This is a genomic window from Saccharothrix syringae, assembly GCF_009498035.1.
Taxonomy (GTDB): domain Bacteria; phylum Actinomycetota; class Actinomycetes; order Mycobacteriales; family Pseudonocardiaceae; genus Actinosynnema; species Actinosynnema syringae.
In genome coordinates, this window is record NZ_CP034550.1 from 6,761,595 (window position 1) to 6,876,937 (window position 115,343).

The window sequence follows — 115,343 nt, forward strand, 5'->3', positions numbered from 1 at the left end:
AGCCGGGCCAGGCGGTTGGCCCGCTCGTCGACCTCCCGGTAGGTCAGTTCGACCCCGGCGTCGACGAGGGCCACGGCATCGGGCGCCTGCTGCTCGAACAGGGTCGCCAGGGTCGCGGTCGGGACCGGGGTGGCGGTGTCGTTGTAGGCGTGCAACCGCTTCCGCTCGTCGTCGGTGAGGACGTCGAACCCGCCGACGGGGCGGTCGGGCGCCGCGGTCAACGCTCGCAGCAGGTCGGTCCAGCGGGTGACGAGGGTTTCGACGCTGCCGCGGTCGAACAGGTCGGTGCTGTACTCGACGACACCGCGCACCCCGTCGGCCGCGCCGTCGGGGCCGCGCCGCTCCCAGAGGCTGAACGCGAGGTCGAACTCGGCGGTGGTGGCGGGTGTCGGGACCTGGCCGACGTCGAGGCCGGGCAGGGAGAAGTCCGGTCCCGGCGCGTTCTGCAGCGCCAGCACGACCTGGACCAGCGGGTGGCGGGACAGGGAGCGGGTGGGGTTGAGGACTTCGACCAGGTACTCGAACGGCACGTCCTGGTGGGCGTAGGCGTCCAGGGCCGTTTCCCGGACCCGTCCCACCAACTCGGCGAAGGTCGGGTTCCCCGAGGTGTCGGTCCGCAGCACCAGGGTGTTGACGAAGAACCCGACCAGGTCGTCCAAAGCCTGGTCGGTGCGACCCGCGATCGGGCAGCCCACCGGGATGTCGTTGCCCGCACCCAGCTTGGTCAGCAGGGCGGCCAGACCGGCCTGCAACACCATGAACACGCTCGCCCCGAGCCGCCGGGCCAGCGCCGCCAGGTCGCGGTGCAGCGCCGCGTCGAGGTGCACCGGCACGCCGTCACCGCGGTAGGAGTTGACGGCCGGGCGGGGGCGGTCGGTGGGCAGCTCCAACTGGTCGGGCAACCCGGCCAACTGCCCGGTCCAGTAGGCCAACTGCTCCGCGGCCAGGCTGTCCTCATCGGACTGGTCCCCCAGCAGGCGCCGCTGCCAGAGGGTGTAGTCCGCGTACTGGACCGGGAGCGGCGACCAGTCCGGTGCCTTGTTCTCGCAGCGAGCGGCGTACGCCGTGGCCAGGTCGTGCGACAGCGGGGACATCGACCAGCCGTCGGCGGCGATGTGGTGCACCACCAGCGCCAACACGTGCACGTCCGGGGCCAGCTCGAACAACGTCGTCCGGATCGGCGGCTCCGCGGCCAGGTCGAACTGGTACCGCGTCGCGCCCTCCACCGCCGCCGACAGCCCGGACTCGTCGACCCGGGTGATCCCCAACGAGGGCGCGGTGTCGACGACCTGCTGGCAGGCGACCCCGTCCACCTGGGGGAACACCGTGCGCAGGCTTTCGTGGCGCGTCACCACGTCGACGAGCGCGGCTCGCAGCGCGTCGCGGTCCAGCCGACCGGTCAGGCGCAGGGTGAGGGCGATGTTCTGGCTGACGCCCTCCAACCGGTGCAGGAACCAGAGCCGGTGCTGGGCGAAGGACAGCGGCAGGACGTCGGGGCGCTCCCCGGCGGTCAGCGGCAGCCGGGCTTCGTCCGCGCCGCGCACCAGCCGCGCCACGCCGGCGACCGTCGGGTGGTCGAACAGGGCGCGCAGGCCCACCTCCACGCCCAGGGTCGCCCGGATGCGGGCGATCAACCGGGTGGCCAGCAGGGAGTGCCCGCCCAGCGCGAAGAAGTCGTCGTCGACGCCGACCCGGGCGACCTTCAGCACCTCGGCGAACAGCCCGCAGAGCAGGTCCTCCTGCGGGGTGCCCGGCGCCCGGCCGCGCACCGCGGCCGGCTCCGGCACCGGCAGGGCGGCCCGGTCCAGCTTGCCGTTCACCGTGAGCGGCAGGCGTTCGAGCGGCACGAACACCGAGGGCACCATGAAGTCCGGCAGCCGGTCGCGGACGAAGTCGCGCAGCACCTCGCCCCGTTCCGCCGTCACGACGTAGGCCACCAGCCGGTCCTCCCGCGCCAGCACGGCGACCTGCTCCACGCCGGGGTGGGCGCGCAACACCGACTCGACCTCGCCCAGCTCGACCCGGAACCCCCGCACCTTCACCTGGTGGTCGACCCGGCCGACGAACTCCAGCTCACCGTCGTGCCAGCGGACGAGGTCCCCGGTCCGGTACATCCGGCTCCCGGCCGGCCCGTGCGGGTCGGCCACGTACCGCTGGGCGGTCAGCCCCGGCTGGCGCAGGTACCCGCGGGACATCGACAGGCCGCTGATGTACAGCTCACCCACCACGCCCGGCGGCACCGGCCGCAACGCGGGGTCCAGCACGTGCACCCGGGAGTTCGGCATGGGCCTGCCGATCGGCGCCGGCTGCGGGCAGTCGAGGTCCGGGGGCACCAGGTAGGTGGTGATGACGTGCGTCTCGGACGGGCCGTAGTGGTTGTGCAGCCGCCGGCCCGGGGCCCGGTGGAAGAACTCGCGCACCTCGTCGTCCAGGACCAGCGGCTCACCGCCCTGCGCGATGTCCAGCAGGCGGGGCAGGCTCCGGCCCTGCTCGTTGGCGGCCTGCGCGAGGCCGCGCACCACCAGGTTCGGCGCGAACAGCTCGGTGACGTCGTGCCGGTCCAGCCACTCGGCCAGCAGGGCGGAGTCGTGCCGCACCTCGTCGGTCGGCACCACCAGCGTCTTCCCGTACACCAGGGTCGACAGGACCTCCTGCACCGACACGTCGAAGCTGAGCGCGGTGAACTGCGCGGTGCGCGCCCCGGGTCCGCCGGGGAAGGCCGTGCGGTGCCACAGCAGGAGGTTCACCAGGCCACCTGCGGACATGACCACGGCCTTGGGGGTGCCGGTGGACCCGGAGGTGTAGATCACGTACGCGGCGTTCGCGGGGCGCGCCCGCGGACCGGGGTCGGTCTCCGGGGCGCGGCCGATCTCCGCGGCGGTTCCCGGGTCGTCCACCACCAGCCGGGGCACGTCCGCGGGCGTGAAACCGGCGTGGGTGAGCAGCAGGGACGGCCGGGCGTCGCGGAGCATGAACGAGATCCGCTCGGCCGGGTACTCCGGGTCCACCGGCAGGCAGGCGGCGCCGGTCTTGAACACGGCCAGCAGCGCCACGATCATCTCGGCCGACCGGGGCAGCGCCAGCGCCACGACCTGCTCGGCGCCGACGCCGCGGGCGATCAGGGCGTGCGCCAACCGGTTGGCCCGGGCGTTGAGCCGGCCGTAGGTGACCGTGGTCTCCTCGAACACGACGGCGGGCGCGTCCGGGGTGGCCCGCACCTGCGCCTCGAACATCGCCGGCAGGCTGGTCGCGGGGACCGGGGCGGCGGTGTCGTTGTAGGCCCGCAACCGGCGGTGTTCCTCGGCGCTGAGCACGTCGACCCGGCTGATCGGCAGCCCGGGGTCCGCGACCGCGGTGTGCAGCAGGTGCACCCAGCGGGCCACGAAGGACTCGACGCCGGCCCGGTCGAACAGGTCCGTGGCGTACTCCAGGACCCCGCCGATGCCCTCGGCGGTGCCGCCGGGGCCGCGCCGCTCGGTGAGGTCGAACGACAGGTCGAACTTGGCGGTGGTGGTGGGGGTGGGGACGAACTCGACGTCCAGGCCGGGCAGGGTGAAGTCGGTCTGCGGGGCGTTGTGCAGCGCCAGCATGACCTGGAAGAGGGGGTGGCGGGACAGCGAGCGGGTGGGGTTGAGGACTTCCACCAGGTACTCGAACGGCACGTCCTGGTGGGCGTAGGCGTCCAGGGCCGTCTCCCGGACCCGCTTGACCAGGTCGTCGAAGGTGGGGTCGCCGGAGGTGTCGGTCCGCAGCACCAGGGTGTTGACGAAGAACCCGACCAAATCGTTCAACGCCTGGTCGGTGCGACCGGCGATCGGGCTCCCCACCGGGATGTCGTCGCCGGCACCCAGCTTCGTGAGCAGGGCGGCCAACCCCGCCTGCAACACCATGAACACGCTCGCCCCGCACCGACGCGCCAGCTCCACCAGCCCGGCGTGCAGGTCGGCGTCCAGTCGGACGAGGACGTGGTCGCCGCGGTGGGAGGCGACCGTGGGGCGCGGGCGGTCGGTGGGCAGTTGCAGCTGGTCGGGCAGCCCGGCCAGCTGCCCGGTCCAGTAGGCCAGTTGCTCGGCGAAGGCGCTGTCCTCGTCGAACCGGTCCCCCAGCAGGCTCCGCTGCCACAGCGTGTAGTCCGCGTACTGCACCGGGAGCGGCGACCACCGCGGTTGCCGCCCCTCCCGCCGCGCCGCGTACGCCCGGGCCAGGTCCAGCGCCAGCGGGCTCAACGACCAGCCGTCGGCGGCGATGTGGTGCACCAGGATCAGCAGCACGTGCTCGTCCCGGGCCAGCTCGAACAGCGTCGTCCGGATCGGCGGCTCCGACGCGAGGTCGAAGTGGTGCTCCACCGCCGCCGGCAGCAGCTCCGCCAGGTCGTCGACCCGGATGACGTCCAGCACGGGGGTGACGTCCAGGACTTGCTGGTGCGCCACGCCCTCCACCTGGGGGAAGACCGTGCGCAGGCTCTCGTGCCGCAGCACGACGTCGCCGAGCGCGGCCTGGAGCGCGTGGCGGTCGAGCCCGCCGACCAGGCGCAGGGCGAGCGACACGTTGTAGGTGGAGTTGGGGCCCGCCACCTGGTCCAGGAACCACAGCCGCTGCTGCGCGAACGACAGCGGCACCTCGGCCGGTCGCTCCCCCGCGGTCAACGCCCGCCGGGCCCGGCCCACCCGGTCCAGGCAGGCCGCCACGCCGGCCACCGTCGGGACCTCGAACACGAGCCGCAGCCCGAGTTCCACGCCGAGGGTCGCCCGCACGCGGGCCACCAGCTGGGTGGCCAGCAGCGAGTGCCCGCCCAGGGCGAAGAAGTCGTCGTCGACGCCCACCCCGGGCACGCCCAGCACCTCGGCGAACAGCCCGCACAGCACCTGCTCCCGCGGTGTCCGCGGCGCCCGGCCGACCGCGAGCGGCGCCTCCGGCACCGGCAGCGCGGCCCGGTCCAGCTTGCCGCTGGCGGCCAGCGGCAGGCCCTCCAGCACCACGAACGCCGACGGCACCATGTAGTCCGGCAACCGCTCCCGCAGGTAGGCCCGCAGCTCCTCCGGCTGCCGCGCCGTCACGACGTACGCGACCAGTCGCTGGTCCCCCGGGCGGTCCTCGCGCACCACCACCACGACCTGGTCGACCCCGTCGTGCCCGCGCAGCACCGCCTCGACCTCGCCCAGCTCGACCCGGAACCCGCGCAGCTTGACCTGGTCGTCGGCCCGGCCCACGAACTCCAGCCCGCCGGCGCGCCACCGGACCAGGTCCCCGGTCCGGTACATCCGGGTGCCCGGCGGCCCGAACGGGTCGGCCACGAACCGCCCGGCGGTCAGCCCGGGCCGCCCCAGGTAGCCCCGGGCCGGCCCGACGCCGGCCACGTACAGCTCGCCCACCACGCCCGGCGGCACCGGTCGCAGCGCCGCGTCCAGCACGTGGGTCCGGGTGTTGGCCACCGGGCGGCCCAGCACGGGAACGGGCGAGTCGCCCAGTGACGCGGTGAGCGAGTCGACGGCGCACTCCGTCGGGCCGTAGAAGTTGAACGCCAAGACCTCCGGCTTCGCGCGCAGTTCCGCCCAGAACCGCTCGGAAATGGCCTCGCCGCTCACCATGACCGCCACCGGGTGCGCTCCCGGTCCGTCGAGCAGCCCTTCGGCCACCAGTTGCCGCAGGTACGACGGCGTGGTGTCCAGGTAGTCGAGGTGCCGCTCGGCGGCGTAACGCACGAACTCGCGCGGGTCGGACCAGGTGGCGTCGTCCACCACGTGCAACTCGTGCCCGGCGAAGATCCACAGCAGTTGGTCCCACGAGGCGTCGAACGACAGCGAGGAGGTCTGGGCGATGCGCAGCCGCTCGCGACCGGCCTTCGCCGCGGTCCGCGCGAACAGGTTCACCCGGTGGTGGTGGAACAGGTTGACGATGCCGCGATGGGTGGCGACCACCGCCTTGGGCGCGCCGGTGGAGCCGGAGGTGTGGATCACGTACGCCGGGTGCTCCGGGTGGATCGGCGCCTCGAAGTCGGTGTCCGGGTAGTCGGCCGCCGCGGCCAGGCCGGTGGCGGTCAGCACGCAGGCGGGCCGCACGCCGTCGAGCATGGCGTCGATCCGGGCGGCCGGGTAACCGGGGTCGATCGGCACGTAGGCGCCGCCGGCTTTCAGCACGGCCAGGATCGCCACGACGGCGTCGGCGGACCGCGGCACGAGCAGCGCCACCAGTGACTCCGGGCCGACCCCCCGGTCGGCCAGCAGCCGGGCCAGTTGGTTCGCGCGGGCGTTGAGCTGCGCGTAGGTGAGGGTGGTGTCGCCGAACACGACGGCGGTGTCGTCCGGGGTGCGCGCCGCCTGGGCCGCGAACAGGGCGGGCAGGGTGCCGGTCGGGACCGGGGCGCCGGTGTCGTTGTGGTCGGCCAGGTGGCGCAGTTCGTCGGCGCTGAGCACGTCGATCCGGCCCAGTGGCCGGTCCGGGGCGGTGACCGCCGCGGTCAGCAGGCGCTGCCAGCGCTCCACCAGGGTGGTCGCGGTGGCCTGGTCGAACAGGTCCGCGGAGTATTCGAGGGTGCCGACGATGCCGCCCGGGAGGCCGTCCGGGCCGTGCCGCTCGGACAGGCTGAACGCGAGGTCGAACGCGCCGGTGACGGTCGGGGTCGGCAGCAGGTCGACGTCGAGGCCGGGCAGGGTGAACCGGGCGCGCGGCGCGGTGTCCAGGGCGAGCATGACCTGGAAGAGGGGGTGGTGGGACAGGGAGCGGGTGGGGTTGAGGACTTCGACCAGGTACTCGAACGGCACGTCCTGGTGGGCGTAGGCGTCCAGGGCCGTTTCCCGGACCCGTCCCACCAACTCGGCGAAGGTCGGGTTCCCCGAGGTGTCGGTCCGCAGCACCAGGGTGTTGACGAAGAACCCGACCAGGTCGTCCAAAGCCTGGTCGGTGCGACCCGCGATCGGGCAGCCCACCGGGATGTCGTTGCCCGCACCCAGCTTGGTCAGCAGGGCGGCCAGACCGGCCTGCAACACCATGAACACGCTCGCCCCGCACCGACGGGCGAGGGCGACCAGGTCGCGGTGCAGCGACGCGTCCAGTCGGACCGGCACGCAGTCGCCCTGGTACGTCGACACGGCCGGGCGGGGGCGGTCGGTGGGCAGCTCCAACTGGTCGGGCAACCCGGCCAACTGCCCGGTCCAGTAGGCCAACTGCTCCGCGGCCAGGCTGTCCCCATCGGACTGATTCCCCAACAGGCGCCGCTGCCACAGGGTGTAATCCGCGTACTGCACCGGCAACGGCGACCAGTCCGGCGCCCTGCCCTCGCACCGGGCGGCGTACGCCGTGGCCAGATCACGCGACAGCGGGGACATCGACCAACCGTCGGCGGCGATGTGGTGCACCACCAGCAACAACACGTGCACGTCCGGGGCCAGCTCGAACAACGTCGTCCGGATCGGCGGCTCCGCGGCCAGGTCGAACTGGCGCCGCGTCTCCTCCGCCACCGCGGCAGGCAGGTCGCCGACCGGCCTGACCTCCAGCGCGGCCGCCGCGTCCACGACCCGCTGGTACGGGACGCCGTCGGCCTGCGGGAACACCGTCCGCAGGCTCTCGTGGCGGGTCATCAGGTCGGTCAGCGCGGACCGCAGCGCCGAGGTGTCCAGCCGGCCGGAGAGCCGCAGCGCGAACGGGATGTTGTAGTTGGCGCTCCGGCCTTCCAACTGGTCGAGGAACCACAACCGGTGCTGGGCGAACGACAGCGGCAGCACGTCCGGCCGCTCGCCCCTGGTCAGGGCCTGCCGGACCGGACCGGCGGCGGCCAGGCCGCCGGCGACACCGGCCACCGTGGGCGTCCGGAACAGCACGCGCAGCGGCACTTCCACGCCCAGGGTCGCCCGAATCCGGGCGGCCAGCCGGGTGGTCATCAGCGAGTGGCCGCCCAGCGCGAAGAAGTCGTCGTCCACACCGACCCGGGGCAGGCCCAGCACCTCGGCGAACAGGTCGCACAGCACCTGCTCCTGGGGCGTGCGCGGCGGTCGGCCGAACCGGTCCTCCACGACGACGGGCGCGTTCTGGTGGAGGGTGGCGAGCGGTTCGACGTCGAACCGGTGGAGCGGGCGGTCGGGATCGGCGACGGCCTCGGTCAGCAGGCGTTGCCACCGGTGCACCAGCGCCTCGGCGGTGGCGTGGTCGAACAGGTCGGTGGCGTACTCCAGGACCCCGGTCAGGCCGGGCCGCTCGGTCAGCCGGAAGGCCAGGTCGAACTTGGCGGCGTTGACCGGCGGGGGGATCTGGTCGACGACCAGCCCCGGCAGCGCGAACTCGGTCCGGGGGTCGTTGTCCAGCACCATCATGACCTGGAACAGCGGGTTGTGGGCGAGCGACCGCTCCGGGTTCAGCGCCTCGACCAGGCACTCGAACGGCAGGTCCTGGTGGGCGTAGGCGTCCAGCGCCGTCTCCCGGACCCGGGTGACCAACTCGGCGAAGGTCGGGTCGCCCGCGGTGTTCGTCCGCAGTACCAGGGTGTTGACGAAGAACCCGACCAGGTCGTCCAGGGCCTGGTCGGTGCGACCCGCGATCGCGCAGCCCACGGGGATGTCGTCGCCGGCACCCAGCTTGCCGAGCACGACGGCCAAGCCCGCCTGCAACACCATGAACACGCTCGCCCCGAGCCGCCGGGCCAGCGCCGCCAGGTCGCGGTGCAGCGCCGGGTCGAACCGCATGGGCACGGTGCCGCCCCGGTAGGACGGGACGGCCGGGCGGGGCCGGTCGGTCGGCAGGCGCAGGCAGTCCGGCAGCCCGGCCAGCGCTGTGGTCCAGTAGGCGAGCTGGGTGGCGAAGAGGCTGGACGGGTCGGACTTGTCGCCCAGCAGTTCCCGCTGCCACAGCGCGTAGTCCGCGTACTGCACCGGCAACGGCGCCCAGTCCGGCCGCCGGCCTCGGCGGCGCGCGGTGTAGGCCGTGGTGAGGTCCCGGGTCAGCGGGCGCATGGACCAGCCGTCGGCGGCGATGTGGTGCACCAGCAGCACCAGCACGTGCTCGTCCGGCGCCAGGGCGAACAGCTCCGCCCGGACCGGCGGTTCCGCGGCGAGGTCGAACTCGTGCCGCCCGATCGCCGCCAGCGCCGCGGCCAGGTCGTCGACCGGGGTGCGGTCGGGTGCCGCGACGGCGTCCACGACCACCTGGCGGGGAACGCCCTCGGTCTGCGGGAAGACCGTCCGCAGGCTCTCGTGCCTGGCCATCGTGTCGTCCAGGGCCGCGCGCAGCGCCGCGTGGTCGAGCGCACCGGACAGCCGCCAGGCCAGCAGGATGTTGTAGGTGGCGTTCGGTCCCTCCAACTGGTCGAGGAACCACAGGCGGTGCTGGGCGAAGGACAGCGGGACCTCGGCCGGGCGCGCACGGGCGGTAGGCGCCGGTCGGGTCGGACCGGCGGTGTCCAGCGCGGCCGCGAGCCGGGCGGCGGTCGGGTGGTCGAACAGGGTGCGCAACGTCAGCTCGGCGCCCAGCTCGGCGCGGACCCGGGAGATCAGCCGGGTGGACAGCAGCGAATGCCCGCCCAGCGCGAAGAAGTCGTCGTCCACACCGACCCCGGGCAGGCCCAGCACCTCGGCGAACAACCCGCACAGCGCCTCTTCCCGGGCGGTGCCCGGGCCGCGGCCGAGGACCGGGGGCGCTGCCGGCGCGGGCAGCGCGGACGGGTCGACCTTGCCGTTCACCCCGATCGGCAGGGCGTCCAGCACGACGACGGCCGAGGGCACCATGTACTCCGGCAACCGGTTCCGCGCGTGCTCCCGCACCGGCCCCGGCCGCACCGGCTCCTCCCCCGCCGGCACCACGTAGGCCACCAGGCGCTTGTCGTCCGGCCGGTCCTCCCGCACGACGACCGCGACCTGGCCGACACCCGGGTGCTCGCCGAGCACCGCCTCGACCTCGGGCAGCTCGATGCGGAACCCGCGCACCTTGACCTGCCCGTCGTCCCGGCCGCGGAACTCGAACGCCGCGCCGCGCCGCGTGACCACGTCCCCGGTCCGGTACATCCTGGCGCCCGGCGGTCCGTACGGGTCGGGCACGAACCGCTCGGCCGTCAGCCCGGGCCGTCCCAGGTACCCCCGGGCCACGCCGGCGCCCGACACGTACAGCTCGCCGGTCTCGGCCGGCCGCAACCGCTCGTCCAGCACGTGGACGCGGGTGTTCGGGACGGGCCCGGCGACCACCGGCTCCGGGGACACCTCCAGCGAGGTGACGAGCGGGGCGATCGTGCACTCGGTCGGGCCGTACGCGTTGTAGGAGTTCAGGCCGTCCGCCGCCCGCAGCTCCGCCCACAGCCGCGGGGGCACCGGCTCACCGCCCACCCCGACCGTGACCGGCCGCCAGGGGTGGGTCAGCAGGCCGTGGGACAGCAGCAGCCGCACGTACGAGGGCGTGCTGCCGACGTGGTCGATCCGGTGCCGGACGAGGTAGGAGACCGCCGCCTCCGGGTCCGCCCACACGGCGTCGTCCACGACGTGCAGCTCGTGCCCGGCGAACATCGCGAACAGGTGGCTCCAGGACGCGTCGAAGGACAGCGAGGCCGTCAGCGCGACCCGCAGCCGGCGGTCGCCGACCGACCGCACCGACATCGCGTAGGCGTTCTCGCGGTAGCCGTGGAAGCTGTTGAGCACGTTGCCGTGGCTGACGACCACGCCCTTCGGGCGCCCGGTGGACCCGGAGGTGTAGATCACGTACGCCGCCTGGGCCGGGTCGACCGGCGCGAGGTCGGCGTCCGGGCCGTGGACCTCCGGGCGGTCGTCGACCGGGTCGTCGAGCACCACCACCGGGACGCTGCTGTCGGCCGGCACCCGCGCCGCCGTGCGGTGGTCGGTGAGCAGCAGCACCGGTTCGGCGTCGCCGAGCAGGTAGCGGATGCGGTCGGCGGGGTACCGCGGGTCGACCGCCAGGCAGGCACCGCCCGCCTTCAGCACGGCCAGCAGCGCGACGACCACCTCGGCCGACCGGGGGAGCACCAGCGCGACAACGCGTTCCGGGCCCACACCCCCGGCGACGAGCACGTGCGCGAGCCGGTTCGACAGGGAGTCGACCTGGCCGAAGGTGAGCGCGGTGCCCTCGAAGACGACCGCCACGGCCTCCGGTGTGGCGCGCGCCTGCGCCTGGAACACCGCGACCAGGTCCGGGGCCGGCGGTTGCCCCTTCAGCACGAACAGCTCCACTGCCGCATCGCCTGCACCCGCCGGCCTCCTCACGCTGGGTAGCGGACTTCCGGCTTCCAGTCTTGGACCGGCGAAGCGGGGCGGGCCATGGGACCTAGGTCCCATGGCCCGCCCCGCACGGCTCCTCCCAAACTCGAAGTCACCGCTCCACCACGCGAGGAGGCTCCGAGTGCTGCAGGCAAGCCACACCCCGCGAGCAGACAGCGCCCGCCGCACCACCGTCCCGGAACGGATCGCGGCGTGGGCGGCCCGCCGCCCGGCGGCGGTCGCCGTCGTGGACGAGCACACCTCGGTCACCTACGGTGATTTCCAGCAACGGGTGGACGCCCTGGCCGACCGGCTGCGCCGGCTCGGGGTCCGGCGGGACGAGCGGGTCGCGGTGTACCTGGAGCGCTCGGCGGACTGCGTGCTCGCCGCGGCGGCCGTGCTGGCCTCCGGCGCCGCGTACCTGATGCTCGACGTCCGGCAGCCGGCCGCCTGGACCCGCCTGCTGCTCGACCGCGGCGCGGCCCGGGTGGTGATCACCCGCCCCGACCTGTGGGCCACCACGGCGGTGGAGGGGCTGTCGACGGTGGACGTGACGACCGCGCGGCGCCCGCTGCCGATCGGCGCACCGCCCCGGCCGGCCGAGCCCGTGCCGGACGACGCCGCGGCCTACCTCAACTACACCTCCGGCTCCTCCGGGGCGCCCAAGGGGGTGCTGGTCGAGCACGCCGGCCTGGCCAACCTCGTGGACTGGTACCTCCAGCGCCACCGGGTGGGCCCGGACGACCACCTGACCCAGCTGGCCCGCCCCTCGTTCGACGCCTTCGCGCTGGAGGTCTGGCCGTGCCTGGCGGCCGGGGCCGCGCTGCACGTCGTGCCGCCGGCCCTGACGGCCGCACCGGCCGAGCTGCGGGACTGGCTGTGCCGGTCCGGGATCACCGTCGCCTTCGTGCCCACGCCGCTGGCCGAGCAGCTGCTGGAGCTGCCGTGGCCGGACCGCGGCCGCCTGCGGGACGTGCTGGTCGGCGGCGACCGGCTCACCGCCTACCCCGGTGCGGCGCTGCCCTTCCGGCTGCACAACAACTACGGGCCGACCGAGTGCACGGTGGTGGCCACGTGCTGCGAGGTGCCCCCGGGTGGTCCGCCGGGCGAACCGCCGCCGATCGGCACGCCGATCCCGGGCGTGTCCGCCTACGTGCTGGACGAGCGGCGCCGCCCGGTCGCCGACGGCGAGCCGGGCGAGCTGCACCTCGGCGGGGTCGGCGTGGCCCGGGGCTACCTGGGCGACCCGGAGCGCAACGGCTTCTGGGCCGACCCGTTCAGCGCGGAACCCGCGGCCCGCGCCTACGCCACCGGCGACCTGGTGCGCCGCGCGCCGGACGGGCAGCTGCACTTCCTGGGCCGGGTCGACGACCAGGTGCAGGTCCGGGGCATCCGGGTGGACCCGGGCGAGGTCGAGCCGGTGCTGAGGTCCCACCCGACCGTCGACCGCGCGGTCGTCGTCGGGCGGGACCGGCAGCTGGTCGCCTACGTCACCGCGGGCGACGGCCCGGTGGACCCGGCGGCACTGCGCCGCTTCCTCCAGGCGCGGTTGCCGGACTACCTGGTCCCGGCGGTGGTGGTGCCGCTCGACGAGCTGCCGACGACCGGGCACGGCAAGGTGGACCGGCGGGCCCTGGCCGGGCTGCCGCTGCGCCGACCGGAGGCCGAACCACCGCCGGAACCCGCGGACGACCTGGAGCGCGTGCTGACCGAGGCGTGGCTGGAGGTCCTCGACGCCACCGAGGTCCACCCGCACGACAACTTCTTCGAGATCGGCGGGGACTCGCTGCGGGTCAGCCGGCTGGTCGGCCGGTCGCGGCAGCGGGGGCTCGTCCTGCGCCCCGACGACGTCTACGCCCACCCCGTCCTCAGGGACCTCGCGGCCGCGCTGCGGGAACAGCGGTCGACGGCGGTGCCCCGATGAGCAAGCGCGTCACCTTCGTCGAGCTCTCGGTCTACGACAACACGGTCCCGCTGGTGTCCGGCTACCTCCAGTCCTACGCCATGGAGGACCCCGTCATCGCGGCGTCGGTGGACTTCCGGATCTACTCCCGCAGCCTGCGCCAGGACGCCGACCGGATGCTCGCCGAACTGCTGGACCAGGGCAGCGACGTCTACGCGTTCAGCTGCTACATCTGGAACACCGGGCTGGTCCGGCGGCTGCTGGCGGGCCTGCTGGCCGCGCGGCCCGACGCCTGGTTCCTGCTCGGCGGGGCGCAGGTGATGAACCACGGCGCGGACTACATCCCGGCCGGCGCCCGCAACGTCGTGGTGTGCAACGGCGAGGGCGAGCAGCCCTGCTACGAGTTCCTGCGGCAGGTGCTCGTCGACGAACCGGACCTCACCGAGGTCTCGGGCGTGACCTTCCGGGCCGCCGGCGGCGAGCTGGTGACCACCGACAAACCGCCGCGGCTGCGCACCCTCGACGACGTGCCGTCCCCGTTCGCCGCCGGTCTGTTCGACGGCGGGGAGTACACGTTCACGGTGCTGGAGACCAACCGCGGCTGCCCGTTCCACTGCGGGTTCTGCTTCTGGGGCGCGGCGACGAACTCCAAGGTCTACAAGTTCGACGAGGAGCGCGTGCGCGGGGACATCCGGTGGATCGCCGAGCACGGCGTGGCCAGCGTCTTCATCGCCGACGCCAACTGGGGGCTGTCGCCGCGGGACGTGGAGCTGAGCAAGTACATCGTGAGCTGCCGGGAGGAGTTCGGCTTCCCCACCTCGATGGTGCTGGCCGCCGCGAAGAACCGGCCGGAGCGGGTGGCCGAGATCACCGAGGTCCTGGTGCGCGGCGGCCTGGTCACCAGCCAGCCCATCTCGCTGCAGACGGTGAACACCGAGACGCTGCGGCTGATCGACCGGGAGAACATCCGCGAGAGCACCTACACCGAGCTGCAGCGCAGCCTGAACGAGAAGCGGATCAGCTCCTTCATCGAGATGATCTGGCCGCTGCCCGGCGAGACGCTGGAGACCTTCAAGGCCGGCATCGCCCGGCTGTGCCGGCTGGAGGCGGACACCCTCACCGTCTACCCGCAGCTGCTGCTGCACAACACCGCGCTGTACGAGCAGCGGGAGACGATGGGCATCGAGGTGGAGCGGGCGCCCGACCCCGTGGCGGAGGCCGACGTGGTGGTGGCGACCCGGTGGGTGGACCGGGCCGAGTGCGAGCAGGGCACCTGGTTCTACTACCTGGTGCAGAGCCTCTACAACGCCCGCGGCGCCTACCACCTCGCCCGGTACCTGGACCGCAACGGCATACAGTCGTACGAGGACTTCTTCACCGCGGCGACGGACTTCTGGCAGCGGTCCGACAACGAGCTGTGCCGCTTCGTGGCGGAGTCGGTGGCCACCGCCGACAACTACGACCTGCTCAACATCGGCAAGGCGGCGCACCTCGTGCTGCACTCGCACCGGCAGGTCTTCGACGCGCTGCTGCTGGACTTCGCCCGTGCCCAGCCGTGGTGGTCCGACGCGGGCGCCCGCTGCGCCACCGACCTGGACCTGGTCGCCCGGCCGTACATCTACCGCGAACCGGTCCGGGCGCCCGGCGTCGAGCTGACCGAGGCGAGGCTGCTGGAGGTCGGCGAGACGAGCCTCGCGGTGTCGCTGCCCGCCGCGCTGGCGCACCTGCCGGTGGAACTGGGGCTGCTGGCCGGGCCCGCGACCGAGCTGGGCTTCGAGCACCCGCGCGACGGCAAGATGCCGGTCCCCCGCCACCACACGATCGAGCAGAACGCGAGCTACTGCCACGTGATGATCCAGCGGCTGCGCACCCTGCTGCCGACCTGCCGGTCGTTGCGGCTGACCGCGTGATGATGCCGCGGGAGGTCTTCACCGACGACCACCGGGCGTTCCGGGAGGTCGTCCGGGAGTTCGTCGCCCGCGAGGTCACGCCGAACCTGCCCAAGTGGGAGAAGGCCGGCGTCGTCGACCGGGAGGTGTGGCTGGCGGCGGGTCGGCAGGGGCTGCTGGCGCCGGAGATCGACGTCGAGTACGGCGGCGGCGGGGTCCGGGACTACCGCTACCACGTGGTGCGGGGCGAGGAGATGGCCCGGGCCGGCACCCTGAGCCCGGCCTTCAACCTGCACAGCGAGATCGTCGGCGGGTACCTGGACGACCTGGGCACGCCGGAGCAGAAGGGCCGCTGGCTGCCGGGCTTCTGCGCCGGCGAGCTGATCGCCACCATCGCCATCACCGAGCCGGACACCGGCAGCGACATCGCGGCGATCAGGACCACCGCGCACCGGGAGGGCGAGGACCACTACCGGCTGCGGGGCAGCAAGGCGTTCGTCACCCACGGACTGCTGGCCGGGCTGGTCCTGGTGGCCGCGCTCGACCCGGCGGCCGGCCCCCGGTCGGCCAGCCTGCTGGTGCTGGAGCCGCCGCTGCCGGGGCTGACCGTGGGCGAGCCGCTGGCCAAGATCGGCCTGCACTCGCTGGACACCGTGCCGATGACCTTCGACGACGTGCTGGTGCCCCGGGCGAACCTGCTGGGCGAGGCCGGCGCGGGGTTCCGCTACCTGATGCGGTACCTGCCCCGGGAACGCCTGTCGGTGGCGGTCGCCTCGCTCGCGCTGGCCGAGCAGGTGCTGGCCGAGACCCTGCGGTACTGCGGGCTGCGGTCCGCGTTCGGCCGGCCGATCGGCCGGTTCCAGCACAACCGGTTCCAGCTCGCCGAGATGGCCACCGCGATCCAGGTCGCCCGCGTCTTCACCGACCGGTGCGTGGTGGAGCACGACCGGGGCGAGCTGACCCCGGAGCAGGCCGCGATGGCGAAGTGGTGGAACACGGACCTGTGCGCCGACGTGGTGAACCGCTGCCTGCAGCTGCACGGCGGCTACGGCTACGCGGCCGACTCCCTGGTCGGCCGGGCCTACGTGCAGGCCAGGGTGCAGGGCATCTACGGGGGCACCACCGAGATCATGAAGGAGATCATCGGTCAGTCCCTTCCGCTGTGACCACGGGGGTACGCGTGAGGATCTTCGACGAGGCCGCCGTCCGGGAGCTGCTGCCGATGAGCGCGGCCATCCCGGTGATGCGCGAAGCGCTCCGCGCGTTCAGCGCCGGGCAGGTGCACCAGCCGCTCCGCACCATGGTCCCCGGGGCCGACGGCGACGTGCTCGCCGTGATGCCCGCCTTCGTCTCGTTCGGCGGTGGGCGCGGCATGTTCGGGTTGAAGGCCATCGCGGTCAAACCCGGCAACCCGGCTCGCGGCCTCGACCCGCACCCCGGGCTCGTCCTGGTGCTCGACCCGGACACCGCGGCGCCGGTCGCGGCGGTCGACGGCACCAGCCTGACCGCGATCCGCACGGCCGCGGTGTCCGCGGTCGCCACCGACGCGCTCGCCCGCCCCGACGCCGGCGTCCTGGCGCTGCTCGGCTCCGGGACGCAGGCGCGGGCCCACCTGGAAGCCCTCGCGCTGGTGCGGGAGCTGCGAGAGGTCCGGGTGTGGAGCCGCGACCCGGAGCACGCCCGCGCCTTCGCGGAGTCGGCCGCCGGGCGCCGGGTGGTGCGGGCCGGTTCGGTGGCCGAGGCCGTCGACGGCGCCGACCTGGTCTGCACCACCACGTCGAGCCCGACGCCGCTGCTGGAGGCCGGCATGGTGGCGGCGGGCGCGCACGTCAACGCGGTCGGCGCGGTGTTCCCCGACCACCGCGAGCTGGCGGGGGACCTGGTGGCACGGGCCGGGGTGTTCGTGGACAGCCGCGAGTCGGCCCTGGTCGAGGCCGGGGACCTGCTGTCGGCCGTGCGGGAGGGCCACTTCGCGGCGTCGGGCATCCGGGCCGAGATCGGCGAGGTGCTGCTGGGCCGCCACCCCGGCCGCGGCGGTGACGACGAGGTGACGGTGTTCGAGTCGCTGGGCCTCGCGGTGGAGGACGTCATGGCCGCCCGGCACGTGTGGGAACGCGCCGCCGGCCTCGGCTGACGGTGCGTCGGGTCCGGGGCAGGCGGCGCGTCAGGTGCGGGGCCGGTGGCGCGTCAGGTCCACCAGATCAGCTCACCGCGGTCGTCGACCCCGGTGAAGCAGGTCAGCAGCAACCGCCTCCGGTCCCGGCCGACGGGTTCGCCACCCAGCACCGCGTGCACGAGGTTCCCGTTGATGACGCAGAGGTCGCCGGTCTCCACCGGGATGACCACGGACGGCACGCCGGTCAGCAGCTCGACCGGGTAGGGGAACCCGCTGTGCAGCAGGCCCAGCCGGTCCCGCGCGGCCTCGTCCGGCTCGACGTTCCACAGCTTGAGCTGCCCGGTGCCCGGGATCACCCGGGGGTAGACGTTGACCGCCACCACGCGCCGCAGCCGCTGGATCTCGAAGCCGGCCTGGAGGGGGTCGCCGAGCTGGGCCAGGTCGTCGTGCGGTTGCAGCAGGAACCGCCCCGCCTGGTTCCAGCAGACGGCTTTCGAGTCCCCGGCGGGCATGCCGTGGTGCCGGGCCGCCCGGGCCGCCGGGACGACGCCGTGGGCCGTCAGCGACGAGCGGAACTCGGCGATCGGGTCGACGGCGTCCCGGTAGAGGTCGCGCACCGCGCTCGCCGACTTCTGCACCGAGGCCAGGTACTCCTCGGTGGTGCTGTCGACGTGCGAGGCGCCGACGAGGTAGCCCTCGACCCCGCCGACCCCGTCGCCGTAGCGCGGCGTGCGGGCCGTCGCGGGCGACCAGAAGTTCGCGACGATGCGCTCGCAGTCCGGGGCGGGCAGGTACGAGCGGACCCGGTAGGCGGCGAGTTCGCCGCGCAGCACGCGCGACACGGCGTCGTGGTCGACGACCCGGGTGGTCTGGTGCACCCGGAACGAGGTGTGCGGCAGCGACCGGCCGGTGATGGTCACGAGCGTCCTCCCTCCGCCCGGGCGCGGTGCAGCAGCGGCCGGCGGGTGTGCAGGAAACCGAGCATGGCGGGCAGCGGGCTGACGATCCGGGGCTGCGCGTCCAGCCGGGCCCGGTGCCGCCGCCGCACGGCCGGCAGCTGCGACCAGTGCGCGCTCGGGTTCAGGTGGTGCTCCTGGTGGTAGCCGTCGTTGAACGCGAGCCGGTTGTACAGCCGGCCGTAGTGGCTGACCGAGTCGGCGGCCCGGTTGTCCGGGTCGGCGCCGTAGTGCCGGTAGTAGTTCTGCACGTTCACCATGACCAGCGCCAGGAAGTAGGCCGGCAGGTAGCAGAACAGGGTCCACTCCCAGGAGATCGCGGTGAGGGCGGCCAGCGACAGCCAGTGCGCCGCGCGGTCGACCCTGATCTGGCGCAGCTCCCTGCTGCGCCGGGGTTCCCGGCGCCAGGCCAGCGAGAGGAGCATCAGCTCACCGGCACCGGGCCTGGTCAGGCCCAGGAGGAGCGGCAGCTCGCGGCCGCGGTCGCGCAGCGACTGCAACGCCCCGCCGATCGCGTAGCGCAGCAGCGGCGCGTGTTCCCCGTTCTCGCCGTCCCGGTACGTGGAGGACAGGTCCTTCGTGGTGCCGGTCTCCCCCGGGGCGTCGTTGTTGTACCGGTGGTGGTTGCGCACGTGCATCAGCCCGTACGCCTGCGCGGACTGCCCGATGTTGACCGAGTTCAGCGCGGACGCCACCGCGTTCAGCCGGGCCGAGGCGAACCACGGCAGGTGGGTGAACAGGTGCGCCACGACGATGATGTTGTACGCGGTCATCACGGCGAGCAGCGCGACCTGCGCCACGCGGCCCGGCCAGCCGGCCTGGGCCCAGGTGGCGGCGCACCAGAACATGACCGCGAAGTGGGTGAGGCTGCAGGCCACCAGCAGGCCGTCCCGCGGTGAAACCCTCCAGACGCGCATGGCACCCCCTGGTAAGTGCATCCGTGGCCCGGATGCTCAGAAGTAGGACTCCAGGGCGCCGCTGCGCCGCACGTCCAGCGTGGCGCAGTGGAACGAGCCACCGAAGCTGTTGAAGTTGCGGAAGTCGCAGAGGACCGGGGTGAACCCGAACTCCTTGACCGCGGCGATCATCGGCTCGTCCTGCCGCTCGACCACCACCCGTTGTTCGTCCAGCACCAGCAGGTTCATGTTGATCCACTTGCTGGTCAGGTACAGCGGGTGCGACGAGGGGATCACCGGCTCCGGCGCGGCCCGCACGTCCCAGTCCCGGAACTGGCGGGGCACCTCGGGCACCCGGTCGGCGTTGATCAGCAGCTTGCCCGGCGCCAGCGGGACCAGGGTGGCGTCGATGTGCATCGGGTGCGCGTCGGCGAACTCGACCACGTGCACCCGGTAGTCCTCCCCCAGGTGCCGGCGCAGCCACTCGATGCCGAAGTCGTTGGTGACGTTGCTGCGCTGGACGAAGATGTCCCGGCCGCAGCGGACGAAGTCGGCGGCGTCGAACGTCGGCTCGAACTCGGTCACCACCAGCCGGACCGGGTCGGACTCGACCCAGTCCTGGTCGAACTGCTCGTCGGTCAGCTCCGGCTTCGGCGCGGCGGCCCACCCGGCACCGCCGCGGAAGTACTCCTTGAGCAGCGGGCGGTAGGCCAGCGACTCGTAGTAGCGGGAGCGCCAGGCCATCGGGCACTCGATGATCTGCTCGCCGACCACCAGCAGCGCGTCCCTCGGCATCGCCGCGTACATGCCGGTGCTGGTCCAGTCGAGCGTCCGGTACGGCCGCCCCTGCGCGATGGGCTCGGGCCGGCGCACGACCACGCCCTCGCTCTCCAGGATGTGCGCGAACTCGTCCAGCTCCGCGGCCGCGGCCGCGACCAGCTCCGGCGGGAAGGGCCGGCCGGCCATCCGGCGGAACGTCTCGTGCTGGTCGGCCGGCAGCACCGGGGGGAGGGCGAGGTGCCACCCCGGGAAGCAGGCCCCGTCGACGATGCCGACGATGACCTCCTCCAACGGGTCCCACTCCGTGTACGAACGCACGGGGCTCGGCGACGCGGCTGGGTGCGGCAACGGTTTCTCCTCGCCGTGGGTGGCAGTTCCCGGTCGATCGGTGGACTTCGCGGACCCGAGCCGCCCGACCAGTGTGGTCCGGGGTCGCGCGCGCAGACCATGGGACCTTGGTCCCGCAGACCGCTCGGGCCGGTTGCGGGAGGCTCGGTGCCAGCGGAGGCCATGGCCCCGCGGAACGCGGATGGAGACCGAGCCATGGATTCCCTACTCCGGCGGCGTCACCTGGAAGACATCGTGGACACCGACACCGCCTACTTCGAAGCAGGCGCCGAGTCGTCGCGGGGCAACGGTTTCACCCTCGTCCGGACGCCCGGTCTCGAACACCTCGCCGCGGGCTGCCTGGCCGTCCGCGTCGAGCCACCCGCCACGGAGGAGGGCGCGCGTCGGTGGCGGCTCGACTTCGAGGGCGCCGTGCACCTCGCGGGCGGGCACCGCTACCGGCTCTACCTGACCGACCGGGCACCCGCCCTCGAAACCGAGCTGCTCGCCCACGGGTACGCGCGGCGTTTCGAGTCGATGCTCGTCCGCGACCCGGAACGCGCACCGCGCGGGAGCACCCGGGTACGGCTGCGGGAGATCACGTCGGCGTCGGGCTGGGCCGAGAAGGTGCGCGTCGACGGCGGGTCCACGCACGCCCCCGACGGCCACCGCGTCGACACCCGGTCATGGGCGGAGTACGAGCACCGGAAGTGGCGGAGCGGCATCATCCGCTACTTCCTGGTCGACGGCGCGGACGAGACCTGCGGCACGGTGGGCGTCGTGCGCTCGGCCACCGTGGTCCGGGTCAAGAACCTGCTCCTCCACCCCGGTTGGCGCGGGCTGGGGATCGCCACCGAGGTCGCCCTGGCCGTCCACGCCACCGCCTCCGCGACCGGGCTGCCCGCCGGCCTCTTCGCGGCCGCCGGGGGCATCGCCGAACGCGCCTACCGGCGGGCCGGTTTCCGCGTGGTGGGCACCGTCACCGAATTCGTCCGCGAACCGGGCGGGCGGGGTCCCGCCGGAATCCCCACCGATCGGAAAGGGAGATCATGAGCATCAACCCGTTCGACGACGAGAACGGCCGCTTCTCCGTGCTCGTCAACGAGGAGGGGCAGCATTCCCTGTGGCCGGCCTCCATCCCGGTCCCCCCCGGTTGGAGCGTCGCGTTCGGCGAGGACGGTCGAGCGGCGTGCCTGGACTACGTGGAGCGGAACTGGGTGGACATGAGGCCGAGGAGCCTCCAGGCCGCCATGGCGGAGGACGCCGACCGGTGAAGTCGTTCACCGGTCGGCCAACGACCGGCGCAGCAGCTCCTTGTCGGGCTTGCCCGCGTCGGTCAGCGGGAGCCGCCGCACCAGGTGGACCCGGTGCGGCGCGTAGATGGCGCCCTGTTCGGCCGTGACGAAGGCGCGCACCTGTTCCGGTGTGACGCTGTGCCCCGGCCGCGTCACGACGGCGGCGTGCACCCGTTCCACCGCGTCCGCGTCGGCCACCCCGAACACCGCCGCCCGGGCGATCGCCGGGTGGCGCACCAGCAGGTCCTCCAACGCGGCCGGGTACACGTGCCAGCCGAGCACGATCACCATGTCCTTGATCCGGTCGCACAGGTGCAGGTAGCCCCGCTCGTCGAGGTAGCCGACGTCCCCGGTGCGCACCTCGCCGTCGCGCCACACCCGCGCGGTCAGCTCCGGGTTGCGCCAGTACCCCTTCGCGGCCGTCGGCGACCGCACGCAGATCTCCCCCGCCCGGCCGGTGGGCAGCTCGTCGCCGTCCTGGTCGCGGATCGTCACCCGCGCCCCGGGGACCGGGCGGCCGACGGTGGCGAGCAGCTCCGGTTCCAGGTGCTCCCGCGCGGACAGCTCGGAGATCACGCCCGCCTCGTTCTGCGAGTACACCTGCACCAGCACGGGACCGAGCAGTTCGACGGCCTGCGCGATCCGGGTCGGTGACGCGGCGCAGCTGCCGTAGTTGACCGCGCGCAGGCTGGACAGGTCGTGGTCGCCGAACGTCGGGTGGTCGATGATCTCGTACAGCAGCGGTGGTGCCAGGAGCAGCTCGGTCACCCGGTGGGCGGCAACGTCGGCGAGCACCTTCGCGGGGTCGAAACCCCGGTGCAGCACCAGTCGGCCACCGAGGCCGAGCACCACCTCGGAGAACGCGCCGCCGGCGTGGGCCAGCGTCGTGCAGAGCAGCACCACCATGTCCGCGTCGACCACCGTGCTCATGAGGTCGAAAAGGCTCGCCTGGGTCCCGTAGGCGACCTCGATCCCCTTGGGGCTCCCGGTGGTGCCGCCGGTGTACCGGATGAAGCAGACGTCGTCGGCGTCCACTTCGGTCGGCGTGACCGGACCGCCGGGAGCCTCGTCGGCCAACGAGAGCACGTCCTCCCACGCCCTCGTCGGGCCGAGGCCGAGCACCGTGGCGACCGGCGCCCGTTCGAGCACCTCCGCGGCCCGCCCGGCCAGCGCGGCGTCCACCACGAGCACGTCGGTGCCCACGTCGGCGACGACGCTCGCCTGCGCGGCCGCCGCCAGGCCGTTGTAGAGGAACGCGGTCCGCGCGCCGAGCAGGTTCGCCGCGTACCTGGCGGCCATGGTCTCGACCCGGTTCTCGGACAACAGGGTCACGCTCGACCCCCGCCGCACCCCCCTGGCCGCCAGCACGTGCGCGAACCGGTGGATCAGCGCCAGCAGCTCACCGCGGCGGATCGCGGTCCCGTCGGGTCGGTGGCAGGCGACCCGCTCGGGTCGCCCGCCCAGGGCGGCCAGCACCCGGTGCGTGTAGTTGTGGCTCACCACGTCACCGCCGGTCGAGCCACAGGGTCCAGGGACGCACTTCCTTGATGCGCAGCACCCCGTTCAGCGCCCACGGGTCCTTGGCGAAGGTGGACCGCACCTCGTCCTCGTCGGCCGCCACCACGGCGAGGAGCCCGACGTCCTCACCGCCGCCGTCGCCGATCGGGCCGCCGAGGATGATGACGTCGCGGTCGAAGAGGTCGTCGGCGAAATCCGAGTGCCCGTCCCACTCGGCCTGCTCCCGGATGCCCCGGGTGTGATCCCAACGGGGTCCCTTCGCTGTCGTCACGGCGAACACGGCCACGGCATCTCCTTTGTCCTGGTCACGAAAGGGCGGCCACCACGGGCCGTACTACGGGTCGATCCCGAAGGACTTCAGCGGCAGCACGATGGTCTTGATCTCCCCGTGGACGACCCGCGAGAGGAAGGGGGAGGTCGCGATCGTGCGCCGGCAGAGCTCCCTGGCGATCGCCCGGGTCTCCTCGCGGTCCCGGCCGACCCGGTGCAGGGTCACGTACAGGCGGTCCCGCATGACCTGGGCGTGCACGTGCTCGATCGAGTCCTCGGGCGTCGCCGTGGCCCACGTCGCCTCCACGGCGGCGCTCTCCAGCGAGGCTTCGTCGGCGTGCGGGCCGCGGAGCCGCAGCACCACCGTCGCGTGGTTCACGCAGCCACCGCGAGGGCCGTGGGCGGGAAAGAGCGAATGATCTTCGACATGACGGATCCGTCCCCAGAAAGCAGTTCCGACGAGTTGCGCCCCCGCGTTCCCCCGCCCGGTCGGCGACCGTGCCGCACGTCCCGCGGTGCGCCGGTCACGGCCGACCGGGTGACCACTGCCGGTTCCCGGTGCCCTTCACGCGCTCGCCCCCTCCTGCCGGACCCGTTTCCGGTACTCCGACGGCGAGCACCCCACCCACCTGCGGAAAACCCTGGCGAAGTTCTCCGGGCTCCGGAAGCCGCACCGCCTGCTGACCCGCGACACCGGCTCGTCGTCCGCCGCGAGCTGGTACCGCGCCGCGTCCACCCGCAGCCTGGTCAGGTACTGCAACGGCGTCTCGCCGACGGACTCGGAGAACCGGCGCGGGAAGTGGTACCGGCTGACCCCGGCGCGGGCCGCCAGCTGGTCCAGGGTGATGTCCTCCCCCAGGTTCTCCTCCAGGTACGCGATCACCTCCACCAACTGGTCGCGTTCCAGGCCCCCGGCGCCCTGCTGCCCGGTGGCCCACGGCGCGAGCAGGTAGTTCGCCAGGTACCGGGACGCGCTGACCGCGTAGTCCTCCCCCGCCCCCAGCTCGCGCGCGTGGACCAGCACGGACACCATCGACGCCAGGTGCGGGTCCGGGTACCGGGGCGCGTGCGGCCTCAGCGCCTCCTCGACGGAGGCCGGGTGCGCCCGCGCGGCGTCCCGGAAGACCGCCGCGGGGAGCCGGGCGCAGGCGAGCTCGAAGGGCGGGTGCCCCGGCGGGGCTCGGCGGATCCGGACCAGCCCGCCCGGTGCGATCCGGCAGACCTCGCCCGGCACCAGGCCGGCGCGCCGCGCGCCGTCCCCGGTCTCGACCTGGCACGACCCGCGCAACGGGGTGATGACGGCGACCCACTCGTCGGGCGCCCGGCACAGCAGGTCCTCGCCACCGGCGGGGGCGGTCCGCCGTTCCACCGCCAGCGATTCCCACGGCGACACGACTCGCGACGACGTCATCTGGACAACCTCCGGGGACGATTGTGCGAACCGACCGGGTGACCTCGATCAGTAATTCAGCGCACGAATCCTGCCCCGAAGTGCAGTGATCGCCCGGGAACGCGTCACGGCCGGAAGGAATCTGCTGCACTGGGACCCGACCGGCTCGACCATCGGCGCTCCACCTCTCCGTCGGGGTCCACTGCCTTTCCTCGAGTCGACCGTACGAGCAGGCCGGGAACACCGACTAGGGCGAAGTTGACATGGACGAGTCGCACCTGCGCAGGTGGCGCCCCCCGCAGTTGCCGGGGGTCGAAGTGGTGTCCGGGCGCATCCCGAACTACACCCGCCCGCGGTTCACCCTGAGCAGCGGCTACACGATCAAGATCAGGCACCGGGGCGCCCCGCCGGCGGTGCGCTACCGCGGCCGGGACCAGGAGGCGGGCGCCGCGGGCGCGGTGACGGTGGTCGAGCCGGACGAGGTGGTGCAGGCGCTCGGCGGGCACGAGACCAGGGCGGAGTTCGACCTGCTGCTGGTGGACGCCGCACTCCTGCCGCGCGGCGCCTCCGGCCCGCCGCGGTTCCACCGGCTCGCCTACCCCGACCGCGCTCTGTTCGACGGCATCGCCGCACTGCACCGCGGCCTGGCCCGCGACGAGGACCAACTGGCCCTCCAGTCGGTCCTCGCCTGCCTGCTCGACGACCTCGTCACCCGGCACGCGACCGCTCCCCGCCCGACCGACCCGGCGCTCGGCCCGCCGGCGCTGCGGCGCGTCCGGGAGGTCCTGCACGACCGGCTGGACGCCAACGTCAGCCTCGACGAGCTGGCGACCGTGGCCGGGTGCGGCAAGCACCACCTGGTCCGCAGCTTCCGCCGGGTCTACGGCGTCCCGCCGCACCGCTACCGCACCCTGCTGCGGCTGGACCGGGCCATGGCGATGCTGGTGAGGGGCCGTTCGGTGGCGGACGTGGCCGCCGCGCTGGGCTACTGCGACCAGAGCCAGCTCAACCGGCACTTCCGGCAGGTGTTCGGCATGAGCGCGGGCGCCTACGCCAAGGCCGTGCGGTAAGGGTCCGTCGCCCCCCTGAAAATATGTGTTAAAAAGGAATGCCTGCCACTGCGTGGAGCTGTTTTTCACGCCCCGGGCGATATCCGGGCGGAGGAACGCGAAAACCCCGTGATCCCCGCGCCGACGCGTGCGATCATTCGCGTGTCGGCCATCTGCGTGTGCGGTTCGGACCCGTGGGATTATCGCGGCGTCAACAATATGACGCAGCCGACCCCGATGGACCACGAACACGTCGGTGGCGCTCCCCGGTGGTACGGCCTCCGGCTCACTGGACGTACACCGGGGCCGTGGAGCGGTTCAGCGGGTCGATCACCACCACCGCGTACCGCTGCGGCCGGGGGCTGGTCACCGTATCCCGGACGACCGTCGTGGTACCGGTGATCGGCACCGGCGGCAGGGTCGCGGACGGCAGCGAACCGGGTGGGTGGATCCGGTGCACCGACACCAGGTACGGCGCGGTGGCGAAGCGGTGCGTCACCGGGGTGTTGGTCACGACGATCTCGTTGTACGCCGACCCCCACCGCACGGCGGCCCGGGGCACCAGGGCGTTCTCCGGGGTCAGCACGGTCGACGCGGGCGGTGAGGCCGGGCCCCACGACGCGATTCGGGGTCCGGGCGGCGTCCCGGCCGCCGGGTGGACCTGGCTCTCCGCCGGCGTGGCGCCGGCGGGCAGGTGGGGCTCGGCCGGGTAGCGCACCTCGGCCAGCCACGTCAGCCGCACGTGCGCGGGCAGGCCCGTCGCCGGGCCGTCGACCACGGTGGCCGACCAGGTGTCGGCCGCGGTCCGGGTCAGGGGGATGTCGGTCTGCACGACGGGCACGTACTCGGGGTCGTCGTTGGCAAGCCGGCCGCGGCGCAGCCGGGCCTGGGGCGTCCCGGTCGTCGCGGGCAGCCCGGTGGCGGTGATCGTCACGTCGACCCGGCCGTCCGCCCGGGGAGCCACGCGGACCAGGGGCGCGGGCGGGGTGTCGCCCGAGGGCACGGCCACCGGCGTCAGCCCGCAGGTCTCGAACCTCGTCTCCACGCCCGCGGCGGTCACCGGGACCACGCGGACGAACTGGACGTCGCGCAGGGAGCCCGGCAGCCGGTGGGCGAAGCGCACGACACCGTCGGGGTCGGCGTGCAGGGGTGTCGGCGTGACCAGGGTGAAGCGCCTGCGGTCGGTCAGCTGCGCCGAGCGCCCCCACACCTCGGCCGCGCGCACGCACCGCGGGCCCGCGCCGGTACCGCCGAGCCGCCGCTCGTCGCCCAGGTACACGCGGTAGCCCCACGCGCCGCCGCTCCACTCCAGGCCGACCTCGCTGTCGCCCACCGGGTCCCGGTCGGCGGCGAACAGCAGGGTGGGCGCCACGAACAGCGGCGGGTAGGACCTCGGGTCCTGCACGGCGCGCTCCACCGCGGCGGGTGCCGAGGTCTGGCCCGCCGCGTCGGCCAGGCGGGCGGTGACGGGGATCGCGGCGGTCTCGCCCACGCCGAACGGGCGCACGGCCACGGTGGCGGTCACGGAGGTCGCGCCCGCGGGCACCGGGATGGCGGGCTGCTCCACGCCGTCGACGGTGAGCAGCGCCAGGGTGACCGGCGCGCCGCCGGGGCCGACGACGTCGCGGACGGGCAGCCGGCCCGGCAGGGTGCGGCCGGGCACGCCGACCCGGATCCGCAGCACACCGGGGGAACGCGGTTCGGTGCCCGTGCCCGGCGCGGCGGGCTGGTACTCGGCTTCGACGCCGGGCGTCGGCGGGCCGGCGGTGGGCGGCGCCTGGGCGGTGACCACGGCCTGGTCGCTCCAGCGGCCGAACTCGTCGGCCCGCCACAGGCCCCACGACGCGGACTGGCCGGGCACCGAGGGGTCGACGACCGCGCCCGAGTCGTTGTCGTCCACGTCCCAGTGGGCGACCAGGGCGAGCGCCCGGTTCACCGAGCCGACGCGGACCGTGCGGTGCAGCGAAACCGCCGGCGACAGCCTGGCCAGGCCGAGCATCCCGCCGGCGGCGGGGCCGCGCAGCGGGATCCGCTGCGTCCACCGCCGCTCGCCGGTCGTCACCCGCCAGACGGGCGGCGGCAGCGCGAGCGTGCCGGGCGGCGCCGGCCGGTCCGGCGGTGACTTGACGGCGACGGTCGCGCCCATCAGCGGCACGGCGGTCCATCCGTCGGCGGGGTGGGCGGCGCGCAGTTCGGCCTGGCGCTGCGCGGCCAGTGCCGACAGGCCGGGGTAGCGGCTGTGGAGGGCGGACACGACCGGGGAGGGCGGTGGGAAACCGGTGAGCAGCGAGCGCAGCGTGCCGCCCTCGTGCGCCCGGTCCAGCGGCAGCAGCCACAGCCCGGCGACCAGCCACAGCGTGCACGCCGACGCGGTGGTGGGCGGGTCCACGCGGGTGGCCAGCCCGAGGTGCCTGGCGATGGCCGGGTCCACGGCCGAGGCGAGCAGCGCGGTCATGGGACCGACCGAGCCGGAGGCGTCCGCGACCGGGCCGCCGCCCAGGTCCACCGACGTGTCGACCGGCGGCGTGCCCTGGTCGGTGAAGCAGCGGTCCAGCCAGTAGCGCAGGCCCGACGGCGCGTCGGACAGCGCCTGCACCCGGCTCACCTCCTCGGCGGGCGAGAGCGCGACCACCGCGCCGTCGGGCCGGTCGGGCGGGCCCAGGCGCCTGGCCGCGCCCTGCTCCACCCGGACGCGGGCGGCGGTCGCCGGGTCGGCGTCGGGCACGTACCACGGTCCGGCACCGGTCGGCAGGCCGAACGACACCGCGCGGGCCGGGTCGACCACGATGTAGGGCGACTCGGTGCTCACGATCTCGACCAGGTCGACCGTGCCGGCGCCCCGCAGCCGCAGCAGGGTGAGGTCGGCGCCGCCGAACTCGTAGGGCGCCGCCGCGCGGCTCGCCAGCACCGTCGCCTCCCCGTCGGGGAGCCTGCTGGCCGGGTCGAGCACGTCCACCCGCAGCCCCGCGCCCCCGCTGGTGACCAGCCGCACGAAGCAGCACCGGACCGCCCGGAACGTCCACTGCCACCCGTGCACCAGCAGGTAGCGCACGTCGGACGGGCTGGTGGTGGTGAGGCCGCCGCCGGTCTTGAGCACCGCCAGGTCGGGGCCGAGCCACACGTGCGTGGACGGCCGCTCCATCACGTCGGCCCCGGAGGCGCGCCACGGCGCCACGTCCACGCGGAACGCCGTGAACGGGTGCAGCGGGAACCCCAGCCGGGGCGCCACGTTCACCCGCAGGTGCGTGCCGTCGGGCAGCCACGGGTCGCCCGCCGCGGTGATCGCCGAGGCGCGCAGCAGGGTCGCCGGCGCCACCGCCGACCGGCCGCCGACCGCCGTCGGCACGACCCCGGGGTCGGCCCGGTCGCCCGCCACCGCGGCCGCCACGCCGCTCGCCACCGCGCCGCCCAGCAGCGCGCGTCGGGTGAACTCCGCCATCAGACCTCCTCGGCGAAACGGGGCGCGGTGCCGCAGGTGCACAGCAGGTTGCTCGTCACGGCGGTGACGCCGCCGGTGGCCAGCGGCCGGTTCTCCTCGACGGTCAGCCGCAGGCCGGCGGCGGGCACCGCGGGCGCGGTCGTGCGCATCAGCACCCGGCACCCCGACCCGTCCCGCCACACCTGGTCGAAGGCGTTGAGCGACCGGATGCGCAGCCGGGGCGGCGCGCCGTCCGCGTCCCGGCCCATGCCCGGCCGCTCCAGGGGTTCCGGCGACTCCAGCAGCACACCGGACAGCACCCAGCCGGTGCCGCTGCGCGCCCACAGCGCGCTGGTGCGGGCGCGGGGCGCGGGCCGCAGGTCCAGCCCGAGGTCGCGCAGCACGCGGGCGAGCAGGCCGTCGCCCACGCCCGGTGGCGGCAGGGTCGTCGGCGAGGTCACCGGCAGGTCGCCCGCGCGTCCCGCCGTGCCGGTGGCGACGAACCCCAGGTCGGCCCACTGCTCCAGGGCCGTGGCGTAGCGGGAGGTGGTGAACACCACGCCCGGCAGGCCGCGGCCGCCCGTGCCCTGCCCGCGCTTGCGGAACCACGCGGCCAGGTCGTAGGTCGCGCTGGGGTCGAGCTGCGCCTGCGGCACGAGCGACGCGCCGACCCCCGGGCGGCGGCACCACGTGCTGACGAGCGACAGCGCGTGCAGGCGCTGGTCGGCGCGGGCCAGCCGCCACGCCCCGATCATGGCGACCAGGCGGGCCGTGACGAGGTCGGGCTGCGCCGGCGCTCCCGGCTGGAGGTCGGTGCGGCGCAGGCGCAGCAGCGAGTCGTAGTCGTAGCGGCCGGCCAGCGCGGTGACGTGCCGCCGGCTGAAGGTCGCCGCCACCGGGTCGTCGTGGTACCAGAACCGGGTGCCGTCGCCGGGCAGGTAGCCCAGCAGGTACCGCTCCAGGTAGGCCGGGTCGAACCGGTCCACCGCGCGGAAGGTCGGCGCGAAGGTGCTCGCGGCGAACTGCGGCGGCCCGATCGCCGCCCGTCCCGGCGAGACCTCGGGCGCGGTGCGGAAGTAGTAGTCCGTGCTCGGCAGGGTTTCCGTGGGACGGGAACCGGCCTTGACCGTGATCGTGTTGGTGATCTTGTAGAGGGTGCCGGGCTTGAGCAGGTCGGTGTCGTCGTCCAGCGGCTTGTAGGACTCCGTGCTGCCGACCGTGGCGGTCTGCGACCGGGCCGCGTTGACCACGCCGGCCTCGGCCCTGGTGGCGGCGGTCGACGTGCGCACGCCGAGCAGTTCGACGCGGCTGCGCGCGTAGTAGTACACCCGGACGCCCGACTCGGCGGCGGACGTGGGCGGCGCGTAGCACTGGATCACGTGGTCCGGGGTCGGGGTGAGGGTGCTGACCCGCGTCCACGCGGTGTCGGTGGACCCGGAGTAGACGCGCAGGTCGACGTCGGAGGCGGGCGTCCGCACCCGCAGCCACAGGCGGGGCTCCACCAGCGGTTCGTCGAAGGTGAAGTGGCCCAGGGCGTACGTCGGCGCGCCGGTCACGCCGCGCCACTCGCCCTGCAGCGGGTGCGGCAGGACCAGCACACCGGGGAACACCCGGTCCGGGGTCGTCACCCCGCCGGGCACGGCCTGCGGTCCGCCGGGGTGCACCGCGGCGGGCAGGCCCGTCGCGCCGAACCACGACGCCCGCAGCGGCTCGCCGTCCAGCGTGAACACCGCCCGCGCGCCCACCCGGGGGCGGAACCGGTCGGGGGCCGGGGCTTCCGGCGGCAGCGCCCAGCCCGCCGCGGTGCGCCGCGCGTCGCCGCCGAGCAGCCAGCCGAACTTCGCGGAGGCCCACGTGTCGCACAGGTCGCGCAACGTCTCCACCGGGTCCGACGGCAGGCCCTCGCCGCCGTCGGCCAGCGTCTGGATCCACGGCAGCGGGTCGGTCGAGAGCAGGCTCAGGTGCCGCGCCGAGGTCAGCGTGTTGGGCGAGTCGTGGTCGGCGGCCGGGATCCACCAGGTGGCGTTCTGCTGCCGGGTCGGCACCACGTCGCCGTCCGCGGTGACCTCGACCAGGTTCAGCCGGGTCAGCGAGTACCTGTAGCGCAGCGAGTCCGTGCCCGCCTCGCCGGTGCTGGGGTTGACGGCGGTGCACAGGAACTGCCCCTCGGTGCCGGTGTCGTCGCGCGGGCCCGTGCTGAACGCCAGCACCGGCACCACATCCGGCCACACCACCGGCGCGTGGTCCGGGTCGGTGGCCGCGTCGTCGACCTTGCGGCCGTGGCGGTCGGCGAGCTGGACGCCGGTCAGCGGGCTGACCACCGGCGTCGGCGGGTCGCCGGTCGGGTCGCCGAGGTGGAAGTGGACGCAGCCGCCGAGGGAGAAGAACGCCAGGTCGACCTCGCCGCAGACGTGGAAGTCGACGAGGTGCCGGGTGCCGGGGCCGGCCTGCACCTTCAGCGCCGCGCTCGCCGACACCGACACCGGCCCGAGGTCCAGCGACCCGGCGAGTTCACCCTCGGCGGCGAGCACGAGCGACTGCTCCTGCCCCTCGGCCGGGTAGGGCATGGTGCCGATGCCGGCGACCAGCGACGCGCTCATCTCCAGCCCCAGCGGCCCGAACCGCAGGTCGCGGTGCCAGCCCGCGCCCATGCCGACGGAGAAGCCGTTGAGGTCGCGGCCGTCGTCGTAGAGGTCGGGCAGGCCGTTGCCGTGGATCATGAGGAACGCCCACGCGTGCTCGTCGAGGATGTCGGGCAGGATCGTCAGCAGCACCGGCCCGGTGCGGCCGAGCTTGCCGTCACCGCCGATGTCGATGAACCAGTTCGCGTCGTGGGCCGGGAAGTGCGCGCCGATGGGCACGGTGAGGTCGAACAGCACCGGCACGTGGTAGCTGCCGCGCAGCCCGATGGTGAGGCCGTCGCGGTTGATCGCGAGCCCGCCGAGGTAGTTGATCACGGAGGTGTCGGGTGCCCGGCCGATCTCGCCCAGCGTCGGCCGCGAGCCGAACAGGGTGCCCTTGAGGCTCGCGTTGATCGCCACGTCGGGCACGCTGAGCGCGAACATCGCCCGTGCGGAGAAGGTGAACCCGAGGTCGGGGACGGTGCCCAGGACCGCGCCGATGCCCAGGGTCGTGGCGCCCGGCTCGAACCGGGTGTGCCCGGGCAGCCGCGGGTCCCAGGAGAGCTGCCGGACCACGAGGTCGTCGCCCGGCGGCAGGGCGATGGCGGTGTTGGTGCCGAAGACGCCCAGGAACCCGAACACGCCCAGGCCCGTGGGGCCCAGCGGGATCGGCCCGGGCAGGTCGATGGCGAACACCACGAGCACCTGGTTGCCGTCGGGGCCGTGGTCGGCGGAGAGCAGGTAGGCGTCGGTGGCGAGGTTGAGCGGCGGGATGGTCGCGGCCAGCCGCACGTCGGTGATCGGGCGGCCGGTGTCCGGGTCGGTGACGATCCGCAGCTGACCCCTGCCCTCGATGACGTCCAGGCCGCCGCCCGCGCCGGGGAACGCCAGCGCCACCGCGAGCCCGCGCAGGACCACCGAGAGCGAGCCGCCGTCCACCGTCGCGCGGATGGTGGCGCCCTCGACCTTCACCGGCCCGAGGTCCAGCGCGAACGCCAGGTCCACCTCGAACCACGTCGAGCCCTTGCCCGACCGGGTGCCCAGCACGTCGAACAGCGACCCGAGGTGCCGGACCTGCCAGCCGCCCGGGTCCTCCACGTCCACGCCCGCCGAGCGGTGGTCCAGGGTGTAGCGGTCCAGGCCGGACGCGGCCAGGTCCACCCGCAGCCGCACGCCCCGGAAGCGCACCCGCATGGGCCTGGCCGGGTCCATGGCCACGCCGAACCCGCTGCCGCCGCCCACGGTCAGCGGCTTGACCAGGATGTCGGCGCTGTAGTCGACGGTGAAGTCGGCCTTCCCGGCCGTGGCGTAGCCGATGCCCACGCCGTGCACCACGACCCGGCCGTGGTCGGTGAGCAGGGCGCTGAGCCCGAGCGCGGCGACGAACAGGGCGTGCACCAGCGCGCCGCTGCCGTCGTCGCCGGGCCGCGGCGGCGGTTTCGGCGCGTCGGCCATGACCGCGGTGGCCAGCGCCGCGGCCGTGACGACCGCCTTGACGCCCGCCGACGCGCCCGGCCCGGCCTCCACGGAGATCAGCCCGTCCTCGCCCTCGGCGTCCATCGAGGCGGTGAACCCGACCACGGCGGGGCTCTGCCGCACGTCGCGGGCGTAGCGGACCCGGTACCGCACCGGGTTGCCGCCCCCGAGCACCACCTCGTCGTTCGGCACCGGCACGGTCGTGCCCTCGACCGGGAGCAGCGCCACGGCGTCGATCAGCGTCGGCAGCAGGTCGCCCAGGCGGGTGGCGCCCGGGTCGCGCCACTCGACGGTCGCGGTCAGCTCGGGACGGCCGTCCGCGGCGGGCAGCCGCGTGGTCACCGACGCGTCCACGCCGGCCGGGCTGGTCAGCGCCAGGCTCGCGGTGACGGTCGTGCCGCCGATGACCGGGACCCCGCGCGGCACGTACAGCTTCAACTCCGGGATGGACAGCCCGCGCCACGCCGGGGCGAGACCTGGCGGCGAGAGCGCCGGGTTGTCGTCGACCAGGATCACGCCACCGGTGAACGCCATGCCGACACCGGTGGTGCCGAACAGCATCGCCGGCGGGTTGAGCCGCACCGTGATCAACTGGTCCTCCGCCAGCCCGGCGGGCAGCAGTCGCATCCGGACGGTCGACTCGGCCGTGCCCTCGACCCGCACGACCACTTCGCCGTCCACCCGCAGCCGCCCGGACAGCGGCTCCAGCCACTCCTGCCGGGCCGCGCCCGTGCCGTCGGACCGCGGCTCCGCCGGGACCAGCGCGGGCGTGGTCGGCAGGTAGCACAGCGGCCCACCGGTGCCCAGCAACGCGATGTCGGCCCGCCACGCGGTCGCCGTCCCGCTGAGCGTGACCACGGCAGGGTGGCCGGTGGCCACCGTGAAGCTGAGGAAGCCGGGCAGCGGCGGGTTGACCAGGATCCGCCCGTCGAGCACGGACGAGGTCCGCTGCACCACCTGGTCGACCGACCGCAGGAACGCGTCCACGTCCGGCGGCACCAGCACCCGGTTCATGACGCCCCGGGAATCGAGGTACTCCCGCAGATTTGCCACCGGAATTCCCCCGTCCGGACGCGCGGTTCATTCCACCGACTTCCGATCCACCCCCGGTCCGCCATTTGCCCCAGCGCGGCCGGGCCGCCGGCGGAACACCGGGCGACCAGTATTCCGGTCCCATTAGCGGGGCCGCTAGATCCGGTCAGCGCAATGCGCGGATCGGACAATTACTGCGATCGCCGGCAATGATTCCGGCCCTGGGTCGGGTCGATAATGGCGTCGGCGCGGCACGCGTGACGCCCGGTAGGCAGCGTGCGCGGTGCGGGCAGCGTCATGGGCGGGTCAGTCCCGTGCTCAACCCGGTGAGCGGTCGCCGGGAACAGCTCCGCCTCCGCCCGGTTTTCGTGGTGGAGGCGCAGCAGTTCGTGCCTCGCCGCACCACCGGGAATGCGCCGCAAAACCGCGAACAGCGACTGCCGAACAACACCTCCGGCGAAATCCGACTCCCCACCCGCGCACGAACCAACCGCCCGAACGATTCAGGCGCCACCCGACGCTCCTCCGGCGCGGTGGACGCCCCGGAGGACACCCGGTTGCCCGACAGCACGTCCCCCCGGCCGCGCCGCGCGGGGAACTGCGTCGACCGGTTCCGGCGGGACGGGGCCGGGTGGCGGGGCGCGGTGAGCGGACGGGGGAACGGCGGCGCGGGCCCGGGTTTTCCGCTCCGGGAACCGGGGTGGGCCTCGGGTGCGCCGGATACCATCTCCGTCATCGGGTGCTCATCCCCATCAGGGCCCACATCGGCGTTCACGCCGTCCCGGCGGCACCGGCCAGGGACGAGAGCGAGGAGGAGCGCATGTCCAGCGGACTCGCACGGGTCGCCCACTTGTTGTCCGCCCTGCTGTTGGGTGTCGCGACGGCCGGTACCGCGCACGCCGACCCCGTGGCACCGGCGGCCTGGCTGTGGACGAGCATGGGCACGCCGGGTGAGGTCGAAGCGGTCGAGCGGATCGGCGCGGTGTCCATTGTGGACGCTTCGACCTCGACCGAAGTACCGTACGTCTTCGTGCGCGGGTCCGACGGGAACCTGTGGGGCAACTGGCCGGACGGCAACTCGTGGATCTGGTCCAACCTGGGCGCGCCCGCGGGCGGGATCGTCGGCGGCGTGGGGGTCGCCGGGATCAAGAACTCGACCACCGGGCCCGACCGCCCGTACGCGTACGTCCTCGGCGCCGACGGGAACATGTGGGTCCACGAGTTGACCGGCAACACCTCGACCTGGACCAACCGGCGCAGGCCCGGCGTCGGCATCGCCGCCGGACTGGGTGTCGTCGAGATCAAGGACACGCCTTCCTCGTCCGAGCGCTCGTACGCGTTCGTCCTCGGGCAGGACGGGAACGTGTGGGTCCACGAGTGGATCGGCAACGGCTGGACCTGGACCAACCAGGGCAGGCCCGAGCAAGGCGCGGCCGGCCGCACCATCCTCGGCGCGGCCGGGACGACCAGGGTCAGGGACAGCGCCACGTACGCCGAGCGCCCGCACGCGTTCGTCCGCGTGGACGACGGGAACCTGTGGCTGATCAAGCGGACCAGGAGCGGCTGGACCTGGACCGACCTGGGCCGGCCCGCGGGCGGCATCGCCGGCCCCGTCGACGCGATCACCCTCAGGGGCGCGACGGCGGCGGCCGACCGGCCGCAGGTCTTCGTCCGCGGGGGCGACGGGGACCTGTGGCTCACCCAGTGGACCGGCAGCGCCTGGACCTGGACCGACCAGGGCAGGCCCGCCGGCGGCCGGGTGGTCGACCGGGTGGGGGCGGTGTCGGTCCAGGACTCGCCGTCGACCCCGCAGCGGCCGTACGCCTTCGTGCGGGGCGAGGACGGCGAGATGTGGGTCAACGAGTGGACGGGCAGCGCCTGGACCTGGACCAACCAGGGCATGGTGCCCGAAGGCGGCGTCGAGGGGATCGGGGTGACCACGGCGAAGGACTCGCCCTCGGCGTCGCAGCGGCCCCACGCGTTCATCCGCACCTCCGTCGGCGGTCTGGCGCTGTGCTGGTGGGGTTGACCGGCACCCGCCCGACCCCGGAACGGCTCCGGTGAGCGGTTCCCCCTCGGCACCGCGGTGGGTCACCACCGGTCGTGGTCGCCTCGCCCGTTCGCCGCGCTCCCGGCCGTGCCCGGCGGCCCGACCGGCTCCCGTTGCGGCCGGAGGTCCGCGAGCTGCCGCTGGACGCGTCGGGCGTCGGCGTCGCGGCCCTGCTCCCGGTACAGCTCCAGGGCTTCCTGCCAGGCGGCGCGGGCCTGGTCGTGCTGGTCCAGGGCGGCGTGGGGGTGGCCGAGCCGGTCGAGGGTGTCGGCGCACCCCGTGGTGTCGCCGAGGGCGCGGTACAGGGTGAGGGCCTGCCGGTGGTGGCGGACGGCCTCGTGGTCGCGCCCGGTGTGGTGGTCGATGTAGCCCAGGCTGTCCAGGGTGGCCGCCTCGCCCTCGGGGTCCTGGTGGCGGCGGTGCAGGACGAGGGCGGCCTGGCAGTGCTCGCGGGCCGCGTCGTGGTCGCCCAGGCGGGCGCAGTACCAGCCGACCGCGTTGAGGGCGTGGCCCTCCCACACCGCCTGGTCGAGGGTCCGCAGGAGCTCCAGGGCGTGGCGGGCGTGCGCCAGGGCCCGCCGGTAGTCCTCCCGCTGCTCCCAGGCCCACGCGAGGATGTGGTGGATGTGGGCCTGCTGGGTGGGGTCGTGGTGCTCCTCGGCCAGGGCGAGGGCCCGGAGCAGGTGTTCGACGGCCTGCTCGTGCCGCCCCAGCGCGGCGTGGGCCTGGCCGAGGTTCCGGTGGGCGTGGGTGCGGGCGGTGAGGTCGCGCAGGTGGTCGGCGGCGTCGGCGGCGGCCCGCCACACGGCCAGCTCGTCGTGGAGGTGCCCGCGCCGGCGGTGGAACACGGTCAGCGTCCAGGCCAGGTGCCACACCGCCTGGTGGCGGTGGTGGTCGGCGGCGGTGTGCTGGGCGGCCAGCAGGTGTGGGTGGTGGGTGTCCAGCCAGGCCAGGGCGGTCGGCAGGTCCTCCAGCCGGTGCGGGCGGGTGCCGGGGGTGGGCGGGTCGAGCCGGATCGGTGGGCGCTGGGGGTTGAGGAGGCGGTCGGCGGTGTGGGCGGTGTGCAGGTGGAAGTCGACCACCCGCGCCAGCGCCGCCTGCCGTTCCGGTTCGGGCAGGTCGTGGGCGAGGGTGGTGGCGTAGGCGCGGACCAGGTCGTGCATGGCGTAGCGGCCGTGCGGGCGCCGGTCGAGCAGGCAGTGGTCCTCCAGGACGCGCAGCACCTTGCGCGCCTGCGCCCGGGGCAGGCCGGTGAGGGAGGCCGTGGCGGCCAGGTCGATGTCCGGGCCCGGTGCGATGCCGAGCAGCGCGAACGCGGTCCGCTGCTGGTCGGTGAGCCGGCGCAGGGACCAGGACAGCACTGCGGGCAGGCTGGCGGCCGGGTCGTCGTCGTCCAGCACCTCCAGGCCCAGGTCGCGCAGTTCGGCGGCGAACTCGGCCAGCGGGATCGCCGGGTGGGTGGTGGCGTGGCGGGCGGTGATCGCCAGGGCCAGGGGGTGGCGCCCGCACAGCTCGACCAGCTCGTCGGTCGCCTCGGCCTCGGCGGCCACCCGCTGCTCCCCGAGGCGCCGGACGAGCAGGGCACGGGCCTCGACGTGGGTGAGCACGTCCAGCGACAGGTGGCGGGCGCCGTACCGGTCGATCAGGGAGGCGAGCCTGGTGCGGCTGGTGATCAGCACGGTGCAGGAGGCGCCGGGCAGCAGTGGCGCGGTCTGCTCGGCGCCGGCGGCGTTGTCCAGCACGACCAGGACCCGCTTGCCGGCGACCAGGCTCCGGTACAGCGCGGCCAGGACGTCCAGGTCCGCCGGGAGCCGGTCGGGGTCGGCGCCCAGGGCGGCCAGGAACCCGCGCACGGCGTCGGCCGGTTCGGTGGGGCGCCCGGTGGGGCTGAACCCCTGCAGGTCGACGAACAGCTGCCCGTCGGGGAACCGGTCCAGGTTGCGGTTGGCCCAGGTCAGGGCCAACCACGTCTTGCCGATCCCGCCCGCACCGCCGATCGCCGAGATCACCGTCGTGCCGGCCTGCGCCGGCTTCCCCGGCTCGTCGTCCGCGCCGGTCAGGGCGCGGTCCAGCGCGGCCAGCTCGGGGACGCGGCCGGTGAACAACGCCGGCGCGGCCGGCAGTTGCCGGGGCACCACCGGCGACCGGCCCGTCCCCGCCGCCGGGACGGCCAGGGTCGCGTCGGCGGCCAGGATGCGCTGGTGCAGTCGGCGCAGCTCCGGCCCCGGGTCGGCGCCCAGCTCCTCGGCCAGCCGGACGCGCAGCCGCTGGTAGTGGTTCAGGGCGTCGGCCTGGCGACCCGCCCGGTAGAGGGCGAGCAGGAGCTGGGCGGCCACGCGTTCGTCCAGCGGGTGCGCCAGGGCGCGATCGGTCAGCTCGGACAGCAGCGCGGCGTGCCGCCCGAGCTCCAGCGCCAGGTCGATGCGGTCGGCGTCGGCGGCGAACCGCTCCCGCTCCAGCCCCCGGCGCACCCCGGCGATCCACGGCGTGTCCAGCCCGGCCAACGCCTCGCCCCGCCACAGCCCGCACGCCCGCTCCAGCAGCTCCAGCGCCCTGACCCGGTCCTCCTCGGCACGCGCCTCGGCCACCAGGCGCCGGAAGCGGTGCACGTCCACGCACTCCGGGTCGACCAGCAGCACGTAACCCCCGCCGCGCCGCTCGATCACCCCCTCCACCCCGGCACCGAGCAGCGCGCGGCGCAGCAACGACAGGTAGTTGCTCGCCAGCTGCCGCGCCCGTCGCGCCGGTTTCTCCCCCCACACCCGGTCCACCAGCTGGTCCGTGGCCACCACCCGGCCGGCCTCGACCACCAGCACCGCCAGCACGCACCGCTGCCGAGCGTGCCCCAGGTCCACCCGCACCCCGTCGACCACCGCCTCGACCTGGCCCAGCACCCTCAGGTCAACCGCCATCGCCACAGCCCTCCCCCTCCCCGCGCCACCAGGTGCCGCGAAGAACTCCTGCCTAAGCCGGCCCCTCCCGGTCCGGCACCACTGAACAGGCGATTCGCAGGACGTCGTGTTACCGGACGGAAGCCGGCGGCCACGCTGTGCGGTGCGGTGGGACCGGCCCGCCGCACCGGGCGAGGGGCGCGGAGCGCACCAGCGGTCGGGGCACGGCGTCCTCCCGCGCCCGGAACACCCGCACCACCGTCGGGGCTCAGGGGAGAGGGTGTGTTCACCATGTCCGGGACACCCGAGCAGGCGCGGCAGGACGACGAACTGGTCAACGCCGCGCGGGCGGGCAGCAACACCGCCTACGCCCGGCTGTTCGTGCTGCACCACCGCGCGGCCATGACCGTGGCGCGGCACGTGGCCCGCGTGCCGGCCGACGCCGAAGACCTGGTGGCCGACGCGTTCACCCGCGTGCTGGCCGTGCTGCGACGCGGCGGCGGACCCACCGACGGCCGGTTCCGCGCCTACCTGTTCACCGCGGTGCGCAACACGGCCCGCGACCACGCCCGGCACCACGACCGGATCGGGTCCGCGGCGGAGGCGCACCAGGCGGTCGCGGCGCCGGTGGAGGACACCGCCGGGCCGGCGGTGGAGCGCATGCTGGTGGCCGCCGCGTTCGCGCGACTGCCGGCGCGGTGGCAGGTGGTGCTGTGGCACACCGAGGTCCGCGACCGCACGCCGACGCAGGTCGCCCCGCTGCTGGGGCTGACCGCCAACGGCGCGTCCGCGCTGGCCCGCCGGGCCCGACGGGGCTTGCGCCGGGCCTACCTCGACCAGGCGGCCGGCGCGGCGGCCCGCCGACCGGGCCCGCGCGGGGTGCCGGGGTTCCGCACCGAGCCGCCGGCCCGCGACGATCGCGCACCGCCCGCCGCGGGGCACGCCCCCCGGTACGTGGCGTCGCGGCCACCGCGGCGCCCCCGCCGGCGGCACCGGGCGACGCCCTCACGGGGGTGGTCCGGCCGCCGGGGGTCAGAACTCGCGGTCGACCTCGACCTCGGCGCCGCACCGGTCCACGCCGGGGCCGCCGTCGACGCCCGTCCAGGCGCGGGGAGGTCCACGCCGGTCGGCGGGTCGTCGCAGGGGTGGGCCGGTGGCGCGGCGCCGGCCGGGCCGACGGCGGTGGGCGTCGCGCCGACCGCGGCGGGGGTCGCGCCGACCGCGGCGGGGGTCGCGCCGACCGCGGCGGGGGTGCGGGCGAGCGGCGCGGGCACGCGGCGTCGGGAGCGGGTCATGGGGAGTCTCCCGGAGGGGCAACGGCGATGTGGGCGCCAGCCTGCCAAGCCCCCCGCCCACCGCGCTTCGTGAATTCGCGACAACCCGCGGCCCGTCGTGGCGCGTTCTGCCGCCGCGCGCGAGAGGTGCCCGCACCGCCTGGTGGCCGATCCCGTGCCGTCGTCGGCGGGCGCTTCCCGCCGGGACCGGAACGCCCGTTCGACCGGCGGCACGACCTCCACGGACAGGGAGTGGTGATGAGGGGTCTTTTCGTTGCCCTGGAGCAACAAGCGGAGGCGAACGCCCGCGACGAGGTCGCCGCCTACCGGCGGGAGCTGCCCGAGTACCGGGCCGTGGCGGCCGACCCGGGCGCGAAGGCCGCCATGCTGGACCACGCGGTGTGGCTGCGGCGCAGGGCGGCGGCCCTGGCACCCGACGCGCGGCCGCTGACCGAGCAGGACCGCGCCCGCATCACCTCGATCGGGCGGCTGCGGGGCGCGCAGGGCGTCTCGCTGACCTCGGCGCGGCGGGCCGTGGTGCTGCACTGCACCCTGGTGCTGCACGAGATCCACACCGCGGCCGGCCCGAACGACCTGGCCGACCTGCTCGGCCTCACCCGGTGGTTCGGCGCGCAGGGCGAGGTCGGCACGAGTGCCTACTTCAGCGGCTTCCTGGAGGGGCAGAAGCGTTCGCTGGGGGTGACCGACCGGGTCCAGCAGCTGGCGCGGATGCTGCTGGCGGACGACGCGATGGCCCGCCACGTGGTCGCCAGCCTCGGCATGCCGCCGCTGGAGCACTGCACCGTGGTGGTGATCCGCGTCCCGGAGGCCACCGGTGGCCCGCCGGCGCGCGACGACGCCGTCGAGCACCTGTTCAAGCGGTACCGGGTGCCGATGAGCTGGACCGGACCGGCGGAGTTCGTCGCCCTGGTGCCCGGCGGCGGTACCGGGTCGCCGTGGCTGCCGGTCACCGCCGACGAGCAGGCGCTCGCGCTGGTCCGGGACTTCGCCACGCTGGTCGACCGGCCGTGCGCGGTCGGCTGGGCCGCCGGGCGGGTGCCCCGGCTGGCCGAGGCCGCGGGCCTGGCCCGGCAGGCCGCGCGGGTCGCGCCCGTGCAGGCCGCGCCGCGCCGGATGCACGGGGTGGCCGACGTCTTCGTGGAGGTCGCCGTCGCGCACCTGCCGCACGTCGAGCGGTGGTTGCGCGAGGTCGCCCGGCGCCTCGCCACCGGTCCGGACCTGATCTCCACCCTGGACTGCTACTACCGCAACGACTTCAACCGGCAGCGCACGGCGGAGTCGCTGTGCATCCACCCGCGGACCCTGGACCACCGGCTGCACCGGACCAGGGAGCTGACCGACATCGACCCGCGCTCGTCCCAGGGGGTCCGCATCCTCGGCACCGCGATCGCCCGCACCCTCGCCGACGCCTGGGACTGAGCGGCCGGGCACGGGTGGCGCCCACCCGACTGAACGGCTCCGCCAGAGCCGGACAGGGCACGGGGGCGCCCACCCGGCCGAAAGGCCCCACCGGAGCCGGACAGGGCACGGGTGGCGCCCACCCGACCGAACAGCCCCACCGGAGCCGGACAGGGCACGGGTGGCGCCCACCCGACCGAACAGCCCACCGAACCCCGCCGGGCCCGGCGGGGTTCGGCCTCGGTGGCCGGCGGAGCCCGAGACCGTGACCTCCCCCGGCACCGGGAAGGCGTTCCCGCGCCTCACTGGTAGGAGATCATCACCGGGGTCGGTCGGTAGGCCATGGTCTGCTCCGGGGTGAGCATCGGGTGGTCCTCGTCGTAGAAGTTCTTCCAGCCCATCGGCACGCCGTCGTGGGGCCGGGCCGCGACCACGGAGTTCCAGGTGGCCGTCTTCTGGGCCGTGCCGCCCTGGCCGTCCACGTGGACCAGCACGGCCAGCTCGTCGTGGCCGGTCTCCAGCGACGGCTCGTCGCGGATCATGGACAGCTGGAACTGGTGGACCACCAGCAGCTTCTGCGGCAGGGCGGCGCGGGCGGTCAGGTCCGCCAGCCAGGCCGCGGTCTCGTTGATCTCCGCGGCGTCCATCCCGCCGATCTGCGCCAGCGGCACCTGGTCCGGCCCGAGCTTCCACTCCGGGTCCGCGGCGAGCCCGACGTGCGGCAGCTCCAGCAGCGGCGCGTACCGCTTGGCCTGGTCGAGCAGGCGGGCGCGGCCGGGTTGCAGGTCGAGCAGGACGTAGAGCCCCTCCCGGCCCGCCGCCTCGACCCAGGGCCGCAGCGACTCCACGTCCGCCTCGCCCGAGTAGTCGCCGTCCGCGCCGGGCGCGCCCTGCGCGACGGTGGCGATGATCTCGAACGCCGGCACCACGGGGACCTCGCTCAACGGCTCGTACCGGGCCGCGTGCTCCTTCGCCCGCGCCACGGCCCCCTCGACGCCCTGCTCACCGAGCACACCCAGCACGGGTGCGCCCGGGTGGCCGTACAGGCACACCAGCCGCCTGCCGGGGAACAGCACCTGGCCGCCGCCCGGCAGCTCGACGCCGCGGCGGACCACCTCCAGCCGGGTCCGGAGCCGGTCGGCCGGGCCGAAGCCCGCGCCCACCGCCAGCACGGTCGCGGGCGGGTCGGTCCGCAGCGCCCCGGCCGCGGCCCGGTCGGCCCTGGGGTCGGTGCCGTGCACGGTGACGACCCGGGCGCCGGCGGCACGTGCCGTGGCGGCGGCCGCCGCGTCGTCCCGGGCGGCGTCGACCAGGACGGTCACCCCGACCGGTGCCGGCGGGCGGGTGTCGGGCAGGCCCTCGGGCGGTTCAGGGGTCGCGGGGTCGACGGCGAGCACCGGCACGGCCCCCGCCGCCTCCTCCGCGGCGGGGCGCGCACCGGCGCCGACGGCGAGCACGGCCCGCGGCGACAACCTCGTCAGCTCCCGGCGCAGGGCGTCGGGCGGGCCGGCGGTGGGCGCGAGGAGCACCGGGGCGCCGAGCCTTGCCGCGATCCCGCCCGCCGCCGCCTGGTCCGGGCCGCCGGTCACCACGACGACGGGCGCGCTGCGGAACAGCGCGGCGCTGGTCGCGATCGCCGAGGCCCCGCCGTCGCCGACGTCGAGCACCGTGAGCGCGGTCGGGGGCGGGGTGACCTCCGCCGACACCGGGGCGGCGCTCGGCGCGGGACCGGCGGAGTCGGCCATGCACCCGGCGAGCAGCACCAGCGACGCCACCACCACCCGGAGCCGCGACGTCCACGCCGACCGCCGACCAGCCAACCCGCTCCCCTTCCGCGAACACCCGGTCGTCGAACACCGGCTGTCGAACACCGGGCCCCACCGTATCCGCACCGGGCGACCCCGGCAGGGCGGCGCGCCACCGCCCCGGCCCGCTCGTCGAACCTCACCCCGTGGCCGTGCCGAGCGGAGGGGACGGGTGGACGTCCACCCGGAACACCCGGTCGCGGAAGGTCCGGAACGGGCAGTCGTGGCCAGCGTCCAGCTTGGACGAGGCCGGGTGACCGGGTCGCCGGGGTCCGCCACCGGTGCCGGGTGGCCGTCCGGGCGGTCGAAGAGCGATCCCATCGCGTTCCTTCCACAGTGGAGTGAAAGCCCGGCGCGGCCGTCGACGAGCCGACCACCGCCACCGGGTAGGCCGCCGGTGCACCGGGGAAGCCAACCGCGGATGCCCGAAAGTCCCCTTCTCCCCGCTGCGACTGAATGGTTCACCCGCATCCGGGGTGATCTGCGGAACACTGTTCGCGGGCGAGCGAACACCGAGAGGACGCAGAAGTTGCGCAACAGATGGACCCCATTCCGCGTCACCGTCCTGTCCCTGCTCACCGCCGGGACGTTGACGGGTGTCGCGGGCCCGGCGTCGGCGGAGACGACCGCGGTGCGGATGGACTACACCTGCACCACCTCCGCCGGACCGACCGTCGAGCTGACCGCGTGGGTCGTCGGCGGCCTGCCGAACGACGGCATGGGCCCGAACAGCGTCGCCAACCACGACGTCGCCCTCGTCGACGTGGACCTGGACCTGCGCGAGCTGCGCCCGGCCCTGCCGGTGGGCGGCGGGGTGCGCCTGGACGGCGACAGCACCGCGAAGCTCGACGCGAGGATCGTCGGCCCGGACGGGACGCGGACCACGCAGGCCGCGTTCACCATCGCGCCCACCTGGATCACGGACGTCCAGCGGACCGCCGTGCGGGCCGCGGGCGCCTTCCCGGTGCAGCGCCTGACCACGGCGGGCTACTACGACCTGCGCGTCGACGACCTGACGCTGGCGCTGCGCCCCGAGCGCGCCGACGGCACGCCCCTCGGCACGGTCACCGCGTCCTGCTCGCACGACCCCGCGCAGAACGACCTGCTGGGCACCATCTGGTCGCAGTCGGTCTTCATCGAGCGGCCGGTACGCCCGAGCGCGCCGCGGGTGGTCTCGACGACCCCGACGTCCGTGACGCTGACCTGGGACGCCTCTCCGTGGTGGAACCCGACCGCGGGCTACGACGTGTACCTCGACGGCGGGCACGTCACCTTCGTCACGGAGAAGCAGGTGACCATCACCGGGCTGACGCCGGACAAGCAGCACCGGGCGAAGATCGTCACCAAGGACGTGCAGGGCATCCAGTCGGCCATGAGCCAGGGCCTGATCTTCACCCTCCCGCGGGCCTGACCCGCGCGACCCCGCCGGTCGCCGGGGTTCGCCGTTCGGCGGGCCCCGGCGACCGGCGGAGTGCCCGTGGGGTGGGTTCGCCCCTGCGGGTGGATGCGTCCCGGTAACCGGGAGGAGCCCGCCCGACCTGCACCGTGCCGGTCACCGGCCGCAGATCGACCGGTACGGCGCCCGCCACCTGCACCCGGGCGTGCCCACCGCCACGCCCCCACCAGCAGCTCCACGACCTCGACGCGATCACCTAAGCTTCCCCGGGAGCGCTCCCAGCCGGTCTCGCCGCCGCGCCGGGCCACGACGAAGAGGAATTCGCCGATGAAGCTCCTGCTGGCCGCGATGCTCGCGGTGACCACCATCCAGCCCGGCACCACCTACCACGGCGAGGGCACCTACTACGGCGCCACCGGCCAGGGCAACTGCTCCTACGACCCCGGCGGCGACACCGCCATCGCCGCCCTCAACCACACCGACTACGCCGGCTCGGCCCTGTGCGGCGCCTACCTGCGCGCCACCGGCCCTCGCGGCACCGTGACCGTCAAGGTCGTCGACCGCTGCCCCGAGTGCGCACCCGGCGACATCGACTTCTCCGCCCAGGCGTTCGCCCGCGTCGCCGACCCCGCGGCGGGCCGGGTGCCGATCTCCTGGCAGCTCGTCAGCCCCGAGATCACCGGCCCGCTCGCGTTCCGCTACAAGGAGGGCTCCACGCGCTGGTGGTGCGGCATCCAGGTGCGCAACCACCGCAACCCCGTCACCCGCCTGGAAGCGCAGACCGCCACCGGTTGGCGCGAGCTGACCCGCACCGACTACAACTACTTCCTCTCCCCCGACGGCGCCGGCTGCGGCACACCCCTGCGGATCACCGACCTCTACGGACAAGCGCTGACCCAGCCGGCGCTGCCGATCACCCCCGGCGTCGACCAGGCAGGCACCGCCCAGTTCTCCCGCCACTGAGGCCGACCGGCGGCGACGCGGGTTCTCCGGGCCCGGCCATCAGCCCCCGAACCGGTCCCGGGCCGCGCCGGTGTCGTCGACCAGGGCGGCCAGTTGCGCGCGGTTGGAGATGCCGAGTTTCGTGCTGACCCGGTAGAGGTGGTTCTCGACCGTGCGGACGGACACGAACAGCCGCTGCGCGATGTCGGCGTTGGACAGGCCGCCGGCGACGAGGGTGAGGATCTCGCGTTGCCTGCGGGTGATCTTCGGCGGCGCGGTGAGCGCCGCCAGCGCCGGCGTCCGGGCGCCCTCGCAGGACTCCGCGAGCCTGCGGGCGCGAGCCGCCGCGGTCTGGGCGGAACCGTGGCGGTTGTGCCGGAAGTGGGCGACCGCGGCCTGCGCCGCGGCGTCCACGGCCACGAGCAGGGCGCCCAGCTGCTCCAGCCGCACCGAGACGGCCTGCAAGCCGGGACCGTCGTCGGCGGCCAGGGCACGGGCGTGCGCGGCCGCGACCTGGGCGCGGGGCCCGTCGACCTCGGTGGCCAGCCGGGCCAGCCGGCCGGCCACCGTGCGGTCGCCGAAGCAGACCGCGGTGTGCAGCGCGAGGACTTCGACCGCCGACTGGCCCTGCGACGCGGCCACCTCGGCCGCCTGGCGGGCCACCGTGGCGGCTTCGCTCACCCCGCCCTCCGCGGCGACCACCCAGGCCCGCGCCAGCAGCACGTTCGGTGCCAGGTAGACGCACGTGGGGTGGTGTTCGGCCGTCATCTCCAGCAGGGCCCGGCGGGCCGGGACCGGCTCGCCGCGCATGCCGAGCGCGATGGCCAGGCCCACCAGCCCGGTGAAGGACCAGCCGTTGGAATCCGTCCCGTGCCGCGCCGCGACGGCCTGGCGGTACCGGCGTGCCGCGGTCTCGACCTGACCGCGGAAGGTCGCCGACTCCGCGGCCATGAAACTGGTGACGACGTCGACCGGGCGGGCCGGGGAGTCGGTGCACGACCCGCGGAACCGCCGCGCGACGAGGTCCGCCTGGTCCGGCAGGCCGGCCAGCAGCAGCCCCCGCGCCGAGAACATCACCACGAGGGCACGCTCGTGCAGCCCGACCCCCGGCGCCTCGACCTCGACCCGCCGCAAGGCCGCCCCGACGTCGTCGAGGCGGCCGCGCCCACCGCTCGCCATCGCCAGTCCCCAGCTCGCCGACGGCACCGCGGCCTCGGGGCAGCCCGGGTGGGCGAGCACCTCGGCACCCGCTCCGGCGGCCCGCACCGTGCGCCCCAGGTAGGCGTCCAGCACCGAGCGGACCCCGGCCAGCACGAGGTCGGCGGACTCGTCGCCCGTCGTGGCGGCGAGCTCGGCCTCGGCTTCGACCGGACGACCGGCCCAGGCCAGGACCTTCGCCCGGGCCACCGCGGCCTGCGCGTGCTGGAGGTCGGTCCGGGCCAGGGCGCGCAGCGCGGCCCACTCGCCACCGGCCTCGGCCACGCGACCGGCCCAGCCGAGGGCGTTGCCCAGCAGCAGCCGCGCCTCGAAGCCGCCGCCGGCGGACACCGCGGCCCTGGCGAGCCGGGTGGCCAGGGCGAGGTCCCCCAGTTCGACGGCCCGGCGGGCGGCCTCGGTGAGCAGCGCGACCTCGGGCTGCGCATCGGAGTCGAGCAGCAGGACCGCGCGGCGCAGCGCGTCGTCGGCCCGCCGCCCGCCCGCGGCGCCCAGCGCGGAGGCGATCCGCCGGCGCAGCCGCCGGGCGTACAGCGCGCCGGCCCGCCGCCGCCGCACCTCGCCGAACATCGGATCGGCCAGCCGGGCCCGCCAGCGCCGGCCGTCCGGCAGGACCTCGATCAGCCCCCGGGCCTCCATCTCCTCCATCGCGCGGGTGCCGGTCAGCTCGGTCAGCAGCGGCACCTCCAGCGGACCGCCGAACGCGAGCACGTCGAGCACGTCGAGCTGGTGCTGCGGCAGCTCCCCGATCCGGGTGGACACCAGTTCCAGCAACGCGGGCGACAGGTCGAGCCGACCCGACCACCGCCACACCCCGACGGACTCGCGCAGCCGGCCCGAGGCCACCTCGTGGTCGACCAGCTGCCGCAGGTACAGCGCGTCGCCCTGGGTGATGGACCACAGCCGCCGCACCGCGGCGTCGTCCACCGGGCCGCCCAGCCTCGTCTCCACCAGGGCCGCGGTCTGCGGGCAGGACAGCGGTTCGAGTTCCAGCCGGGGCAGGTGCCCGTCCTTCCACAACGCCGTCACCGCGTCCGGCACCGGCTCACCCGTGCGCAGCGTGAGCAGCACGCCCGCCGCCTTGCGCAGCACCAGCTGGTGCACCAGCACCGCGGACAGCTCGTCCAGCAGGTGCGCGTCGTCCACCACGACGACCACCCCCGCCGGGCCGGCGTCCGCCAGCAACGCCTCGGCGGCCTCGGGCACCGCCCTGGTCGGGTCCAGGTCGGCGAGCTTCAGGGTCGCCGCGAAGGCGCCCAGCGGCAACGTCCGCGCCGAAGCCGTGCCCGCCACCCACCGGACCAGTGCGCCCCGCTGCTCGGCCACCGCCAGCGCTTCCTGCGCCAGGCGGGTCTTCCCCACCCCCGCCGCGCCGATCAGCACCACCCCGGCCGACCCGTTGCGGCGGCGGATCGAGGCGGAGATCCGGTTGAGCTCCTCGGTCCGACCCACCAGGGGCCAGTACCCGGTCGCGGACGGGGACGGGTCGTGGCGCACCGGGGCCGTGCCGTTCATCCGAGGCTCCCCCCGCCGATGACATCACCGGTAACAGAGCCGCGAAGCCTGGCACAGATACCTATAGGCCGCCTCTTCTTTTTGCGGGCCGGCACCCCCGGGAGGTGAGTAGCCGACTACTCATGCCGCCGCATCCGGGCGCGGCGACAGTGGAGCGCCGAACGTCCAGCCAGCACCGCGGTGCCACTCGACCCCCCGGAGGTACACACCCGATGGACCCCATCCTGTACTGGAACGAAGTCGCCGCCGAGGCCGACCGGGTCAGCCACACGACGCGCCCGGCGAGCGAACTCGGCGTCCGCGGCGGTCCCGGCGGGGCGCGCGGCAACGCGATCGTGCACCTGGCCATGCACGACGCCTACTTCGGCATCAACACCGGCCAGTACGAGCCCTACCTGGGGGACGACCTGCCGGAGGTCTCCGGCGACGCCGACGCCGCCGCGGCGATCGCCAGTGCCGCCCACGCCACGCTGAGCGCGCTCTACCCGACGCAGAAGGCGTTCTTCAACGCGCGGCACGCCGCGGCGGGCCTGGTCGCCGGCAAGGCGGACGTGGACGGCCACGACTTCGGCCGCAAGGTCGCGGGCAAGATCCTCGCGCTCCGCAAGGACGACCCCGGCTTCGGCGACAACGGGCACAGCACCTCCGTGGCCCCCGGGCACCACCGGCAGGACCCGGACAACCCGGACCAGGGCTTCTACGGCCCGTTCTACGGCGCCCAGTCCGCCTGCTTCGCGGCCACCACCCGCCACCACGTCGACGCGCCACCGCAGCCGGGCAGCGCCGAGTACGAGCAGGCCGTCAAGCAGGTGCGCGCCAAGGGCATCGCCCCGCACCTGATGGGCACCCTCCCGGCCGACCTGCTGGCCGGGCGCACGCCCAACGAGACCGCCATCGGCCTGTTCTGGGGCTACGAGGCGGCCAGCGGCATCGGCACGCCGACGCGGCTGTACAACCAGATCATCCGCAAGGTCGCGGTCGCCCAGGGCAACGACACCGCGCAGAACGCCCGGCTGTTCGCCCTCGTCAACGCGGCCATCGCCGACTCGACCATCCTGGCGTGGACCGACAAGTACGAGTACGACCTGTGGCGCCCGATCCTCGGCATCCGGGAGCACGACGCGTCCTGCGGCCCGGCCGGCGTGGGCGACGCCGCGCTGGACCCGGCCGCCGACCCGTTCTGGCTGCCGCTCGGCGCGCAGGCGACCAACGTGCTCGGCGGGCGGAACTTCACGCCGAGCTTCCCGGCGTACCCGTCGGGCCACGCGTCGGAGGGCGGGGCGGCCTTCCAGACCGTCCGGCACTTCTACGGCCAGACCCACAACGGGCCCGACAACCTGGCGGACAACCTGGAGTTCGTCTCGGACGAGCTCAACGGGATCAGCACCGACACCACCGGGAACGTCCGGACGCGCATCGCGCGCACGTTCCCCGGCGGGATGTGGCAGATGATGATCGAACAGGGCTTCAGCCGGGTCTTCCTCGGGGTGCACTGGTCGTTCGACTCCTTCGCCGTGGACGAGGCAGGCGACGTGGACCTCTCGCGCAACATCGGCGGGGTCAGGCTCGGCATGGACATCGCCGACGACATCGCCGCCAACGGCCTCAAGGCGGCCAACGCCGCGGGCCCGGTGGCCTGACCCCGCGGGGTCGGCACCGGGCGGCGGGCGACCGGACGGGCAAGCGCACCGCGCGTTCGTCGAATCCCATCCCCCGATTCCGGGACCCGGGCCCTCGCGGGGGCCCGGTTCCCGACGCAGCCCCAACATTCGGACCAGACGAGCGAACGACGAAAGGACCGGTGAGTGCGGTGCCGGGTAGCGACCCCGCCGCGGCGGAGGTGTACGACGTGGCCATCCTCGGCAGCGGCATGGCCGGCGGGATGCTCGGTGCGGTGCTGGCCCGCAACGGGGTGAAGGTGCTGATCATCGATGCCGGCGCCCACCCGCGGTTCGCGGTCGGCGAGTCCACCATCCCCTACACGTCGGGGATGATGCGGTTGATCGCCGACCGCTACCGGGTGCCGGAGCTGAAGGCGTTGTCGAACCACGACGGGACCGTCAGGGTCTCCCCCTTCTGCGGGCGGAAGCAGAACTTCGGCTTCGTCTACCACCGGGAGGGCGAGCCGCAGGACCCCCGGCAGGTCAACCAGCTGGTGGTGCCCATCGCCTTCCGCACCGAGTCGCACCTGTTCCGCCAGGACATCGACGCCTACCTGTTCCACGTCGCGGTGAAGTACGGTGCCGAGGCCCGCCTGGCGACCCGGGTCACCGACGTCGACATCGATCCCGACGAGGGGGTCGTGCTGCGCTCGGACCGCGGCGACGAGTTCCGCGCCGCCTACGTCGTCGACGGCAGCGGCTACCGGTCGCCGCTGGCCGAGCGGTTCGAGCTGCGGGAGACGCCGACGCGCGCCAGGACGCACTCGCGGTGCCTGTTCACGCACATGATCGGGGTGCGCCCGTTCGACGAGTCGCCCACCGCCGAGCACCACGCGCAGCCGAACCCGTGGCACCACGGCACGCTGCACCACGTCTTCGACGGCGGGTGGCTCTGGGTGATCCCGTTCGACAACCACCCGGGCGCGCTCAACCCCCTGTGTAGCGTGGGCCTGACCCTGGACCCGCGCAAGTACCCGAAGGGCGACCTGCCGCCCGAGCGCGAGTTCGCCGACTTCCTCGCCCGCTTCCCGGAGATCGCCTGGCAGTTCAAGGGTGCGAGCGCGGTGCGGCCGTGGGTCTCCACCGGCCGGCTGCAGTACTCGACGCACAAGGTCGTCGGCGACCGGTACTGCCTCACCTCGCACGCCGCCGGGTTCATCGACGCGCTCTACTCCCGCGGGCTGGCCAACACGCTCGCGGTCGTCAACGCCCTCGGCCGGCGGCTGATCGACGCGTCGCGGGACGGCGACTGGTCGACCGGGCGGTTCGCCTACGTGGAGGACCTGCAGCAGGGCCTGTTCGACTTCCACGACGACCTGGTCTACAGCTCGTTCGTCGGGTTCGGCGACTACGAGCTGTGGAACGCCGTCAACCGCACCTGGATGCTCGGCACGATGAGCGGCAACATGATGCTGGAGGACGCCCACCACCGGTTCCGGCAGACCGGCGACGACAACGTCTTCGTCGAGGCCGAGCAGTACGGCCACCCGGGGTCCCCGCTGCCGATCAGCGAGAGCTTCGTCCGGCTGGGCACGCGGACCCGGGAGCTGTGCGAGTCCGTCGAACGCGGCGCGCTGGCGCCGTCGGCCGCGGCCGCGGAAATCCTGGACTCCGTGCGGAAAGCGGATTTCTTCCCGTACGCGGACCAGTTCGGCCTGCCGGAGAACGGCTGCTACCACATGACCCCGGACCGGATCGACGGGGCCAAGCTGTGGGCCCGCACGAGCGCGCCGGCCGACATCGGGCCGCGGATGCTCAACGCGCTGGAGAACATGGCCGTCGCCAAGGCGGAGGAGAGCTCGTGAGCCGCCCCCCGGGAGCGGGGACCTCGTCACCGCGGCGCCACGACGTCGACGTGCGACGCCTGATGGTCGGGTTCCCCACGGGTGTCTCGGTCGTCACGGCGCAGGCCCGCGACGGCAGGCCCTGGGGCATGACGTGCACGTCGCTGTGCAGCGTCGCCCCCGACCCGCCGTCGCTGCTCGTGTGCCTGCGCCGCGGCAGCCCCACCCTGGACGCCGTCCTGGAGAGCTCGGCCCTGGCGGTGAACCTGCTGCACCGCAACGCCCGGTCGACCGCCGAGCTGTTCGCCTCGGGCGCCCCGGACCGGTTCGAGCGCATCCCGTGGGTCGCCGCGCCGGACGGCGGCCCGCACCTGGTCGACGCGGCGCACACCATCGCGGACTGCGCGGTGAGCGCCGGGCACGAGGTCGGCGACCACGTCGTCGTGATGGCCGAGATCGTCGGGATCACCAGCCTCCGCACGCCCGCGCCACTGCTGTACGGCATGCGCCGGTACGGGACCTGGGCCGAGGACGACGACACCTCCTTCCTCTCCTACGACTTCATCTCGTAGCCGTACTCCAGGAGCCGAGGTCCATGAAAGCAGCAGCCCGGGGGAAGAACCCCGATCGGGAAGCGGTGCCCCCGCCACGGCGGAGGACGGCGGAGCGCGGGCGCGACGTCGCCGCCGCCGTCGCGCTCCTGGCGGTGATCGCGGTCGGGATGGTCCACGCGGTGCCCACCTTCGGAAAGCTGGGGAACCTGGGGCACGGCGGCTGGGTGCTCGTCCCGCGGTTCCTCCTCGCGGTCGTGGTGATCATCGCGGTGGGGCGCCTCGGCGGCTGGGTCGCGGCCCGGTGCCGCCAGCCGCGGGTCATCGGCGAGATGGCGGCGGGCATCGCACTCGGACCGACCCTGCTGGGCCAGTTCGCGCCGGCGGTCCAGCACGCCCTGTTCCCCGCCGACCTGGTCCCCGAGCTCGGCTTGATCGCGCAGCTGGCGATCATCTACTTCGTCTTCCTCCTCGGCACCGACCTCCCGCTGGACCTGCTGCGCGGGTCGGGCGGGCGGGTGGCCGCGCTGGGCGCGGGCATGGTGGTCGTCCCGCTCGGCTGCGGCCTCCTGCTCGCGGCGGGCCTGCTCGCGGACTACCGGCCGGCCGGCGTCGGCCCGGTCCCGTTCCTCCTGTTCGTCGGCACCGCGATGAGCATCACCGCGTTCCCCGTCCTGGTCCGCATCCTGGCCGAGCACGACCTGATCCGAACCCGGATCGGCACGCTCGGCCTGGCCACCGCCGGCGCCGGCGACGCCCTCTCGTGGTGCCTGCTGGTCGTGGTCGTCGCGCTGGCGCACGGCGGCTCCGCGGCCGCGGTGGTCCCGACCGCGGCGTGGCTGGTCCTGTTCACCGCGGTGACGCTGACCGTCGTCCGCCCGGCGCTGCGCCGGTTCCTGGCCATCGGCGAGCACAGCGCCGGCGGTCGGCGGATCGCGATCGCGGTGCTGGTGCTGTGCGCGCTCGCCGGCGCCGCCGTCACCGACTGGATCGGCATCCACGCGATCTTCGGGGCGTTGCTGGTCGGCGCGGTCGTACCGCGCGAGAACGGCGTGGTGCGCGATCTCGGGCGCACCGTGGGCCGCGGGGTCGCGCTCGTCCTCCCGCTGTTCTTCGCGGTGATCGGGTTCAGCATGCGCATCGGGTTCCTGGGCGACCTGCGGGACCTCCTGCTCTGCGGGCTGATGGTCCTGGTCGCCGTCGCGAGCAAGGTGGGCACGACGACGCTCGTCGGCCGGCTGACCAGGCTGACGTGGCGGGAGTCGCTCGGTCTCGGCGTCATGGTCAACTGCCGCGGCCTGACCGAGCTCGTGGTGGTCTCCACGGGGCTGTCCCTCGGCATCATCGGGCCGGACCTGTTCGTCATGTTCGTGGCGATGACCCTGGTGACGACGGCCATGACCGGCCCGCTGCTCGGGCGGCTCAAGCTCGGCGGGACCCCGGCGGACACCCGGCCGGTCGCCGGTGTCATCTGACCGCGGTGCCCGACCACCACACGCAATTACCGGAAACCAGGGGGAGCCCCACGTGTCGAAGATCCACTCTGAACTCGTTGTCGCGATCGTCGGCATGGGGCCACGGGGGCTGTCCGTCCTCGAACGCCTGCTGGTGCGGCTCGCGGAACGGCGGGGCCCCGCCGTGTCGATCTGGGTCTTCGACCCCGGGGAGCACGGCGCGGGCCGGATCTGGCGCACGGACCAGCCCGACTGGTTCCTGATGAACACCCCCGCCGGCGAGGTGAGCATGTACTCGGGCGACCCCGACGAGGGGCCGCCGAGAGCGGGTGCCGGGCCCTCGCTGCACGAGTGGCTCTCGGCGGGCCGGGCCGGGCCGCGGTGGGCCGAGCTCGGGCAGAACGGTTACGCGCCGAGGGCGTGCTACGGCCGGTACCTGTGCGACGTGTTCGACAACCTCGTCGCGCACAAACCGGACAACGTGACCATCCACGTCGCGCGGTCCCGGGTCGAGCGCGTCGAGCGGCACGAGGGCCGGCTGCGCCTGGTCGCCCGTTCGGGCCGGATCGTCCTCGCCGACAAGCTCGTGCTCACCACCGGGCACCCGGTCACCGCGCCCAGGCCGTGGGAGCGGGAACTGCTCGACCACGCCGCCGGCCGGCCGGGCGTGCGGTACGTCCGCGGCGACTCGGCCGCCGACCTGGACCTCGAACCGGTGCGGGCGGGCGAACCGGTCGGCGTCCTGGGGCTGGGGCTGACCTTCCTGGACGTGGTCATGGCGCTGACCGTCGGCCGCGGGGGCGAGTTCGAGCCCGGCCCCGCCGGCGAGCAGCGCTACCGGCCGAGCGGCCGCGAGCCGCGCGTGTTCGCCGGTTCCCGCAGCGGCCTGCCCATGCTCGCCCGCGGGGTGAACCAGAAGGCCCCGAAGTACCGGTACGAGGCCAAGTTCCTGACCCGCGGCGCGGTCGCGGAAGCCCGGCACCGGGCCCGGCGGGAAACCGGGTCCGCCCAGCTCGACTTCCGCCGCGACGTGCTGCCGCTGCTGCAGCTGGAGGTCGAGCACGTCTACTACACCACCCTGATCCGCGACCGCTGTGGCGAGGAGGCCGCCCGCCGGTTCGCCCGCCTCCACCTGTCCTGCGCCGGGGGGAAGGCGGCCGACCTCGTCGACAAGGCACTGGTCGAGCTGGGCATCGCGCACGTGGCCCGGATCGACCTGGAGCGGATGGCCAGGCCCTTCGCCGACCGGCGGTTCGCGGACCCGGCCGAGTACCACCGGCACGTGCTCGGGCTGCTCGGGCAGGACCTGGCGGAAGCCCTGCGGGGCAACGTGCACGGGCCGGTCAAGGCCGCGCTGGACATCCTCCGGGACCTGCGCGGCGCCGTTCGCGCGGCGGTGGACCACGGTGGCCTGCGGCCGCGGTCGCACCGCGAGGACTTCGTCGGCTGGTTCACCCCGATCAACACGATGGTCTCCGCCGGTCCGCCGGCGATCCGACTCGCCCAGGTCCGCGCGCTCGTCGAGGCCGGGGTGCTGCACCTGGTCGGGCCGGCCCTGCGGGTCGGCACCGCGCCGGACGGCTTCCTGCTGGACTCGGCCCAGGTCGCCGGGCCCGGCCAGGTGGTCGGCACGCTGATCGACGCCCGCATCCCCCGGCCCTCGGTGCGGCAGGACGCCTCGCCGCTGACCCGGCAGCTGCTCGCCGACGGCCTGATCTCCGAGTACGTCAACGCCAGCTCGTGCGCCGACGACGTCTTCGCCACCGGGGCGGTGTCCACCACCCGGGCGCCGTTCCACGCCATCGGCTCCGACGGGCGGGCGAACCCGGACCTGTACGTCCTCGGCATCCCCACCGAGAACCTGCGGTGGTTCACCCAGATCGGCAACGGGCGGCCGGGACCGCTGAGCGCGTTCCACGCCGACGCGGACGCCGTCGCCGGCGACGTCCTGGCCGGCCCGGCCGCCGGGGTCGTGCTGCCCGCGGCGAACGGGTCCGCCCGCGCCGGGGAGATCCGCGCCGACCAGCGGCTGGCCTGCTCGGCGGGTGGCGACCATGGCCGCCGGTGACACCGAGCGGTTCCGCGCCGCCCGGGACCTGCTGCTGGAGCTGGGCGAGGACCACGACGCCGCGTGCGCCCGGTTCCGGTGGCCGCGGTTCGAGACGTTCAACTGGGCCCTCGACTGGTTCGACCCCGTCGCCCGGGACAGCACCCGGGAGGCGCTGCGCGTCGTGGACGGCGGCTCGGTGGCGTCGTCGACCTACGCGGAGCTGTCCGCGCGGTCCGGCCAGGCGGCCAACTGGCTGCGCGGCCGCGGGGTGGCGCGCGGCACCCGCGTCCTCGTCATGCTGGACAACCGGCTCGCCACGTGGGAGGTCCTGCTGGCGGCGATGAAGCTCGGCGCGGTCGTCATCCCCACCTACACGACGATCTCCGCCACCGACCTGGCCGACCGCGTCGGGCGGGGCGGCGTCACGCACGTCGTCACCGACAGCGCGCTCGCCGACCGGTTCACCGGGATCGCCGACCGCCTGACCCGCGTCGGCGTCGGGCCACCCGTCCCCGGCTGGGCCCCCTACGGCGACGCCTACGCCGAGTCGGCCGACTTCACCCCGCACGGCACCACCCGCGCGGACGACCCGCTCTTCCTGTACTTCACCTCGGGCACGACGTCACGGCCCAAGCTGGCCCTGCACACGCACACCAGCTACCCGGTCGGCCACCTGTCCAGCATGTACTGGACCGGCGTGCGCCCCGGTGACCGGCACCTGAACATCTCCGCGCCCGGCTGGGCCAAGCACGCCTGGAGCAGCTTCTTCGCGCCGTTCAACGCGGAGGCGACCCTGCTGACGGTCAGGACCGGCACCGCGTCGGCGCCGACCGTGCTCGACGCCCTCACCACCCAGCGGGCCACCACCTTCTGCGCACCGCCGACCGTGTGGCGGATGCTGCTGCAGCACGACCTCGGACGCCGCCCGGACGCGTTGCGCGACGCGGGCAGCGTCGGCGAACCGCTCAACCCCGAGGTGATCGAGCGGGTCCGGCGGGCCTGGGGGCTCACCGTCCGGGACGGCTACGGCCAGAGCGAGACGACGGCGCAGATCGGCAACACCCCGGGTCTGCCCGTCCGGCCCGGTTCGATGGGCAAGCCCCTGCCCGGCTACCGGATCGCGCTGCTGGACCCGCTCACCGGCGAGCCCGGCGACGAGGGTGAGATCTGCGTCGACCTCGCCGACCGGCCGGTCGGGGTGATGCCCGGGTACGTCGGCGCGCCGGAGAAGAACGCGGAGACGTTCGCGGGCGGCCACTACCACACGGGTGACATCGGCCGGCGGGACGACGACGGCTACCTCACCTACGTCGGGCGCTCCGACGACGTGTTCAAGTCCTACGACTACCGGATCTCCCCGTTCGAGCTGGAAAGCGTGCTCCTGGGGCACGACGACGTGGCCGAGGTGGCGGTGGTCCCCGCACCCGACCCGATCGGCCTGGTGGTCCCGAAGGCGTTCGTCACGCTGGTCGAGGGGTGCCCGCCGTCGGTGGCGGTAGCGCGATCGATCCTGCGGTACGCGCAGGAGCACCTGGCCCCGCACCAGTGGATCCGCCGGTTGGAATTCGGCGCGCTGCCGAAAACGATGTCCGGCAAGATCCGCCGGGCGGAGCTCCGGGCCGCGGCAGGGCGAAACGGCGGCGCCGAATCGCGTGAATACCTCCTCGACGATTTGTGCGCCCCGGCCTCAGCCCCGCCCGGCGCGAACCGTCAGCACTAGGGCGACGGCGGCGAGAATCGCCAGGAGCGCGGCGAACACCGTGCCGGAGACGACCAGTCCGAATGCCTCCGCGGCGGTCCCGACGCCGATCACCGGAACCGAAATACCGGTGAAGAACGCCACGAAGTAACCCGAGGTGACCGCGCCGCGCCGGTCCGGCGGGCAGGATTCCACCACCGACCCGAGACCGGCCCGGAAGGTCAGCCCCTGCCCGGCCCCCGCGACCGCCGCGCCCAGGACGAGCACCGCGAGCGAGGCGGCCGGCAGGCTCGCCCCGACGAGGGTCGCGCCGGCGACCAGGCCGGCGCACCCCGCCGCCAGGGCGCGCCGCGTGCCGAGGACCGAGGACCACGCCTGGCCGAGGACCGAGGCGGCGAACACGACCAGCACCACCAGGCCGGTGACCGCGTGATCGGTGTTGTGCAGCACGGTGCCCAGGAACGCGGGCGACACCGCGGTGAACAACCCCAGCACCGCGAACCCGGCGAACCCGGCGACCACCGCCCGGGCGAACACGCCGCGGACCTCGGCCGGCACGACGATCGGCTGCGGGCGCAGCCGCGGTGACCCGACCCGCCGCACGGGTTCCGCCACGGCCTCGACCCCGACGGCCGCCACGGCCACCAGCACGAGGTCCACGACGAAGCACAGGGCCAGCGGGTGCGGCGCGTGCTGCGCGAGCACCCCGGCCAGCACGGGCCCGACACCGAGGCCGCCCGTGTTCACCGCCGCCGCGACCAGGCTCGCCCGGCCCTTGCCGACCCCCGGCGCGAGGTCCGCGATCGCGGCGGACGCCGTCCCGGCGAAGATCCCCGTCGACAGCCCGGAGAGCACGCGGCCGGCGAACAGCCAGCCCGGTGCGTCGGCGAAGAGGAAGACCAGGGCGGAAGCGGCGGACAGCGCCAGCCCCGCCCGCAGCATCGGCCGCCTGCCGATCCGGTCCGACCAGCCCCCGGCCAGCACCAGGGCGGCGATGACACCGGCCGCGTACACGGCGAACACCAGGGTCGTGACCAACTCCCCGAAGGCGAACGCCTCCTGGTAGAGGGGGTACAGCGGCGTCGGCAGCGTGGCGCCGAGCATCACCACCGCGAAAGCCGCCCCGACGAGCGCGACGGCCGGCCAACCGGTCACCCGGCGGGCAAGAATTCCCCCGAACACGGAAAAAGTACGCACCGCACACCTCGTGACGGTTTCGGTACAGTAACGGCGAATTCGCCCGAACCCACCCCCGAAGATTGTACCGCCTGCCGCGGCCGATTCAGCCGGGAGCCGCCCGGTATTATTTCCACTAATAGCTCCGGCCGGCGCGCGCGTGCCGACCGGGCCCGGAACCCGCTACGCTTCAAAGCCGCTCACCACGGGGGAACGGAACCTGATCGGCGACCTGTCGCGGTCGGGGCTGTCTGGTAAGGAGCACCTCGATGCGTGCTGCCGTCGTCACCGAGTTCTCGGCCCCGCTCGAACTGCGGGAGATACCGGTCCCCGAACCCGGCGCGCACCAGGTCCTGGTCCGCATGGAGGCGTGCGGGATCTGCCGCACCGACATCCACATCGCCCACGGCGACTGGCCGATCCGACCGGCGCTGCCGCTGATCCCCGGCCACGAGGGCGTCGGCATCGTCGAACGGGTGGGCGCGGGCGTGGCCGCGAGCCAGGTGGGGCACCGGGTGGCCCTGCCGTGGCTCTGCTCGGCCTGCGGGCAGTGCGGTTTCTGCCTGTCGGGCTGGAAGATCCTGTGCGAGTCGCAGCGGAACATCGGCTGCACGATCGACGGCGGCTACGCCGAGTACGCGGTCGCGGACGCGCGCTACGCCGTCCCCGTGCCCGACGGCGTCCCACCGCTCGAAGCGGCTCCCCTGACGTGCGCCGGGGTCACCAGCTACAAGGCCGTGCAGGCCGGTCGGGTCGGCCCCGGCGACTGCGTCGCCGTGTTCGGCGTCGGCGGGCTGGGCCACCTGGCGATCCAGTACGCGCGGCAGGCGGGCGGCTTCGTCACCGCGGTCGACGTCGAAGCGGAGAAGCTGGACTTCGCCCGGGAACTGGGCGCGGAGCAGGTGATCGACGCGCGCACCCGCGACCCGGCCGCGGTGATCCGGGCACAGGGCGGCGCCGACGTCGCGCTCGCCCTCGCGTCGACGTCGAGCGCCTACGAGCACGCGCTCCGCTCCCTGCGCCGCGGCGGCCGGCTGGTTCGCGTCTGCCTCCCGGCGGGCGGGATACCCCCGGCTTCGACCTTCGACGCGGTGACCCGGGGCATCTCGGTGATCGGCTCGGTCGTCGGGACCCACCAGGACCTCGCGGAGGTGTTCGCGCTGCACGCCGCCGGCCGGACCGCGGTGACGGCCGAACCCCGGAAGCTGGAGGAGGTCAACGAGGCTTTCGCCGAAGTCCTGGCCAATCGCGCACGAGCCCGCCTGGTGATCGAGTACTGACCCGGGCGCGTGGCCCGCCGCGGTGACCGGGACGTCGCGCGCGGCCGATCCCCGTCACGCGCGGCCGGTGCCCACCGGAGCGGGCCCGCCGCCGGTGCGGGTTAGGGTTCCGGTCCGTGGTGGGTCGGGTCGAGGCAGGGGTCCGCGACGCCGTCGGCCGCTTCGCCGGGCCGGTGCGCGGGGTCGGGGTGGTGCTGCTCAGCGCGTTCGGCGTGTGCTCGGTGTCGGACGAGGCGCTGCCGGCCGGGTTCGCGCTGCTCGGCCTGATGGTGGTCGGCGCGGTCGCGGACTTCCTCGACCGCCGGCTCGCGCTGGGCTTCGCCGTCGTCCGGGTGGTGGCGGTGTGCGCGGCGCAGGGCGCCCTCGGCGGCGAATCCGCCCTGTGGGCGCTGAACGTCCTGACCACCACGGCGATCACGCTCCAGTGGGAGTGGCGGCCCGCGGTGGCGGCCCCGGTCACCGGCGCGCTGCTCGGCGTGCAGCTGCGGGCCGCGGGGTTCGACGGCGAGGTGGTGCTCCGCGTGCTGCTGGAGTGCGCGTTGGCCCGGTTCGCCTACGTCGTGGTCCGCCGCTCCACCTGGCGCGTGGACGAGCAGCGGGTGCGGCAGGCGGAGGTGGAGCGGGCGGAGGTGACGGCTGCGGAGCGGCGGGCGCGCGAGCGCGAGTACCTGGCGCTGCTGCACGACACCGCCTCGGCGACGTTCCTGGTGGTCGCCACGCAGGCCGGCGGGGTCGACGCCGCTGCCGTCGCCGGGTTCGCCCGGCGCGACCTGGAGCTGCTGACCCGCGCGGGCGACGCGGGGAACGGCCTGGTGGACGTGGGCGCGTCGGTGCGGGCGGTCGCGGACCGGTCGCCGCTGGAGGTCACGACCGGGGTGTCCGCCGCGCCGGTGCCCGCCCGGGTGGCCTTGGCGCTGGTGCGCGCGGTGCGGGAATCCCTGCTGAACGTGGCGCGACACGCCGGGACGACGTGCGCGGAGGTCTCGGTGGTGCCCGTCGGCGACGGGGTGGTGGTCGCGGTCGTCGACCGGGGGCGCGGGTTCGACCCGGACCGGGTGTCCCGGCACCGGCGCGGGATCAGCGGGTCGGTCGTGGGGCGGATGGCGGCGGTCGGCGGGTCGGCCGCCGTGACCTCGGGTCCCGGTGGCACGGTGGTCCGGTTGGCGTGGCCGGCGTGAGCGGGTCGTCGGTGGACGAGGTGGCCGCGAGCATCCGGTTGGTGCTGCTCGGGGTGGTGGCGGTGATCCAGCCCGGACTGGGGCTGGTCCCGCTGCTGTCCCACGACCGCGGTCCCGGCGCGACCGCCGCCTACCTGGCGCTGACCCTGGTGACGCTGGTGTGCGCGGTGTGGATCGTGCGGCGGCGGCCGGTCCCGGAGCCCGTCGTGGCGCTGGGCGCGGTGGTGGTCCTGGTCGCGTCGGCGGTGGCGACGGCCGCGCTGCCGCCGGGCGGGCACTTCGGCGCGGGGCACTGGTCCTTCGGCCTGGCGGGCTGGCACCTGCTGGTGCTGCTGGCGGACCGCCCGCGGCTGTCGGCGGTCGCGCTCGGCGCGCACACCGCCGCGGGGATCGCCCAGTTCGCGCTCGCCGGCGCACCGGACCGGACGGCGATCGGCGCGGCCGGCGTGGTGGTGCTCGGCGTGACCAGCTTCCAGTTCGGCGTGCTGCTGCTGACCCGGGTCCTGCTGCGCAACGCGCGGCGGGCCGCGGAGGCGGCCGTGGCGCAGGAGCGGGCCGCGACCAGGGCGGCGGCGGCCGAGCAGTGGGCGCGGGACCTGCGGACCGGGTTCGCGGGCGGGCTGGGCAGCACGCTGCCGCTGCTCGCGGACCTGGCGGACGGGGTGCTCGACCCGCGCGCGGAGGAGACCCGGCGGCGGTGCGCGTTCGCCGCCACCCAGCTCCGCCGCCTGTTCGCCGAGCAGGACGACTCGCCCGACCCGCTGGTGCACGAGGTGTCGGCGTGCGTGGACGTCGCCGAGCGGCGCGGCCTGGTCGTGTCGCTGGCGGTCAGCGGCGAGGTGGTGCCGGTGCCGACGGACGTGCGGCGGCAGCTCACCGCCCCGGTGGCGGCCGCGCTGTCGGCGGCGCGGGAACGCGCCCGGGTGAGCCTGCTGCGCGCGGACGGCGAGGTGCGGGTGGCGGTGGTGGCGGACGCGGCGGTGCCCGTCGACCCCGCGCCGGGGCCGGTCGAGGTGCGGTCCGACACGTACGGTGGGCAGACCAGGACGGAGGCGCGGTGGCGGACGGGCTGAGCGCGGTGGTGGTGGACGACCACCCGGCGGTGCGGGCGGGCGTCGCGTACTGGTTGTCGTCGGGCGTGCCGCCGATCCGGGTCGTCGCCGACGGCGAGGACGTCCGGGTGGCGTGGCTGGACGAGGGCGCGCACGCCGACGTGGTCGTGCTCGACCTGCACCTGGGCGGTCCGACCCCCGCGCTGGGCGACCTGCGGCGGCTGGTGGAGGCGGGGCGGCGGGTCGTCGTGTACTCGATGCGCGCCGACGACCGGATCGCGTTGCAGTGCCTGGAGCTGGGCGCGCTGTGCTACCTGACCAAGGCGGAGGGCGCGGAGCACCTGGTGCCGGCGGTGCGGGCGGCGGGCGAGGGGCGGCCGTACACGCCGCCGTCGCTGGCGGGGGCGCTCGCGGGCGACCGCTCGGAGACCCGGCCGGCGCTGTCCCAGCGCGAGACCGAGGTGCTGGTGGAGTGGTTCCAGTCGGAGTCGAAGGACTTCGTGGCCCGCAGGCTGGGCATCTCGGTGGCCACGGTCAACTCGCACCTGGAGCGCATCCGGATCAAGTACGCCCTGATCGGGCGGGAGGCGCCGACCAAGGCCGCGCTGGTGGCGCGCGCCATCCAGGACGGCCTGATCGACCTCGACGACCTCTGAGGCACGGCGTCACCCGCGCGGGTGTGGTGCGAACGACCCACACCCCGGGGCGGCCGACGCGCCTAGTGTGCGAGGCACATCCCTCCCCCGTTAGGAGTACCGCCTTGACGCACGTCCGCAGCGCCCTGCTCGTCGCGGCCGGTTCGGCGGCCCTGCTGCTGTCGGCCTGCGGCAGTTCCACCGACGGGGCCGCCGCGCCCGCCGACACCACGACCCCGGCCACCACCGTCGAGAGCACCGCCGAGAGCACCACCACGACCAGCAGCGCGACCAGCGCCGCCCGGCCCGCCGGGGACGTCACCGCGCCCGGCGCCAAGCTGAAAGTCGGCGAACGGGCCGTCGTGCCGTTCAAGTACGGCACCGAGAAGTCCGGCACGATCGCCCTCACGGTCACCGCGATCGAGGAGGGCACGAACGCGGAGCTGGCCCACTTCGGCGACAAGGCCAAGGGCATCACCCCGGTCTACATCCGGGTGGCGGTGGAGAACGTCGGCGGCACCGACCTGGCCCACAGCTCGGTCAGCCTGCGCGCGCTGGGCGCCGACGGCAAGGGCACCGGTGTGATCATCAGCGGCGACACCGACCGGTGCGAGTCCGAGAGCGCCGGCCGCGACTTCACCACCGCCGGGGCGAAGTACGAGACCTGCGTGCTCCAGGGGACCCGCGAGGGGACCGCGGTGGCGGGCGCGAGCTTCGACCGCGCCGAGGGCTACGAGAAGGCACCCTTGGTCTGGGAGAAGTGAGCCGCGCCGCGCCCCGGCCACGCGACGCGGCGCCGGGGCGGGCTCAGGCGGGCGTGGTGCGGAACCGGGCGCGCAGCTCGTCCAGCTCCGCCGCGGTGGGCTCGTGGCCCGCGGCGACGAGCGCGGACACCTCGCGGAAGTAGTCCTCGTACCCGGCCGGGGTGAGGATCATCAGGCAGCGGGCCGGTTCGCCGGTCGCGTTGCGGAAGCCGTGCGCCGAGCCGCGGGGCACGGCCACCGACCCGCCCGCGCCCACCACGACGTCCCCGTCGCCGGTGTCGAAGGCGATCTCCCCGTCCAGCACCACGAAGTCCTCCTCGTGGCCGTGGTGGACGTGCGGCGCGGCACCCAGCGCGCCCGCCGCCAACCGCATCTCCACCACGGCCAGCCGACCGCCCGTGTCCGCGCCCGACAGCGTGATCCGGTACGCGCCGCCGACGGCCGGCAGCTCCTCGACGTCCTCCGGACGCCGCATCCCCAGTGTCATGGGGTCACCCTAGGCCGCGGCCTCGCCGTGCCCGGCGATCGCCGGGCACGGCCGGCCCGCACCCGGCAGGCCGGGGTCAGGCCGCGATGGGCCCGAAGATCCAGTTCCCCCTGGCGTCCTCCTCCTGGCTGCGGAAGAACTGCTCGTTGGCGGTGTGCAGCTCGTCGCGGTCGAGCCAGCCGTTGCCGTTCAGGTCGAGCTTGTCGAACGCGGCGTTGCCCGCGTCCTCGGACAGCCGGAAGGCGCTGGCGGCCATGCGCACGTACTCGGTCCTGGTGATCCGGCCGTCGCCGTCGACGTCCATCAGGTCGTAGAAGGCGTCGGCGACCGGTGCGATGTGGGTCCGGTACCCGTCGTCGGACGCGGTGACGAACCGGTCCATGCCCGAGGAGTACTCGGCGACGTCGACGCGCTCGTCGCCGTCGGTGTCCATCGGGAGCGTGACCGACTCCCACAGCCTGTTGTAGCGCTCCCGGACGCGTTCGCTCTCGGGCGAGCCCGGCGCGAACCCGAACGCGGTGACGAGCCGGTCCGCGGAAGCCGTGTAGTCCATCCTGTCGATGGTGCCGTCGTCGTCCACGTCCAGCAGGGCGAAGAGGTGTGCGAGCTTTCGCTTCAGCAGTTCGTTGAGCATGGGGTGCGACCCTTTCTCCGAGGGGTATTAGTCTGGCGTTGTGGACGCTACTGTTCGCGATGCGACCAACGGAAGGTTGCCTCCGTGGCCAACCATGTGGTAGATGGGGCGAATGGCTTTGTGGCTTCCCATCTGATCGGCGCGCTCGTGGCACGCGGCGACTCGGTGGTCGCTTTGGCGCGGGCCAGCGGCGAAGTCGTCCGGAGGAAGGTCTCCGACGCCATGGCCACGCTGCACCTGGACCCCGCCATGGTGCAGAAGGTGCAGGTCAGAGCGTTCTCACTCGCCGAACCCGACCTGGGCACATCGCTTTCCGAAGTATTCGCCGAACCGTGCACCTATTGGCACAGCGCCGCCCTCATCACGTTCTTCCCGCGGCGCGAGGCGGAGTTGCACGCGGTCAACGTGGTCGGCTCGGCCAACGTCGCCGCCGCGTTCGCCGGGCACGCGAAACCCGGTTCCCGGTACGTCCACGTCAGCACGGCTTACCAACACGGGACCACGCAGGGTAGAGCTTTGGAGCAATGGCCTGAATATGGTCACCCGTCCGAGTTCAGAAATGACTACGAACACTCGAAAAGGGCGGCCGAGGTCCAACTCTCACGGACTGCGCCGGCACGGAGGGGTGACGTACTGGTCGCCCGGTTGGGCGTCATGGTCGGCCACTCCGGGACCGGCCGGGCGTTGTCCGACCTCGGCCTGTACGACTTCCTCCGGGTCGTCGCGATGTTCGCGAGGCGCACCCCCGGCGAACGCGTCCGCTTCGTCTGCCACCCGGGGGCCGCCCTGCACCTCACCCCCGTCGACGGCACCGTCGACCGGCTGCTGGCGCTGGCGGGCGGTCCGCTCGACCGGCCGGTGCGGCACCTCGTGCCCCCGGTCGCGGTGCCGGTGCCCGAGCTGTTCGCCGCGATCTCCCGGCACCTGCCCGTCGAGCTGGTCGCCGCCACCGCCGCGGACGTCGAAGCCGAGCCGTTCAGCAGGTTCGAGGCGGTCGTCAACATGCGGTGCAAGTTCACCTCCCCCTACCTGCGCTACGAGTACGAGTTCGAGTCCCGCGCGGACGCCGAGCCGCCACCCGTCACACCCCGGATCCTCGACCTGCTGATCTCCTGGTACGTCCGCGAGGGGCTCCCCGGATGACGGACTTCGCCACCCGCTTCCGCGCCCGCCCGCGCGCCGACCGGAAGGTCACCTTCCTCGCCGACGGGCGCCCGGCGGCCGAGCTGACCCACCTCGAACTCGACCGGCGGGCCAGGGCGGTGGCGTCCTGGCTGACCGGGGCCGGGCTGGCGGGCCGACCGGTGCTGCTGCTCTACCCGGCCGGCCTGGACTTCCTCGTCGCGTTCCTCGGCTGCCTCTACGCGCGTGCCGTGGCGGTGCCCGCGCCCCTGCCCGTGCCGGGGACCTCGCGGGCGGACCGGGTGGACCGCCTGGTCGAGGACTCGGGTGCGCGGGTGGTGCTCACCGACGAGGCGCACGTGGCCGCGCTGGGCGAGCTGTCGGCGCGGACCTTCGACGAGACCGCCGGGCCCTGGGAACCGCCGGAGGTGGCCGCCGACGACATCGCCTACCTCCAGTACACCTCCGGGTCGACCAGCCGGCCGCGCGGCGTCGAGGTCACCCACGGCGGCCTGGCGCACAACCTGGAGCTGTTCGCGCGGATCAGCGGCGACGTCCCCGTCCGGCGGATCGGCGGCTGGCTGCCGCACCACCACGACATGGGGCTCGTCGGGCTCCAGCTCCAGGCCCTGCACGCGGGGGCCGACCTGGTCCTGCTCTCGCCGGAGGCGGTGGTCGCCCGCCCGGTCCGCTGGCTGCGCGCGATCAGCGAGCACCGGGTGGACTGGACCGTGGCGCCCGACTTCGGCTACGCGTGGGCGACCCACCGGGTCACCGACGAGGAGGTCGCCGGGCTCGACCTGTCCTGCCTGACGATGGCGGTCAGCGGGGCCGAGCCGATCCGGATCGCCACGCTGGACGCGTTCGCCCGGAAGTTCGCGCCGGCCGGGTTCCGGCGCACCGCGCTGAACCCGGGCTACGGGCTCGCCGAGTCCACCCTGGTGGTCACCTGCACGTCACGCGGACGCGGACCGACCGTCCGCTCGTTCACCCCGGCGTCGCTGGCGGCCGGCGAGGTCGTGCCCGCGTCGGACGGCGACGGCGTGCCGCTGGTCGGCTGCGGCGAGCCGGGCGGCATGGCGGTGCGCATCGTCGACCCGGCCACGGGCGCCGAGGTGGGCGACGGCGCGGTCGGTGAGATCCGGGTGGCCGGCCCCAGCCTGGCCGCGGGCTACCACGGCGATCCCGCCGCGACGCGCGCCACGTTCGTCACCGGCCCGGACGGCCGCTGGCTGCGGACCGGCGACCTCGGGTTCCTCCTCGACGGGCAGCTGTACGTCACCGGGCGGATCAAGGAGCTGATCATCGTCCGCGGCCGGAACCTGTACCCGCACGACATCGAGTTCTCGGCGCGGGAGGCGCACCCGGACGCGGGCACGGGCGCGGCCTTCGGCGTGCGGGACGCCGACTCCGGGGAGCACGTCGTGCTGGTGCAGGAGATGCGCCGGGCCGCGCGGGGGCACCCCGGCGAGTTCGCCGATGCCGTGCTCGACGCCGTCACCCGGCAGTTCGGCGTGCCGGTGAGCATCGTGGTCGTCCGGTCCGGCTCGATCCGCCGCACCACGAGCGGCAAGGTGCGCCGGGGGCACATGCGCGACCTGTTCCTCGGCGGCGGGTTGTCGGCGCTGCACAGCGCGCTGTCCCCGGCGGTCGCCGCCATCGTCACCGACTCGGAGGGCAACCGTGTCTGACTCGTTGAGGGCTTGGCTCGTCGACGCCGTGGCCGGGTACCTGGGGCTGCCGCCGGCGCAGGTGGGCACCGACGTGGCGCTGCGCTCGCTCGGCTTCGACTCCGTGCACGCCATGGGGTTGTGCGTCGACATCGAGGAGCGCTGGGGAATCCTCGTGGACCCCACGCTGGCCTGGGACTTCCCGACCATCGACACCATCGTGGCGCACCTCGGCGGGCAGGTGGGGCCGACCACCCGGCGGCCGGACGGGCCGGGGGCGGATCCCGGCCCGCCCGGTCACCGGGGACCTACGGCTGGGCGATCCAGTAGTTGATGAACGCCATGACGGCCGGCCGGAACCGGGTCCCGCTGTTGGCCGGGTTGGTGCCGGCCACCCCGTAGGTGTGGATGCCCGTCACGCACCAGCCGCGGCACAGCCCCGGCGAGGTGGAGTCGAGGTGGTAGACGGGTGATCCGCTCTGGCCGGGCGCGGTATCCACCCAGTACCAGAGCCTGTTGGCCGTCTGCGAGTAGGTGTAGTCGGCGTCCCACCACATCGTGCCGTAGGGCTTGTCCCCCGGGAATCCCTCGACGAAGAAGTACTGGTCCACCAGGTTCTCGGCGGTGTTGTACCACCAGCCGAACCACCCGGTGGAGTAGCCGAGGTCGCAGGGCAGCTTGATCAGGCCGTAGTCGTGGTCGGGCGAGTAGCTGCCGACCCCGAAGCCGGCGGAGGTGCCGACCCAGTCCGAGGTGGCCCAGACGTCGGCTGCGCCGCCCGTGCAGCTCCCGAACGGCTTGTAGCTCCCCCCGCGGCCCGGGGTGACGGTGTACGAGGTCACCCAACTGCCGCCGTAGTACACGCAGTGCCCGGCGGTGACCAGCACGTCGCGGCTGAGCATGAACCCGGTGCACTGGCCCTTGTCGGTCTCCAGGTGCGCGATCGCGCCCCACGGGTAGTCGGCCGGGTGGGCCTCCGGGACGCGGCCGTCCGGCCCGATGACCGAGTCGCCGCCGACCGGACCGGGCTCCGTCCGGTCGTCCGCGGTGAACGCCACGCCCTCGCCGGAGTGACCGGCGGCAACGGACCCGAGTGCGGCGGCGGCGGCCGCCGGCAGCGTGATGGTCCGGCCGACGCCGTTGACCATCGTGACACCACCCGGCCGGGGTCGTGGCTCGGCGACGCCGGTGCCGGGGACCAGTGCCGTCGAGATCATCGCCGCGGTTGCGGCCAAGGCCAGGACCAGGGTGGAGATCTTCCTGGGTCTTCCGTGACTCCGCATGGGGTGCCCCCTCCTCTATTGCGCGTGGGGTTCGGCCGTGCCCGATCGGCCGGGCACGGTCGGCACCGTCGCACCTCGCGGCTGACAGGGGCCGGCGGAAACCTGTACGCGTGCTTGACATGCGTGCTCTGCGGCGGAGGACCGGGGGTTCGGTCCGCGCGGGCCGGCGAGGCATCGTCGGCAGGCCCCGCGTCCCGGGCGAGGCGGGCCAGGACGACGACCGCTCCCACCACCGCCGCTGCCCCGGGAACGCCCGCCGGTTCTCGGGCGGCAGCCCGCGTCAGGCGCTCCAAGACGAAGACCGACCGCCGGCCCGAGTTGCGCAGCCGCAACGACGTGCGGACGTCCTCGGCCCGGCTCCCCCGGCGCACCCCGCCCATCCGGTCGAGGGCCGCCCGCCTGACCACGACGTCGGTCCCTCGTCGACGACGAGCCGGAGCGGGAACTCCGCCGTCATGTCCGTCCTGCCCGAACACAGCACGACGACCTCGAACGCCTTGACGAGTCCACTTCGGAGGGCGGCGGCCGATTCGCCCCGGAAGGCGCCCGGGTCGCGATCGGCGCGGGGCCCGGCAACAGGTCCCGGCTCCCCGCCACCCGATCGGCCACCGGGGTCCGTGGCTATGCTGTCGCGATGGTTCTGGGGGGCCGATGAGCGCCGCGTTACGCGACGGTCGGGCGGCGCGGGTCGTCGCGGTGGTGGGGCGGGTGTGCGTCCGGCACCGGTTCGTCGTGATCGGCGCGTGGGTGCTGCTGGTGCTGGCGCTCGTGGCGGGTGCCCGGGTGATCGGCACGCCGACGGACAACGACGTGAGCCTGCCGGGCACGGACGCCCAGCTCGTGCGGGACCTGACCGCGTCACCGGAGGCCCCGCTCACCTCCGGGACCGTGATCCTGGTGGCCCGGGACGGGCGGCTGGACGACGAGGCCCGCTCCGGCGTGCTGGCGGCGACGGCGGCTTCGCTGCGCGGAGCCGAGCACGTGACCTCGGTGAAACCGCCCTCGGCGCGGGACGGGTCGCTGTCCGGGGACGGGCGCACCGGCTGGTTCGCGGTGGGCCTGGACGTCCGCCGGGCGGAGCTGACCAAGGCCGTGGCGCGGGCCGTCACCGAGGCCGCCCGGCCCGCCGCCGACGCCGGTCTGCTGGTCCTGCCCGGCGGGGCGTTCGCCCAGGCCGTCGACGGCTCGGGCACCACCGGCGACGAGTACTTCGGCCTGGTCCTGGCCGCCCTCGTGCTCTTCCTCGCGCTCGGCGGCCTCGTCGGCGCGGTGCTGGCGCTGCTGACCTCGGGCCTCGCGGTGCTCGCGACGCTGGAGACCGTGGGGCTGGCCGGGAACCTGACCTCGATGCCCGCCCAGGCGTCGACCCTGGCGCTCATGGTCGGCCTCGGCGTCGGCATCGACTACTCGCTGTTCCTGCTCAGCCGGTTCCGCGCGCTGGCGCGGTCGGGCCTCGCGGTGCCGGAGGCCGTCGAGCGCGCGGCCGCCGAGTCCGGTGCGGCGGTGGCCTTCGCCGGTGTCACGGTCGCGGTCGCGCTCGCCGGGCTCGGCCTGACCGGGGTGCCGCTGCTGCGGACGCTCGCCTGGACGTGCGGGATCGCGGTCGGGTTCGCCGTCCTCGCCGCGCTCACCCTGCTGCCCGCGCTGACCTCGCTCGCCGGGGGGCGGCTCGCCAGCGGCGGGGCGCTGCACACCCGGTTGGCCCGCCGCGCCGGCCCCGGTGGTCACTGGGCGCGGCTGGCCGACCGGGTGACCCGCCGGCCCCTGGCGGCCGGCGGGGTGGCGCTCGTGCTGCTGGTCCTGCTCGCCGCGCCGGCGACCGACCTGCGGCCGGGCCAGCTGGACGCCGGGTCCTCGCCGGAGTCCACCGCCGTCCGCCAGGCCCACGACGCCGTGTCGGCGGCGTTCGGCCCGGGCGCGGGCACGCCGATCACGGTGCTCGGCCGGCTGCCGACGCCGGTCACCGGTCCCGACGACCCCCGGCTGCCCCCGCTCGTGGCGGCGGTGCGGGACCAGCCCGGGGTGGCCGCCGTCGGTCCGGTGACGCCGTTCGGGGACGGGCGGGTCGTCACGGTCCAGGTGATCGCCTCGACCTCGGGCGGCGACCCGGCGACGGCGGACCTCGTCCACCGCCTGCGCGGCCGGTCGGTGCCGGGCATGACCGTGCACGTCGGCGGCAACACCGCCGCCCGGGTGGACCTGGCCGACCGGGTCGGCGACAGGCTGCCGCTGGTGATCGGGGTCGTGCTGCTGCTGTCGGTCGCGGTCCTGCTGGCGGCCTTCCGGGCACCGCTGCTCGCCCTCAAGGCGGCCGTGGTGGACCTGGTCTCGATCGGGGCGGCCTACGGCGTCCTGACGGCGGTGTTCACCCGGGGGTGGGGGGTGACGTGGATCGGGCTCTCCGGCCCGGTGCCCGTCCCGAGCTTCGTGCCGCTCATGCTCTTCGCCCTGCTGTTCGGCCTGTCGATGGACTACGAGGTGTTCCTGCTGAGCGAGGTCCGCCGGCGCTGGGACCTGACCGGGGACAACCTGCGGTCGGTCCGCGAGGGCCTGGTCGGCACCGGCGGCGTGATCACCGCGGCGGCGGCGATCATGGTCGGGGTCTTCCTCGCGTTCGTGCCCAACGACGACCCGACGATCAAGATGTTCGGCGTCGGCATGGCGGTCGCGATCGCCGTGGACGCGACCGTCGTGCGCTGCCTGCTCGTGCCGGCCACGATGGCGGTGCTCGGCGACCTCAACTGGTGGGCGCCGGGGCGCGGGCGGGTGCGTGCCGCCGAGCCGGGCTGACGATAGGTGAAGTCGCTCTTCGAGGTGACCGTGCCCGCAGACCGCGGTCCGCCGGTGCCCGCGGCGGCCGAACCGTCGAGGGCCGGTCTGGTCGGCGTGCGGGGGTGGTCGCCCGGGTCAGGTGCCGGTGATCGTGAGGGTGACGACGCCGGTGCGGCGGGTGAGGCCGGGGTGCAGGCAGTCGAGCGGGTTGATCGTGGGGCCGGTGATGACGCTGACGGCCGCGTCGCCGGTGAACAGGCCGGAGGTGATGGCGCCGGTCAGCGTGGTGACGGCGTTGCCGCCGATGTTGGTGACGGTGCGGTTGTAGGTGAACGTGCTGGACTGGCCGGTGTTCCAGGTGATGGTCGTCTGCCCGGTGCCGGGTTCGGCGAGGTCGAGGCAGGAGGCGGTGCGCTGGACCGAGGCGCTGGTGGTTCCGGAGGTCGGGCCGGGCACGGTGGCGGGGATGCAGGGGGCGAGGACGTGGTTGACGCCGATGGTCTGCGGGGTGGGGGTGAGCAGCAGTCCGGGGCTGTAGGTGACGGTCTCGGTGCCGGCGCAGGTCAGGTCGAGGGGATCGGCGGTGGCGGCCGGTGCGAGGGCCGGCAGTGAGGTCGTGAGGGCGGCGGCCACGAGGAGCGCGCGCAGGCGCCCGGTCACGGGGTTCGTTTTGACGGAGGAACGCGTCATGGTCCCACTTCCCGAAGTCGAGTGGAGACCGAACAGCATATCCGGCGGATTCGGCGCGACAATCGACGAAGCGGGTGAGCGGTAGGACGAAAATTGCGGAAACGAAACAACCGGCAGTAGTCCGGGATGGACTTCCTTCCATTCGACCGCAGGTCAGGGCGCAGACCGGCGACGACGTCGCCGCGAATTTACCGCACTTGCAGAGGTCAAATGAGCGATGGCGGCCGGCCATGGTTGTGGAGTTGTGAGGGTCAGTCAGGTCCGGGCGTGGACATTCAGGTTGTCCCAGATCCACCAGCGAGGCGCGCCGCCCGACTGCGCCCTTTCGGCGGCCTCGGGCCCGATGAGCCGGAACCTGCGGCGACCTTCTCCACTGACCCACACCCACCCGCAGCTCCGCCGCGACCGCCGTGGTCTTCTCACCTCGGGCGAACCGCTCACCGGCGTCCAACGGGACCGCCACCCGACCCGGGCGTCGGTAATGGCGTGGGCGCCGCACGGGGAAGCTGGATAAGGTTCGGCGGCTACAGCCGTCGCGCGGCCGGATCGCGGCCGTCCGACACGTGCGCACGCGGGCCCCGGGGAGGTCCCGCGCCCATCCCGAACGGCGGAGGACCGTGCGAGACCACCCGACCGGCACCGCGGAGCAGATCGTCCCGGCCAACGGCATCGAGCTCTGCCACGAGACCTTCGGCGACCCGCGGCACCCCGTGCTGCTGCTGGTCATGGGCCTGGGCTTCCAGCTCGTGCACTGGCCGGACGGGTTCTGCCGGCGGCTGGCCGACCGCGGCTTCTTCGTGGTCCGGTTCGACAACCGCGACGCGGGCCGCTCGACCCACCTGCCCGGGACCGACTACGCGCTGGTCGACATGGCCGCCGACGCCGTCGGGCTCCTCGACGCGCTCGGCGCCGACCGCGCCCACGTGGTCGGCGCGTCGATGGGCGGGATGATCGCCCAGGTCATGGCCGCGCACCACCCGTCACGGGTGCTGAGCCTGGCGTCGCTCATGTCCACCACCGGCCGCCGCGGCAAGGGCCGCACCTCGCCACGGCTGATCCGCCACCTGTTCTCCCGAACCGCCCGCACCGAGCAGCAGGCCGTCGAGCGGCGGGTGCGGTTGTTCGAGACCGTCGGCTCCCCCGGCTTCGAGCAGGACTTCGAGGAGATCAGGCGGGCCGCCGCGCTCTCGTTCCGCCGCGACCCCGACCACCGGGGAGGCCGGCGCCGGCAGTACCGGGCGGTGCGCGCGGCCGGTGACCGGACCGATCAGCTCGCGCGGGTCACGGCGCCGACGGTGGTCGTCCACGGCACGGCGGACCTCGTGTGCCACCACTCCGGCGGCGAGGCGACCGCGGCCGCGATCGGCGGTGCGCGACTCGTACTCGTCCCGGGCATGGGGCACGACCTCCCGCCCGGCGCGTGGCCGACCATCGTGGACGCGATCGTCGACAACGCCCGCCGCGCCCGCTGACCGGGCCGGTCAGGGCGGGGGTTCGGCGAAGGCGCCGGCGGTCGCGGCGAGGACGGCGGTCCGGGCGGCCTGGTCGGGCAGCTCCGGGTCGGGTGGTGCGTGGAGCAGCACCAGGTGGTGGTACAGGGGCGCGGTGGCGGCGACCAGCAGCCGCCGGGCGTTGGTGCGCGGTGGGAGTTCGGCGCGCTCGACGGCCCGGCTGACGATGGCCTCGCAGCGCCGGTACCGGTCCTCCCAGAGCCGTCGTTGGGCCAGTTCGGCCTTCTCGGAGCGGAACGAGGCGGCGATCAGGGCCGCCACGACCGGCGGCTCCGCGACCAGCGAGTCGTGGATCTCCCGGTTCAGCGCCGCCAGGTCCCCGTGCAGTGAGCCGGTGTCCGGGGGCTGCCAGTCGTCGTCGCCCGCCGCGTCCAGGACGTCGGCGAGCAGGCCGCCGACGTCGCCCCAGCGCCGGTAGACCGTCGCGCGGTGCACGCCGGCCCGGGTGGCGACGGCCTCCGCGGTGAGCCCGTCGTAACCGTGCTCGGCCAGTTCCGCGAGGACCGCGTCGAGCACCTGTCGACGGGTGCGGGCGGTTCGGCCGCCGGGGCGGCGGCGTGGTGCCGGGGAGGTCATCGCTGGTGATCCCGTTTGCTCGGCGGGCGGGGGCATGACAGGATCTTAATGTAACAGTTGTCGCGATAAGGGGGACGACCCGTGACGCCCGCCGATCCGACCGTGCTGCACCCGGTACCCGGCCAGCCGCGGGTGGTGCTGCTCAAACCGCTGGTCACCTCGCCGCTGATCGAGGTCGGGGAGTTCTCCTACTACGACGACCCCGACGACCCGACCGCCTTCGAGACCCGCAACGTGCTCTACCACTACGGGCCGGAGCGGCTGGTCATCGGGAAGTTCTGCGCGCTGGGCGAGGGCGTGCGGTTCGTCATGAACGGCGCCAACCACCGGATGGACGGCCCGTCGACGTTCCCGTTCCCGATCATGGGCGGCTCCTGGGCCGGGCACTTCGACCTCGTCACCGGCCTGCCCGGACGGGGCGACACCGTGGTGGGCCACGACGTGTGGATCGGCTACCGGACCATGGTGATGCCCGGGGTGCGCATCGGCCACGGGGCGATCGTCGCCTCCGGGTCCGTGGTCGTCGACGACGTCCCCGACTACGGCATCGTCGGCGGCAACCCCGCCAGGCTCGTCCGCCGCCGCTACGACGACGCCGACGTCGCGCGGCTGGTGGCCCTGGCCTGGTGGGACTGGCCGCTCGAACACCTCACCGAGCACATCCGCACCGTCATGTCCGGCAGCGTCGACGAGCTGGAGGACGCGGCACCCCGCCGGTAGTCCACTCCGGACCCCTGGACACCGCAGGCACTCCCGGATCGAGCCGTCGGCATGTCAGTCCCGTCCCCCGGCAGCCCGTTCACCGACCGGCTGCGCGACATCATCGGCGACGCGCGCGTCGTCGCGACCGGCGAGCACTCCCACTTCATCGACGAGTTCGACTCGCTGCGCCGGCGGGTCCCGCGGTTCCTGGTCGAGCGCCGCGGGTTCACCGCGCCGGCGTTCGAGTACGGCTTCGCCGGAGGACTCCCCCTCGACGCGTGGGTGCGGGGCGAGGGCGCCGACATCCCGGCGGCAGGCGGCTCCCCGCGCTCGCCCCGGTCGCCGCCTACCTGCGCCGGGTCGACCCGGAGGTGCTGCCGGTGGTCGAGGCGGCGACGCGGATCGCCGAGTCCGGCGACCGGTACGACCACGACGTCGCCTCGCGCTGCCTGGAAGCCGCTTGCCAGGGCGACTACGGACGCCCTGGGCGACGACTACTTCGCCCTCGGCCTGACGAGCACCACCGGGCGGACCGCGGAGATGCGCCGCGACGGGGGAACGCCTTTCGGCTTCGCCATCGACGGCACCCCGCCGGGGCCGCCCGAGCCGGGCAGCGTCGAAGCCGCCTTCGCCGACGCGGGGCTCGGACTCCACATCGCCGACCTGCGCCGGGCACGACGGGAACTCGCCGGCGCCGGCCCCGACCGCATCCGGATGCAGAGCACCTACCTGCACACCCCGGTCCTCGACGCGTTCGACGGCATCCTCAACACCCCGACCTCCACCATCGCCGGCGACCTCGGCGGGTAACGCGTACCCGAAGTCGGTGCGGCATCGTGACCGCCCGCCCGGCGGAACCGCCGAGCAGCGCCGCACCGGCGTCCGACGATCTCCGGGGCGAGGGGCAGGAGGGCTGTCCCCGGACCGAGGCCCCGAGAGGGCGGAGGCTCCGGTCATCCAGGTGGACGGCCTCTACCGGTGGCGCCACCCCATCACCCCGACGCGTCCCGGTGATGTCGCGTTCCGGATCCGGGCGTGGTTCGACCAGGTCGCGGAGCCGCTGCCGAGCGAGGTGCGCACGCCGCACGTCGGGACGCCGGCCGAGCCGACCCCGGTGAGCTGCCCGTGCCGCTTGAACTCCTGCCACCTCCCACCGCAGGACGTCGACCGGTTGCCGGTGGAGCCGGGGCAGCGGTTCTCCGTCGACCGGCCGGGCCGGATCTCCGGTCTAGTGTTCACGCGCGGCGCCTACCAGGGTGCCGTCACGGCCCGGCGGTCGGCGGGCACCCTCCCGTCAGCCGGTGGCGCAGGGTTGTCCGTTGAGGCTGTAGGCGGCGGGTTTGGCGGTGTTGCCGGTGTGGGTGGCCTGGTGGCCGATGCCGACCGGCGCGCCGGGGGCGATGGTGGCGTTGTAGGCGGTGTTGCGCGCGGTGACCTGCCCGCCCAGCCGCTGACCGGCGCGGTGCCCGTGTTGGTGATGGCGAGGTCGGCGGTCAGGCCGGTGTTCCAGGCGTTGACGGTGACCGCGACCCGGCACGTCCCACCCGGCCGGGGGTCGCTCGTGGTGGTGGGCCGGGTGTCCTGGAACTGGGTGAAGGACCTCCACACCTCGGCCGGGACCCACGTCCTGGTGCCGCTGTCACCGCCGGCGCCGTCCTGCGGCGCGGCGATGTGACCGCCGTCGAAGGCCGCCCACACGCCCGGGTAGGCGACGCATGGCACCGCCGTAGCTGAAGCCCACGGCGAAGCGCTGCGCGGTGTCCACGCACAGGGCCCCGTCGAGTTGCCCGACCAGGTCGTCGACGAAGGCGGTGCCCTCGCCGCCGTTGTCGGCCCAGCCGTTGTCGATGCCCTGGGGCGCGACGAAGATGGTGCTGTCGTCGGCCAACCGCGGCAGGCCGTAGCAGGACCACACGTCCCGCTGCACGGCCTGGCCGGTCGCCACGTCGGTGGTGGTGCCGCCCCACCAGTGGAAGCCGAACACCACCCGGTAGGGGCGGTTCCGGTCGTAGTCGTCGGGCAGCCGCAGGAGGTAGCCGCGGCTCTTGCCGCCGCTCCGGATCGTGTGGGTGCCGCTGGTCGGCGTCGGCGACCTGCCGCACCCGGCGCTCACCGCGGTGGTGCCCGCGTCGCCGGGCGTCGCGGCGAGGCCGCCGCTCAGCGCCGTGCCGCCGGTGGCCGGGACGGGGGTGATCGCGGCGAGGACGGGGCCGAGCGGGGGCCCGCGCTCCACAATGGTCCCTCCTCAGCCGTTCTTCCGCTGGTAGCGCTGGTGTGCGTTGTTGACCAGGTCCATGTACTGGTTCATGCCCTTGGCCTCCAGCTCCTTGACGTAGGCGTCCCATTCGGACAGGGGGCGCCGGCCGAGGATGAACTGGAGCGTGCCCTGGGTGGCGGCGTCCTTGAGCGGGGTCTCCCACAGGGTGGCCTGCTCGCGCTCGTCCGCGGTGAACGGGTGCGGCGGGGGCAGCGGGGTGACCGCCTTCCGCTTCATCGCCTGCTGGAAGGAGATCTCCTCGTCGGTGAACGTCGACTCCAGGAGGTCCGTGGTGCCGCCGTAGGCGAACACGCCGCCGTGGAAGCCGTAGTCCTTCTGGAGGTGCTGCGGCGCGCCGGTGTTCAGGCCCGCGAACGTGATCCCGGGTTTGAGGGTGCGCTTGCCCGAGGCGTCCTTGTCGTAGGTCGTGCCGGCCACGCCCCACTTGGCGAACTCCTGGCCCTCGTCGGAGTACCAGAGCCAGTCGACGAACTGCACCATCGCCACGAACTTGTCGCTCTCCAGCGCCTTGGCCGAGATCATCAGGCCGTTCTCCAGCCGGGAGATCGCGATGACCCCGCCCGCCGGACCGGCCGGCACGGTGATCTTGGCGATGGTCGCGCCGGGGATGTTCCTCAGCGCCGGGCGGTAGTCGTTGACCAGGTTCTGGGCGTTGGTGCTGATCGCGTAGGACTTGCCGTTGGCCAGCTTCTGGATGGCCGGCTCGTCCTTCTGCGTGAAGCTCTCCGGGTCCATCAGGCCCTCGGCGACGAGCTCGTGGAAGTACTCGACGAGCTGCTTCTGCTCCGGCGAGGAACCGGTGAAGACGAACCTGCCCTCGTCGGGCCGCCACTGCGTGTTCCGGTACTCCCACCCGGCGTGGGTGCCGAACGCCTGCGCGGCGTAGTTGAGGATGCTCTTGCCCTCGAAGCGGTCGGACAGCGGGTAGCCGTCCGGGTGCGCGGCCTTGATCGCCTTGAGGACGTCGTGGACCTCGTCCCAGGTCTCGGGCTCCGCCAGGCCCAGGCGCCGGAGTTCATCGGTGCGGAAGGCCAGCGTGTAGTCCGGCCACACCTCCTCGTGCACGCCCGGCAGCAGGTAGAACTTGCCGTCCTCCTGGCGCAGGGTGTTCAGCTCGGGCTGGAGCTTCCACTTCTCGATCTTGTCCTTGAAGTTCGGCATCAGGTCGAGGTAGTCGCTCACCGGCACGATCGCGCCCGAGGCCACGAACGCCTGCTCCTGACCCGGGTAGGTCTTGGAGATGATCCACGGCGCGTCGCCCGCGCCGACCACCAGGCTGCGCTTCTGCTCGTAGTCGCTCATCGGCACGACCGTCGGCTTGAGCGTGACGTTCGTGCGCTCCTTCAGCTCCTTCCAGAACAGCCAGTCGTCCTTGATCGGGTAGTTCGGGTGGTCGCTGTACAGCAGGCTGAACTCGACCGGCTCGGACGCCTTGAACTGCTGCCCGGCCCGGTAGTCGGCCATCGCGGCGACCTTCTTGCCGTCCAGGTCGACGGCTCCGCCCGTCCCGTCGTCACCGCACGCCGTCGCCCCCAGTGCCAGGCCGGTCGCGGCCAGTGCGAGGAGCGCTTGCTTCCTCATCGTGCTGTCACCTCACTCGGCTGCTACGAGGTGGTGCAGGTCAGTACCGGTGCCGGGTCCGGCGAGCCGGTCGCGGTGAACCCGAAGGTGGCGCTCGCCCCGGGGGCCAGCGCGCCGTTGTAGTCGGCGTTGGTGACGGTGGCCGTGCCGCCGCTGCTGGTCAGGTTGCCGTTCCAGAGCTGGCTGATGGCCTGCCCGCCGGTCGGCGTCCAGGACACCCGCCAGCCGCGGGTGGTCGCCGAGCCGGTGTTGGCCACGGTCACGTCGGCCTGGAAGCCGCCCTGCCAGCTGTTGGTCACCTTGTAGGCGGCGGTGCAGCCGTCGGGCTGCGGGGTCGACGTGGTCGTGGTGGTCGTGGTCGTGGTCGTGGTGGTCGTGGTCGTGGTGGTCGTGGTCGTGGTGGTCGTGGTGGTCGTGGTCGTGGTGCTGCCTCCGCCGGTGATGCGGTAGGTGACCAGGGAGCGGGCCGGGACCGTGGCGGTGAAGGCGCCGCCGTTGACGCCGATGGTCCCCTGGGCGGCCATGCTGCTGCCGTTGTTGGTCACGTACGGGGTGGCCGTGCCCGTGGTGATGCCCGCGTTGCGCAGGCTGAACGAGGTGGACTGGGCGCCGGTGCCCGCGTTGAGCGCGACGACGACCACCGAGCCGTCGGTGTTGCGGTAGGCGGACAGCTTGAGGTTGGTGTCCGGGGTGCTCGCGCCGATGCGGTGGGCACCGGGCCGGATGTAGCGGCTGTACTGGGCCATCGCCCACAGGCGCTTGGAGACGCTGAAGCCGGTGCCGTTGCTCTGGATGAAGGCGCGCGTGTTGTTGGCCGACACCGCGTACCAGTAGACGTAGGCGTTGACGTTGGCCGAGGTCAGGGCGGTGTGGATGGAGTTGGCGACGGTGAAGCCGTCGATGCCGCTGCCGTCGTCCCAGTTGGTGTTCCAGGAACTGGAGCTGCCGCCGGGCGACCACTCCGACATCCAGGTGCGCTTGCCGCCGACGGACAGCGGCGAGGTGGGCGCGCTGCTGTAGTGGTGGCCCGTGTGGGTGGTGATGTACCCGCTGGCCTGCGAGTCGGCCGTGATCGCCGAGGCGTACGAGCGCTGGTCGTTCCAGCCGACCGGGTCGCAGCACGCGAGCTTGAGCCCGGCCTGGGCCGCGAGCGGGCCGATGACCCTGGTGAACTCGGCGGCCTGGGCGGGGGTGAAGCGCATCGAGGAGTAGTCGGTGGTGTAGTTGGGTTCGTTGGTGAACCCGAGGTCGGTGATCGGGATGCCCTCCTGGGCGTAGTACTTGGTGTACTGGATGAGGTAGTCGGCGTAGGCGCGGCGCCAGTCGCCGGAGGCGCAGGTGGCGCCCTGGAGGCCGCAGAGCGTGCCGCCGTTGTTCTCGGTGCCGTTGGTCTTCATGTAGCCGGGCGCGCTCCAGGCGTTGGCGTAGAAGCGGTCGACGCCGTAGGACTGGGCCTTCTTGGACAGCCACACCTGGCCGTCGTCGTCGCCGTTCCACACGTAGCGGGGCGCGGCGTTGGGCCCGCCGGGGTTGGTGGGCTGGATGGAGCTGCCGGTGGAGCTGATGCCGTTGCGCAGGATGCTCAGGCCCGCGCCGGTCTGCCGGTTGAAGATCAGGTCCAGGACCTGCTGCTGGTTGGCGGCGGACAGCGAGCGGATCAGGCTCGTGCGGCCGAACGCCTGGGAGAAGCCGAAGCCGTCGATGGGCTGGAGGACGGTGCCCCCGTCGACGGTGGCGGTCGTCGCGGCGCTCGCCTGGCTCTGGCCCAGGGCGAGGGCGGAGGCGACGCCGACCGCGGCGAGCACCGCCGCCGACCAGCGCCTGGCGGTACGGGACATGGTGGTTCCCTTCCTCGGGGAGCGGGGTCCGGGACCGGTCCGGCGGGCGGGCTCGGACCGGTCCCGGGGCTCGGCGGGCGGGGTCGATCGCGCCGCCCGCGGTGGAGGCGACCCGCGCGCCGAAGAACGCCACCGGGCGGGTGGAGCCGTTGTCGCCGGGCAGGGCGCCGTCGTGGACGTGCCGCACGAACCGGTCGGGCGGGGTGGACGACTTCAGCCGCACCCGGTTCGGCGGGCCCGGCCGGTTGACCACGGCGTCGCACCCGGCGTCGACCGGGCCGCACGGGTCGGTCTTGACGGGCAGCCGGTGTTCGGCGCGGCGGAGGCGGTGCGCGGCGGGGCCGCGAGGCCGGTCGCGCCGATCGCGGAGACCGGGGCGCCACGGGTGGACGACCGTCGGCTGGGAGCCATGCTGCGTGGTCCTTCGTGGTCAGGGGGTGGGAACTCGCGGGTGGTCACCGTGCCGCCGGGGGCACCGCGACCGCCGCTGCGGCCCCGGGTCGCCGGGAGGGGAGACGGCGGTCCCGACCGCGACCGGGGCGACCCCTCGGTTCCGCGGGGCCCGGTGTTCGGAAATCTACGAGCGCCACCAGGCGGTGTCAATCAAACATGTGAGCGTTAACTTTTTGCAGCGCGGCAAAGGCGGTGCTGTCGAATAATTCGACAGTCCGGCCCGACCAGCTAAAACGTGCTAAAGACCCCAACTTGCGCCGTTCGGAGCAGTCAATTTGATCGATGGGGCCATTCGTCTTGTGAACGCAAACATATGCCGGTGACAATGATCGGACCGGACCGGTGTGCGGCTTCTCCCCCACTTGCGCGGTATGCGCCCGCGGTTGTCGGCGCGCCGTCAGGTCGCCTCGACGGTGCGCACCGAACCGCCGTACACGGTGGGCATCGCGACCCTGTGGACGGTCGCCGGTCCGTTGCCCCGGGTCCGCCGCCGGGTGAGGTCCAGCAGCAGTTCCACCGCCGTGGAGCCGAGCTGGTAGTGGGGCAGGGCCACGGTCGTGAGCCGGGGGTGCATCCAGGACGCGATGGACTGGTTGTCGATGCCCACCACGGAGACGTCGTCCGGCACGGACAGGCCCGCCTCACCCAGTGCCCGGTACGCGCCGAACGCCAGCCGGTCGCTGAAGCAGAGCAGGGCTTTCGGGCGGTGGTGCGCCAGGAGTGCGCGGGTGGCCCGGTAGCCGTCCTCCGGCATCCACTTCAGGCACGGGTGGACGCCCACCACCTCGACGCCCGCCTCGCGGAACGCCTCGCACGCACCGGTGAGGCGTTCCACGGCGGCCGGGTAGTTGCGCGGGATGTCGTTGGGCGTGGGGCCCGTGCCGATCAGGTGGATGCCGTCCCGGTGCCCGGCGTCGACCAGCACCCGCGCGGCGGCCCGCCCCGCCTCGACGTCGTCGGGCAGCACGGCGTTCACCGGTGCGCGGCCGATCGGCAGCACGTTGAGCAGCACGAACGGGGCCGCGTTCAGGACTTCGGGCAGCAGGACCCGCCTCGGGTAGCCGGTGGCGAAGACGATGCCGCCGACCTGGCGGTCGTGCATGGAGGTGACCAGGGTCCGCTCCAGGTCCGGGTCGCCGCCGCTCTCGCCGACGAACAGCACGAACCCGTGCCGGTGGGCCGCCTCGACCGCGCCCCTGATCAGGTCGCCGGGGATCTCGGACGAGGCGACGGCGTCGGACACGAAGCCCATGGCCGGGGGACCCCCGGCGCGCGAGCCGGCCGGCAGCGTCCGGCGCCGGTACCCCAGCTCCTCGGCGGTGGCCCGCACCCGGCGCTCCACCCGCGCCGAGATGCGCAGCTCCTTCGCCCGACCGGACAGGACCAGCGACACCGTGGCCACCGAGACGCCGCTCGCGGCGGCCACGTCGGCCAACGTCACACGCGGTCGCGTCACTTCGAACCTGCCCTCCGGCACAGCAGGATAGCCCGAAGCGCGCACGACCGGCACCCGGTCGCCGGCGTGACGGAGGACCCCGCGGTCACGGCGGCAGCGGCCGCGGTCGAGCCCTTGTCGCGGTCGTCGTTCGCCGGGTCCTTCGCCGGCGAACCGCACCGGCAACCCGGACACGCCGTCCAGCATGTGCACGGGCACAGGTGGCCACCTGTGCCCGGTGCGGCGCGGTCAGCGCCTGGTGAGCAGGAACCCGTGCTCGGTCAGGTAGTCCAGGCCGAACTTCTCGACCATCCGGTGCTCCGGCTTGGGCTCGTCGTGCAGGTGCTCGATGTCGAACGCGTCGAGGTAGTAGCCCGCCACGTCGTCGGGCCCGACGGCGAACGGCGGCTCGGGCAGGACCGGCCGGTACTCCAGCGTGTTGAGGAAGTACCGGGACCCCGGCCTGGTCAGCTCGACGATCTTGGCGGTGTAGCGCCGCCGCATCTGCTCGGGGAACGCGATCAGCGACGCCCGGTCGTAGACCAGGTCGATCGGCCCGAGGTCGGCGGCGGTCAGCTCGAACAGGTCCGCGCAGTGGATGACGACGTTCCCGCTGCGGAACACACCCGGCCGCTCCTCGACCACGTCGAGGCCGTTGTCGTCGAAGAACTCCCGCACCGCCCTGGGCACCAGCTCGACCCCCACGACCTCGGCGGCGTGCCCGGCGAGGAACAGCATGTCGAGCGTCTTCCCGCACAGCGGCACCAGCACCCGCGCGCCGCGCAGGTCCTCCCGCTCGGCCAGGGCCAGCGCGTGGGGGTGCACCCGGTTGAGGTGGAAGCTCGTCTTGGTACCGCCCAGTTCCCAAGACTCCACCCAGAATCCCGCTTCCACGGCCGCCCCCTCCTCGGAATGTGCCAGTCGAGGGATTACTCGCTCGATCCCGCACCCCGCGTTACGGCCGCGTCGATGTGACCGCCGTCACCGGCACGCGTCGGACTGCCGCGCGTGCCGGTGACGGCCGTTCCCCCTCGACGACCGGGGCGGCTCCCACGCCCCGGTCGCGATCAGAAGTTCTTCTTGGCCACCACCCAGGGCGCCCTCGACGCCAGCCCGGACGGTTCGAGGATGTAGTTGCGCGCCGTCTGGTTGCCGTTGAGGACCATGTCGAGGAACTGCACGAGCGTGGTCACGCCGTCGTTCATCTGGTAGCCGGTGATGAAGCCGCCGTGGCCGGCCTGGGGGTGTTCGGCCAGGACGGTGGGCACGGTGGTCAGGTTGTAGTTGGCCCGGGTGTTCTCGTAGGCGACGTCGGAGGAGCCGCCGTCCATGTAGAGCACCGGCGCGTGGAGCTTGGCCAGCTCGGAGCGCGAGTAGCCGAAGGAGCCGTCGGCGAAGAGCCCGCTGTTCAGCGAGACGGTGGCGTCGACCCGGCGGTCCTGGGCGGCGATGAGGGCTTCCAGGCCGCCGCACGAGTGGCCCGCGGTGGCCACCCTGGTCAGGTCCAGCCGCTGGGACAGCGCCGCGCCGGAGCGGTTCTGCTCGCGCTCGGCCCAGGTGATGGCGTCGGTCAGCAGCGAGGGGATGGGGGAACCGCTGGGCAGGCCGTTGGCCGAGCCGTTGACGGAGCCGATGTCCACCACGGCGAAGCCCTTCGACGCGACGGTGGTCAGCAGTTGGACGACCTCGCTGTTGTTGGTGTGCGCGCAGGCGCCGTTGCCGAAGGCGATGACCGGCAGGGGGCGGCCGAGGGCCTGCGGGTTGGTGGGGCGGAACACGGTGAAGCGGTTGTCGCCGTACGCGCCTTCACGGGTGACCGGGAAGCTGTTCTCGACCATGGGACGACCACCCGGCTGGGACGACGTCGTCGTGGTCGTGGTGGTCGTGGTCGTCGGGTTGGTCCCGCCGACCTGGACGAGCTGCCACTGCTGGTTGGCGCCGCCCCAGTCGCTGTACTGGACGATGTTGCCGCCGTCGTTGGTCGCCGCGCCCTGGACCTCGACCGCCTTGTTGCTGTTGCGGTTGACCAGGCGCACGTAGCCGCCGTCGGAGTCGGCCAGCCGGAACTGCTGGTTGTTGGTGTTGTTGTCGGTCCACTGCACGATCGAGCCGCCGTCGGCGGTGGAGTAGTTGTAGACGTCGAGCACCTTGCCCGACAGCCGGGACTTCACCCGGTAGTAGCCGCCGCCGGAGTCGACGAACTGCCACTGCTGGTTGTTGCCGTCGCTGCGGGTCCACTGGGTGATCCGCGCGCCGTCGTTGGTGGCGAAGTTGTAGACGTCCAGCGCTTTGCCGCTGTTGCGGTTGACCAGGACGTACCACGCGGTGGTGTCCACGGTCGCCGCCGACGCGGGCGCGGCGCCGAGCGCGACCACGAGCCCGCCGAGCAGCGCGGCGACGACGGCGACGACACCGGCCAGGCGGCGCCCGCGGACTGGTGGGACGGTGGTGGGCGGGTGGCCTGATCCGGCCATGGGCGTGCTCCTCTTCAACGACGACTACATCAGCGCGGCCAATGCGGGAACCGAAAACGGGCGCACGGACCGGGGCGCCACTGCCGCGGGCGCCAATCGCATTAATCAAACTGTGTAGGACGACCCCCGCGTGGTCAAGACGCGCCGAAACTATTTCGCGTGAATAACCGGACGAACCGGCCGCATTGTGGACTGCTAAACGTAACGTGAATTCCTTTAGCCGGGTGGCCGCCGACCTGTGGACGTGGACTCCACGGTGAACCGAACACCCGGCGTTACGATCAAACAAGCTCGCACATGCTGCTGCGGATATTGCCAGTGAACCCAACAAAGTGCTACACACTTCTACAGACGGCCGTGGTGGCAGTCCCCTACCGATGAGCAATCGGCCGTGTCCGGCACGGCCTTTTTCCGCTGCCCTCGTCCCAGAGCACGACCGCGCACCCCGACTGGATCAGAGAGGATCTGGTGAACGATGCACGCACGTCGAGCAAATGCCGGAAGGAGACTGCCCGCCTTAGCCCTGGCGGTCGTCCTGACGGCCGCGGGCGCAACGGCGGTGAACGCCCCGCCGGCACAGGCGGCCACCTCGATCGCGGTGAACGGCGGTGCCACCGGGAGGGTGTTCGACGGGGTCGGCGCGATCAGCGGCGGGGGCGGCAACTCCCGGCTGCTGGTCGACTACCCCGAGCCCCAGCGCTCGCAGGTCCTGGACTACCTGTTCAAACCCGGCTACGGCGCGGCGGTGCAGCTGCTGAAGCTGGAGATCGGCGGGGACGCCAACTCCACCGACGGCGCGGAACCGAGCCACCAGCACGTCCGCGGTGACGTCAACTGCAACGTCGGCTACGAGTTCTGGCTCGGCGAGCAGGCCGTGGCCCGGAACCCCGACATCAGGCTGATCGCCCTGCCGTGGGCCGCGCCGGGCTGGATCGGCGGCGGCAACTTCTGGTCCCAGGACATGATCGACTACGACATCTCCTGGCTGAACTGCGCCAAGCAGCACGGCCTGACCGTCCACTACATCGGCGGCTGGAACGAGCGCGGCCACAACAAGACCTGGTACCAGAACCTGCGCTCGGCGCTCAACGCCAACGGCTACGGCGCCGTGCAGATCGTCGGCGACGACAGCTTCGGCTGGTCCACCGCCGACGACATCCTCAACGACCAGGCGTTCCGGGCGGCCGTCGGGGTCGTCGGCGCCCACTACCCGTGCGGCTACCTGGGCGCCGCCACCTCGTGCCCGTCCAGCGCCAACGCCGTCGCCACCGGCAAACCGCTGTGGGCCAGCGAGTTCGGGTCGCAGGACCACGTCGCCGGCTCGGCGCCCTACATCCGCAGCATCACCCGCGGCTACCTCGACGGCCAGATGACCGGCTTCGTCAACTGGCCGCTGGTGGCCGCGCTCTACCCGAACCTGCCCTTCAGCACCGACGCCCTGGCGGTGGCGCCCTCGCCGTGGTCCGGCGCCTACCGGCTGGGCCGCAGCCTGTGGGCCAACGCCCAGGTCGCCCAGTTCACCCAGCCGGGCTGGCGGTTCCTGACCGGCTCGGCGAGCGGCTACCTCGGCGGCAACCGCAACAACGGCAGCTACATCTCCCTGAAGTCCACCAACAACACCGACTACTCGACGGTCTACGAGACCTCCACGGCGAGCGCCGCGCAGACCGTGGACGTCGCCGTGACCGGCGGCCTGAGCGGCGGCGCGGTGCACGTGTGGTCCACCGACCTGGGCTCCGCCAACCCCGCCGACTGGTTCGTCCGGCAGCCGGACGTCACGCCGACCGGGGGCCGGTACTCGCTCACCCTGCAACCGAACCGGATCTACTCGGTGACCACCACCACCGGCCAGGGCAGGGGGACGGCGACGAGCCCGGCGAGCGCGCCGCTCGCGCTGCCCTACTCGGACGACTTCGACGCGTACGCCTCCCGCACCCAGGCCAGGTACTTCTCCGACATGCAGGGCTCGTACGAGGTGCGCCCCTGCGCGGGCGGCCGGACCGGCCAGTGCCTGCAGCAGGTCACCCCGATTCGCCCGATCGAGTGGCAGGACGACAGCGACGCCTTCGGCCTGGTCGGCGACACGACCTGGAACAACTACAAGGTCAGCGTCGACGTCAACATGCAGCAGGCCGGCACCGTGACCCTGCTCGGCCGGGCGAACACCCAGCTGCGCCCGCAGGGGCACCAGGCGGCCTACCAGCTGCGGCTGGCCAACACCGGGGCCTGGGCGATCGCCAAGAGCACCACCTCCGGCACGCTGACCACCCTCGCCTCGGGCAGCCGGGGGCAGCTCGGGCTGAACACCTGGCACAACGCCTCGCTGAGCTTCTCGGGCACCCAGATCACCGCCGCCCTCGACGGCACCACCCTGGGCACGGTCACGGACGGCTCCTACGCCGCCGGGCAGGTCGGCCTCGGCGTGGTCGGCTACCAGACCAACATGTTCGACAACCTGTCGGTCACCGCGAACAACGGCGGCGGGGGCGGCACGGTCGGCGCGATCCGCGGGCAGGGGTCGGGTCGCTGCGTCGACGTGCCCAACCAGTCCCAGGCCAACGGCACCGTGACGGTGCTGTGGGACTGCAACGGCGGCGCCAACCAGAGCTGGACGCTGACCGCGGCCAAGCAGCTCGTGGTCTACGGCGGCAAGTGCCTGGACGTCGCCAACCGCGGCACGGCCGACGGCGCCGCGGTCGACATCTACGACTGCAACGGCGGCACCAACCAGCAGTGGACGGTCAACTCCGACGGCACGATCGTCGGCGTCGGTTCGAACAAGTGCCTCGACGCCACCGGCGGCGCCACCGCGAACGGGACGCCGCTGGAGATCTGGACCTGCAACGGCGGCTCGAACCAGAAGTGGAGCATGTCATGAACACCCCACCCCGGTGGCGGTCGGCGACGCGCGCGGTCCTGTCGGCGGTCGTGGTGGCCGCCGCGCTGACCGTCGCCGGACCGCAGGCCCCGCCCGCGCTGGCCCTGGAGAACGGTTTGGGCCGCACGCCGCAGCTCGGCTGGAACGACTGGAACAGCTTCGGCTGCAACGTCAACGAGACCCTGGTCCGGCAGACCGCCGACGTCATGGTCTCCAGCGGCATGGCCGCGGCCGGCTACCAGTACGTCAACATCGACGACTGCTGGTCGACCAGGCAGCGCGACTCCGCCGGCAACCTGGTGGCCGACCCGGTGAAGTTCCCCAGCGGCATCAAGGCGCTGGCCGACTACGTGCACGGCAAGGGCCTGAAGCTGGGCATCTACTCCTCGGCGGGCACGACGACCTGCGCGGGCTACCCGGCGTCGCTGGGCTACGAGCAGCGCGACGCGAACCTGTGGGCGTCGTGGGGCATCGACTACCTCAAGTACGACAACTGCGGCGACCACCAGGGCCGCAACGGCCAGCAGCGCTACAGCGCCATGCGCGACGCGCTGCTGGCCACCGGCAGGCCGATCTTCTACAGCCTGTGCAACTGGGGCCAGGAGAGCGTGTGGACCTGGGGCGCGCCGGTCGGCAACTCCTGGCGCACCACCGGTGACATCGCCGGCAACTGGAACTCGGTGATGGGCATCCTGGACGCCCAGGCCGCCCTGACCGCCTACGGCAAGCCCGGCGGCTGGAACGACCCGGACATGCTGGAGGTGGGCAACGGCCTGACCGACACCGAGTCCCGCGCCCACTTCAGCCTGTGGGCGCTGCTCAATGCGCCCCTGATCGCAGGCAACGACCTGCGCGGCATGAGCGCGACCACCCGCTCGATCCTGACCAACACCGACGTCATCGGGGTCAACCAGGACTGGGGCGGCCGCCAGGGCTACCGGCTGCGCGACGACGGCAACACCGAGGTCTGGGTCAAGCCCATGGCCAACGGCGCGCGGGCCGTGGTGCTGCTCAACCGCAACTCCGGCAGCACGACCATCTCCACCACCGCGACCCAGGTCGGCCTGGGCAGCGGCACGTCCTACAGCGTGAAGGACCTGTGGTCCAAGGCGACGAGCACCACCACCGGCACGATCAGCGCGTCGGTGCCCGGGCACGGGGCCGCGATGTTCCTCGTCTCCGGTGGCGGCACGCCGCCCCTCGAGGTCACCAGCGCGCTGCGCGGCACGGGCTCGAACCGGTGCCTGGACATCACCGGCGCGTCCCAGGTCGACGGCGCCCTGCTGGAGATCTGGGACTGCCACGGTGGCGCGAACCAGAGCTTCACCTCCACCTCCGCCGGTGAACTGCGCGTCTACGGCGGCACGAAGTGCCTCGACGTCTACGACCGGGGCACGGCCAACGGAACCGCGGTGGAGCTGTGGACCTGCAACGGCCAGGACAACCAGCAGTTCCGGCTCAACTCCGACGGGACCATCACCGCCGTCGGCGCCAACAAGTGCCTGACCGCCGCCGGCGGCGGCACCGCCAACGGCACCAAGGTGCAGATCTGGGACTGCACCGGTGCGAGCAGCCAGAAGTGGACCCGCGTCTGAGCCCGTCCCGACGGGTGCGCCCCGGTCACCCCCTGGTGGCCGGGGCACGCCGCGGCGCGTGCTCGACACCGCCGCGATCCGGTGCCCGGACCGGGCGGAGAGCCCGGCAGTCGTCGACGTTCCCGAGGAGATCAACGATGAACTCTTCACCCTCCCGCCGCGGGCGCCTCGCCCGGCGGTCGCTGACCGCCCTCGTGGCGACCGCGCTCACGGCGGCGGCGAGCCTCGTCGCCCTCGCCCCACCGGCCCTCGCCGCCACCAGCCAGTTCCGCGGCATGAACTGGGCCGTGCTGGGCGACAACTTCAGCACCGGCACGCTCGTCGTGCAGGGCCTGAACCAGTCCGACAGCAACGCGACGGTGCGGGCCAAGGCCAACGCCCTCTACGACGACATGGCCGCCACCCTGGGCGTCAACACCGTCCGGCTGCCCGTCAACACCCACACCGTGGCCAACACGAGCTGGTGGAACGCCTACCGCGGCGCCATCGACGCCGCCACCGAGCGCGGGTTCAAGGTCATCCTCGCCTACTGGGAGGACGGCGCGGCCTCCGGCGGCCGGATCACCAACCTCGCCGCGTGGCACGCGATGTGGTCCAGCGTGATCAGCGCCTACGGCTCGAACGGCAACGTCTACTTCGAACCGATGAACGAGCCGCACGGCTACTCGTCGGCGGACTGGCGCAACGTCGCCGCGAACTGGCTCGGCCAGCACACGGCCGCGGCGCCGAGCCGGGTGCTGATCGGCGGCACGGGCTTCAGCCAGGACCTGCGGGACGTCTGCAACGACAGCCGCTTCAACTCGACGCTGCTGTCGTTCCACCACTACGCCTTCTTCTACAGCCCGATGACCTACGACGCCTTCCGCAGCCACATCCAGGAGCGACTGGGCAACTGCGCCTCCCGCGCGGTCGCGACCGAGTTCGGCGCGCCGATGTCCACCGGCTTGAACTACGGCGACGCGAACAGCACCGACAACTTCGTGCGCCACATCCGCGCCATGGCCCAGGTCATGCGGGACAACCGGATGGGCGGCACCTACTGGCCGGCGCTCGGCGGCAAGCCGGGCACCATCGGCTACGACTGGTACTCGATGTACGCGCTGAGCGGCAGCGGCACCAACCTCGACCTGACCGTCCGCAACGCCTCCGGCGCCGACCGGATCCGGTACGCCTGGGGCGACGGCTCCACGACCCCGCCGGGCACGTACTACCGGCTCGACGCGCGCCACAGCGGCAAGGCCATGGACGTCCAACAGCCGAACACCGACAATGGCGCGCGCGTCGGCCAGTACACCTACGGCGGCAACGCGTGGCAGCAGTGGCAGTTCGAGGACGCCGGCAGCGGCTACTGGCGCATCGTCAGCCGCCACAGCGGGAAGTGCCTCGACGTGGTGAGCGCGTCGACCGCCGACGGCGCCGAGCTGATCCAGTACACCTGCGGGACCGGCACCAACCAGCAGTTCCAGCTGGTCGCCGACGGCGGCTACTTCCAGCTCCGGGCGCGGCACAGCGGCAAGTGCGTGGACGTGCCCGCCGCGTCGACCGCGGACGGCGCGGTCCTCAAGCAGTACCCGTGCAACACCGGCACCAACCAGCAGTGGTCGCGCACCACCGTGTGACGGCGGCTGATCGGCGGCAGGCCCCCGGCGCCGAGCCAGTGCTCGGCGCCGGGGGCCGAGCCGTTCCCGGACCCGCTGTGCTCCACTTCACGGGATTGCTATAGCGCTATACCTATCGTTTTGTAGGTAACTTGTACGGGTGACCGACAGCCCCCCGCCCGGCGACCCGACCATCACCGAGTTCGCCGTGGTCCTCAACGACCTGCACCGCGTGCTCGACCGGCACATGGCGCGGGACTTCCCGCACCCGAAGCCGCCGGACAACCAGCTCGCGCTGCTGCGGCTGGTCGGGGCCCGGGACGGCATCACGGTCCGCGAGGCGGCGGAGAGCCTGCTGATGCAGCCCACCAACGTCAGCATGCTGGTCTCCCAGCTCGTCGCCTCCGGGGCGCTGACCCGCGTCCAGGACAGCGGGGACCGGCGGGTCGCGCACCTGCACGTCACCCCCGAGGCGCGCCGCCGGATCGACCAGTCCAACGCCGCGATGGGCAACGTCCTCGCCGAGGGGCTGCGCCGCATGGACCCGGACCAGGCCGCCGACGTCCTGCGGGCCGTCCCGGCGCTGGCCGCGCTGCTGGGCGCCCTGTCCTGACGCGCCCGCGTCGGTCACGACCGTGAACACCGTTCGAGAGGAACACCCGTGCACGACACCCCCGTCCTGACCGGCACACCCCCGGAGGCGGGTCCGGCGCCCGGTCGGCGAAGCCCGCGCACCAACCCGTGGTGGACCCTCGTGGCCGTCGCGTTCGGCCTGTTCATGGTCGGTCTCGACGGCAGCGTCGTGGCGATCGCCAACCCCTACATCGGGCAGGACCTCGACGCCTCGCTCCCCCAGCTCCAGTGGGTGACGAACTCCTACCTGCTGGCGCTGGCCGCCGCCCTGATCCTGGGCGGCAAGCTCGGCGACCGGTTCGGCAGGCGCACCTTCTTCCTGGTCGGCCTGGTGCTCTTCACGCTGTCCTCGGTGGCCATCGCCCTGGTCGGCTCCACCGCCGGCGTCATCGCTTTCCGGGCGGTGCAGGGACTCTCCGGCGCGCTGATGATGCCGAACACGCTCGGCCTGCTGCGCGCGGTCTTCCCGCCCCGGAAGTTCGGCGCCGCGGTGGGCATCTGGGCCGCCGTCTCCTCGGTCTCCACCGCCGCCGGCCCGATCGTCGGCGGCCTGCTGGTCGAGCACGTGGGCTGGGAGTCGGTCTTCCTGATCAACGCGCCCGTCGGCGCGATCGGCCTCGTCGTCGGCCTGCTCGTGCTCCCGCGGAGCAAGGACGGCACCGGGCACCACCGGTTCGACGTACCCGGCCTGGTGCTGCTCGCCCTGGGCATGATCGCGGTCGTCTACCCGGTCGTGCAGAGCGGGAGCTGGGGCTGGGGGTCGCCCCGGACGATCGGCCTGCTGGTCCTCGGGCTGGCGCTGCTGGCCGTCTTCGCCGTCGTGGAGTCCCGGACGGCGCACCCGCTGCTGCCGATGCGCCTGTTCCGCAACCCCTCGCTGAGCGTGGCCACCGCGGTCACCGTGGTGAACTTCTTCGTGCTGCTGGGCTCGATCTTCTTCCTCATGCTGTACCTGCAGAACGTCCGCGGGTACGGGCCGGTCGAGGCCGGGGTGCTCACCCTGCCGCTCAGCCTGGCGTCGATGGTCGCCAGCCCGCTGGGCGCGGCGCTCACCGACCGGTTCGGCCCGCGCTTCTCCCTCACCCTGGGCATGCTGCTCCAGGCCGGTGCCTCGTTCGGCCTGCTCGGCCTCGGCGTCGACTCCGGCTACGCCGCGATGTGGCCCTGCTTCGTCGCCCTGGGCCTCGGCGTGGGCATGGTCATGGCCGCGTCGTCGGAGGCCATCGTCGGCAACGCCCCGGTGCGCGACGGCGGCGTCGCCGGCGGCCTGCAGGCGACCGCGCTCCAGGTCGGCGGCGCGCTGGGCACCGCCGTGCTGGTGTCGGTGCTGGGCAGCCGGGTCGGGTCGACGCTGCACGACGCCCTGCTGGGCGCCGGGGTGCCCGCCCCGCTCGCCGACGGGCTGAGCGGGGCCCGGGACGCGGTCGCGCAGGGCGTGACCCCCGTGGTGCCGGGCGTCGCCCCGGAGGTGCAGGCGGCGGTCCACCAGGGCGCGGCCCAGGCGTTCGTGTCCGGCGCGCACACGGCCGTGCTGGTCACCGGTGGCCTGTGCCTGCTCGGGGCCGCCCTGTCGGCGGCGGTCGTGCGCCGGGGCCGCGGCACCGGCGGCGGCGCGCCCGCGGCGCACTGACCCACCGCGGACGGCCGGGCCCGTCGCCCTGGAGCGGGCGGCGGGCCCGGCCCCGTGCCCGAGTCAAGATCGGTCGCCGCCGCCCCCTCGCGTAGGCTGCCGGGCGTGGCTGTCGATGGGCGCGCGGGCGGTGAGGTGCGGGTTTCCCGGATCGCGGACCTCGCCGGGGTGTCCGCCTCGACCGTGTCGAAGGTGATCCACGGGCGGCCCGGCGTCTCCGACGGCACGCGCCGGCGGATCGAGGAGCTGATCCGCGAGCACGGCTTCCAGAAGAACGAGAAGTCCGAGGCGGTCCCGATCGTCGAGGTCGTCTTCCAGTCCCTGGACAGCCTGTGGGCCCTGGAGATCATCCGCGGCGTCGAGGAGGCGGTCCGCCCGCACGGCCTCGCCGTCACGCTCACCGAGATGCAGGGCGGCCACACCCCGGAGAGCGCGTGGGCGCGGCAGATGCTGGCCCGCCGCCCGGTCGGCGTCATCGCGGTGTCCGCCGAGTTCAGCGAGGCCCAGCTGGCCCAGCTCGGCAGCCGGGCCATCCCGCTGGTCGCGCTGGACCCCACCGGTGAGCCGACCCACGCGATCCCGTCGGTGGGCGCGACGAACTGGAACGGCGGCCTGGTCGCCACCCGGCACCTGGTCGGGCTCGGGCACCGCCGCATCGCCATGGTCAACGGCCCGTCGGAGTTCCTGTGCTGCCGGGCCCGCCTCGACGGCCACCGCGCCGCCCTCGACGCGGCCGGCGTGCCGCAGGACCGCAAGCTCGTGCGGACCGCGCCGCTCTACCACGACGGCGGTCGCGACGCCGCGCGCGAGCTGCTGCGCCTGCCCGACCGCCCCACCGCCGTGTTCGCCGCCAACGACCTCCAGGCCCTCGGCGTGTACGACGCCGCCCGCGAGGCGGGGCTGCGCGTGCCGCACGACCTGAGCGTGGTCGGCTTCGACGACCTGGCGTTCACCCAGTGGGCCGATCCCCCGCTGACCACCGTGCGGCAGCCGCTGCGGCGGATGGGCGCGGAGGCCGCCGGGATGCTGCTGACCCTGGCGGCGGGCGGTGAGCCGGACAACGACCGCGTCGAGCTGCCGACGAAGCTCGTCGTCCGGGGCAGCACCGCGCCGCCGCCGTGACCGGGGATCAGCCCGCACAGGCGTAGTCCACCGGCAGCACCGCACCGCCGCCGTGACCGGGGATCAGCCCGCGCACGTGTAGTCCGCCGGCAGCGCCGTGCTGCCGTTGGGGCGCGCCGCCTGGAAGCCGAACTCGGCCGTCGCCCCCGGTGCCAGCGGGCGGGTGGCCCGCGCGGTCGCGGTCTGGCCGCTGACCGTCACCGCCGCGTTCCACGAACCGGTGATCGAGTGCCCGGACGGGAGCCCGAACGTCACCGTCCAGGTGATCGCCGACGCCCCGGTGTTGGTGACCCGCACCGGTTGCACGACGTAGCCGGTGCCCCACTGGGTCTGGGTCGTGGCGACGACCCCGCAGCCGGCCCCGCCCTGGACGGTCACCGAGACCTCCGGCGACGCCGGGGACGTGTTGCCCGCCGCGTCCCGCGCCCGCACCTGGTACCGGTAGGTGCCCGCGGCCAGGCCGCTGTCGGTGTACGTCGTGCCCGACGCCGTCGCGACCCGGGTGAACGAACCGCCGGTGGCGCGCAGGACGTCGTAGCCGGTCACGCCCACGTCGTCGGTCGACGCACCCCAGGACAGCGACACCGAACCGCCCGCGGCCGACGCGGACAGGCCCGACGGCGTGCTGGGCGCGGTCGTGTCGACGGGCGTGCCCGCCCCGGCCTTCTCCGCGGCCCACGCCGACAGCCACGCCAGCGCGGCGTTCCAGTTCAGCGCCACCTCGTTGACCGACCAGGCGTTGATGTCGTCCAGGTAGCACTTCTGGGGCTTGCAGCCCGCCAGCTGCTGCTGGGCGACCGGGTCCTGGAGGTCGGTGTTCGGGCCGCCCGCGAGGAGGCCGGCCGGCGGGTTCGGCAGCGACGCGTCGAGCTGGTTGGCCCAGAACCGGTGGTGGGAGTTGCGGGTGGCGCGCTCGCCGTAGCCGGTCACGTAGGAGTGGTTGAACGGGTTGCGGCCGAACAGGTAGTCCAGCGCCTGGTACACGCCCGCCCGGTACTTGGCCTGGCCGGTGAAGTCGTGTGCCAGGGCCAGCACGTTGGCCCCGTTGGCGACCACGCCGTTGGAACCCCAGTAGTAGCCGCTCGCCGGGGCCGGGTATGCCTGCGCCGCCGCCAGGTCGAGCAGCCGGTCGCCGTAGGCGGCGAACGCGGCGCGGGTGGCCGCCACGTCCGCGGCCGGCAGCCCGTTGGGCACCAGCGCCAGCGTCGCGTCGCCCAGGCCCGCGGTCCACCACCAGTCGAAGCCGCCCTGCTCGAACCCCCGGCCGCGGAACAGCGGCGACCCGGTCACGTCGGCGCGGTAGGTGCTCGACCCCGTCGTGGTGAACAGCTCCGCCGCGGCCCAGTAGAACTCGTCGGTCACGTTGTTGTCGACGTACGTGCCGCCGCCGTTGCCGTCGTCGGGGTCGGCGTAGCGCGTCGGGTTGGCCTTGGCCGCGGCGTAGGCGCGCTGCGCGGCGGACAGGGCGCGGGACGCGAAGTCCGCGTCGATGCCCTTCCACACCCGGGCGGCCTGCGCGGCCGCGGCCGCCAGGTTCAGCGTCGAGGCGGTCGTGACGGCCGACAGCAGGCGCGGCTGCGGGTCCTGGTCGGGGCGCATCGGCAGGCCGGTCCAGTTCTCGTCGCTGACCTTGTGCCGCACCATGCCCGCGTCCGCCCGGCCCTCGGGGACCTGCATCCTCATCAGGAACTCGACGCCCCACCGCGCCTCGTCGAGGACGTCCGGCACGCCGTTGCCGCGCTCCGGGATCGCCAGCTTCCCGTCGCCCAGGGCCGCCCGGTCCGCGCCGCTCACGTACAGGGTGCGCTCGTACTCGTTGACCAGCTGCCACGCGGCGATGCCCGTGTCCACGCCGTACTTGCCGTGGTCGCCCGCGTCGTACCAGCCGCCCGAGACGTCCGAGGTGTAGCCGCAGGACACCCGGCACGCCACCCCCTTGTCCCCCCGGTTGGGTGACACGTTGAGGTGACCGGCGGGCCGCGCGTACCGGTCGCCGACGTACTGCGCCTGGATCGGCGTGCCGCTGCGCTGGTGGTAGAAGAACGCCAGGCTGTCGTACCTCAGGCGCTTGAGCGGGTCGGCGGAGATGTCGAACGGGTTGCTGTCCGCCCCGGCCACCGACAGCACGTAGCCCGTGCCCGGGGTGTCGAACGACGAGAAGTCCGCGACGTGCGCGCTGTCGCCGGACGACGGGTCCAGGCCACGCACGCTCGTCCGCCCCGAGGCCACGGTCGCGCCCGAGGCGTTGCGCAGGGTCCACGCCAGGGGCGAGCCCGAGCCGCTGACCACGGTGGCCTGCTTCGGCAACCCCGGCACGTAGGCCACCTGGTTGACCTTCACCGCCGGCCCGGGGTCGGGAGCCGCCAGGGCGGTGGACGGCGTCAGGGCGGCGGCGACCAGCGCCAGGGCCGCCGTGACCGCCGCCCACCGCGGGCGCTGCTGATGAGTGCGCACGGGCAGATCCTCCTTTGGATCCCGCCACCCTGGACGACATCTTCTCGATCCAGAACGACAGTGTTGCGGACCGGGAGCGCTCCCAGAAGAGCACTTGCAGCTCCACATACTGTCCTAGTAGGGATGATGTGGTCAACGTTCGTTACTGATCGAGAAATTTTCGTAGGTCTGTCGACGCTTCTCGGCTTTGCCGACCCTGGCGCGGTCCAGCCAGAGCAGGGCGGCGAGTGCTCCGAGGAGGGCGATGGCGGCGCAGAGGAGGGTGCCCGCGTTCATGGCCCGGGTGAAGGCCGCGTTGGCGGCGTCGACGAGTTGCCCCGCGGAATCGGGCGGGAGGGCGGCGGCCGCGGCGTGGGCGGCGGTCAGGTCGTCGGCCGCGCCCGCGGGTGCCGCGGGCAGCGAGCCGAGCAGTTCGGCGCGGTAGGCGGCGGAGACGACCGTGCCGACGACCGCGATGCCGAGCACGCCGCCCAGCTCGCGGGCGACGCTGCTCACGGCGGAGGCCGTCGGCGCCTTCTCGCGGGGCACCGCCGCCATGCCCGCGGTGCCGGCCGGAGCCGTGACCAGGCCCATGCCGGCGCCGATGACGGCCATGACGAGGGCGAGCGGGAGGAAGGCCGTCGTGGTGGTCGCGAAGGACAGGCACAGCAGACCGGAGGCCATGGTGGCCAGTCCCCCGGCGATCGTGCGCCGGGCGCCCAAGCGGGCGACGACGCGATCGCTCGCACCGGCGGCCAGGGCCACCGCCACGGCGAACGGCAGGGCCCCCGAGCCGGCCTTGAGCGGGCTGAAGCCGCGCACCAGTTGCAGGTACTGGGTGTAGACGAACAGCAGGCCGAACAGCGCGAAGAAGGTGACCGCGAGCAGGGCGCCGGCGGCGGTGAAGGCGCGACGGGTGAACATGCGCAGGTCGACCATGGGCCATGCGGTGCGCAGCTCCCACCACGCGAACGCGACCAGGAGCACGACCGCGGCGCCGGCCTCGGCCAGTGACCACCCGGTCAGCCACCCGCGTTCGGGACCCCGCACGATCACGTCGACGAGCGCGGCGAGACCCGCCGCGCAGAGCAGCGGGCCGGGCGCGTCGAAGCGGCCGGCGGGCCGTCCGGGCAGGGCGGGGACCAGCGCCAGGGCGGCGACCAGCACGGCGGCGACCAGCGGGACGTTGACGAGGAAGACGCTGCCCCAGGCGAGGTGTTCGAGCAGCAGGCCACCGGTGACCGGGCCCAGGACGATGCCGATGCCCGCGGACGCGGACCACAGGGCGATGGCCCGGGCCCGCTCGCGGGGGCCGAACAGCGCGACGATGACCGACAGGGTCGCGGGCATCACGAACGCCGCGCCCACGCCCATCACCGCGCGCCAGGCGATGAGCTGGCCGGCGGAACCGGCCGCGGCGGCGGCCGCCGAGCCGACGGCCAGCACGACGAGGCCGCCGACCAGGGCCCGGCGCAGGCCGAAGCGGGCGCCCAGGCCGCCCGCGGGGATCAGCAGCGAGGCGAAGGCGAGCGTGTAGGCGTTGTTGATCCACTGCAGGTCGGCGGTGGAGGCGGTCAAGGCGTCGGCGAGCGCGGGCAGGGCGGTGTTGAGCACCGTGTTGTCGAGGGTGGTGACCACGAGCGCCGCGCAGAGCACGGCCAGCGCGGGCCAGCGCCCCGGGTGTCCCGCGTCCGGGTCGGTCAGGTCTTCCGTGCGCACGTCCACATCGTCCTAACGGTCGTAAGCTTACAGGCGTTAAGTTTGCCCGGCGAGACGCTACGACAGTCGGCTAACACCTGTAAAGTCAGGGCCGTGACGAAGGCACCCGCGACGGGCGACGGCCCCTCGACGCCGTCCCGCCCGCGCAACCGCAGGGGCGAGGGACCCAGGCTGCGCGAGGACATCGTCCGGGCCGCGACCGCGCTGATCGTGCGCGCCGGCACCGACCAGGCCCTCACCCTGCGCTCGGTGGCCAGGGAGGTCGGCATCTCGGCGCCGTCGATCTACGCCCACTTCACCGACCGGGAGGCCATCGTGGAAGCGGTGGTCCTCGAAGCGATCACCCAGCTCCACGAGGCGGTCGGGACGGCCGTCACCGCCCACGGCGACCCGGTCGAGGGGCTGCTGGCCGGCTGTGCCGCCTACGTCGACTTCGGCACCCGCGAACCCGCCCGCTACCGGGTCCTCTTCGACTGGTCCCGCCCCAAGCCCGACACCGCCCGCGCCGACGACCCGGGGCTGGACGCCTTCCGCGTCCTCGTCGACAACCTCGAAGCCTGCGTGCGCGCCGGGCGCTCGACCAGCACCGACCCGTTCGCCGACGCGGTCGCGCTGTGGACCGCCCTGCACGGCCGCGTCCTGCTCCGCGCGAGCCTGCCGGACTTCCCCTGGCCGGCGGCCGACACGCTGGAGCGGACGGTCCTCTCCCTCGGGCGCATCACGTCGGCGGCCCAGAGGCAATGCCGGTGACTTGGGGCCGCCCGCAGGTCGGCGGCGAACGCCCTGGACTGGACCGGGTGGTCCCCCTCGGGTGGAGCCGCCGCGCCCCGGGGTCGGTGAACCGGCGGTGGACGAAGCCGGCCAGGTGGCAGAGGTGGTCGCGGTGGCGGAGCTGTTCGACCGCACCGAGACCGAGTACGGGGCGTTGACGTCGTGGTCGACTCCGCTGGCCGCCTCGCCCCGTCCCCATCGCCGAGCGAACCACCTAGCCGTACGTCGAGAGCTACGGAGAACGCGCCCGCCCGACCACGGTCGTGCTCGTCGACGAGGTCGAGGACGGGTCCGACCGGAGGAGGTCGGGTGCGGGGCCGACGAGCCGGTGGCACCGGCGTCGTGGAACGGCCCCGACCCGACCTCTCGCGCCTTCAGCCCGCCGCCCGCTTCACCAGCGCGCCGATCCGCTCCTCGTCCGCCGCGGTCAGCGTGGTCAGCGCGAAGGCGGTCGGCCACACGGTGCCCTCGTCGAGCCGGGCCCCGTCGTTGAAGCCGAGCGTCGCGTACCTGGCCTTGAACTTGGCCGCGCTCTGGAAGAAGCAGACGACCTTGCCGTCCCTGGCGTAGGCGGGCATCCCGTACCAGAGCTTCGGCGCCAGCTCCGGCGCGTTGGCCGTGACGATGGCGTGGACCCGCTCGGCCAGGACCCGGTCCGGCTCCGCCATCTCGGCGATCTTCGCGAGCACGTCGGCCTCGCCGTCCGCCTTGGCGGCGCGCGAGCCGCGGCGCGCGGTCCGCTTGAGGTCCTGCGCGTGCTCCTTCATCGCGGCCCGCTCCTCGTCGGTGAAGCCGTCGAACTTCCCACCGACCGGGGTGGTGCTGCGCGTGCTGCCCATGTCCGGGTCTCCCCACTTCCGACGATCCAGTCAGCGGCACGGCTCGTGCCGTTCCGCTGGCCGGAAGCGTCGTCGATCAAGACCCACTTGTCAACACGGCACGTGCCGTGCCGGTAAGGTGGGCCCATGCCCGACTCCCGCGCCACCCGCAGCGACGAGCGAACCGGAACGATCCTGCGCGCCGCGCTGGAGCTGGCCCGGGAGGTCGGCTACGCCAAGCTCAGCATCGAGGCGGTCGCGGCCCGGGCCGGCGTCGGGAAGCACACCGTCTACCGCCGCTGGTCCTCCCGGGGCCTGCTGTTCCTCGACGCGGTCCTCAGCCTGGACACCGGTGGCCTGGCCCACCGCGACACCGGCGACGTGGTGGCCGACGTCCGGGAGGTGATGGTCAAGGCCGTCGACCTGCTGGGCCGGCCGCCGTGGGGTCCGCTGTACCAGGACCTCGTCGGCGAGGCGCAGCACGACCCCGAGGTCGCCGCCGCGCTCAACCGGCGCTTCATCGAGCCGCAGACCGCCGACACGCTGGCCCGCCTGCGCAGCGCCAAGGAGCAGGGGCAGCTCGCCCCCGACTTCGACCTGGACCTGGCGTTCGACATCCTGTCGGGCCCGCTGTACTTCCGGCTGCTGATCACGCAGGAACCGCTGACGCACGACTACATCGACCGGCTGATCCGGGCCCTGTTCGCCGGGATGAGCCCCCGGCCGGACAACGCGGCGGCGAACGGCTCGCGCTGACGAGGTCCCCGGCGGCGGCACGACGCCGTCGTCCCGCCGCCGGGTGGCGCCTCCGGCTCAGCGGGTGGCCAACCCCGGGAGCACGACGTCCACGTTGAAGTTCTGCCGCAGCGGGAGCGACGAGATGACCTCGTGCAGCTCGTGGTACGGGTCCAGCGGTGGCGGCGGGGGCGGCGGCCGGCGCAGCCACCACCAGATGAGCCAGAACCACCGGTCGAGCCCGCACCAGCCGATGTAGAGGTAGTCGCCGCCGCCGTGGACCAGGGCCAGCGGGTTGCCGGGCGCGTGCACGGCCGGGGGGCCGATGACCCACGGGTTCGGGAAGGGGCCGAACGCGTCGGTGGCCGCCCTGATCGCACCGTCCGCCCCGGCGTAGGTGACCACGAACTGACCGGTCGGGGCCGCGGTCGCGGCCAGGTGCGCGCCGACGGGCACCTGGCCGGGGTCGGAGAGCGCGACCACCGGCTGCGGGGTGAGGCCCGCGAAGGGGACCCGCCACAGCCGCCCGTCGGCGCCGGTGTGGAAGGTCGTGATGCCGTTCGTGCCCGACGCGGCCGCCACGGGTGAGTTCAGCGGGGCCGCGTTGGCCGCGGTGGCCGCGGCGGTCGTCCAGATCGCGATCGGGCCCGCGGGTCCGGCGCCGAGCCGGCCCAGCGAGGTCTGGACGGCCCCGTTGCCCCCGACGTAGGCCACGCCGAACCGGTCGCCCACCCGGAACGCGGCCAGCGGGGTGGACGGCGGCACCGAGCCGGGCGGGACCACGGTCGCGAGCGGTACGGAGATGCCGCCGGACCGGGAGTACGCGGCGTGGTAGATGGCGCCGTTGCCGCCGGTGAAGTAGACGTGGGTCCCGTTCTGGCCCTCGACCGCCGCGATCCGGGCGCCGGGTGCGGCCAGGCCGCCCTGGGGGTGCCGGGTGAAGGCCATGCCGGAGCCGGCGGCGCTGGTGAACCCGGCGACCAGGCCGCCGTGGCTGCCGATGGTGAACAGCGCGACGAGGCCGTCCGACCGCTGGACCGCGGCGAGGTCGCCGCCGGGCGGGCCGATGGCGGTGCCGCTGACGGGGGAGGTGGAGTTGGCGCCGGTGGTGTGGAGCCGGCCGTCGGCGCCGATGTAGAAGCCGGCGGGCGAGGCGGCGGCGGCCCGCGGGTCGGCCGCGGCCGGTCCGGCCAGGCCGATCGGCAGCACCGTGGCCACGCCGCACGCGGCCGCGGCTCTGAGCAGGTCGCGCCGGGCCAGGCCCGCGGACTCACCGTTCGTGGGAATCATGCGGCCACGCTAGGGAGGCCGAATCCCGTCCGGGGCTTTCCGGGACGCGGACGGCTACCGTGAGCCGGGCGGGAACGGTGGCGAGTCGGGTGGGGGCCATGGCGCAGGACTCCAGGCAGGCGTTGGACGCGTTCGTCGACGAGCTCAACCGGTTGCGGCGGTGCGCGGGGGCGCCGTCGTTGAACCAGATCGCCGCATCGGCCACCGCGATCGGCCACCCGCTGGCCCGGTCGACGGTGAGCGACAAGCTGAACGCGAAGTCGTTGCCCGAGTGGGACTTCGTCGTCGCCTTCGTCCGCGCCTGCCTGGCGCACGCCGACCGGGCCGGCTCGCGGGTGCCGGAGGAGCTGGCCGACCTGGCGCGGTGGGACGCCGCGCACTGGGACCTGCTCCGCTCGATCGACGGTGACCGCTCGACCGACCGGCTCGCCGTCGCCGCCCAGGGCGAGGTGCGCCGCCGCCAGGCGCGGTCCCGGTCGCCGGAGCACGACGCGTGGGTGGTGCCGCGGCAGCTGCCCGCGCCGGTGCCCCGCTTCGCCGGCCGGGTCGGGCACCTGGCCCGGTTGGCGGAGCTGGTCGACGACCCCCGGCCGGTGCCGGCGATGGTGATCACCGCGATCGGCGGCACCGCGGGCGTCGGCAAGACCGCGCTCGCGGTGCACTGGGCCAACCAGGTGGCCGACCGCTTCCCCGACGGCCAGCTGTACGTGAACCTGCGCGGCTTCGACGCGGTGTCGTCCCGGGTCGACCCCTCCGTGGCGCTCCGGGGTTTCCTGGAGGCGCTGGGGGTGCCCGGCGAGCGCGTCCCGACCGACCCCGGTGCGCAGACCGGGCTGTACCGGAGCCTGCTGATCGGGCGCCGGGTGCTGGTCCTGCTGGACAACGCCCGGGACGCCGAGCAGGTGCGACCGCTGTTACCGGGCTCGCCGGGCTGCCTCGTGCTGGTCACCAGCCGGCAGCAGATGACGGGGCTGGTCGCGGCGGAGGGCGCGCACCCGGTCGTGCTGGACCTGCTGTCCGACGCCGAGGCGTGGGACATGCTCGCGCTGCGCCTCGGCGCGCGGCGGGTCGAGGCGGAGCCGGGGGCGGTGCGGCGCATCGTCACCGCCTCGGCCGGGCTGCCGCTCGCGCTGGCGGTCGTGGCGGCCCGCGCCCAGACCTTCCCCGGCTTCCCCCTCTCCCGCCTGGCCGACGAGCTGGACGAGGCCAGGTTGGACGGGTTCGCCGACGCCGAGCCCGCGCTGGACATCCGGTTCGTGTTCTCCTGGTCGTGCCGCAGGCTGGAGGCCCCGGCGGCCCGCCTGTTCCGGCTGCTGGGGCTGCACCCGGGCGGCGGGATCGGCCCGCACGCGGCGGCGAGCCTGGCCGGGCAGCCGGTCGCGGAGACGCGGCGCCAACTGGCGGTGCTGGCCCACGCCAACCTGGTCTCCGAGCCGTCGCCGGGCCGGTACGCCATGCACGACCTGCTCCGGGCCTACGCCGCCGAGCAGGCCGAGGTGGTCGAGGGCGCGCCGGGGAGGCGCCGCGCCCTCGTCCGGGTGCTCGACCACTACCTGCACGCCGCCCACGCCGCGGACCTGCTGCTGCACCCGCACCGCGACGCGATCGCGCTGCCGCCCCTCCCGGACGGGGTGACCCTGCCGGTGTTCGCGGGGCGCGAGCAGGCGTGGGCCTGGCTCACCGCCGAGCGCCAGGTGCTGCTCAACGCGATCGACCTCGCCGCCGACGGCTTCGACACCCACGCGTGGCAGCTCGCGTGGTCGATGAGCACCTACCTCGACCGGACGGGTGCCTGGGCCGAGCAGAGCAGGGTCCAGCGGATCGCGGTGGCCGCGGGCGCCCGGCAGGCCGACCCGGACGCGCAGGCGCGGGCCCGGCGCAACTGGGCGGTGGCGTGCCTGCGCCGCAAGCGGTACGCCGAGGCCGACGAGCACCTGCGCCTGGCGCTGGACCTCTACGACGAGCTGGGCGACCACGTCGGTGCCGCCCGGACGGTGCTGAACCTGGGCATCCTCGCCGAGCAGCAGGCCGACTTCCCGGCCGCGCTCGGGCACGCGCAGCGGGCGTTCGACCGCTTCGCGCTGGCCGGTCACGTGCACGGGCAGGCCAACGCGCTCAACAACATCGGCTGGTACCACAGCCGGCTCGGTGACCACGAGAGCGCCCTCGAGCACTGCGGGCGGGCGCTCGCCCTGCAGCAGGAGGTCGGCAACACCTACTGGCAGGCGCACACCTGGGACAGCCTCGGCTCCGCCCACCACCACCTCCGCCGGTACCAGGAGGCGATCCGCTGCTTCGGCCAGGCGCTGGCGCTGTGGCGGGAGACCGGTGAGCGCTTCTTCGAGGCGACCACGTTGACCCACCTCGGCGACTCGCGGCACGCCGTCGGTGACGCCGGGGGCGCGCGGTCGGCGTGGTTGCGGGCCGCCGCCATCCTCGACGAGCTGGCCCACCCCGACGCGGGCCCGGTGCGCGCCCGGCTGCACGACGCACACCGGCCGGACTCCCACCGCCTCGCGCGGTAGGAGCCCGGCCGGGCGCGGGATCAGACCAGGGAGGCCAGCGCGTCCCTGGTGAACGGGGTGACGCCCGCCACGTCGCCCTTCTCGACCTTCCGGGCCCACTCGGGGTCGGCCAGCAGCGCCCGGCCGACGGCGATCAGGTCGAACTCGTCCGCGGCCAGCCGCTCCAGGAGCTGGTCGATGCCCGTGGGCGACGGCGTCTGCCCGGCGAAGGTGGCCAGGAACTCGCCGTCCAGGCCGACCGAGCCGACGGAGATGGTGGGGCGGCCGGTGATCTTCTTGATCCAGCCCGCGAAGTTCAGCTCGGAGCCCTCGAACTCGGGCTGCCAGTAGCGGCGCGTCGAGCCGTGGAAGACGTCCACGCCGGCTTCCGCCAGCGGCGTCAGGATCGCCTCCAGCTCCTGCGGCGTGCGCGCCAGCTTGGCGTCGTAGGCGTTGGGCTTCCACTGGGACAGGCGCAGGACGATCGGGAAGTCGGGCGAGGTCGCGGCGCGCACCGCGGCCACCACCTCGGCGACCAGGCGCGTGCGGGCGACCGGGCTGCCCCCGTAGGCGTCGGTGCGCCGGTTGGTGACCTCCCAGAGGAAGTTGTCGAGCAGGTAGCCGTGGGCGCCGTGCAGCTCCACGCCGTCGAAGCCCAGTCGCCGGGCGGCCGCGGCGGCCTCGGCGAACGCGGTGACCACGGCCTCCAGGTCGGTGGTCGTCGGCACCGGGCCGGCCTCGCCGATCGGGTTGCCGTCCAGGCCCAGGCCCGAGGGGGTGAACACCGGGGCCTCGGGCACGGGCGGCGCGCCGGGCTTGCGGGACGCGCCCACGTGCCACAGCTGCGGGACGATCCGGCCGCCCTCGGCGTGCACGCGCTCGACGACGCGCGCCCAGCCCGCCAGCGCGTCCTCGCCGTGGAAGCGCGGCACGTCGGCGCTCTCGCCGGCGCTGGGGTGCCCGACGTAGGTGCCCTCGGTGACGATCAGGCCGACACCGCCCGCGGCGCGGCGGCCGTAGTAGTCGGCGACGTCCTCGCCCGGGACGCCGCCCGGGGAGAACTGCCTGGTCATGGGGGCCATCACAACGCGGTTCGACAGTTCCAGCGAGCCGGCGGTGAAGGGGCGGAATAGCGGCGCGGTGTCGACGGCGGCGCGCGGGGGCGTGGTCATGTGCATCCTCGGGGGTTGAAGCGGAGCGCTTGCTCCTCTTGACGCTAGCACAAACGGAGCGAGTGCTCCGTTAACTCCCGGGGACGACTATGCTGGGGGTGTGGCCACCGACACGTCGTCCCGTCGACCGCTCCGCGCCGACGCCGAGCGCAACCGCGCCGCGATCATCGAGGCCGCCACCGAGGTGCTCGCCGAGCAGGGCAGCGCCGTGGACGTCCGGGAGATCGCCCAGCGCAGCGGTGTCGGCATGGGCACGCTCTACCGGCACTTCCCGACCAAGGAGGACCTGCTGGGCACCGTCCTCGACCGCGAGTACACCGCCTGGGCGGGCGCGGCGCGCGCGGCGGCCGACGCCACCGACGACCCGCGGGCGGCGCTGGAGGGGTTCTACGAGCACGCGCTGGCGACCCAGGCGTGCCACCGGGCCGTCGTCGAGGCGTACGGGCACAACTGGAACGGCCCGGCCCTGGACTGCGTGCGGCTGCTGCACCCGGTGCTCGACGACCTGCGCACCCGCGCCCAGGACGCCGGCGTGCTGCGCGCCGACGCGACGACCGGCGACCTGGCGCTGCTGCTGGCCACGTTGAGCCACACCGCGCAACTGGTGGGCCACCACGACGCGTGGGTGTGGCGGCGACAGCTGCGCATCGCCCTCGACGGCCTCCGGGCCTCCCACGACACGCCGCTGCCGACGGCGTGACGCCGGCCGTCCCCGGCCGAGGGCTCCTCACCACGACCCCGTGGCCGGGAAATCCTCAGCCGGCGGGCGCGGCGGTGCGCAGTGCGGCCGCCGAGCGGACCAGTGCGGCGATCGCCGGTGAGCGGCTGTCGGCCGGCCAGGCGATCACGGTGGTGACGTCCGGCGCGTCCACGACGGGGACCGCGACGTGGTCGGGCCACTGCCAGGCGCGGCTGGAGGCGGGGATGACGAGCAGGGTCCTGCCCAGCGCCACGAGCTGGGCCAGTTGCGACTGGGTGCGCACCTCCGGTCCGGGACCGTCCGGGTAGGACCCGTCGAGGCGGGGCCACCGCGCGATGGGCAGGTCCGGCACGTGGCTCACCTCGGCCAGGGTGAGCCGGTCGCGCGAGGCGAGCGGGTGCCCGGCCGGGAGGAGCGCGACCTGGCCCTCGACGCAGAGGTCCTCGGTGTCGAACCCGGCGAGGTCGTCGAACGGGCGGTGCATGAGCGCCACGTCGGCGCGCCCCTCGCGCAGCAGCCCGGCCTGCTCGCCGACCTCGCACAGCAGGACTTCGACCGGTGGCGCGCCGGGTTCGCCCGCGAACGCGTCGAGGAGCCGTTGCAGCAGCTCGTGGGACGCCCCGGCTTTCGTCACCAGCACCAGGGGCCGCCCGGGGTCCCCGGCGCGGCGCGTCCGGTGCGCGGCGGCCGTGACCGCGTCGAGGGCCGTCCGGGCCTCGCGGAGCAGCACCCGGCCGGCGTCGGTGAGCACCGCCCCGCCGCGGTCCCGGTCGAGGAGTCGCACGCCGAGCCGCCGCTCCAGTTGCCGGATCGCGCGCGAGAGCGGCGGTTGCGAGATCCCGAGCCGGTCGGCGGCGCGCCCGAAGTGCAGTTCCTCGGCGACGGCGACGAAGTAGCGCAGCTCGCGGGTTTCGAGGTCGACCACGGGCGGAGCCTAATACCCGGCGGGTATCAGGGCGTGCCGGAACGGTCTTGGACGACGGGTGCGCGCGCCGCCGAGGATGGTTCGCGTGAACGACGAGAAGATCGCGCTGGTCACCGGCGCGAACAAGGGGATCGGTTTCGCCGTCGCGCAGGGCTTGGGGGCGATCGGTTTCAGGGTCGCGGTGGGCGCGCGGGACGACGCCAGGCGGGAGGAGTCCGTCGAGCGCCTGCGCGCCGCGGGCGTCGACGCGTTCGGGGTGGCGCTGGACGTCACCTCGGACGACAGCGCCGCCGCGGCGGCGGCGACCGTCGAGCAGGAGGCGGGTCGGCTCGACGTGCTGGTCAACAACGCCGGGATCGCCGGCCGGACCGACGGTGGCGCGCAGGACCCGACCACGCTCGACCTCGACGTCCTGCGCACCGTGCTGGAGACGAACGTGTTCGGGGTGGTCCGGGTGACCAACGCGATGCTGCCGCTGCTGCGCCGCTCAAGTTCGCCGCGCATCGTCAACGTGTCGAGCAACATGGGCTCGCTGGCACTGCGAACCGGGCCCGTCATGGCCGCCTACGCGCCGTCGAAGACGATGCTCAACAGCGTGACGGCGCAGTACGCCCGCCGGTTCGCCGACACCGACGTCATCGTCAACGCCTGCTGCCCCGGCTACGTCGCGACCGACTTCACCGGCTTCGCCGGGCCGCGGACGCCCGAGCAGGGCGCCGCGATCGCGATCCGGCTGGCCACGCTGCCGGACGACGGGCCGCGCGGCGGGTTCTTCGACGACGAGGGGGTCGTGCCCTGGTGAGCCGAGGGGATCGGTACCCCGCGCGACCCGGTCGCGGGGTACCGATCCCCTCGGCGAGGTCGTTAGGGTCGGATCGTGAAACGACTCTTATCCGCCCTGACGGTCCTGGTCTCCCTCTGCGCGGGCGCCCTCGCCGGCGCCGCGCCCGCCACCGCCGGCGTCCTCGACGTCACCTGCACCCCGCCCAGCAGCAACCTCAACAGCTACACCCCGCCGCTGACCGGCACGACCCGGACCGTCACCGTGTCCACCACCGCGCTCTACGGCCCGTGCACCTCGCTCTCCCAGCCGGCCATCACGTCGGGTTCCCGGACCGCCTCCTTCACGATCACCGCGAGCTGCCTGGACCTCCTCGACCCGGGTACCGTGACCTACACGATCACCTGGAACACCGGCCAGAGCAGCACCATCACCAGCAGCTACACCAGCGCCGTGGCCGGCGCGGTCCTCACCGTGGTCGCCACCGGCACGGTGACCTCGGGCCTGTTCGCCGGGGACAGCGTGGTCACCAACTTCACCGGCCCGGCCACCGACATCACCCTGTGCACGCTGGGCCTGGGCTCGGTGAGCAGCGTCTACACCCTCGGCACGCTGGAGATCACCTCGGTCTGACCTCCGGCGGGGAGCGGGAGCGCCGGCCGAACCACGGCGCTCGACCACTGTGGCAGCCCGGCACCGTCGGGACGGGGTGGTTCGTGACTTCGCGGGACGAGGACGGCGTCTCGCTGCCGTCGCCCCTCGTGGAACTGGCGGACGAGCGCGCCGAACGGCACGGCGTTCGGTTGTTCCTGAAGCGCGACGACCTGATCCACGAACCACATCGCGGCCACCGCCGCCGCGGGACGGGTGTACGGGTTCGAGACGGTGGGGGTCGTCCGCGGTGAGCGGCGGTTGCCGCTCAACGACGTCCTCGCGTTCGCCGTCGGGTGCGGGATGACGCTGGTCCACCTCGACCGCGCCGCCCTCGCCGTGCACGGCTGCGCCGAGGTGGTCGCGGAGGTCGAGGAGGACTTCGACGTCATCTGCTGCGCGTGCGGCATCGGCGGCACCCTCGCCGGTATCGCCGCCGCGGTGGCCGACCACCGGACGGCTGTCGGTTTCTCGGCGTTGAAGGGCGGCGGGTTCCTGTTCGGCGGCTTCGCGAAGCGGAACGCGGAGTTGGACGGGTTCGTCTCCGACTTCCGCCAGCGGCACGGCATCGACCTGGAGTGGGTGTACGTCGCCAAGATGCTCGGGCGGGCTCTTGCCGATCAGGGCGCGGTCGTGCTGTCGCAGGACGACGCAGTGCTGTCCCGCGAAGTCCTGCCCCCTACCCGTGCTCGGGTAGACGTAACGGCTGTACCAGATTCCCGTGCAACCGTCTCCCTGATCCACGTCTACCGACAACGCCGCGCCCTGCGCACCGAAGGGCACCTCGTCATCCGCGCACGCGAACACCCAGTACACGGCGTCGACGGGTTCCACTACCGCGCGGACTTCTGACCGGGGACCAGCAGGCGTGGCCGAGGCTGGTCGCGCCCGGTGTCAGACCAGCCCGTGCTCGTGGGCGTAGCCGACGGCCTGGGCGCGGTCGCGGCTGCCGGTCTTGGCGAAGATCCGGTTGACGTGCGTCTTGACCGTGGGTTCGCTGATGAACAAGACCCGGGCGATCTCGCGGTTGGACAGGCCGCGCGCCAGGTGGGTGAGCACTTCGGCCTCGCGGGCGGTCAGGCCGTCGGGTGGGGAGTCCGGCTGTTCGACGGCACGGCCGCGGGCGAGGTCCACCAGGCGGGCGTGGACGGCGGGGTCGAGCAGGGCCTGCCCCCGTGCGGCGGCGCGCAGGGCGCGGTCGATGTCCTCCCGGCCGGCGTCCTTGGTCAGGTAGCCCAGGGCGCCGGCGGCGAGGGCGGCGTGGATGGACTCGTCGTCGCTGTAGGTGGTGAGCACCACGACGTGCGTGCCGGGGTGGCTCGCGGTGATCTCGCGGGTGGCCTCGATGCCGTCCACGCGGGGCATGCGCAGGTCCATCAGCACGACGTCGGGTGCGGTGGCGGCGACGGCGGCCACCGCCTGCTGCCCGTCCGCGGCGGTGCCGACCACCTCGACGTCGGGCAGGCGCTCGCAGATGGTGACCAGGCCGTCGCGGATCAGCGCCTGGTCGTCGACGATGAGCACCTTCACGCCGGCACCTCCGCCTCGACCCGCCACCCGCCGTCCTCGGGACCGGTGGTGAAGCTACCGCCGAGCAGGTCGACGCGTTCCGCCAACCCGGTCAACCCGTAGCCGCCGCCGGTGGGTGCCAGGGCGCCCGGCCCGTCCGGGGCGGTGTTGGTGACGCGCACCCGCGCGGTCCGCTCGCCGAAGACCAGGTGGACGGTGACCTCGCCGCCCGGGGCGTGCTTGCGGGCGTTGGTCAGCGCCTCCTGCGCCACGCGCAGCAGCGCCAGGCCGGCCGCGGGCGGCAGCGGGCGGGCGGTGCCGTCGACCCGGAGGGCCGCGCCGTCGTCGCGGGTCAGGGCGGCGAGCTGGTCGGCCAGGGCCACCGGTTCGTCGCGCAGCGCCCGCACCGCGCGCCGGGTCTCGACCAGGCCCTCCACCACCAGCCGCCGGGTGCGGTCGAGGCCGGCGCGCACGGCGGTCGCCCCCGCGCCGTCCGCCACCAGGGCGTCGACCGCGGTCAGCTGGACCGACACGGCGGACAGGGTGTGCGCCAGCACGTCGTGGACCTCGCGGGCGATCCGGTTGCGCTCGGCCAGCAGCTCGGCGCGCCCGCGCTCCAGTTCGGCCCGCTCGCGCGCCCGCGCCAGCTCGGCGGCCTGGTGCTCGCGGGCCCGCCGCTGGCGCCGCACGGTGCCGATGAGCAGCCCGGCCAGGGCACCCGCCGCCGCACCGGCCGGCGGGGCGAGGGCGTGCCCGGTGACCGCGGCGCAGGCGAGGCCGACGCCGGCGATCCCCGCCGCCACCACCGGGTCCAGCGCGGTGGCGGCGAACAGCGCGGCCAGGCCGACGACCACGGGTCCCAGCGGCGACAGCACCGCCACCAGGCCGCCGCCCGCGGCCAGCACGCCCAGGGAGAGCACGACCGGGATGCGCACCCGTGGGCCCAGCAGCCACCCGGCCCACCCCACGCCGATCGCCACCGTCCCGAGCAGACCGACGCCGCCGAGGTCGGGGCCGGCGGTCCGCACCACCCCGTAGAGCAGCGCCACGCCACCCACCAGGACCAGCAGCACCCGGAACACCCGATCACCCGTCACCGCACCACCATGCCCGCTCACGCGGCACCGGCGCGCACCGCGCGACGCACTCCCTGCCCGCGCAGCCACACCACGGCGGTGCGCCCGAACACCTCCGCGAACGCCATGAGCACCAGCGCCGTCACCCACGCCCGGGCGTCGAGCAGGTGGTCCGCGCTGAACCGGGCGACCGCCACCGCGCCGCCGTGGGTGGCGTAGAACTGGAACACCAGCCGGATGCCCATGCCCAGCACCCACAGCACCGCCGCCCACGCGGTGGCCCGCGCGAACACCGCGCCGTCGTCCCGCCGGGACACCCGCGTCAGCACCCCGGCCCCGACGCCGAGACCCGCGCCGAGCGCGACCGCGAGGGCGATCAGCACCAGGTCGTTGCCCGCCGTGGGGATGCCGTCCAGGTAGTGCGCGCCCGCCCAGGAGACGAGCACCACCGGCACCAGCAACCCGCGCGCCGTCAACCGCCTGCCGACCAACTGCAGCACCACCACGCCGATGAGGGCGACGTCCACCAACCAATCGATCCAGGTCATGGGGGAAAAGCTAGGTCCGCGACCACGGGCCGGGCGTCCACCCGGGGGTGGGGTCCGGGTGGATTCGCCCCTCCACCCGGTGGACCGATCGCCGAACAGCGCCATCCCGGTCCGCTCACAGGGCCAGCAGCCGCTGTCGCAGTCCGTCCGCCTCGGTGTCGCGGCGCTGCGCCACGCACAGCTCCAGCGCCTCGCCCCACAGGGAGCGGGCCTCGTCGGCGTTGCCCAGGTCGGCGTGGACCTGGCCGCACCCGTCCAGGCTGACCACGAGCTCGTGGGTGTAGCCGAGTTCCCGCCACAGCGCCGCGGACGCCTCGTAGTACCGGATCCCGTCGGCGTGGTGCCCCCGCTGGTGCGAGACGTAGCCGAGGGTGTCCAGGGTGTTGCCCTCGCCGTTGCGGTCCCGGTGCAGCCGGCACTGGCTCAGGGCGATCTCGCAGTGCTCGTGCGCCTCGGCGTAGCGCCCCAGCCGGGCCAGGTACCAGCCGACCGTGTTGTGCGCGTCCGCCTGCCAGGTGGGGTTGTCCAGCCGCTCGACGATGTCCATCGTGCGGGTGGCGTGCTCCAGCGCCGCCGGGAAGTCCCCCAGCTGTTCGCTGACGATCGCGAGGTCGCGGTGGATGAGCGCCCGGCCCGCCTCGTCCCCGGCCCGCTCGACCACGGCCAGCGCCTCGACCAGGTGCCGCGAGCACGTGGCGAAGTCGCCGACGGTCCCGTGGGCGTTGCCCACGTAGCGGTGGACCAGCGCCCGCGTCGCGCTGTCGCCGACCCGGTCGGCGGCCGCCGCGCCGTGCTGCCACAGGGCCAGCAGGTCGTGGTGCCTGCCGGTGCGGATGTGGAACGTGTTCACCGCCCAGGCGAGCTGCCACGCGGCGGTGTCCCAGCCGTGGTCGGCGGCGGTCTGCTGGGCGGCCGCCACGCAGGCGTGCTCGGCGGCGAACCACGTCATCGCGGCCGCGTTGTCGGCCACCGGGTACGGGTGCTCCGGCACGGTCGGGGCGGTGTCGAGCGGTCGCCGGTGCGGTTCCAGGAAGCGGTCGGCGGTGACCGCGGTGTGCAGGTAGAAGTCGACCAGCCTGCGCAGGGCGGCCGCGCGCTCCCCGGGCTCGGGCCTGGCGCCCGCGTAGAGCCTGACGAGGTCGTGCATGCGGTAGCGGCCGGCGGAGTGCTGCTGCGCCAAGGACACGCGTTCGAGCACCCGCAGCACGGCGGCGGCGCGGGGCCTGGTCAGGCCGCACAGCGCGGCCGCCGCGGCCACGCCGATGTCCGGGCCGGGTGCCGCGCCGAGCAGGCCGAACGCCTCGGCGTGCGGCCGGTCCAGGGCGGCGGTGGACCAGGACAGCACCGCGGACAGGCTGGCGTGCGGGTCGCCGTCGTCCAGGGCGTCGAGCCGCTCGGCCTCGTCGCGCAGCTCGTCGGCCCACGTGGCCAGCGGGAGGTCCGGGTGCACGGTGGCGCGCGCGGCGACGATGCCCAGCGCGACGGGCAGCCCGGCGCAGCGGGCGATCAGGTCGCGCACCGCGTCGGGTTCGGCGGTCAGCCGCGCGTCGCCGAGGCGGTGGGCCAGCAGGGCGCGGGCCGCCGCCGGGGAGAGCACGTCCAGCAGCAGCGCGTGCGCGCTGTGGGCGCCGACCAGGCCGGTCAGCCGGTCCCTGCTGGTGACCAGGACCGTCGCCGCGGCGGTGCCGGGCAGCAGCGGGACGACCTGCTCGGTGTCGCGGGCGTTGTCCAGCACGACCAGCACCCGCTTGTCCGCCAGCAGGCTGCGGTACCGCGCGGTGAGGGTGTCCAGGCCGGTCGGCACGGCGTGCGGCGCCACGCCCAGGGCTTCGAGGAACCCCCGGAGCACGGCCTCCGGCGGGGCAGGCTGCCCGCCCGGGTCGAACCCGCGCAGGTTCACGAACAGCTGGCCGTCGGGGAACCGGTCGGCGAACCGGTGCGACCAGTGCAGTGCCAGCCACGTCTTGCCGATCCCGCCGGGGCCGCTGATCGCGGTGAGCACGCCCGCGCCGGCGTGCGCGTCGACGAGTTCGGCGAGTTCGCGGTCCCGGCCGGTGAACGACGCCGGTGCGGCGGGCAGCTGCCGGGGCACCGGGGTCGCGGGCGCGGCGGGTGCCGGTTCCGGTGCGGCGAGGGCCGGGTCCGCGGTGAGGATCCGCTGGTGCAGCTCGCGCAGCGCGGGACCGGGGTCGACGCCCAGCTCCTCGGCCAGCGCCGCGCGCAGGGCCTCGTAGCGGTGCAGCGCCTCGTGCCTGCGCCCGCCGCGGACCAGCGCGAGCAGCAGTTGGCCCGCCACGCGCTCGTCGAGCGGGTGCTCGTCGGCCGCGACCGACAGGGCGGGCAGCAGGGCGTCGTGCCCGCCGAGGGCCAGGCTCGCGTCGTACCGGTCCAGGCGCGCCGCCAGGTGCTCGTTGTCCAGCACGGCGCGCGTCCCTACGAACCACGGGCTGTCCACGCCGGCGAACGCGGGTCCCGTCCACAGCGACAGCGCCTCGGTGAGGACCGCGCACCTCGCCGCGGTGTCGTCGGTACCGCCGGCCTGCCCGACCAGGCGGCGGAAGCGGTGCAGGTCGACGGTGTCGGGGTCGGTCTCCAGGGCGTAACCGCGCGGCCCCCGGGTGATGGCGACGCCCGCGACCCCGTCGAGCGAGGTGCGCAGCCGGGACAGGTAGGTGTAGAGGGCCTGGCGCGGTCGGCGGGGCGGGTGCTCGCCCCACACGCGGTCGGCCAGGACGTCGAGCGGCACGGCGGTGTTGACGTCGACGAGCAGCGTGGCGAGCACGCCGAGCTGCTGGCGGTGCGCGATCGCCACCGGCACGCCGTCCACGACGACCTG

Annotated in this window: 79 protein-coding genes (2 of these 79 cut by a window edge); 44 read left to right on the top strand and 35 right to left on the bottom strand. The window is 74.1% G+C overall.

The features are described from left to right. Nucleotides 1–11,147 carry the 5' portion of a non-ribosomal peptide synthetase gene (locus EKG83_RS28835; RefSeq protein ID WP_228122256.1) on the bottom strand. Its footprint begins 2,329 nt before the window's first position, so the window shows 11,147 of its 13,476 coding nt (coding positions 1–11,147); it begins with the start codon at nucleotides 11,145–11,147; the stop codon falls past the left edge of the window. Nucleotides 11,148–11,328: 181 nt separating this feature from the next. Here EKG83_RS28835 and EKG83_RS28840 point away from each other — a divergent pair, with 181 nt between their 5' ends. Genes EKG83_RS28840 through EKG83_RS28855 form a run of 4 tightly spaced genes read left to right on the top strand, consistent with a single transcriptional unit; the run spans nucleotide 11,329 to nucleotide 17,112 of the window. After that, on the top strand, nucleotides 11,329–13,110 hold the full coding sequence (locus EKG83_RS28840) for a non-ribosomal peptide synthetase (protein ID WP_051766577.1): 1,782 nt from the start codon (nucleotides 11,329–11,331) through the stop codon (nucleotides 13,108–13,110). Beyond that, the gene (locus tag EKG83_RS28845; RefSeq protein ID WP_033433832.1) at nucleotides 13,107–14,999 is read left to right on the top strand and encodes a B12-binding domain-containing radical SAM protein; all 1,893 of its coding nucleotides are present in this window, start codon (nucleotides 13,107–13,109) and stop codon (nucleotides 14,997–14,999) included. The genes EKG83_RS28840 and EKG83_RS28845 overlap by 4 nt, the downstream gene beginning before the upstream one ends. Then, the gene (locus tag EKG83_RS28850; protein ID WP_322746692.1) at nucleotides 14,999–16,144 is read left to right on the top strand and encodes an acyl-CoA dehydrogenase family protein; all 1,146 of its coding nucleotides are present in this window, start codon (nucleotides 14,999–15,001) and stop codon (nucleotides 16,142–16,144) included. The genes EKG83_RS28845 and EKG83_RS28850 overlap by 1 nt, the downstream gene beginning before the upstream one ends. 14 nt (nucleotides 16,145–16,158) lie before the next feature. Beyond that, nucleotides 16,159–17,112: an ornithine cyclodeaminase family protein gene (locus EKG83_RS28855; protein WP_084716912.1), complete on the top strand. Its 954-nt coding sequence runs from the start codon at nucleotides 16,159–16,161 to the stop codon at nucleotides 17,110–17,112. A gap of 53 nt (nucleotides 17,113–17,165) precedes the next feature. On the opposite strand, the gene EKG83_RS28860 is transcribed toward EKG83_RS28855, so the two are convergent. The 3 genes from EKG83_RS28860 to EKG83_RS28870 are packed head-to-tail and all read right to left on the bottom strand — an operon-like array spanning nucleotide 17,166 to nucleotide 20,044. Next, complete coding sequence (locus EKG83_RS28860; RefSeq protein ID WP_033433831.1) at nucleotides 17,166–18,014, bottom strand: hypothetical protein; 849 nt, start codon at nucleotides 18,012–18,014, stop codon at nucleotides 17,166–17,168. Beyond that, nucleotides 18,011–18,967: a fatty acid desaturase family protein gene (locus EKG83_RS28865; protein ID WP_033433830.1), complete on the bottom strand. Its 957-nt coding sequence runs from the start codon at nucleotides 18,965–18,967 to the stop codon at nucleotides 18,011–18,013. Before EKG83_RS28865 ends, EKG83_RS28860 begins: the two co-directional genes overlap by 4 nt. 36 nt (nucleotides 18,968–19,003) lie before the next feature. After that, nucleotides 19,004–20,044, bottom strand: a complete 1,041-nt coding sequence (locus EKG83_RS28870; protein ID WP_228122257.1) for an amidinotransferase — start codon at nucleotides 20,042–20,044, stop codon at nucleotides 19,004–19,006. A 225-nt stretch (nucleotides 20,045–20,269) separates the two neighbouring features. Between EKG83_RS28870 and EKG83_RS28875 the strand changes: the two genes are divergently transcribed. Together EKG83_RS28875 and EKG83_RS28880 are read left to right on the top strand one after the other, a co-directional pair. Next, the gene (locus EKG83_RS28875; RefSeq protein ID WP_153278516.1) at nucleotides 20,270–21,106 is read left to right on the top strand and encodes a GNAT family N-acetyltransferase; all 837 of its coding nucleotides are present in this window, start codon (nucleotides 20,270–20,272) and stop codon (nucleotides 21,104–21,106) included. Beyond that, nucleotides 21,103–21,327, top strand: a complete 225-nt coding sequence (locus EKG83_RS28880) for an MbtH family protein (protein WP_033433888.1) — start codon at nucleotides 21,103–21,105, stop codon at nucleotides 21,325–21,327. Before EKG83_RS28875 ends, EKG83_RS28880 begins: the two co-directional genes overlap by 4 nt. Nucleotides 21,328–21,333: 6 nt before the next feature. Here EKG83_RS28880 and EKG83_RS28885 read toward each other — a convergent pair whose 3' ends face one another. The 4 genes from EKG83_RS28885 to EKG83_RS28900 form a co-directional block, all read right to left on the bottom strand. After that, nucleotides 21,334–22,848, bottom strand: coding sequence for an AMP-binding protein (locus EKG83_RS28885; protein ID WP_170191921.1), 1,515 nt, complete (start codon nucleotides 22,846–22,848; stop codon nucleotides 21,334–21,336). A gap of 4 nt (nucleotides 22,849–22,852) precedes the next feature. Then, nucleotides 22,853–23,152 (bottom strand): YciI family protein, encoded by a 300-nt coding sequence (locus EKG83_RS28890; protein WP_051766575.1) that lies wholly within the window; start codon nucleotides 23,150–23,152, stop codon nucleotides 22,853–22,855. A gap of 48 nt (nucleotides 23,153–23,200) precedes the next feature. Beyond that, nucleotides 23,201–23,515, bottom strand: coding sequence for a hypothetical protein (locus EKG83_RS28895; RefSeq protein ID WP_033433827.1), 315 nt, complete (start codon nucleotides 23,513–23,515; stop codon nucleotides 23,201–23,203). A gap of 186 nt (nucleotides 23,516–23,701) precedes the next feature. Beyond that, the gene (locus EKG83_RS28900) at nucleotides 23,702–24,547 is read right to left on the bottom strand and encodes a helix-turn-helix domain-containing protein (protein ID WP_153278517.1); all 846 of its coding nucleotides are present in this window, start codon (nucleotides 24,545–24,547) and stop codon (nucleotides 23,702–23,704) included. Nucleotides 24,548–24,789: 242 nt separating this feature from the next. On the opposite strand from EKG83_RS28900, the gene EKG83_RS28905 reads away from it, so the two are divergent. Further along, nucleotides 24,790–25,596 (top strand): helix-turn-helix domain-containing protein, encoded by an 807-nt coding sequence (locus EKG83_RS28905; RefSeq protein ID WP_153278518.1) that lies wholly within the window; start codon nucleotides 24,790–24,792, stop codon nucleotides 25,594–25,596. 265 nt (nucleotides 25,597–25,861) lie between these two features. Here EKG83_RS28905 and EKG83_RS28915 read toward each other — a convergent pair whose 3' ends face one another. Next, the gene (locus EKG83_RS28915; protein WP_033433826.1) at nucleotides 25,862–29,014 is read right to left on the bottom strand and encodes a hypothetical protein; all 3,153 of its coding nucleotides are present in this window, start codon (nucleotides 29,012–29,014) and stop codon (nucleotides 25,862–25,864) included. Beyond that, nucleotides 29,014–34,143, bottom strand: a complete 5,130-nt coding sequence (locus EKG83_RS28920) for a hypothetical protein (protein ID WP_153278519.1) — start codon at nucleotides 34,141–34,143, stop codon at nucleotides 29,014–29,016. The genes EKG83_RS28915 and EKG83_RS28920 overlap by 1 nt, the downstream gene beginning before the upstream one ends. A gap of 799 nt (nucleotides 34,144–34,942) precedes the next feature. Here EKG83_RS28920 and EKG83_RS28925 point away from each other — a divergent pair. Then, complete coding sequence (locus tag EKG83_RS28925; protein WP_153278520.1) at nucleotides 34,943–36,151, top strand: hypothetical protein; 1,209 nt, start codon at nucleotides 34,943–34,945, stop codon at nucleotides 36,149–36,151. Nucleotides 36,152–36,213: 62 nt separating this feature from the next. On the opposite strand, the gene EKG83_RS28930 is transcribed toward EKG83_RS28925, so the two are convergent. Next, nucleotides 36,214–39,084, bottom strand: coding sequence for an AfsR/SARP family transcriptional regulator (locus tag EKG83_RS28930; protein ID WP_051766594.1), 2,871 nt, complete (start codon nucleotides 39,082–39,084; stop codon nucleotides 36,214–36,216). A gap of 270 nt (nucleotides 39,085–39,354) precedes the next feature. Between EKG83_RS28930 and EKG83_RS28935 the strand changes: the two genes are divergently transcribed. After that, nucleotides 39,355–40,431: an RNA polymerase sigma factor gene (locus tag EKG83_RS28935; RefSeq protein WP_153278521.1), complete on the top strand. Its 1,077-nt coding sequence runs from the start codon at nucleotides 39,355–39,357 to the stop codon at nucleotides 40,429–40,431. Between the two features lie 164 nt (nucleotides 40,432–40,595). Next, on the top strand, nucleotides 40,596–41,777 hold the full coding sequence (locus EKG83_RS28940) for a PucR family transcriptional regulator (RefSeq protein WP_033433883.1): 1,182 nt from the start codon (nucleotides 40,596–40,598) through the stop codon (nucleotides 41,775–41,777). Between the two features lie 281 nt (nucleotides 41,778–42,058). Here EKG83_RS28940 and EKG83_RS28945 read toward each other — a convergent pair whose 3' ends face one another. Further along, nucleotides 42,059–43,576 (bottom strand): serine/threonine-protein kinase, encoded by a 1,518-nt coding sequence (locus EKG83_RS28945; protein WP_033433823.1) that lies wholly within the window; start codon nucleotides 43,574–43,576, stop codon nucleotides 42,059–42,061. A 514-nt stretch (nucleotides 43,577–44,090) separates the two neighbouring features. Between EKG83_RS28945 and EKG83_RS28950 the strand changes: the two genes are divergently transcribed. Beyond that, nucleotides 44,091–44,972 (top strand): fibronectin type III domain-containing protein, encoded by an 882-nt coding sequence (locus tag EKG83_RS28950; RefSeq protein WP_033433822.1) that lies wholly within the window; start codon nucleotides 44,091–44,093, stop codon nucleotides 44,970–44,972. Between the two features lie 312 nt (nucleotides 44,973–45,284). Then, nucleotides 45,285–45,920, top strand: a complete 636-nt coding sequence (locus tag EKG83_RS28955; protein WP_051766571.1) for an expansin EXLX1 family cellulose-binding protein — start codon at nucleotides 45,285–45,287, stop codon at nucleotides 45,918–45,920. Between the two features lie 39 nt (nucleotides 45,921–45,959). Here EKG83_RS28955 and EKG83_RS28960 read toward each other — a convergent pair whose 3' ends face one another. Next, nucleotides 45,960–48,629, bottom strand: a complete 2,670-nt coding sequence (locus EKG83_RS28960; RefSeq protein WP_051766570.1) for a helix-turn-helix transcriptional regulator — start codon at nucleotides 48,627–48,629, stop codon at nucleotides 45,960–45,962. Nucleotides 48,630–48,841: 212 nt separating this feature from the next. Here EKG83_RS28960 and EKG83_RS28965 point away from each other — a divergent pair, with 212 nt between their 5' ends. The 6 genes from EKG83_RS28965 (at nucleotide 48,842) to EKG83_RS28990 (ending at nucleotide 57,849) form a co-directional block, all read left to right on the top strand. Continuing rightward, nucleotides 48,842–50,269 carry a vanadium-dependent haloperoxidase gene (locus EKG83_RS28965; RefSeq protein WP_051766569.1) on the top strand — a complete coding sequence of 476 codons (1,428 nt, stop codon included), beginning with the start codon at nucleotides 48,842–48,844 and terminating at the stop codon, nucleotides 50,267–50,269. A gap of 209 nt (nucleotides 50,270–50,478) precedes the next feature. Further along, nucleotides 50,479–52,095, top strand: a complete 1,617-nt coding sequence (locus EKG83_RS28970; RefSeq protein WP_228122258.1) for an NAD(P)/FAD-dependent oxidoreductase — start codon at nucleotides 50,479–50,481, stop codon at nucleotides 52,093–52,095. Next, nucleotides 52,092–52,646 (top strand): flavin reductase family protein, encoded by a 555-nt coding sequence (locus EKG83_RS28975; protein ID WP_033433820.1) that lies wholly within the window; start codon nucleotides 52,092–52,094, stop codon nucleotides 52,644–52,646. Before EKG83_RS28970 ends, EKG83_RS28975 begins: the two co-directional genes overlap by 4 nt. 23 nt (nucleotides 52,647–52,669) lie before the next feature. Then, on the top strand, nucleotides 52,670–54,100 hold the full coding sequence (locus tag EKG83_RS28980; RefSeq protein ID WP_084716891.1) for a cation:proton antiporter: 1,431 nt from the start codon (nucleotides 52,670–52,672) through the stop codon (nucleotides 54,098–54,100). 94 nt (nucleotides 54,101–54,194) lie between these two features. Further along, entirely contained in the window at nucleotides 54,195–56,147 is a 1,953-nt protein-coding gene (locus EKG83_RS28985; protein ID WP_051766567.1) for an FAD/NAD(P)-binding protein, read from the top strand. Next, complete coding sequence (locus EKG83_RS28990; protein ID WP_033433877.1) at nucleotides 56,134–57,849, top strand: AMP-binding protein; 1,716 nt, start codon at nucleotides 56,134–56,136, stop codon at nucleotides 57,847–57,849. Before EKG83_RS28985 ends, EKG83_RS28990 begins: the two co-directional genes overlap by 14 nt. Here the strand turns inward: EKG83_RS28990 and EKG83_RS28995 are convergent. Beyond that, complete coding sequence (locus tag EKG83_RS28995) at nucleotides 57,817–59,025, bottom strand: MFS transporter (protein ID WP_228122259.1); 1,209 nt, start codon at nucleotides 59,023–59,025, stop codon at nucleotides 57,817–57,819. The genes EKG83_RS28990 and EKG83_RS28995 overlap by 33 nt on opposite strands. 248 nt (nucleotides 59,026–59,273) lie before the next feature. Between EKG83_RS28995 and EKG83_RS29000 the strand changes: the two genes are divergently transcribed. The 5 genes from EKG83_RS29000 to EKG83_RS29020 all read left to right on the top strand — a co-directional run bounded on the left by EKG83_RS29000 (nucleotide 59,274) and on the right by EKG83_RS29020 (nucleotide 63,913). Next, complete coding sequence (locus tag EKG83_RS29000; protein WP_033433819.1) at nucleotides 59,274–60,284, top strand: alcohol dehydrogenase catalytic domain-containing protein; 1,011 nt, start codon at nucleotides 59,274–59,276, stop codon at nucleotides 60,282–60,284. 116 nt (nucleotides 60,285–60,400) lie between these two features. Beyond that, the gene (locus tag EKG83_RS29005; RefSeq protein WP_194282945.1) at nucleotides 60,401–61,462 is read left to right on the top strand and encodes an ATP-binding protein; all 1,062 of its coding nucleotides are present in this window, start codon (nucleotides 60,401–60,403) and stop codon (nucleotides 61,460–61,462) included. Further along, a complete protein-coding gene (locus EKG83_RS29010; RefSeq protein WP_084716911.1) occupies nucleotides 61,459–62,535 on the top strand; it encodes a hypothetical protein in 1,077 nt (358 codons plus the stop codon). The genes EKG83_RS29005 and EKG83_RS29010 overlap by 4 nt, the downstream gene beginning before the upstream one ends. Further along, nucleotides 62,520–63,170 (top strand): response regulator transcription factor, encoded by a 651-nt coding sequence (locus tag EKG83_RS29015; protein ID WP_033433818.1) that lies wholly within the window; start codon nucleotides 62,520–62,522, stop codon nucleotides 63,168–63,170. Before EKG83_RS29010 ends, EKG83_RS29015 begins: the two co-directional genes overlap by 16 nt. A 104-nt stretch (nucleotides 63,171–63,274) precedes the next feature. After that, a complete protein-coding gene (locus EKG83_RS29020) occupies nucleotides 63,275–63,913 on the top strand; it encodes a hypothetical protein (protein WP_051766566.1) in 639 nt (212 codons plus the stop codon). A gap of 43 nt (nucleotides 63,914–63,956) precedes the next feature. Here the strand turns inward: EKG83_RS29020 and EKG83_RS29025 are convergent, their stop codons facing one another. Together EKG83_RS29025 and EKG83_RS29030 are read right to left on the bottom strand one after the other, a co-directional pair. Then, nucleotides 63,957–64,400 (bottom strand): cupin domain-containing protein, encoded by a 444-nt coding sequence (locus tag EKG83_RS29025; protein ID WP_033433817.1) that lies wholly within the window; start codon nucleotides 64,398–64,400, stop codon nucleotides 63,957–63,959. A 76-nt stretch (nucleotides 64,401–64,476) separates the two neighbouring features. Further along, complete coding sequence (locus tag EKG83_RS29030; protein WP_033433816.1) at nucleotides 64,477–65,034, bottom strand: EF-hand domain-containing protein; 558 nt, start codon at nucleotides 65,032–65,034, stop codon at nucleotides 64,477–64,479. Nucleotides 65,035–65,118: 84 nt separating this feature from the next. On the opposite strand from EKG83_RS29030, the gene EKG83_RS29035 reads away from it, so the two are divergent. The 3 genes from EKG83_RS29035 to EKG83_RS29045 are packed head-to-tail and all read left to right on the top strand — an operon-like array spanning nucleotide 65,119 to nucleotide 68,160. Further along, nucleotides 65,119–66,177, top strand: a complete 1,059-nt coding sequence (locus EKG83_RS29035; RefSeq protein ID WP_170191920.1) for an SDR family oxidoreductase — start codon at nucleotides 65,119–65,121, stop codon at nucleotides 66,175–66,177. Next, nucleotides 66,174–67,847: a fatty acyl-AMP ligase gene (locus tag EKG83_RS29040; RefSeq protein ID WP_033433814.1), complete on the top strand. Its 1,674-nt coding sequence runs from the start codon at nucleotides 66,174–66,176 to the stop codon at nucleotides 67,845–67,847. The genes EKG83_RS29035 and EKG83_RS29040 overlap by 4 nt, the downstream gene beginning before the upstream one ends. Further along, nucleotides 67,840–68,160, top strand: coding sequence for an acyl carrier protein (locus tag EKG83_RS29045; protein WP_063741430.1), 321 nt, complete (start codon nucleotides 67,840–67,842; stop codon nucleotides 68,158–68,160). The genes EKG83_RS29040 and EKG83_RS29045 overlap by 8 nt, the downstream gene beginning before the upstream one ends. Here the strand turns inward: EKG83_RS29045 and EKG83_RS29050 are convergent. After that, complete coding sequence (locus tag EKG83_RS29050) at nucleotides 68,135–69,109, bottom strand: trypsin-like serine peptidase (protein ID WP_084716890.1); 975 nt, start codon at nucleotides 69,107–69,109, stop codon at nucleotides 68,135–68,137. The two genes, EKG83_RS29045 and EKG83_RS29050, sit on opposite strands and share 26 nt — an antisense overlap. A gap of 651 nt (nucleotides 69,110–69,760) precedes the next feature. On the opposite strand from EKG83_RS29050, the gene EKG83_RS29055 reads away from it, so the two are divergent. Then, the gene (locus EKG83_RS29055; RefSeq protein ID WP_051766564.1) at nucleotides 69,761–71,899 is read left to right on the top strand and encodes an MMPL family transporter; all 2,139 of its coding nucleotides are present in this window, start codon (nucleotides 69,761–69,763) and stop codon (nucleotides 71,897–71,899) included. Nucleotides 71,900–72,016: 117 nt separating this feature from the next. On the opposite strand, the gene EKG83_RS29060 is transcribed toward EKG83_RS29055, so the two are convergent. After that, nucleotides 72,017–72,541, bottom strand: a complete 525-nt coding sequence (locus EKG83_RS29060) for a hypothetical protein (RefSeq protein WP_033433813.1) — start codon at nucleotides 72,539–72,541, stop codon at nucleotides 72,017–72,019. Nucleotides 72,542–73,188: 647 nt separating this feature from the next. On the opposite strand from EKG83_RS29060, the gene EKG83_RS29065 reads away from it, so the two are divergent. Next, nucleotides 73,189–74,043, top strand: a complete 855-nt coding sequence (locus EKG83_RS29065; RefSeq protein ID WP_063741429.1) for an alpha/beta hydrolase — start codon at nucleotides 73,189–73,191, stop codon at nucleotides 74,041–74,043. A gap of 9 nt (nucleotides 74,044–74,052) precedes the next feature. Here EKG83_RS29065 and EKG83_RS29070 read toward each other — a convergent pair whose 3' ends face one another. Continuing rightward, nucleotides 74,053–74,598, bottom strand: a complete 546-nt coding sequence (locus EKG83_RS29070; protein ID WP_228122260.1) for a TetR/AcrR family transcriptional regulator — start codon at nucleotides 74,596–74,598, stop codon at nucleotides 74,053–74,055. 141 nt (nucleotides 74,599–74,739) lie between these two features. On the opposite strand from EKG83_RS29070, the gene EKG83_RS29075 reads away from it, so the two are divergent. The 3 genes from EKG83_RS29075 (at nucleotide 74,740) to EKG83_RS50040 (ending at nucleotide 77,035) form a co-directional block, all read left to right on the top strand. Then, nucleotides 74,740–75,378 carry a CatB-related O-acetyltransferase gene (locus EKG83_RS29075; protein WP_033433811.1) on the top strand — a complete coding sequence of 213 codons (639 nt, stop codon included), beginning with the start codon at nucleotides 74,740–74,742 and terminating at the stop codon, nucleotides 75,376–75,378. A 51-nt stretch (nucleotides 75,379–75,429) separates the two neighbouring features. Next, nucleotides 75,430–76,170, top strand: coding sequence for an erythromycin esterase family protein (locus EKG83_RS29080; RefSeq protein ID WP_033433810.1), 741 nt, complete (start codon nucleotides 75,430–75,432; stop codon nucleotides 76,168–76,170). 151 nt (nucleotides 76,171–76,321) lie between these two features. Next, entirely contained in the window at nucleotides 76,322–77,035 is a 714-nt protein-coding gene (locus EKG83_RS50040; RefSeq protein WP_051766563.1) for a hypothetical protein, read from the top strand. On the opposite strand, the gene EKG83_RS29095 is transcribed toward EKG83_RS50040, so the two are convergent. The 6 genes from EKG83_RS29095 to EKG83_RS48425 form a co-directional block, all read right to left on the bottom strand. Further along, complete coding sequence (locus tag EKG83_RS29095) at nucleotides 77,000–77,593, bottom strand: hypothetical protein (protein ID WP_051766562.1); 594 nt, start codon at nucleotides 77,591–77,593, stop codon at nucleotides 77,000–77,002. The genes EKG83_RS50040 and EKG83_RS29095 overlap by 36 nt on opposite strands. A gap of 12 nt (nucleotides 77,594–77,605) precedes the next feature. Then, nucleotides 77,606–79,219: an ABC transporter substrate-binding protein gene (locus EKG83_RS29100; protein ID WP_153278523.1), complete on the bottom strand. Its 1,614-nt coding sequence runs from the start codon at nucleotides 79,217–79,219 to the stop codon at nucleotides 77,606–77,608. A gap of 23 nt (nucleotides 79,220–79,242) precedes the next feature. Continuing rightward, complete coding sequence (locus EKG83_RS47115) at nucleotides 79,243–81,057, bottom strand: cellulose binding domain-containing protein (RefSeq protein ID WP_063741428.1); 1,815 nt, start codon at nucleotides 81,055–81,057, stop codon at nucleotides 79,243–79,245. Nucleotides 81,058–81,907: 850 nt separating this feature from the next. Beyond that, nucleotides 81,908–82,966: a LacI family DNA-binding transcriptional regulator gene (locus EKG83_RS29110; protein ID WP_051766593.1), complete on the bottom strand. Its 1,059-nt coding sequence runs from the start codon at nucleotides 82,964–82,966 to the stop codon at nucleotides 81,908–81,910. A 228-nt stretch (nucleotides 82,967–83,194) separates the two neighbouring features. Continuing rightward, on the bottom strand, nucleotides 83,195–83,839 hold the full coding sequence (locus EKG83_RS29115; RefSeq protein ID WP_033433806.1) for a class I SAM-dependent methyltransferase: 645 nt from the start codon (nucleotides 83,837–83,839) through the stop codon (nucleotides 83,195–83,197). A gap of 173 nt (nucleotides 83,840–84,012) precedes the next feature. Further along, nucleotides 84,013–85,419 carry an RICIN domain-containing protein gene (locus EKG83_RS48425; protein WP_084716888.1) on the bottom strand — a complete coding sequence of 469 codons (1,407 nt, stop codon included), beginning with the start codon at nucleotides 85,417–85,419 and terminating at the stop codon, nucleotides 84,013–84,015. A gap of 559 nt (nucleotides 85,420–85,978) precedes the next feature. Here EKG83_RS48425 and EKG83_RS29125 point away from each other — a divergent pair. The 6 genes from EKG83_RS29125 (at nucleotide 85,979) to EKG83_RS29150 (ending at nucleotide 94,875) form a co-directional block, all read left to right on the top strand. Further along, nucleotides 85,979–88,297, top strand: a complete 2,319-nt coding sequence (locus EKG83_RS29125; RefSeq protein ID WP_228122262.1) for a ricin-type beta-trefoil lectin domain protein — start codon at nucleotides 85,979–85,981, stop codon at nucleotides 88,295–88,297. After that, nucleotides 88,294–89,892 (top strand): RICIN domain-containing protein, encoded by a 1,599-nt coding sequence (locus EKG83_RS29130; RefSeq protein ID WP_033433804.1) that lies wholly within the window; start codon nucleotides 88,294–88,296, stop codon nucleotides 89,890–89,892. The genes EKG83_RS29125 and EKG83_RS29130 overlap by 4 nt, the downstream gene beginning before the upstream one ends. Before the next feature lie 137 nt (nucleotides 89,893–90,029). Then, entirely contained in the window at nucleotides 90,030–91,511 is a 1,482-nt protein-coding gene (locus EKG83_RS29135) for an RICIN domain-containing protein (protein WP_033433803.1), read from the top strand. A gap of 139 nt (nucleotides 91,512–91,650) precedes the next feature. Further along, on the top strand, nucleotides 91,651–92,103 hold the full coding sequence (locus EKG83_RS29140) for a MarR family winged helix-turn-helix transcriptional regulator (RefSeq protein ID WP_051766561.1): 453 nt from the start codon (nucleotides 91,651–91,653) through the stop codon (nucleotides 92,101–92,103). Between the two features lie 48 nt (nucleotides 92,104–92,151). Then, a complete protein-coding gene (locus tag EKG83_RS29145; protein WP_211269201.1) occupies nucleotides 92,152–93,753 on the top strand; it encodes an MFS transporter in 1,602 nt (533 codons plus the stop codon). Nucleotides 93,754–93,858: 105 nt separating this feature from the next. Beyond that, a complete protein-coding gene (locus EKG83_RS29150) occupies nucleotides 93,859–94,875 on the top strand; it encodes a LacI family DNA-binding transcriptional regulator (protein ID WP_033433802.1) in 1,017 nt (338 codons plus the stop codon). A 63-nt stretch (nucleotides 94,876–94,938) separates the two neighbouring features. On the opposite strand, the gene EKG83_RS29155 is transcribed toward EKG83_RS29150, so the two are convergent. Both EKG83_RS29155 and EKG83_RS29160 read right to left on the bottom strand, forming a co-directional pair. Next, nucleotides 94,939–97,329 (bottom strand): glycoside hydrolase family 9 protein, encoded by a 2,391-nt coding sequence (locus tag EKG83_RS29155; RefSeq protein ID WP_033433801.1) that lies wholly within the window; start codon nucleotides 97,327–97,329, stop codon nucleotides 94,939–94,941. Nucleotides 97,330–97,461: 132 nt separating this feature from the next. After that, on the bottom strand, nucleotides 97,462–99,027 hold the full coding sequence (locus EKG83_RS29160) for an MFS transporter (RefSeq protein WP_051766592.1): 1,566 nt from the start codon (nucleotides 99,025–99,027) through the stop codon (nucleotides 97,462–97,464). Between the two features lie 93 nt (nucleotides 99,028–99,120). On the opposite strand from EKG83_RS29160, the gene EKG83_RS29165 reads away from it, so the two are divergent. Then, entirely contained in the window at nucleotides 99,121–99,777 is a 657-nt protein-coding gene (locus EKG83_RS29165) for a TetR/AcrR family transcriptional regulator (RefSeq protein ID WP_033433800.1), read from the top strand. Between the two features lie 395 nt (nucleotides 99,778–100,172). Here the strand turns inward: EKG83_RS29165 and EKG83_RS29175 are convergent, their stop codons facing one another. Then, nucleotides 100,173–100,637 (bottom strand): iron chaperone, encoded by a 465-nt coding sequence (locus tag EKG83_RS29175; protein WP_033433799.1) that lies wholly within the window; start codon nucleotides 100,635–100,637, stop codon nucleotides 100,173–100,175. Between the two features lie 126 nt (nucleotides 100,638–100,763). Between EKG83_RS29175 and EKG83_RS29180 the strand changes: the two genes are divergently transcribed. Then, nucleotides 100,764–101,372, top strand: a complete 609-nt coding sequence (locus EKG83_RS29180) for a TetR/AcrR family transcriptional regulator (protein WP_033433798.1) — start codon at nucleotides 100,764–100,766, stop codon at nucleotides 101,370–101,372. Nucleotides 101,373–101,429: 57 nt separating this feature from the next. On the opposite strand, the gene EKG83_RS29185 is transcribed toward EKG83_RS29180, so the two are convergent. Beyond that, nucleotides 101,430–102,641, bottom strand: a complete 1,212-nt coding sequence (locus tag EKG83_RS29185; RefSeq protein ID WP_033433797.1) for a hypothetical protein — start codon at nucleotides 102,639–102,641, stop codon at nucleotides 101,430–101,432. Nucleotides 102,642–102,739: 98 nt separating this feature from the next. Between EKG83_RS29185 and EKG83_RS29190 the strand changes: the two genes are divergently transcribed. Beyond that, a complete protein-coding gene (locus EKG83_RS29190) occupies nucleotides 102,740–105,166 on the top strand; it encodes an ATP-binding protein (protein ID WP_051766560.1) in 2,427 nt (808 codons plus the stop codon). Nucleotides 105,167–105,186: 20 nt separating this feature from the next. On the opposite strand, the gene EKG83_RS29195 is transcribed toward EKG83_RS29190, so the two are convergent. Further along, entirely contained in the window at nucleotides 105,187–106,317 is a 1,131-nt protein-coding gene (locus tag EKG83_RS29195; protein WP_211269200.1) for an NADH:flavin oxidoreductase, read from the bottom strand. A gap of 100 nt (nucleotides 106,318–106,417) precedes the next feature. Here EKG83_RS29195 and EKG83_RS29200 point away from each other — a divergent pair, with 100 nt between their 5' ends. Then, entirely contained in the window at nucleotides 106,418–107,017 is a 600-nt protein-coding gene (locus EKG83_RS29200; RefSeq protein WP_033433795.1) for a TetR/AcrR family transcriptional regulator, read from the top strand. 55 nt (nucleotides 107,018–107,072) lie between these two features. Here EKG83_RS29200 and EKG83_RS29205 read toward each other — a convergent pair whose 3' ends face one another. Then, complete coding sequence (locus tag EKG83_RS29205; RefSeq protein ID WP_033433794.1) at nucleotides 107,073–107,942, bottom strand: LysR family transcriptional regulator; 870 nt, start codon at nucleotides 107,940–107,942, stop codon at nucleotides 107,073–107,075. Between the two features lie 76 nt (nucleotides 107,943–108,018). Here EKG83_RS29205 and EKG83_RS29210 point away from each other — a divergent pair, with 76 nt between their 5' ends. The 3 genes from EKG83_RS29210 to EKG83_RS47120 all read left to right on the top strand — a co-directional run bounded on the left by EKG83_RS29210 (nucleotide 108,019) and on the right by EKG83_RS47120 (nucleotide 110,226). Then, on the top strand, nucleotides 108,019–108,744 hold the full coding sequence (locus EKG83_RS29210) for an SDR family oxidoreductase (protein ID WP_033433793.1): 726 nt from the start codon (nucleotides 108,019–108,021) through the stop codon (nucleotides 108,742–108,744). A 75-nt stretch (nucleotides 108,745–108,819) separates the two neighbouring features. Further along, nucleotides 108,820–109,356 carry a hypothetical protein gene (locus EKG83_RS29215; protein WP_033433792.1) on the top strand — a complete coding sequence of 179 codons (537 nt, stop codon included), beginning with the start codon at nucleotides 108,820–108,822 and terminating at the stop codon, nucleotides 109,354–109,356. A 234-nt stretch (nucleotides 109,357–109,590) separates the two neighbouring features. After that, the gene (locus EKG83_RS47120; RefSeq protein WP_051766559.1) at nucleotides 109,591–110,226 is read left to right on the top strand and encodes a hypothetical protein; all 636 of its coding nucleotides are present in this window, start codon (nucleotides 109,591–109,593) and stop codon (nucleotides 110,224–110,226) included. 42 nt (nucleotides 110,227–110,268) lie between these two features. Here the strand turns inward: EKG83_RS47120 and EKG83_RS29225 are convergent, their stop codons facing one another. The 4 genes from EKG83_RS29225 to EKG83_RS49185 all read right to left on the bottom strand — a co-directional run. Further along, entirely contained in the window at nucleotides 110,269–110,904 is a 636-nt protein-coding gene (locus EKG83_RS29225; protein WP_051766558.1) for a response regulator transcription factor, read from the bottom strand. Continuing rightward, the gene (locus EKG83_RS29230) at nucleotides 110,901–111,980 is read right to left on the bottom strand and encodes a sensor histidine kinase (protein ID WP_170191919.1); all 1,080 of its coding nucleotides are present in this window, start codon (nucleotides 111,978–111,980) and stop codon (nucleotides 110,901–110,903) included. The genes EKG83_RS29225 and EKG83_RS29230 overlap by 4 nt, the downstream gene beginning before the upstream one ends. Before the next feature lie 17 nt (nucleotides 111,981–111,997). Further along, entirely contained in the window at nucleotides 111,998–112,507 is a 510-nt protein-coding gene (locus EKG83_RS29235; RefSeq protein WP_033433790.1) for a DUF1453 family protein, read from the bottom strand. A gap of 115 nt (nucleotides 112,508–112,622) precedes the next feature. Continuing rightward, nucleotides 112,623–115,343: the 3' portion of an AfsR/SARP family transcriptional regulator gene (locus tag EKG83_RS49185; RefSeq protein ID WP_033433789.1), read on the bottom strand. 30 nt of this gene lie beyond the right edge of the window; the window shows 2,721 of its 2,751 coding nt (coding positions 31–2,751); its start codon lies beyond the right edge, outside the window; it ends in the stop codon at nucleotides 112,623–112,625.

Bases quoted from the DNA above. Each gene is read 5' to 3' on its own strand.
- EKG83_RS28930 (WP_051766594.1), bottom strand. From the start codon at position 39,084: ATGGCGGTTGACCTGAGGGTGCTGGGCCAGGTCGAGGCGGTGGTCGAC.
- EKG83_RS28990 (WP_033433877.1), top strand. From the start codon at position 56,134: ATGGCCGCCGGTGACACCGAGCGGTTCCGCGCCGCCCGGGACCTGCTG.
- EKG83_RS48425 (WP_084716888.1), bottom strand. From the start codon at position 85,419: ATGGCCGGATCAGGCCACCCGCCCACCACCGTCCCACCAGTCCGCGGG.
- EKG83_RS29025 (WP_033433817.1), bottom strand. From the start codon at position 64,400: ATGACACTGGGGATGCGGCGTCCGGAGGACGTCGAGGAGCTGCCGGCC.
- EKG83_RS28960 (WP_051766570.1), bottom strand. From the start codon at position 48,629: ATGAACGGCACGGCCCCGGTGCGCCACGACCCGTCCCCGTCCGCGACC.
- EKG83_RS29190 (WP_051766560.1), top strand. From the start codon at position 102,740: ATGGCGCAGGACTCCAGGCAGGCGTTGGACGCGTTCGTCGACGAGCTC.
- EKG83_RS28925 (WP_153278520.1), top strand. From the start codon at position 34,943: ATGTCCAGCGGACTCGCACGGGTCGCCCACTTGTTGTCCGCCCTGCTG.
- EKG83_RS29040 (WP_033433814.1), top strand. From the start codon at position 66,174: ATGACGGACTTCGCCACCCGCTTCCGCGCCCGCCCGCGCGCCGACCGG.
- EKG83_RS28865 (WP_033433830.1), bottom strand. From the start codon at position 18,967: ATGCGCGTCTGGAGGGTTTCACCGCGGGACGGCCTGCTGGTGGCCTGC.
- EKG83_RS28965 (WP_051766569.1), top strand. From the start codon at position 48,842: ATGGACCCCATCCTGTACTGGAACGAAGTCGCCGCCGAGGCCGACCGG.
- EKG83_RS29050 (WP_084716890.1), bottom strand. From the start codon at position 69,109: ATGCGGAGTCACGGAAGACCCAGGAAGATCTCCACCCTGGTCCTGGCC.
- EKG83_RS29175 (WP_033433799.1), bottom strand. From the start codon at position 100,637: ATGGGCAGCACGCGCAGCACCACCCCGGTCGGTGGGAAGTTCGACGGC.
- EKG83_RS29235 (WP_033433790.1), bottom strand. From the start codon at position 112,507: ATGACCTGGATCGATTGGTTGGTGGACGTCGCCCTCATCGGCGTGGTG.
- EKG83_RS29080 (WP_033433810.1), top strand. From the start codon at position 75,430: ATGTCAGTCCCGTCCCCCGGCAGCCCGTTCACCGACCGGCTGCGCGAC.
- EKG83_RS28850 (WP_322746692.1), top strand. From the start codon at position 14,999: ATGATGCCGCGGGAGGTCTTCACCGACGACCACCGGGCGTTCCGGGAG.
- EKG83_RS29000 (WP_033433819.1), top strand. From the start codon at position 59,274: ATGCGTGCTGCCGTCGTCACCGAGTTCTCGGCCCCGCTCGAACTGCGG.
- EKG83_RS28940 (WP_033433883.1), top strand. From the start codon at position 40,596: ATGAGGGGTCTTTTCGTTGCCCTGGAGCAACAAGCGGAGGCGAACGCC.
- EKG83_RS28935 (WP_153278521.1), top strand. From the start codon at position 39,355: ATGTCCGGGACACCCGAGCAGGCGCGGCAGGACGACGAACTGGTCAAC.
- EKG83_RS29135 (WP_033433803.1), top strand. From the start codon at position 90,030: ATGAACTCTTCACCCTCCCGCCGCGGGCGCCTCGCCCGGCGGTCGCTG.
- EKG83_RS28880 (WP_033433888.1), top strand. From the start codon at position 21,103: ATGAGCATCAACCCGTTCGACGACGAGAACGGCCGCTTCTCCGTGCTC.
- EKG83_RS29100 (WP_153278523.1), bottom strand. From the start codon at position 79,219: ATGAGGAAGCAAGCGCTCCTCGCACTGGCCGCGACCGGCCTGGCACTG.
- EKG83_RS29210 (WP_033433793.1), top strand. From the start codon at position 108,019: ATGGTTCGCGTGAACGACGAGAAGATCGCGCTGGTCACCGGCGCGAAC.
- EKG83_RS28900 (WP_153278517.1), bottom strand. From the start codon at position 24,547: ATGACGTCGTCGCGAGTCGTGTCGCCGTGGGAATCGCTGGCGGTGGAA.
- EKG83_RS28905 (WP_153278518.1), top strand. From the start codon at position 24,790: ATGGACGAGTCGCACCTGCGCAGGTGGCGCCCCCCGCAGTTGCCGGGG.
- EKG83_RS29030 (WP_033433816.1), bottom strand. From the start codon at position 65,034: ATGCTCAACGAACTGCTGAAGCGAAAGCTCGCACACCTCTTCGCCCTG.
- EKG83_RS29185 (WP_033433797.1), bottom strand. From the start codon at position 102,641: ATGATTCCCACGAACGGTGAGTCCGCGGGCCTGGCCCGGCGCGACCTG.
- EKG83_RS29130 (WP_033433804.1), top strand. From the start codon at position 88,294: ATGAACACCCCACCCCGGTGGCGGTCGGCGACGCGCGCGGTCCTGTCG.
- EKG83_RS28955 (WP_051766571.1), top strand. From the start codon at position 45,285: ATGAAGCTCCTGCTGGCCGCGATGCTCGCGGTGACCACCATCCAGCCC.
- EKG83_RS28985 (WP_051766567.1), top strand. From the start codon at position 54,195: ATGGGGCCACGGGGGCTGTCCGTCCTCGAACGCCTGCTGGTGCGGCTC.
- EKG83_RS29055 (WP_051766564.1), top strand. From the start codon at position 69,761: ATGAGCGCCGCGTTACGCGACGGTCGGGCGGCGCGGGTCGTCGCGGTG.
- EKG83_RS29180 (WP_033433798.1), top strand. From the start codon at position 100,764: ATGCCCGACTCCCGCGCCACCCGCAGCGACGAGCGAACCGGAACGATC.
- EKG83_RS28915 (WP_033433826.1), bottom strand. From the start codon at position 29,014: ATGGCGGAGTTCACCCGACGCGCGCTGCTGGGCGGCGCGGTGGCGAGC.
- EKG83_RS28980 (WP_084716891.1), top strand. From the start codon at position 52,670: ATGAAAGCAGCAGCCCGGGGGAAGAACCCCGATCGGGAAGCGGTGCCC.
- EKG83_RS28875 (WP_153278516.1), top strand. From the start codon at position 20,270: ATGGATTCCCTACTCCGGCGGCGTCACCTGGAAGACATCGTGGACACC.
- EKG83_RS28845 (WP_033433832.1), top strand. From the start codon at position 13,107: ATGAGCAAGCGCGTCACCTTCGTCGAGCTCTCGGTCTACGACAACACG.
- EKG83_RS47115 (WP_063741428.1), bottom strand. From the start codon at position 81,057: ATGTCCCGTACCGCCAGGCGCTGGTCGGCGGCGGTGCTCGCCGCGGTC.
- EKG83_RS29195 (WP_211269200.1), bottom strand. From the start codon at position 106,317: ATGACCACGCCCCCGCGCGCCGCCGTCGACACCGCGCCGCTATTCCGC.